This window comes from Vibrio aquaticus (genome assembly GCF_003970385.1).
In the GTDB taxonomy this organism is placed as follows: Bacteria; Pseudomonadota; Gammaproteobacteria; order Enterobacterales; family Vibrionaceae; genus Vibrio; species Vibrio aquaticus.
This window is the reverse complement of the sequence record NZ_RXZH01000001.1, coordinates 805,931-921,273: the sequence shown is the minus strand read 5'-3', so window position 1 is coordinate 921,273 and position 115,343 is coordinate 805,931. Positions and strand designations below refer to the sequence as shown.

At 45.8% G+C, this 115,343-nt stretch carries 96 protein-coding genes and 1 riboswitch (2 of these 97 running past the window's edge); of the genes, 43 read left to right on the top strand and 53 right to left on the bottom strand.

Annotation, left to right across the window (positions count from 1 at the left end; all coding sequences use genetic code 11):
• Positions 1-1,912, top strand: the 3' portion of a protein-coding gene (gene malT, locus EJ063_RS03930; RefSeq protein WP_126572696.1) for an HTH-type transcriptional regulator MalT. The gene continues 797 nt to the left of window position 1, outside the view; 1,912 of the gene's 2,709 nt are visible here — the last part of the coding sequence; its start codon lies beyond the left edge, outside the window; the stop codon is at positions 1,910-1,912.
• Positions 1,913-2,066: 154 nt separating this feature from the next.
• Positions 2,067-2,576 (top strand): hypothetical protein, encoded by a 510-nt coding sequence (locus EJ063_RS03925; RefSeq protein WP_126572695.1) that lies wholly within the window; start codon positions 2,067-2,069, stop codon positions 2,574-2,576.
• Positions 2,577-2,636: 60 nt separating this feature from the next.
• On the opposite strand, the gene EJ063_RS03920 is transcribed toward EJ063_RS03925, so the two are convergent.
• The gene (locus EJ063_RS03920; protein ID WP_167469866.1) at positions 2,637-3,392 is read right to left on the bottom strand and encodes a phosphatase PAP2 family protein; all 756 of its coding nucleotides are present in this window, start codon (positions 3,390-3,392) and stop codon (positions 2,637-2,639) included.
• 148 nt (positions 3,393-3,540) lie between these two features.
• The gene (gene thiD / locus EJ063_RS03915; protein WP_126572694.1) at positions 3,541-4,371 is read right to left on the bottom strand and encodes a bifunctional hydroxymethylpyrimidine kinase/phosphomethylpyrimidine kinase; all 831 of its coding nucleotides are present in this window, start codon (positions 4,369-4,371) and stop codon (positions 3,541-3,543) included.
• Positions 4,372-4,461: 90 nt separating this feature from the next.
• Positions 4,462-4,571, bottom strand: a riboswitch (TPP riboswitch).
• Between the two features lie 152 nt (positions 4,572-4,723).
• Between thiD and EJ063_RS03910 the strand changes: the two genes are divergently transcribed.
• On the top strand, positions 4,724-5,629 hold the full coding sequence (locus EJ063_RS03910) for a LysR family transcriptional regulator (protein WP_126572693.1): 906 nt from the start codon (positions 4,724-4,726) through the stop codon (positions 5,627-5,629).
• On the opposite strand, the gene EJ063_RS03905 is transcribed toward EJ063_RS03910, so the two are convergent.
• From EJ063_RS03905 to EJ063_RS03890, 5 genes are all read right to left on the bottom strand, one after another.
• On the bottom strand, positions 5,626-15,771 hold the full coding sequence (locus EJ063_RS03905; RefSeq protein ID WP_208640337.1) for a VCBS domain-containing protein: 10,146 nt from the start codon (positions 15,769-15,771) through the stop codon (positions 5,626-5,628). The two genes, EJ063_RS03910 and EJ063_RS03905, sit on opposite strands and share 4 nt — an antisense overlap.
• Positions 15,772-16,024: 253 nt before the next feature.
• On the bottom strand, positions 16,025-16,177 hold the full coding sequence (locus EJ063_RS20985) for a hypothetical protein (protein ID WP_167469865.1): 153 nt from the start codon (positions 16,175-16,177) through the stop codon (positions 16,025-16,027).
• Positions 16,178-16,564: 387 nt separating this feature from the next.
• Positions 16,565-18,457, bottom strand: coding sequence for a PhoX family protein (locus tag EJ063_RS03900; protein ID WP_126572691.1), 1,893 nt, complete (start codon positions 18,455-18,457; stop codon positions 16,565-16,567).
• Positions 18,458-18,920: 463 nt separating this feature from the next.
• Complete coding sequence (locus tag EJ063_RS03895) at positions 18,921-19,754, bottom strand: arginase (RefSeq protein WP_126572690.1); 834 nt, start codon at positions 19,752-19,754, stop codon at positions 18,921-18,923.
• A gap of 5 nt (positions 19,755-19,759) precedes the next feature.
• Positions 19,760-20,488 (bottom strand): IclR family transcriptional regulator, encoded by a 729-nt coding sequence (locus tag EJ063_RS03890; protein ID WP_126572689.1) that lies wholly within the window; start codon positions 20,486-20,488, stop codon positions 19,760-19,762.
• A gap of 275 nt (positions 20,489-20,763) precedes the next feature.
• Between EJ063_RS03890 and EJ063_RS03885 the strand changes: the two genes are divergently transcribed.
• Positions 20,764-21,135 carry an MmcQ/YjbR family DNA-binding protein gene (locus EJ063_RS03885; protein WP_126572688.1) on the top strand — a complete coding sequence of 124 codons (372 nt, stop codon included), beginning with the start codon at positions 20,764-20,766 and terminating at the stop codon, positions 21,133-21,135.
• Positions 21,136-21,174: 39 nt separating this feature from the next.
• Here EJ063_RS03885 and EJ063_RS03880 read toward each other — a convergent pair whose 3' ends face one another.
• From EJ063_RS03880 to EJ063_RS03865, 4 genes are all read right to left on the bottom strand, one after another.
• Complete coding sequence (locus EJ063_RS03880; RefSeq protein WP_126572687.1) at positions 21,175-22,569, bottom strand: glycoside hydrolase family 1 protein; 1,395 nt, start codon at positions 22,567-22,569, stop codon at positions 21,175-21,177.
• Positions 22,570-22,682: 113 nt separating this feature from the next.
• On the bottom strand, positions 22,683-23,780 hold the full coding sequence (locus tag EJ063_RS03875; protein ID WP_126572686.1) for a sulfate ABC transporter permease: 1,098 nt from the start codon (positions 23,778-23,780) through the stop codon (positions 22,683-22,685).
• Positions 23,777-24,223: a hypothetical protein gene (locus EJ063_RS03870; RefSeq protein WP_126572685.1), complete on the bottom strand. Its 447-nt coding sequence runs from the start codon at positions 24,221-24,223 to the stop codon at positions 23,777-23,779. The genes EJ063_RS03875 and EJ063_RS03870 overlap by 4 nt, the downstream gene beginning before the upstream one ends.
• A gap of 27 nt (positions 24,224-24,250) precedes the next feature.
• Positions 24,251-27,367, bottom strand: a complete 3,117-nt coding sequence (locus tag EJ063_RS03865; protein WP_167469864.1) for a response regulator — start codon at positions 27,365-27,367, stop codon at positions 24,251-24,253.
• A gap of 205 nt (positions 27,368-27,572) precedes the next feature.
• On the opposite strand from EJ063_RS03865, the gene EJ063_RS03860 reads away from it, so the two are divergent.
• From EJ063_RS03860 to EJ063_RS03820, 9 genes are all read left to right on the top strand, one after another.
• Positions 27,573-27,992 (top strand): universal stress protein, encoded by a 420-nt coding sequence (locus EJ063_RS03860; protein ID WP_126572684.1) that lies wholly within the window; start codon positions 27,573-27,575, stop codon positions 27,990-27,992.
• A gap of 276 nt (positions 27,993-28,268) precedes the next feature.
• Entirely contained in the window at positions 28,269-28,925 is a 657-nt protein-coding gene (locus EJ063_RS03855; RefSeq protein ID WP_126572683.1) for a nitroreductase family protein, read from the top strand.
• Positions 28,926-28,954: 29 nt separating this feature from the next.
• A complete protein-coding gene (locus tag EJ063_RS03850; protein ID WP_126572682.1) occupies positions 28,955-29,245 on the top strand; it encodes a putative quinol monooxygenase in 291 nt (96 codons plus the stop codon).
• Positions 29,246-29,361: 116 nt separating this feature from the next.
• Positions 29,362-29,856 carry a peptidylprolyl isomerase gene (locus EJ063_RS03845; protein WP_126572681.1) on the top strand — a complete coding sequence of 165 codons (495 nt, stop codon included), beginning with the start codon at positions 29,362-29,364 and terminating at the stop codon, positions 29,854-29,856.
• A 172-nt stretch (positions 29,857-30,028) separates the two neighbouring features.
• Positions 30,029-31,159, top strand: coding sequence for a BamA/TamA family outer membrane protein (locus EJ063_RS03840; protein ID WP_126572680.1), 1,131 nt, complete (start codon positions 30,029-30,031; stop codon positions 31,157-31,159).
• Positions 31,160-31,321: 162 nt separating this feature from the next.
• On the top strand, positions 31,322-32,503 hold the full coding sequence (locus EJ063_RS03835) for a multidrug effflux MFS transporter (RefSeq protein ID WP_126572679.1): 1,182 nt from the start codon (positions 31,322-31,324) through the stop codon (positions 32,501-32,503).
• A 20-nt stretch (positions 32,504-32,523) separates the two neighbouring features.
• On the top strand, positions 32,524-33,681 hold the full coding sequence (locus EJ063_RS03830) for a winged helix-turn-helix domain-containing protein (RefSeq protein WP_126572678.1): 1,158 nt from the start codon (positions 32,524-32,526) through the stop codon (positions 33,679-33,681).
• 151 nt (positions 33,682-33,832) lie between these two features.
• Positions 33,833-34,732: a homocysteine S-methyltransferase family protein gene (locus tag EJ063_RS03825; RefSeq protein WP_126572677.1), complete on the top strand. Its 900-nt coding sequence runs from the start codon at positions 33,833-33,835 to the stop codon at positions 34,730-34,732.
• An 87-nt stretch (positions 34,733-34,819) separates the two neighbouring features.
• On the top strand, positions 34,820-35,434 hold the full coding sequence (locus EJ063_RS03820) for a 3'-5' exonuclease (RefSeq protein WP_126572676.1): 615 nt from the start codon (positions 34,820-34,822) through the stop codon (positions 35,432-35,434).
• Between the two features lie 21 nt (positions 35,435-35,455).
• Here EJ063_RS03820 and EJ063_RS03815 read toward each other — a convergent pair whose 3' ends face one another.
• The 16 genes from EJ063_RS03815 to EJ063_RS03740 form a co-directional block, all read right to left on the bottom strand.
• Entirely contained in the window at positions 35,456-37,135 is a 1,680-nt protein-coding gene (locus tag EJ063_RS03815) for a flagellar assembly protein A (RefSeq protein ID WP_126572675.1), read from the bottom strand.
• A 120-nt stretch (positions 37,136-37,255) separates the two neighbouring features.
• Positions 37,256-38,953, bottom strand: a complete 1,698-nt coding sequence (locus EJ063_RS03810; protein WP_126572674.1) for a fused response regulator/phosphatase — start codon at positions 38,951-38,953, stop codon at positions 37,256-37,258.
• 16 nt (positions 38,954-38,969) lie between these two features.
• Positions 38,970-39,269 carry an STAS domain-containing protein gene (locus EJ063_RS03805; RefSeq protein ID WP_126572673.1) on the bottom strand — a complete coding sequence of 100 codons (300 nt, stop codon included), beginning with the start codon at positions 39,267-39,269 and terminating at the stop codon, positions 38,970-38,972.
• A 32-nt stretch (positions 39,270-39,301) separates the two neighbouring features.
• Positions 39,302-40,468, bottom strand: a complete 1,167-nt coding sequence (locus EJ063_RS03800) for a methyl-accepting chemotaxis protein (RefSeq protein WP_126572672.1) — start codon at positions 40,466-40,468, stop codon at positions 39,302-39,304.
• 28 nt (positions 40,469-40,496) lie between these two features.
• Positions 40,497-41,534: a protein-glutamate methylesterase/protein-glutamine glutaminase gene (locus EJ063_RS03795; protein ID WP_126572671.1), complete on the bottom strand. Its 1,038-nt coding sequence runs from the start codon at positions 41,532-41,534 to the stop codon at positions 40,497-40,499.
• On the bottom strand, positions 41,534-42,178 hold the full coding sequence (locus tag EJ063_RS03790) for a chemotaxis protein CheD (RefSeq protein WP_126572670.1): 645 nt from the start codon (positions 42,176-42,178) through the stop codon (positions 41,534-41,536). The genes EJ063_RS03795 and EJ063_RS03790 overlap by 1 nt, the downstream gene beginning before the upstream one ends.
• 9 nt (positions 42,179-42,187) lie before the next feature.
• On the bottom strand, positions 42,188-43,045 hold the full coding sequence (locus EJ063_RS03785; protein ID WP_126572669.1) for a CheR family methyltransferase: 858 nt from the start codon (positions 43,043-43,045) through the stop codon (positions 42,188-42,190).
• A complete protein-coding gene (gene aer2 / locus EJ063_RS03780; protein ID WP_126572668.1) occupies positions 43,030-45,423 on the bottom strand; it encodes an aerotaxis transducer Aer2 in 2,394 nt (797 codons plus the stop codon). Before aer2 ends, EJ063_RS03785 begins: the two co-directional genes overlap by 16 nt.
• Positions 45,424-45,492: 69 nt before the next feature.
• On the bottom strand, positions 45,493-45,963 hold the full coding sequence (locus EJ063_RS03775; protein ID WP_126572667.1) for a chemotaxis protein CheW: 471 nt from the start codon (positions 45,961-45,963) through the stop codon (positions 45,493-45,495).
• Positions 45,963-46,502, bottom strand: coding sequence for a chemotaxis protein CheW (locus EJ063_RS03770; RefSeq protein WP_167469875.1), 540 nt, complete (start codon positions 46,500-46,502; stop codon positions 45,963-45,965). Before EJ063_RS03770 ends, EJ063_RS03775 begins: the two co-directional genes overlap by 1 nt.
• A gap of 21 nt (positions 46,503-46,523) precedes the next feature.
• The gene (locus EJ063_RS03765; protein WP_126572665.1) at positions 46,524-48,608 is read right to left on the bottom strand and encodes a chemotaxis protein CheA; all 2,085 of its coding nucleotides are present in this window, start codon (positions 48,606-48,608) and stop codon (positions 46,524-46,526) included.
• 45 nt (positions 48,609-48,653) lie between these two features.
• Entirely contained in the window at positions 48,654-49,013 is a 360-nt protein-coding gene (locus EJ063_RS03760) for a response regulator (RefSeq protein WP_126572664.1), read from the bottom strand.
• A gap of 15 nt (positions 49,014-49,028) precedes the next feature.
• On the bottom strand, positions 49,029-49,298 hold the full coding sequence (locus EJ063_RS03755; protein WP_126572663.1) for an STAS domain-containing protein: 270 nt from the start codon (positions 49,296-49,298) through the stop codon (positions 49,029-49,031).
• Between the two features lie 331 nt (positions 49,299-49,629).
• Positions 49,630-51,633, bottom strand: a complete 2,004-nt coding sequence (locus tag EJ063_RS03750; protein WP_126572662.1) for a tRNA(Met) cytidine acetyltransferase TmcA — start codon at positions 51,631-51,633, stop codon at positions 49,630-49,632.
• 88 nt (positions 51,634-51,721) lie between these two features.
• Positions 51,722-52,693, bottom strand: a complete 972-nt coding sequence (locus EJ063_RS03745; protein WP_126572661.1) for a ParB/RepB/Spo0J family partition protein — start codon at positions 52,691-52,693, stop codon at positions 51,722-51,724.
• Between the two features lie 8 nt (positions 52,694-52,701).
• The gene (locus EJ063_RS03740; RefSeq protein ID WP_126572660.1) at positions 52,702-53,919 is read right to left on the bottom strand and encodes a ParA family protein; all 1,218 of its coding nucleotides are present in this window, start codon (positions 53,917-53,919) and stop codon (positions 52,702-52,704) included.
• A gap of 1,237 nt (positions 53,920-55,156) precedes the next feature.
• Between EJ063_RS03740 and EJ063_RS03735 the strand changes: the two genes are divergently transcribed.
• Positions 55,157-57,127 (top strand): replication initiator protein RctB domain-containing protein, encoded by a 1,971-nt coding sequence (locus EJ063_RS03735; protein ID WP_126572659.1) that lies wholly within the window; start codon positions 55,157-55,159, stop codon positions 57,125-57,127.
• 413 nt (positions 57,128-57,540) lie between these two features.
• On the opposite strand, the gene EJ063_RS03730 is transcribed toward EJ063_RS03735, so the two are convergent.
• From EJ063_RS03730 to EJ063_RS03720, 3 genes are read right to left on the bottom strand one after another with little or no spacing between them, the layout of a single operon-like run.
• Entirely contained in the window at positions 57,541-58,020 is a 480-nt protein-coding gene (locus EJ063_RS03730) for a transcriptional regulator (protein WP_126572658.1), read from the bottom strand.
• Positions 58,017-58,949, bottom strand: a complete 933-nt coding sequence (locus EJ063_RS03725) for an ABC transporter ATP-binding protein (RefSeq protein ID WP_126572657.1) — start codon at positions 58,947-58,949, stop codon at positions 58,017-58,019. The genes EJ063_RS03730 and EJ063_RS03725 overlap by 4 nt, the downstream gene beginning before the upstream one ends.
• A complete protein-coding gene (locus EJ063_RS03720; protein WP_126572656.1) occupies positions 58,946-59,794 on the bottom strand; it encodes an ABC transporter ATP-binding protein in 849 nt (282 codons plus the stop codon). The genes EJ063_RS03725 and EJ063_RS03720 overlap by 4 nt, the downstream gene beginning before the upstream one ends.
• A gap of 367 nt (positions 59,795-60,161) precedes the next feature.
• On the opposite strand from EJ063_RS03720, the gene EJ063_RS03715 reads away from it, so the two are divergent.
• The 3 genes from EJ063_RS03715 to EJ063_RS03705 all read left to right on the top strand — a co-directional run bounded on the left by EJ063_RS03715 (position 60,162) and on the right by EJ063_RS03705 (position 61,541).
• Positions 60,162-60,359 carry a PA3496 family putative envelope integrity protein gene (locus EJ063_RS03715; RefSeq protein ID WP_126572655.1) on the top strand — a complete coding sequence of 66 codons (198 nt, stop codon included), beginning with the start codon at positions 60,162-60,164 and terminating at the stop codon, positions 60,357-60,359.
• 162 nt (positions 60,360-60,521) lie between these two features.
• Entirely contained in the window at positions 60,522-60,731 is a 210-nt protein-coding gene (locus EJ063_RS03710; protein WP_126572654.1) for a DUF3283 family protein, read from the top strand.
• Positions 60,732-60,824: 93 nt separating this feature from the next.
• Positions 60,825-61,541 carry a YebC/PmpR family DNA-binding transcriptional regulator gene (locus EJ063_RS03705; RefSeq protein WP_126572653.1) on the top strand — a complete coding sequence of 239 codons (717 nt, stop codon included), beginning with the start codon at positions 60,825-60,827 and terminating at the stop codon, positions 61,539-61,541.
• A gap of 57 nt (positions 61,542-61,598) precedes the next feature.
• Here the strand turns inward: EJ063_RS03705 and EJ063_RS03700 are convergent, their stop codons facing one another.
• Complete coding sequence (locus tag EJ063_RS03700; RefSeq protein ID WP_126572652.1) at positions 61,599-61,937, bottom strand: DUF2798 domain-containing protein; 339 nt, start codon at positions 61,935-61,937, stop codon at positions 61,599-61,601.
• A gap of 91 nt (positions 61,938-62,028) precedes the next feature.
• Here EJ063_RS03700 and EJ063_RS03695 point away from each other — a divergent pair, with 91 nt between their 5' ends.
• From EJ063_RS03695 to EJ063_RS03680, 3 genes are all read left to right on the top strand, one after another.
• Positions 62,029-62,934 carry a LysR family transcriptional regulator gene (locus EJ063_RS03695; RefSeq protein WP_208640335.1) on the top strand — a complete coding sequence of 302 codons (906 nt, stop codon included), beginning with the start codon at positions 62,029-62,031 and terminating at the stop codon, positions 62,932-62,934.
• 572 nt (positions 62,935-63,506) lie between these two features.
• Positions 63,507-64,139 carry a winged helix-turn-helix domain-containing protein gene (locus EJ063_RS03685; protein WP_167469863.1) on the top strand — a complete coding sequence of 211 codons (633 nt, stop codon included), beginning with the start codon at positions 63,507-63,509 and terminating at the stop codon, positions 64,137-64,139.
• The gene (locus EJ063_RS03680; protein ID WP_126572649.1) at positions 64,123-64,617 is read left to right on the top strand and encodes a hypothetical protein; all 495 of its coding nucleotides are present in this window, start codon (positions 64,123-64,125) and stop codon (positions 64,615-64,617) included. The genes EJ063_RS03685 and EJ063_RS03680 overlap by 17 nt, the downstream gene beginning before the upstream one ends.
• 34 nt (positions 64,618-64,651) lie before the next feature.
• On the opposite strand, the gene EJ063_RS03675 is transcribed toward EJ063_RS03680, so the two are convergent.
• From EJ063_RS03675 to EJ063_RS03650, 6 genes are all read right to left on the bottom strand, one after another.
• A complete protein-coding gene (locus EJ063_RS03675; protein ID WP_167469862.1) occupies positions 64,652-66,061 on the bottom strand; it encodes a tryptophanase in 1,410 nt (469 codons plus the stop codon).
• A gap of 214 nt (positions 66,062-66,275) precedes the next feature.
• Entirely contained in the window at positions 66,276-67,544 is a 1,269-nt protein-coding gene (locus EJ063_RS03670) for an aromatic amino acid transporter (protein WP_126572647.1), read from the bottom strand.
• Positions 67,545-67,690: 146 nt separating this feature from the next.
• The gene (locus EJ063_RS03665) at positions 67,691-68,362 is read right to left on the bottom strand and encodes an IbrB-like domain-containing protein (protein WP_126572646.1); all 672 of its coding nucleotides are present in this window, start codon (positions 68,360-68,362) and stop codon (positions 67,691-67,693) included.
• Positions 68,355-69,590, bottom strand: a complete 1,236-nt coding sequence (locus tag EJ063_RS03660) for a DUF3440 domain-containing protein (protein WP_126572645.1) — start codon at positions 69,588-69,590, stop codon at positions 68,355-68,357. Before EJ063_RS03660 ends, EJ063_RS03665 begins: the two co-directional genes overlap by 8 nt.
• A 677-nt stretch (positions 69,591-70,267) precedes the next feature.
• The gene (locus EJ063_RS03655; protein ID WP_126572644.1) at positions 70,268-71,557 is read right to left on the bottom strand and encodes an ATP-binding protein; all 1,290 of its coding nucleotides are present in this window, start codon (positions 71,555-71,557) and stop codon (positions 70,268-70,270) included.
• Positions 71,558-71,580: 23 nt separating this feature from the next.
• Positions 71,581-72,285 carry a response regulator gene (locus tag EJ063_RS03650; RefSeq protein WP_126572643.1) on the bottom strand — a complete coding sequence of 235 codons (705 nt, stop codon included), beginning with the start codon at positions 72,283-72,285 and terminating at the stop codon, positions 71,581-71,583.
• A gap of 381 nt (positions 72,286-72,666) precedes the next feature.
• Here EJ063_RS03650 and EJ063_RS03645 point away from each other — a divergent pair, with 381 nt between their 5' ends.
• From EJ063_RS03645 to EJ063_RS03635, 3 genes are all read left to right on the top strand, one after another.
• On the top strand, positions 72,667-72,963 hold the full coding sequence (locus EJ063_RS03645; RefSeq protein WP_126572642.1) for a hypothetical protein: 297 nt from the start codon (positions 72,667-72,669) through the stop codon (positions 72,961-72,963).
• Positions 72,960-74,315 carry a methyl-accepting chemotaxis protein gene (locus EJ063_RS03640; protein ID WP_126572641.1) on the top strand — a complete coding sequence of 452 codons (1,356 nt, stop codon included), beginning with the start codon at positions 72,960-72,962 and terminating at the stop codon, positions 74,313-74,315. The genes EJ063_RS03645 and EJ063_RS03640 overlap by 4 nt, the downstream gene beginning before the upstream one ends.
• Positions 74,316-74,411: 96 nt before the next feature.
• The gene (locus EJ063_RS03635) at positions 74,412-75,143 is read left to right on the top strand and encodes an SDR family oxidoreductase (protein ID WP_126572640.1); all 732 of its coding nucleotides are present in this window, start codon (positions 74,412-74,414) and stop codon (positions 75,141-75,143) included.
• Positions 75,144-75,200: 57 nt separating this feature from the next.
• Here the strand turns inward: EJ063_RS03635 and EJ063_RS03630 are convergent, their stop codons facing one another.
• From EJ063_RS03630 to EJ063_RS03620, 3 genes are all read right to left on the bottom strand, one after another.
• Entirely contained in the window at positions 75,201-76,448 is a 1,248-nt protein-coding gene (locus EJ063_RS03630; protein WP_126572639.1) for a leucine-rich repeat-containing protein kinase family protein, read from the bottom strand.
• A gap of 108 nt (positions 76,449-76,556) precedes the next feature.
• Positions 76,557-76,928: a hypothetical protein gene (locus EJ063_RS03625; protein WP_126572638.1), complete on the bottom strand. Its 372-nt coding sequence runs from the start codon at positions 76,926-76,928 to the stop codon at positions 76,557-76,559.
• Positions 76,929-76,937: 9 nt separating this feature from the next.
• The gene (locus EJ063_RS03620; protein ID WP_126572637.1) at positions 76,938-77,243 is read right to left on the bottom strand and encodes a monooxygenase; all 306 of its coding nucleotides are present in this window, start codon (positions 77,241-77,243) and stop codon (positions 76,938-76,940) included.
• A gap of 127 nt (positions 77,244-77,370) precedes the next feature.
• Here EJ063_RS03620 and EJ063_RS03615 point away from each other — a divergent pair, with 127 nt between their 5' ends.
• Positions 77,371-78,264: a LysR family transcriptional regulator gene (locus EJ063_RS03615; RefSeq protein WP_126573106.1), complete on the top strand. Its 894-nt coding sequence runs from the start codon at positions 77,371-77,373 to the stop codon at positions 78,262-78,264.
• Positions 78,265-78,439: 175 nt separating this feature from the next.
• Positions 78,440-78,991 (top strand): sugar O-acetyltransferase, encoded by a 552-nt coding sequence (locus EJ063_RS03610; RefSeq protein WP_126572636.1) that lies wholly within the window; start codon positions 78,440-78,442, stop codon positions 78,989-78,991.
• Positions 78,992-79,417: 426 nt separating this feature from the next.
• On the opposite strand, the gene EJ063_RS03600 is transcribed toward EJ063_RS03610, so the two are convergent.
• Complete coding sequence (locus EJ063_RS03600) at positions 79,418-80,137, bottom strand: SDR family oxidoreductase (protein ID WP_126572634.1); 720 nt, start codon at positions 80,135-80,137, stop codon at positions 79,418-79,420.
• Between the two features lie 269 nt (positions 80,138-80,406).
• On the opposite strand from EJ063_RS03600, the gene EJ063_RS03595 reads away from it, so the two are divergent.
• On the top strand, positions 80,407-80,994 hold the full coding sequence (locus EJ063_RS03595; protein WP_126572633.1) for an outer membrane protein: 588 nt from the start codon (positions 80,407-80,409) through the stop codon (positions 80,992-80,994).
• 43 nt (positions 80,995-81,037) lie between these two features.
• On the opposite strand, the gene EJ063_RS03590 is transcribed toward EJ063_RS03595, so the two are convergent.
• Positions 81,038-81,937: a DMT family transporter gene (locus tag EJ063_RS03590; protein ID WP_126572632.1), complete on the bottom strand. Its 900-nt coding sequence runs from the start codon at positions 81,935-81,937 to the stop codon at positions 81,038-81,040.
• A 156-nt stretch (positions 81,938-82,093) separates the two neighbouring features.
• Here EJ063_RS03590 and EJ063_RS03585 point away from each other — a divergent pair, with 156 nt between their 5' ends.
• A complete protein-coding gene (locus EJ063_RS03585) occupies positions 82,094-82,576 on the top strand; it encodes a MarR family winged helix-turn-helix transcriptional regulator (protein ID WP_126572631.1) in 483 nt (160 codons plus the stop codon).
• A 75-nt stretch (positions 82,577-82,651) separates the two neighbouring features.
• Here EJ063_RS03585 and EJ063_RS03580 read toward each other — a convergent pair whose 3' ends face one another.
• Together EJ063_RS03580 and aceB are read right to left on the bottom strand one after the other, a co-directional pair.
• Positions 82,652-83,089, bottom strand: coding sequence for a GlcG/HbpS family heme-binding protein (locus EJ063_RS03580; RefSeq protein WP_126572630.1), 438 nt, complete (start codon positions 83,087-83,089; stop codon positions 82,652-82,654).
• A gap of 49 nt (positions 83,090-83,138) precedes the next feature.
• A complete protein-coding gene (aceB, locus tag EJ063_RS03575; protein ID WP_126572629.1) occupies positions 83,139-84,767 on the bottom strand; it encodes a malate synthase A in 1,629 nt (542 codons plus the stop codon).
• Positions 84,768-85,080: 313 nt separating this feature from the next.
• Between aceB and gcl the strand changes: the two genes are divergently transcribed.
• The 6 genes from gcl to EJ063_RS03545 all read left to right on the top strand — a co-directional run bounded on the left by gcl (position 85,081) and on the right by EJ063_RS03545 (position 92,778).
• Complete coding sequence (gene gcl / locus EJ063_RS03570) at positions 85,081-86,856, top strand: glyoxylate carboligase (protein ID WP_126572628.1); 1,776 nt, start codon at positions 85,081-85,083, stop codon at positions 86,854-86,856.
• A gap of 22 nt (positions 86,857-86,878) precedes the next feature.
• Positions 86,879-87,655 (top strand): hydroxypyruvate isomerase, encoded by a 777-nt coding sequence (hyi, locus tag EJ063_RS03565; RefSeq protein ID WP_126572627.1) that lies wholly within the window; start codon positions 86,879-86,881, stop codon positions 87,653-87,655.
• A 47-nt stretch (positions 87,656-87,702) separates the two neighbouring features.
• On the top strand, positions 87,703-88,602 hold the full coding sequence (locus EJ063_RS03560) for a 2-hydroxy-3-oxopropionate reductase (protein ID WP_208640352.1): 900 nt from the start codon (positions 87,703-87,705) through the stop codon (positions 88,600-88,602).
• Positions 88,603-88,945: 343 nt separating this feature from the next.
• A complete protein-coding gene (locus tag EJ063_RS03555; RefSeq protein ID WP_126572625.1) occupies positions 88,946-90,088 on the top strand; it encodes a sugar diacid recognition domain-containing protein in 1,143 nt (380 codons plus the stop codon).
• 179 nt (positions 90,089-90,267) lie between these two features.
• Positions 90,268-91,620 carry a GntP family permease gene (locus tag EJ063_RS03550; protein WP_126572624.1) on the top strand — a complete coding sequence of 451 codons (1,353 nt, stop codon included), beginning with the start codon at positions 90,268-90,270 and terminating at the stop codon, positions 91,618-91,620.
• 21 nt (positions 91,621-91,641) lie between these two features.
• Positions 91,642-92,778 (top strand): glycerate kinase, encoded by a 1,137-nt coding sequence (locus EJ063_RS03545; protein WP_126572623.1) that lies wholly within the window; start codon positions 91,642-91,644, stop codon positions 92,776-92,778.
• A gap of 112 nt (positions 92,779-92,890) precedes the next feature.
• Here the strand turns inward: EJ063_RS03545 and EJ063_RS03540 are convergent, their stop codons facing one another.
• Positions 92,891-93,445 (bottom strand): transporter substrate-binding domain-containing protein, encoded by a 555-nt coding sequence (locus tag EJ063_RS03540; protein WP_126572622.1) that lies wholly within the window; start codon positions 93,443-93,445, stop codon positions 92,891-92,893.
• A 131-nt stretch (positions 93,446-93,576) separates the two neighbouring features.
• Positions 93,577-95,340 (bottom strand): ABC transporter substrate-binding protein, encoded by a 1,764-nt coding sequence (locus EJ063_RS03535; protein ID WP_126572621.1) that lies wholly within the window; start codon positions 95,338-95,340, stop codon positions 93,577-93,579.
• Between the two features lie 126 nt (positions 95,341-95,466).
• On the opposite strand from EJ063_RS03535, the gene EJ063_RS03530 reads away from it, so the two are divergent.
• Positions 95,467-97,125, top strand: coding sequence for an amidohydrolase (locus EJ063_RS03530; protein WP_126572620.1), 1,659 nt, complete (start codon positions 95,467-95,469; stop codon positions 97,123-97,125).
• 58 nt (positions 97,126-97,183) lie between these two features.
• On the opposite strand, the gene fecE is transcribed toward EJ063_RS03530, so the two are convergent.
• Genes fecE through EJ063_RS03510 form a run of 4 tightly spaced genes read right to left on the bottom strand, consistent with a single transcriptional unit; the run spans position 97,184 to position 100,828 of the window.
• Positions 97,184-97,948, bottom strand: coding sequence for a Fe(3+) dicitrate ABC transporter ATP-binding protein FecE (fecE, locus tag EJ063_RS03525; RefSeq protein ID WP_126572619.1), 765 nt, complete (start codon positions 97,946-97,948; stop codon positions 97,184-97,186).
• Positions 97,948-98,919, bottom strand: a complete 972-nt coding sequence (locus EJ063_RS03520; protein ID WP_126572618.1) for a FecCD family ABC transporter permease — start codon at positions 98,917-98,919, stop codon at positions 97,948-97,950. The genes fecE and EJ063_RS03520 overlap by 1 nt, the downstream gene beginning before the upstream one ends.
• On the bottom strand, positions 98,916-99,932 hold the full coding sequence (locus EJ063_RS03515) for a FecCD family ABC transporter permease (RefSeq protein ID WP_126572617.1): 1,017 nt from the start codon (positions 99,930-99,932) through the stop codon (positions 98,916-98,918). The genes EJ063_RS03520 and EJ063_RS03515 overlap by 4 nt, the downstream gene beginning before the upstream one ends.
• A complete protein-coding gene (locus tag EJ063_RS03510; RefSeq protein ID WP_126572616.1) occupies positions 99,929-100,828 on the bottom strand; it encodes a Fe(3+) dicitrate ABC transporter substrate-binding protein in 900 nt (299 codons plus the stop codon). Before EJ063_RS03510 ends, EJ063_RS03515 begins: the two co-directional genes overlap by 4 nt.
• Positions 100,829-101,160: 332 nt before the next feature.
• Here EJ063_RS03510 and EJ063_RS03505 point away from each other — a divergent pair, with 332 nt between their 5' ends.
• Positions 101,161-101,775, top strand: a complete 615-nt coding sequence (locus EJ063_RS03505) for a TetR family transcriptional regulator C-terminal domain-containing protein (protein WP_126572615.1) — start codon at positions 101,161-101,163, stop codon at positions 101,773-101,775.
• A 378-nt stretch (positions 101,776-102,153) separates the two neighbouring features.
• Entirely contained in the window at positions 102,154-102,468 is a 315-nt protein-coding gene (locus EJ063_RS03500) for a hypothetical protein (RefSeq protein ID WP_126572614.1), read from the top strand.
• A gap of 44 nt (positions 102,469-102,512) precedes the next feature.
• Here the strand turns inward: EJ063_RS03500 and EJ063_RS03495 are convergent, their stop codons facing one another.
• Positions 102,513-103,412 carry an AraC family transcriptional regulator gene (locus tag EJ063_RS03495; protein ID WP_126572613.1) on the bottom strand — a complete coding sequence of 300 codons (900 nt, stop codon included), beginning with the start codon at positions 103,410-103,412 and terminating at the stop codon, positions 102,513-102,515.
• A 169-nt stretch (positions 103,413-103,581) separates the two neighbouring features.
• Here EJ063_RS03495 and EJ063_RS03490 point away from each other — a divergent pair, with 169 nt between their 5' ends.
• Together EJ063_RS03490 and EJ063_RS03485 are read left to right on the top strand one after the other, a co-directional pair.
• Positions 103,582-104,418, top strand: coding sequence for a helix-turn-helix domain-containing protein (locus EJ063_RS03490; protein ID WP_126572612.1), 837 nt, complete (start codon positions 103,582-103,584; stop codon positions 104,416-104,418).
• Positions 104,419-104,524: 106 nt separating this feature from the next.
• Positions 104,525-105,115, top strand: coding sequence for a GNAT family N-acetyltransferase (locus EJ063_RS03485; RefSeq protein ID WP_126572611.1), 591 nt, complete (start codon positions 104,525-104,527; stop codon positions 105,113-105,115).
• A gap of 60 nt (positions 105,116-105,175) precedes the next feature.
• On the opposite strand, the gene EJ063_RS03480 is transcribed toward EJ063_RS03485, so the two are convergent.
• Positions 105,176-107,164, bottom strand: a complete 1,989-nt coding sequence (locus EJ063_RS03480; protein ID WP_126572610.1) for a U32 family peptidase — start codon at positions 107,162-107,164, stop codon at positions 105,176-105,178.
• 121 nt (positions 107,165-107,285) lie between these two features.
• Positions 107,286-108,038, bottom strand: a complete 753-nt coding sequence (locus EJ063_RS03475; protein ID WP_158675984.1) for a substrate-binding periplasmic protein — start codon at positions 108,036-108,038, stop codon at positions 107,286-107,288.
• Positions 108,039-108,159: 121 nt separating this feature from the next.
• Here EJ063_RS03475 and EJ063_RS03470 point away from each other — a divergent pair, with 121 nt between their 5' ends.
• From EJ063_RS03470 to EJ063_RS03450, 5 genes are all read left to right on the top strand, one after another.
• Complete coding sequence (locus tag EJ063_RS03470) at positions 108,160-110,742, top strand: ATP-binding protein (RefSeq protein ID WP_126572608.1); 2,583 nt, start codon at positions 108,160-108,162, stop codon at positions 110,740-110,742.
• Between the two features lie 20 nt (positions 110,743-110,762).
• Positions 110,763-111,665 (top strand): GGDEF domain-containing response regulator, encoded by a 903-nt coding sequence (locus EJ063_RS03465; protein WP_126572607.1) that lies wholly within the window; start codon positions 110,763-110,765, stop codon positions 111,663-111,665.
• Positions 111,666-111,781: 116 nt separating this feature from the next.
• Positions 111,782-112,618 (top strand): LysR family transcriptional regulator, encoded by an 837-nt coding sequence (locus EJ063_RS03460; RefSeq protein WP_126572606.1) that lies wholly within the window; start codon positions 111,782-111,784, stop codon positions 112,616-112,618.
• 187 nt (positions 112,619-112,805) lie between these two features.
• Complete coding sequence (locus EJ063_RS03455; RefSeq protein WP_244225127.1) at positions 112,806-114,821, top strand: alkyl sulfatase dimerization domain-containing protein; 2,016 nt, start codon at positions 112,806-112,808, stop codon at positions 114,819-114,821.
• 75 nt (positions 114,822-114,896) lie between these two features.
• A protein-coding gene (locus EJ063_RS03450) for a hypothetical protein (protein ID WP_126572604.1) crosses the window boundary here: on the top strand, positions 114,897-115,343 show its 5' portion. The gene runs 291 nt beyond the window's last position; the window shows 447 of its 738 coding nt (coding positions 1-447); it begins with the start codon at positions 114,897-114,899; its stop codon lies beyond the right edge, outside the window.

The following is a 115,343-nucleotide window of genomic DNA, read 5'->3' as shown; positions in this document are numbered from 1 at the left end:
CACCCGTCAGTTCTTGCTGCAGTGTTCTGTTCTTGACCATTTCAATGATGACTTGGTATCAGCGCTAACAGAGCGTGAAGATGCTCTAAGCATGATTGAATCACTCAATCGCTTTGGTTTGTTCATTCACCCACTTGAAGGGGAGCAAAACTGGTATCGATTCCACAACCTGTTTGCGGAGTTTCTTGCCCATGAGCGCAGCGCTCGTATTCCTCAGCAAGAAAAGCAGCTACACCAAACCGCTTCAAAGGCGTGGCTAAAACTCTCATCCCCTCATCAAGCGCTCTTTCACGCACAAGAGGCGAATGACAGCCAGTTGACGGCCGACATTCTGAGCCAATTTGGATGGAAGATGTTCAATGGTGGCGAATTGCAGTCTCTTGAAAAAGCGATCAATACCCTGACACCAGAGCAGCTCTACAGTGAACCGAAGCTGTGTATGCTTCAAGCGTGGTTAGCTCAGAGTCAGCATAGATACAATGATGTTGGCGATCTGCTATCTAAAGCCGATGAGCAAATGAAAGCGTTGAACGTCGTACTTTCAACCAAAGAGCAAGGTGAGTTCAACGCTCTGCGCGCCCAAGTTGCAATCAACAAAGATCAGCCTGAACAAGCATTGGAATTAGCAGAGCTGGCACTAAGCCAACTCGACAGTACCACCTATCGCAGCCGCATTGTGGCAACATCGGTCGTTGGAGAAGTGAACCACGTGCTTGGCCACCTTAGTCGTGCGCTGCCAATGATGCAGCAAACAGAGAAGCTGGCGAGACAGTATCAGGTTTATCATCAAGCGCTGTGGGCCATGCTACAACAAAGTGAGATTTTGATTGCTCAGGGTTACGTTCAAGCCGCATTTGAAGTGCAAGACAATGCGTTCAAACTGATCGAAGAGCAGCAGCTTCAACAAGTTCCTTTACATGAATTTTTGCTGCGTGTTCGCGCTCAAATATTGTGGTGTTGGAATCGCCTTGATGAAGCCGAAGAGTGCGCTTACAAAGGGTTAGATATCCTTGGTAATCACAGCCCAAGTAAGCACTTACATAGCTATTCAATGCTGGCTCGTATCGCTATTGGTCGCGGTGAGCTTGATAAAGCCGGTAAGTTCATCGATCAGATCGTTCACCTACTCAAACAATCGACTTACCATGTCGATTGGACGGCGAACGCGTCTCTATCTTTGATTCTGTTTTGGCAAGCAAGAGGCGATCTTGAAGCGATAAAACAATGGCTAGAAGAAACGGTCAGACCGATACAAGCTTGTAACCACTTCACTCAGCTACAATGGCGCAATATTGCCAGAGCGCAGATCGCACTAGAACAGTTTGCAGATGCGAAACAGACACTCTCATTCTTGCGTCAAGAAGCAGACAGTAATGAGCTACTCACCGATACTAATCGAAATCTGATCGTTCAGGCCGTCCTGTCCGTTTCTGCAAAAGACGAGCTCGCCGCACATCAGTATCTAAAAGAAGCGTTGGCACTGACTAATCAAACCGGCATGTTGGGTAATTTTCTGGTTGATGGCAGCAAGATTGGTCACGTTCTCGAATCTTTGTATCAAAAGAATGAGCTGAGCGATTTAGAGAAACACCGCACTCAGCAACTGCTAAAAGTGATCTCGACGAATCAGCGCAGCAGCTCGGTTCATTTTGACGAAGAGTTTGTCGAAAAATTGGTCAATCACCCGAACATTCCAGAGTTGGTGCGAACCAGCCCACTGACTCAGCGTGAGTGGCAAGTATTAGGTCTTATTTACTCCGGCTTCAGTAATGAGCAAATCGCTCAGGAGTTGGATGTCGCAGCGACCACCATTAAAACTCACATCCGCAACCTATACCAAAAGCTCAATATCGCTAATCGAAAAGAAGCGGTAAAGACGGCAGAAAACCTCCTGCAATTAATGGGTTACTAGTTACTCCAGAAATCAGTTAGCCACCAATTTTTGGTGGCTAACTTCCTCTCCAACTTATTCGCATGAATTATCAAACTTTGACGAACTAATAATTATGGTCTTTCCTTACTGAGCATTTACTGAACACAATGTAGATCAAGGAGTGAGGCTTAACATGAAACTAATAACGTCAGTAACCCTATTGTCCGCTGCTATTCTGGCGGGTTGCCAATCAACGTCATCTCCCGAAGAACAAGCGATACGCTCTAATTTGTGTACCGCTGGTGATGGTTCGGGGTCGAGCTACACCCAAGAGATGTTTGAAAAAGCCGTCATGGGATGTGGCGGGTATGAAATCTTTGTCGATGACATGCTCATTGGTCAAGAGTTGGTATTCTCATTCAATAACGGTAAGAAAAAGCGTCAAATGGTGTTGATGGATGATGGTACTGGCAAGTACACCAAACTTGAAAGCGGCGCGTCTGAGAACATTACTTGGGAACTCCAAGACAACGGAAACTTACATTTAGCCTTTGAAGATGGCTATAAGTGGGATTGGCGACTCATCGAAGAAAAAGGGGCATTCTGGGGAGTGAAGTCTCATGGCTATGGCGAAAATGAAGGCGATCGAGATGTACTTTCAATGGTGGTCATGAACCAAACCGCACTCACATCCTTCGAATAATGACTGATTGAAAAAGCCAGCAATGAAAAAAGGCAGCGATGAGAATTCGCTGCCTTTCTGTTATTTGAGTGAGACATTGAGCGGTAAATTAAGCCGTGTAATGAGTTCATCGCCTAATCGTTCAAAGCTTGGCATTAGCGCATAGACAATGGCGACAAAGGCAATTGACCCTACTAAGTCTATTGGCCTATGCATCCCAAGCCACAAACGGCTATAAGCCACAGCAAACGCCCAGACCATAACTAACGCTGCCAAGCCATATTTTCTGTGCTGAGCAAACAGCCCGCCAAAGAATGCCAAACAAATCGCAGCAAAGATGGTGTGTCCTGATGGGAACGAGTAGTCTTTCTCACCTTGCCAATGACGTGTGCGCCATTCCGACACATGCTCTGAAACCTGAGCGATTACCTCATCCTTTTGCTTCATGTCCAGCTTATAGAAGTGCTCTGGGTTAGGGATCAACAGTTGATGAGTCAGCAGTTCAGTATAAGGTCTTGGACTTTCTGTTACGTGTTTTAGCCCTGTTTTAGCCGCAAAGCCAATCACCAGAATGACGCCAAGTTGAACCAGCTTGCTGAGTAATTCACGGTTGAAACCGATCATTTTGCAGCTAACTGCTAACAATAGAGCCAGCGTGACTAAAAAGCCTTTCGAGCCTGCCGAATCGGTGATCACTGTATAGCTCAAACCGGTGATTTCACATACATCACTGAGTAAATCAATATGGCTAACAAACATTGACATTGGCGCTACTAAAAGCAGAAAACCAATCAGCAAGAATAGCCCTTCTCGCTTGTTATATAGATAGTTTTTCACAATTCTTGATTCTTAGCCGTCTAAACTCGATGCTGCATATTAGTCGACCAATACCCACAATTTTATCAACTGAATGTCAATTTGCTGAAAGTTACCACACCGGCGATATCGAGCTCACATTACAGCAACGAAGTCGGCTTACCTTTGATTAGCGTACGTTGGTGAATCCGCAGAAAAAATGATGGACCGGACCGTGACCTGCACCGATATCAAGTTCATCAGCATGAGAGATCGCTTGGGTCATGTACTGCTTTCCAAGACAAACCGCCTTATGAAGACGATTTCCATGAGCAAGGTAAGAAGCAATCGCAGAAGAGAGTGTGCAGCCGGTTCCATGGGTATTGCCAGTCATTACCCGCTTAGCTCGAATCAGTTCACTTGCCGAGGGAGTGATCAGTAAATCATTACTGTTGTCGCTTTGCTCTAAGTGACCCCCTTTCAGTAGCACCGCTTTAGCACCAAGGGCACGAAGAGATTCAATCATCGCTCCCATTTGGTCTTCGTCATGCGGCACATCACCACCCGTTAACGCGGCACCTTCAGGTAGATTTGGGGTAACTAAATCGGCCAATGGCAAAAGTTCACGTTTAAGCGTGTCTATGGCATTGCGTTTCAATAACAGATCACCACTTGTCGCCACCATAACAGGGTCAACCACTAGGTGCTTGGGTTGATACTGACGAATTTTGTCGGCAACCACTTTAATGATGTCAGAGTCTGCCAACATGCCCACTTTGACTGCAATAATATTGAGATCAGTAAACACCGCATCTAATTGGCTTTCAATATGCTTAAGGGGAACAGGATGGATTGCCGAGACACCCAAGGTGTTTTGCGACGTGATAGCGGTAATCACCGAGCAGGCATAACTGCCGGTTGCAGAAATGGCTTTAATGTCGGCTTGGATACCCGCACCACCGCCGCTGTCTGAGCCTGCAATGGTTAATACAATGGGAGTGGTGTCTTGTGAATGTGGCATAGTTGCTCCTACTACAAGACGTACGAGAACTCTCGGCCACGAAAAAGGATCTCAATGAGGGGATCGCTCAATCGACTACGAGCAACATCAGAATTGATGCAGATAGTTCCCTACGTCAGTGCTAACTGAATCAGGTTCTACGGGTCTCGCATTGCGATCTCAGCCCTTTCCAAAATGGTTAGGCTCCCCGACTATTTCGAGAAAATAATAACAACAAAAAGCGACTATTGGCAGCATTAAGTCAGAAAAGCGCTAAACGGATCGCTGTGAAAAAATAGCGATACAACCCTCTATTAGAAACTTCTGTTATCATTTAGACTCATCAAGATAATGTTTCCTTATGAGCAATGATATGTTGAATCCAATCTGGTTAAAGACCTTTGTGACACTGATAGATACCGGTCACTTTACCAAAACCGCTGACAAGTTATTTATGACTCAACCCGGAGTGAGCCAACATATCAAGAAGCTTGAGCAAGCGTGTGGACATGCTCTCATCGAAAGACATAACAAGAGCTTTGAGATTACCGAAGCAGGCAAGGTTGTTTACAGCTATGCCAAAGAGCTAGAAACACAACAAAATCAGATGCTGCTTTCTCTCAATCAAGATGACCCCCATTCAGGCGATGTCTCTTTGGCATGTTCTGGCTCTTTAGCTCTACTGCTCTACCCTCACCTTCTCGATTTACAATGTAAATGCCCGAGCCTTATTCCACACTTAGAGGCAGCGCCACATCATAAAATCATTGCAGAAATTATTGATGGCAAGGTCGACTTGGGTATCGTCACCAACGAGCCATCTGACCCAAGAGTGGAGTCTGAACAATTTGGACAAGAACCTTTGTGCTTGATGATGCCTAAGGCGATCGCAACGAAATCACTTGATGGAGAGCAGCTAAAACAAATGGGGCTGATTCGCCACCCAGATGCCGAACACTACTTAGCACTCTATTTTTCTCGCTGTGGGGAATCCGCATTGGAAAGCATCAACATTCATCAACTCCCCGTTAAAGGTTACATAAACCAACTCAACCAGATATTGCTGCCAGTGGCGAAAGGCCATGGATTTACCATTCTGCCAAAGAGTGCGTTAGACACCTTCCCATACAAAGAAGAGATTGCGATTTACCAACCTAAACAAGAAGTCATCGAGACGCTTTACTTACTCACTAAGCGTCACCGACAACTTCCAGCAAGGTTTGAGACCATTAAAGCGGTCATTCGAGAGCAGTTAATCAGTGATAATTCACCGACCTAACTGTCTGTCTGAATCACTTTTAATTGATCCACCAACGCCGTCACGATCGCATCATCGGTCGCACCTGCGCCTAAACCGAGTTCGCTGTACCCCAAATCATTGATCTTGATGTTAGTTTTCCCACCGTTTTCATCGGTGACTTCTAACAGGGTGTATGCGTCGTCGTTAGGGTCGTTGATATCATCAACCACAGTGGCATCGATATGAGCAAACAGATCATTCATGCTCGGTGCATCTGGCAGTAAGTCTGACAAATCGATGATGTCATCGCTGACGGAAAAATCCGCCAAGGTATCTTGGGTTGGACTCAATGCGGTGCCTGCATTCTCACTCAGCATCACAAAGGTATCTTCACCGAGTCCACCCAACAAGATGTCATCATTTGCACTGCCAGTTAAGGTATCGTCCCCTTCATGTCCATAAGTTTGAGAGATGGTGATCGCTTGATCGCTGACTAAAGTGCTCAGCAGCTCAGCTTGAGTCATACCGGAAGTATCTTCACTGGTCAGTTCGCTGATCAGTACATCTTGTAAAGTAATGGTTTGAACCAAATCTTGATTGCTATCAAACAAGCTAATTTGCGTATCGGATCCTACCTCATCGATGTTCACTTGCTGTGCCACTGCGACTGATTGCCAAACATCATTAGCATTGACGAAACCTGATAGGTCAATAATGTCTTCGCCAGCATCAAAGTCTTTCACGTAATCGGTTCCTGGCTGCGCAGATGTACCAACCGTAGAATCACTCCAAGCGAAGCTGTCTGACTGCCCTGCATCAGAGCCATCATTGGGGCCGCCCCATAACCATTCATCTGCGCTGCTCGCTTGTAGTAAGTCATAGCCGACGCCACCTTGTTGAGCCACATTACCAATCACCGTAATCGCAATGACTTGCTGCGTGGTTTTTACGCCATCCGATACTTCAACAATAAATTCGTCAGTATCCGTGGCACTAGCAACTAAATCATTGGTTGAGCCAGGAGTAAGTTGATAGTCCCATTCACCGGTTGTTGGATTAAAGCTCAACGTACCGTACTGACCGACTGAGTTACTCACTAACTGCCATGTAAGATCGCCAATGTCAGTTTCGGTGTCTGTCGCGACAAGCTGCCCAGAGGTTTGATTGAGATAATCTTCTTGAACCTGACCTGTCGCCGAACCGGTAATTACAGGCGCGTCATCGGTACCTTGAATGTTGACGGTTAGCAATTGAGTAATCGCCTCTCCATGTTGATCCTCAATCGTGACCGTAAAGGTATCACTCACCAATTCATCTTTAAGCAGCAGTCCTGCAGCAACATTGAGGGTGTAGTTCCATACACCGGTTGTGCGGTCAATCGTCATTTCACCAAAGCTGCTAGTCAGCACTTGCACATCGCCAGCCAGAGCAAAAGTGTGCGTATCGCTGGTGTCATCATCAATCACTATCGCACCATCAGCGGTTGTGATTGCACTATCGGAATCAATAGAGCCGCTTAAGGTACTCACGGCAGCAACCATTGGAATGTCATTGGTGCCGTTAATAGTGATAATGATGTCTACGATATTGGACTCGCCATTTTCACCATCAATCGCTTTAACTTGAATCATATCGGTGGTGCTTTCTCCTACAGCAAGCGCATTGACTGCTGGTGCAGTATCATCGACCACATAGGTCCACTCACCTTGAGCGTTCACTTGTAGCGTACCTAAGCTGCCATTCGAGACGATGGTGAAGGTTGCACTGTCTCCCACATCAGCATCGCTGACCACCAACTTACCTGATGCGCTGCTCCCTGATGCCTCTTGCACTATGCCTTGAACATCACCGGATAACACCGGCACATCATTAGAACCAGTGACAGTCACCGTCACCACTTGGCTCACTTCCGCACCCAAATCGTCGGTAGCGAACACGGTAAAGCTTTCAGTCACCACCTCATTTTCAGCAAGGGCTTGGATATGTGGCTGATCATTGTAGATGGTGTAACTCCACTCACCGGTCGCATCAATAATAAATAAACCATAAGTACCATTGAGTGACTTAGCATCAAAGGTCACGGTATCTCCACTATCGACATCATCACCAATGAGCTGTTTGCTTTGAGTAAGCACACCGTCTTCACTTAATGCGGCACTGGCATCACCGCTGATGGTTGGAGCATCATTCACCCCGTTGATGGTAATGACGATGTCTTTTTCAGATTCTAAGCCTAAGCTATCGACCACTTTAACGGTGATGGTTTCAGTGAATGGCGCTGAATCTCGGCCATTGAGCTCAATAAGATCGTTCCTAGTCGTATCCAGGTCATAACTCCATTCTCCCGATGCGCCATTCCACATCCACATCAAGCTAAACGCACCATACTGGGGAACACTCTCAAGACTCCAACTGTGGCTATCATTGGTATCGACATCACCCGGTTGCACTGTACCTGACAGGGGCGAGGTATTATCGGCATTGATGGACTCGGATAAATCGCCGGTAATGTTTGGCGCATCATTGCTGCCCTGAACATCCACGGTAAATTCCATCAACTGCGGTTGGCCACTACCATCAACAACGGTTTTACCATGCTCATCGACGACATAAAGCGTAAAGGTATCTTGCACCGTCTCACCGGTTTGCAGTGACTGAACCGCATTACTGCTGTTGTTTAAGGTGTAAACCCAGTTACCGCTCGCATCCACGCTGATGCTGCCATATTGGCCCGAGCCATCGACTAAGGTCCAGGTTGGGTTGTCACCTAAATCTGTTGGTGCCGCTAGAGAACCCGAAGCAGTGTACATGCCGTCATCACTGCCATCTTGGTCATCCACATCCTCTGTCATGGTGAGCGTTTCAATCACAGGGTCCACAACCGGTACGTCTTCACCTACACCTGTTACTTGCAAGGTAATGGTTCGTGTATCAGTCGCAAGCTCGCTATCGGTAACCGTCACGATAAAGGTTTCAGTGGCCGTTTCTCCATGAGCAAGATTGTTAACCGCAGCGTTATCGGCCAATACGTAGACCCATTCACCGCTGTCCGCATCGAGTGTTAAGGTGCCGTAAGTGCCTGATGCTGGAGTTCTTGGATTCAGTGACCATGTATGCGTGTCGCCATTGTCTGGGTCATCGACACCGAGCACACCAGATGCTTGCGGAGAGACTTCATCGATCACTTCACCCACCTGAACAGTAACGCCCGGCGCAGGTTCAGTGATTGGAGAATCGGTAAAGGTGATCACTGGGTCATCGTTTGTCCCCTCAATCACGACTTCCATGGTGTAGTAGCCCTGATTGGTGTCAATGCGCCATGTTTCGGTGACTTGCTGCCCTTCAGATAAGCTTTGGACTAAGTCAGAGCTGTTATCAAGCGTGTATTGCCATTGACGGCCTGCAACGCCTGTTTGACCAGAACCATCAATCAAGGTACCAAAGATGCCACCCGAGATTGGCGAAACACCAGTAATGTTATTGTTCCCCGGTAAGACGGGCACCATGCCATCTGTCACAGTGGTGACATCTTCGATAAGGGTCGTCGACAAATCGCCCAGATCGGTGCCAGAACCGCTGCCGCCACCTCCAGAGCCGTTTTCATCTTGGCCATAGACATCAATGGTGATCTGATGCCATTCCGAAACACCACCATCGTTGTCGGTTGCAGAAACATAGAAGGTTTCTTGACCAACATCCCCCAAATTGAGCGCTTGCGTATCTGGGGCGCTGTTGTTTAACTGGTAAACCCACTGGCCATTGTTACCTAGAGTTAACGTACCGTAGATGCCTTGACCGTAATCGGCGTCACCAGGATCGGTACCATTCTCAATCGCCCAGCTGACTACAGAGCTGTCTTTGTCGACATCCGAAGAGGTCAACTGTCCACTAGTAGAGCTGAAATCGATCGCACCAAAGTTAGCACCATCCTCAATCACGCTGCCTGAGCTATCCCCAGTGATGACAGGCACATCATTAGTCCCTTCAATATTGATGGTGACGTATTGAGTGATTACACCGCCAAAGTCATCTTCTGCAATCACAGTAAAGACTTCTGACACCACTTCTTCACGTTTCATGGCATCTAGGGAGTCTGGGTAGGCCGTAAAGCTCCACTCACCCGCTTGGTTAATATCAAACTGACCAAAATTACCTTGGTAGCTATTGGCAATAAAGCTTGGTGTGTCGGCATCGTCTATGTCTGACAAGGTCATTACACCCGTAATATCGGGAGAGGCTTGGTCTTCAACGAAGGTACCAGCAATATCACCGGATACAGTTGGCAGATCATTAGTACCACGAATGGTGATCACCACATCACGACTGTCGGTTTCACCATAGCTATCGACCACTTCAACCGTGAAGTTTTCTTGCAAGGTTTGATTGGGATTGAGCTCTTGGATCTCGTCGAGTGCATTGTTGAGTGAGTAGACCCAAGCACCGCTAGAGGTCATGGTAAAGCTGCCGTAGTTACCGACTAGATTGCTTGGTGACCATAAGTGAGTATCGTGAGCGTCTGGATCACCATCTTGCAATTGACCACTGAAGCTGGCGGTATCTTCTCGGATGGTTTTCGCGACTTCCCCTTTGATGCTAGGGCCGTCATTGTTGCCTTCGATATCAATGGTGAAATCTTTGATCGACACTTCACCAAACTGGTCGACAACTTTGATTTGCACCGTATCTTGAAGAAGATCGCCCTCATCAAGTCGGTTGACAGCGTTGTTGCCATTATCGAGGGTGTAAACCCAACCACCAATTGAATCAACTACAAAGTTGCCATAACTGCCGTTTGAAATAACGCTCCAAAGCGCAGAGTCACCAACATCAGGATCGCCCGAACCAAAGGTGCCACTGATGGAGCTTGGCACATCATCTTCAACAATCGTCGGCGTATCACCCAATACGATATCAGGTGTGGTGTTAACACCAGCCACCGAAATATCCACCGTGATGGTTTCTGTCGCGCCATTGATATCCGTGACTTCAACTTCGAAAGTATCGATTTCTGTTGTACCCGGTGGGATCGATTGTGTACTCCAACGGGTGCTATCGAGTTGGTATAACCATTGGCCGTTATCATCAACGGTTAAGATGCCGTAAAGACCACTCGCCTCACCGTTAATATCTTCGCCAACCACTTTCCAGCTGTGTGCATCGTTGGTATCGATATCAAGGGCTAGCAGCTTACCTGTTGTGCTACTTTTCACTGGCGTATCTTCAATCACACTGCCGGTTGTACCACCGGTAATGCTTGGCGTGTCATTACTGCCTTCAATCGTGATGGTGATGGTTTCTGTGTCTGAGGCATTGTTAGAGGATTTGTTGTCATTGGTGTCATCAGTAACCGTGACTAAGAAGGTTTCAGTTAGTGTTTCACCCGGGAGCAAGGCTTGAACCGCCGAGTGACCATTGGTTAAGGTGTAAGTCCACTCACCATTAGCATCAATTTGTAGCGAACCGTATTGGCCTTGATTGGTTTGCAGTGACCAAACATGGTCATCCAATCCATCAACATCATTGTGATTCAGTTGACCTGAAGTGGTCACTGGCAGTGCATCATCTTCGGTCACCGTACCCACTAGCACACCATCAATTTCAGGTGCATCGTTACGACCTTTAACCGTGACAACCACTTGCTGGGTGTCCACTTGGTTATGCTTATCGACTACTTGAACCATAAAGTACTCTTTGACGCTTTGATTGAGCGAGAGTGCTTGGGTATTGGCCGCTTGCGTAGCATTGGTGTCTAAGGTGTAAGTCCACACCCCATTTTGATCGAGAGTCAGTGAGCCAAATTGCCCATCGGGGTCGCCAACAATTGACCAAGTGTGTACCTCATTAACATCCGGGTCGCCAGTGTTTAGAGTACCGCTTCGAACACCGCTACCATCGTCTTCCCAAATAGTGCGAGTTGAGCGACCTGAAATATTCGGCGCATCATTTTGACCGAGAATATCGATATCGATTTCAAAGCTGTCAGTGCCGCCATTGCCATCGTTGACGATAGCTGTGAACGTTTGTTCTTCGTAGAGTTCACCGTGTTCAAACGACTGAGTCAAACTAGGGTCTAGAGTGTATTCCCACGCACCATTTTGATTAATAGTGATGCTACCGTAGCTGCCTTGACCATTACCTTGAATTGACCAAGTGTGAGTATTCGTCACATCGATATCATCAACACTGAGCACACCATCGGCCACTAGCATTAAGTCTTCTACGGTGTTGCCGCTGTCATCACCGCTGATCACAGGATCATCGTTGGTGCCTTCAATAGTGATAACGATGTTTTGTTGCGATGTTCCACCCAATCCATCATCCACTTCAACCACAAAGGTTTCTTGTACTTCCTGACCTTCGGCTAATGGTTGTGCGGCATTGTTATCAAGGGTGTAAGTCCATTCACCCGTTGCACCAACGATGGATATTGAGCCGTAGGTCGAATCCGTTTCTCCGACCAGAGCCCAAGTGTGTGTTGCCCCATTATCGACATCGACTGGAGTAAGCGTACCTGTGGTTTGTAGAGTCGTTTCCTCTTTCACCTCACCCGTAAGATCCCCCAGCATAATAGGAATATCATTGGTGCCAACAATGGTGATGGTCACGGTATGCTGCGTGCCATCGAGCGACTCTACAGTAAAGGTTTCAACCTTAGTTTCGCCCTCGGCCAAGTATTGAACGTCAGCGTTATCAACCGTGTAGGTCCAATCGCCATCTTGAGTAATATCTAAGCTACCTAGAGCGCCTGCACTGGTGATGCCTGTGGCTGCAACGAAAAGTTCTTCGTCTTCACCATCGACATCAGAAATACGCAGTGAGCCTGCATCAGTAAGCTGTGGTGTGGACTCATCTTCAGTGACGGTGCCAACATCGTCACCTGAGATCACTGCAGAATCGTTGACGCCAGTAATAGTCACAGTAATGGTGTGCTCGGTACCATCGAGCGACTCAACCGTGAAGGTTTCGACTTTTGTTTCGCCTTCGCCAAGGTATTGCACGTCAGCGTTATCGACTTGGTAATCCCAATTACCTGCTGCATCAATGGTCAGCGAGCCCAATGCGCCCGCAGAAACAACCACACTGCTTGGTTTAAATTCGGCTTCGCCGCTATCAGCATCTGAAATGGTTAAAATACCTGAATCGGTCAGTAGTGGAGTGTCATCGTCTTCGGTCACGGCACCAACGTCATCACCGGCAATTTCAGCGCTGTCGTTGACACCAATAATAGTCACAGTGATGGTGTGCTCGGTACCATCAAGTGATTCAACAGTGAAGGTTTCGACTTTGGTTTCACCCTCGCCGAGGTATTGCACGTCCGCGTTATCAACTTGATAATCCCAATTGCCTGAAGCATCAATAGTGAGTGAACCTAATACGCCCGCAGAGGCGACCACGCTGCTTGGTTTAAATTCCGCTTCACCAGTATCGGCATCCGAAATAGTTAACGTACCAGAGTCAGTCAGAAGTGGATTACTGTCATCTTCCGTTACTTCGCCGGTATCAACGCCAGCGATCACTGCGCTGTCGTTTACGCCAGTAATAGTCACGGTAATGGTGTGCTCCGTACCATCAAGGGATTCAACGATAAAGGTTTCGACTTTGGTTTCGCCCTCAGCCAAATATTGCACTGAATCATTGGCAACGACGTAATCCCAATTGCCCGATTCATCGATGGTTAGCGACCCTAACGCACCTGCTGATGCCACCACGCTAGTCGGTTTAAATTCTGCTTCACCTGTATCGGAATCTGAAATGGTTAAGGTGCCTGAATCGGTCAGTAGCGGTGTGCTTTCATCTTCGGTGACAGCACCAATATCATCGCCGGCAATTTCCGCACTATCGTTGACACCGGTAATGATGACGGTAATCGTGTGCTCCGTACCATCAAGGGATTCAACGGTAAAGGTTTCTACTTTAGTTTCACCCTCGCCGAGGTATTGCACGTCCGCGTTATCAACTTGGTAATCCCAATTACCTGCCGCATCAATTGACAGTGAACCCAATGCGCCCGCAGAGGCAACCACACTGCTTGGTTTAAATTCGGCTTCGCCGTCATCCGCATCTGAAATGGTTAAGGTGCCAGAGTCGGTCAGCAGTGGCGTATCATCGTCTTCGTTCACCGCGCCAACATCATCACCAGCAATTTCTGCACTGTCGTTGACGCCAATAATGGTGACGGTCACGGTATGCTGCGTGCCATCGAGCGATTCTACGGTAAAGGTTTCAACCTTAGTTTCACCCTCTGCTAAGTATTGAACATCAGCATTATCAACCGTGTAAGTCCAATCCCCGTCTTGGGTAATATCAAGAGTACCTAGAGCGCCTGCACTGGTGATGCCTGTAGCAGCAACGAAGAGCTCTTCGTCTTCACCATCGATATCTGAAATACGTAGTGAGCCTGTATCAGTAAGCTGTGGAGTAGACTCATCTTCAGTGACGGTGCCGACATCATCACCGGAGATCACCGCGGCATCATTGGTACCAATGATTTGAATAGTGATCGGGTGTGAAGTGCCATCAATCGATTCGACGGTGTAAACCTGGGTGATGGTTTCCCCTTCACCCAAGTATTGGATTGAGCTGTTTTCTAACTCGAAATTCCATTGGCCATTTTCATCAATAGTCAGCGTGCCGATCGCATCTTCCGGAGCAGTCAAAGACGCAGGAACAAACAACTCTTCGTCAGCACCGTCCACATCACTGATGGTTAATGTGCCAGATTCCGTTAACAACGGTGTAGATTCGTCTTCTTTAACGCTGCCTGTGTCTTGGCCTGCAATCACCGCCGTATCGTTGACACCGACAATGGTTACCGTCACGGTGTGCTCAGTGCCATCAACCGAACTCACGGTGAAAATCTCTTGCTTGGTTTCCCCTTCACCTAAGTATTGAACGTCTGCGTTGTCTACGCTGTATTGCCATAGGCCGGTTTCATCAATCTCAAGCTGTCCCAGAACACCCGCAGCAGGTACGACGCTGTTGGTATCAAATGCTTCTTCTTGCTCACCATCAACATCGCTGATTGTTAGCTGGCCTGAGTCGGTAAGCTCTATGCCTTGAGAATCTTCAATAACTTGACCGAAATCGACACCTGCAATCACAGCGGCATCATTCACGCCTGTCACAGTAATTGTCACCGTCTGCAGTTGGCTGTCTAAGCCGCCATCATCGGTGACTGAATAAAGGAAGGAGACTTGAGTAGTTTCACCTTCTGGTAAGAAATCGAAATCCGTTCCGGTTTCAAATACAAAAGAACCATCAGGGTTGACTGTGACGCTACCAAGCTCTGGGTTTGCCACTAACTGATATGACGCAATGGTGCCATCGACATCTTCCCCGTCAGGCAAGCGACCTTCTAGAGTCTGATTTTCAATCACCGAACCTTCGCTATCAAAAGCGACAGGCGCATCGTTGATAGGTGTTAGGAAAATCTGAACCGAACCTGGTTGAACACTATTGAGTAAACCAGCGCCGTCATCGACGGTATAAGCTAAAGTACCAGCGACTTCGCCTGCGTTGTCCACTTCATCTGGCGCTTCAAATCGCAGTGACGTTAACTGTTCAGTGGACAGCACCTGACCAACCACTATCGGTGTACCATCCTCCAAGGTCACAACACCGCGCTCAGGTAAGCCTGTGATGGTCACAATCAGCACTTCGTCATTAAGATCAGTCGGTAGAGTGATAGCAAGTGCACCAGAGCCAGACTCTTCGGCATAAGTTCGAGATTCAACCGCAGCAAAAGGCGCTAAGTTGCTGGTACGAAAACTTGGATCATCAAATAGAGAATTGTTGTTTAGTTCGCTTCCAGAACCCAACGCCGAAGTTTCAAAAAGCGTTTCTGCGATTCTTTCTTCACCATCACGTTCAATCGCGGCACTCGTGGTGGGGCTTGCGCCAGCGTCTTCACCCGCGGCCGTCGCAAAATCTTCGATTAAGGTTGGGTCCAAGCCTTGTTCCAATAAACTGGCGATTTCTTCAACGTCAGGATCAACTGGGGAGTCTTGTTCCAAAACGTTTGAGATTTCCGCACTTAGTTCTGGGAATTGTTCAAATAACTCAGAAGCGGGGGCAACAATCTCTCCGGGTTGGGGGGATTGTCCTGCGAGTAACACTCTTACATTGCCATCCGTGTCAATTGCGACCTGTGCACCTTCAGGTAGGTTGAGTGATTGCGCCATAACCGACTCCTTTATCATCGTTATCTAAACACTTGCCTACAACTACTGCTTAAAGAAACAAGGCGTGGAAACTAGATCTCGCAATTTGTGAGCCAATTTTTATAAACTAATAAATCTAATATTTTCAGTAGTTTAATCTTTACAAAATCAGCGTAAGAAAGGAGTTGTCAGATCGAGAATCAAAATAAAAGTAGATAGGAGAAACAAAAAAAGGAGCCAAACAAGGCTCCTTTTTCTCTCAATTTTTTGCGCTTTAAGCTTCTAAAACATCTTCACCAGACATTTCAGAGATGAGTAGTAAATCGTCTTCATCAAGCTTCATCCCAAGAACGGGTAAACCGTGTTGAACAACCCAGCAGCCTAAGAATACGAATGCACCTAATGCGAATAAACCTAGTGGTAACATAGCCAAACCTCCTCCATGGTTATCAGACAATGTATCGATAACTAGAAAGTGCGACTATTTAAAGAGGGGAAAAGCAAAAGGCCTTTGAAAATACTGAATTCTTTTACGTTTTTAGATGGCACCCTTAACGATTCGTTAAGCCCTGTGTCTCATATTGCGTTCAGTTGGTTCGTATTCACTCTGGGAGTTTACTCAGTCTCTACACCTTAAAGTTATGTGGGATACCCTTTCAATATAGTTATACCGTACAAATGAAGCAACTATATTTAGTGCTTAATTGTCTAAAGATCACACTTTTTATGCTTTTGAGCGCATAACAAGGCTCTAATAGGCTGTAGAACCAAAAAAGCGGGGCACAATGCCCCGCTTCAAATCGTTAATCAGCTCTTAAGCGCCGATTACGCCACCATCTTCACGTGTGATCGCCATAATGGTCGAACGAGGTTTACTGCTGCCACCCGCTGGGAAGTGCGATGGAGCGCCCTTCTCACCAGGGTGTTGAACACCAACAAACATGGTTTTATTATCAGCCGAAAATGTTAGACCGGTAATTTCACAGGCAATTGGCCCAGTTAAGAAGCGACGCACTTCACCCGTCATTGGGTCACCACACAACATTTGGTTATTGCCTTGACCAGCAAAGTCGCCCTTATTTGAGTAGTTTCCGTCAGTTTGAATCCATAAACGGCCCGCTGAATCAAAACCGATACCATCAGGGCTATTAAACATATTATCAACGCTAATGTTGTCACTACCCGCGTACGCTGTCCCTTTGTGAACCATTGGGTTGCCTGCGATAAGGTAAAGATCCCACTCGAACCCATCATTAGTGTGGTCGCCATTTTTAGGTACCCAACGAACAATCTGACCATAGTGGTTTTCTTTACGTGGGTTTGGACCACCAACTGGTTGACCTTCTTTAACACCACGGTTTTTGTTGTTAGTTAGAGTACAGAACACATGATTATTATCAGGGTGAACGGCTACCCATTCAGGGCGATCCATGGTTGTTGCACCGACTTGAGTAGCAGCGCGACGAGCAAAAATCATCACTTCTGCTTGGTCGTTAAAGCCGTTCTCTTTCGTTAAGCCGTTTTTGCCATGCGTCAACTCTAGCCATTGACCTTTGCCTTTCAGCTCTTGATCATCAAACTCAAATTTAGCGACATACAGCGTACCCTCTTCTAAAAGGTTACGGTTTGCCTTGTCGTTGCCCGCTTGGTATTTGTTCTTAGAGACAAATTTGTACAAATGCTCGCCACGCTCGTCATCACCAAGATAGACCACGACATGACCGTCATCATTAATCAGTAGTGCCGCATTTTCATGTTTGAAACGGCCTAGCGCAGTACGTTTAAGTGGCGTTGATGTTGGATCATTCGGGTCGATTTCGACAACCCAACCAAAGCGGTGCGGCTCATTGGGGTGCTTCGCGACATCAAAACGCTCATCGGTGTCGTGCCACTGATACTTGCTCTTTGCCGCTTTTACACCGTAGCGTTTGTGATCATCTGAAACGTCTGCGCTGCCGCTAGTGCCAAAGTAGCCATTGAAGTTTTCTTCACACGTTAGGTAAGTGCCCCAAGGCGTTTGGCCGTTGGCACAATTATTAAACGTACCCAGTGGCTTCATGCCTGATGGGTCTAACTTCGTTTTCATCAAGTCATGACCCGCGGCTGGACCTGTCAGCATCATTTCAGTATTCGCTGTGATACGGCGGTTACGCTTACCATCAATATCTAGTTTCCACTCGCCACCTGAACGCACGATCTCAAACACCGTCACGCCGTGTGCAGCTTGTGATTTCAGTACATCGTCAGCGGTCATCGCTTTGCCGCCATGATCAAACAGAAGATCGTAATTGGTGTACTCGTTGTTCACTGCGATCACTGCACGATCTTGAGTGATCGGAAACAGGCTCATGCCATCGGTGTTATCACCAAACTGGCGAAGCTGCGCATTCGAGTCTTGTTTACCACTTGGGTCAAAAGCTGGCGCACCTGTAAAAATTGGGTCTCCCCATGAAAGCAATGGACTTGCCTTATAGCCTTTTGGCACGATAAACGCGTCTGCGGTAGACGCCGGTACCGCTTCAAAGTTAAGTAACGGGCTTTCTTCTTTCGCTGCAAATGCTTTTGCTACTGGATTAAGAGAAAGAAAAGCACCAGCACTCACCGCCGCAGTTCCTGTTAGAAATCGACGACGAGATAGTCGTGCATCAATCATTTGGCTAAATTCAGAATCTTGATTGTCACTGCGCTTATCTGAAATAGGGCACATTGCTTACTCCTTGCTTGAGTATTTTTATAAAAATTCGTGCAAATCGTAGATTCCTAAAATGACAATCAGGTTAAGCTATTGTTTAGGAAGTATTAATTATCTGAGACACTTTCTGTCCATTTACATTTCACTGCCGTGAAACTGCGCTATGGTTCACTTTTTATGAATAAGGCATGGCATATAGACAAAAAAACGTGATCAAAAACATGGATCTTTGGCGATTTGATGTCTACATTGTTCTCTGTTCATGAGGAACTAGATTCACATAAGCTCATTGAAGAGCAAATTTTGTATTTGAAGTGAGGGATTATCATGAAGAAAATGAGAAAAGCACAATTGCATCGCGTACGCATTCAGTACTGGAAAGAGTCGAACAAAGACGCAAGCAAAACATCATAACGTGCTATACAACCGTACTAAGCTGGCTTAACCGCCAGCTTTTGTGTTTTTGGCGTATGGAAAATTACGCAGCTCGGTGAGTTGATGGAAACATCTGAGCCAATTCGTGCAAAATGATTTGTGTCTGTTTCGAATACAGATGTTTATCTTTGTAGCCCACCAGTTGAACCTGACGTACTTTGCCAGAGAACAGCAACTGGCGAATCATCCGAGCGACAACCTGAATGTCCAACGCACTGCCCCTTTCCAATCGAGAAACCGGATACAAGCTTGCCAAATCAATGTTCACCACCACTTCGTCACAATGCGATAGATACGTGGCCAACTGCTGCTTCACTTGCAGTCGGTGACTAAAACGGCATTCATCTAAGCTCATCCAATCACAGCCAAGATCTTCGGCATATTCCAACGTTCTTTCATCTTGCTGAGAGAGATCCACTCCAAGGCAAAACAATCGACATTCGTTGTAGCGAGAAAGTGCAAAGTGGAACGCACTGCCTTGAACCGGCTCCAGAGATGCCGTTAGTTCAAATTGACGACCGATATGAATGATGCCCAACTCTCTATGATTGGAATTAAGCAAAGGCAAGCTGTGCAGCAGTGTTTCGCAATTGTTGGTTAGGAGAACAGGTAATGCTTCGGAGCCCAGAAAGCGACTGAGGTGCAATTGATATTGTCCACTCGGCTGTGCCACCAAATTGAAATGGCCTCCATTGCTCCAATGTTGGCCGCCAATATCAGAGACCCAATCAAACGCCTCTTCTAAACTTTGATCGGCCATTTCGAAATCGACTTGTTTCATCGGCTTAAGTTTTTCGCTCGCCGTCAGTAAAACCAAACGATGAGAAAGAACACCTGTAAGACTCGTCACTTTGTTACGTCGAAATAGCCCGAACATATCCGTTACCTTTCTGGGGGCAATGCCCTCGCTGCCTGAAGAACATGCAGAACAATTTTCTGCTGATTCATTTGAACTCGATGAGCAGGCGCCATCACAGAAATCGCGCCAATAAGCTTAGAGCCTTTCATGACCGGAGCGCTGATGCCTGATACGCCAGGATCAATCTCTGATGTACTCACGGCGTAACCCTGATTACGGATCTGCTCTAACTCTTTTTGCCAATGTTCCATACGTGATTCTTCACCAAAGTAACGAAGAATCTTTTCGCAGCGAGCCATCGGCATATAGGCAAGCATCACTTTTGAGGATGCACCGCGTAATAAAGGCTGACTCTGTCCTTGAACATAGCTGCATCGAAGCGCCTGCATGCTCTCTTTGCGGCTAACACAAAGTGCTCGGTAACCCACAGGCACCATATAAGCAGACATTTCACCCGTCTGCTTTTGCAAGCGATTGAGAACAGAATCCACCACATCTAGGTCATGCTGGCTGGTCTCATAACTGCGCATCAAAAGCAGAGCTGCCGGACCGATGATCAAGGTTTTGTCATTTGGACTTTCCTCAATTAAATTCCATTCTCTCAGCAGCTTAAGGTGACGATAAAGACTGCTGATTGGTGTGCCTAATTGCTCACTCAGTGTCTTTGCTGTCACAGGTTCATCGTTGACTGCGACCTGCATTAACAGTTGCAGCACTTTCTCGTTTACTTGCCCACTATTGCTGTGTTTCATAGAGTTCACACTGATGTTTTATCGTTATCCAAGAGTCTCGATCAAATTGTATTCTTATAGAATAGGAATTTATAAACATATTTGACTCACAATTCTCATCAAGTAAGAAAGTAGCCAATTCCCTTTTCGAACAGCTATACCTCATAACGGCTCAAATTCCCCATTGCTAATCTGCGGCAATGTCATCCTTGTCTAAAGTCTCAGCTTTGGATCTTGAGCCACTCTCTTAGGCCTGCGACAATCTTTGATATTACAGACTTCCCGAAGGCTTACCTATGACACACGATCAATTCAATCAGTTTTGCGATTCTCTGCCCGCGACAACCTATGTCATGCAATGGGGAAATTCGCATGTCTGGAAAGTGGGTGGAAAGGTGTTTGCCATTGGTACCACTCAAGAAGGCGGGAAGGAGGCCTACACGTTTAAGACCTCTGATCGTAATTACGATTTCTTGAAAGAGAATGAGGGATACCGACCAGCGCCTTACTTTGCAACCCGTGGAATGAAATGGATTCAGCAAACCGCAACCGATGGCGAATTGGTTGAGGAGCTATCCTATTACCTGAAAGAGTCTTATCGAATCGTTGCTCAAGGACTGAGTAAACGAAAGCACACAGAACTGGGCCTTGTTGAAGAGAGCGAATGAAAAAGGAGCCGAGTTGGCTCCTTATTGCTACTTCAATTACTACTTCACAGTTAAGCTTGCGCCGTTGGTCGCGATGACCTCTTTATACCAATGAAAACTCTTTTTAGGTGTGCGTTTCAATGTGCCGGAGCCATCGTCATGGCGATCGACGTAGATAAAGCCGTAACGCTTGCCCATCTCTGCTGTTGAGTTCGCCACCAGATCAATCGGGCCCCAACTGGTAAAGCCTATCAATTCCACACCATCCAATACGGCTTCACGAGCTTGCACTAAGTGATCGTTGAGGTAATCAATGCGGTAATCATCAATGATCTCGCCATTCTCATTCACTTCGTCACGAGCACCAAGGCCATTTTCAACAATAAACAGTGGCTTTTGGTAGCGATCATGCAAGAAGTTAAGCAAAATTCGTAAACCTTTAGGATCAATCAGCCAGCCCCATTGGCTTTTCTCTAGGTATGGGTTCGGTACGCTATCGACAATGTTACCCACTTCTTTCTGCTTTGGATCGGCGCTGGCACATCCACTCGCGTAGTAACTAAATGAGATAAAATCAACGCTCGCACTGGCTAACTCTTCTAAATCCCCTGCTTGCATCTCTATCTCGATACCCTGCTCTCTGAAGTAACGCAGCATATAACCTGGGTACTGACCACGAGTTTGTACATCACCAAAGAACAGCCACTTGTTGTTTTCATGCATTGCCGCAATCACATCATCAGGGTGGCAGGTATAGGCATAATTGAGCGCCCCTAGAAGCATATTGCCAATTTTCGCATCAGGGATGATCTCATGGCACAGCTTCACAGCCTTAGCATTGGCGACTAACTGATGATGTATCGCTTGGTAGATTTCTTGCTCGCTGGCTTCTTCTTGCAGTCCAACACCAGTAAACGGCGCATGCAAAGACATATTGATTTCATTAAACGTCAGCCACAACTTCACTTTGTTTTTATAGCGCTCAAACACTGTGCGGGCATAACGTTCAAAGAAGGTGATCAAATCTCGGCTGCCCCAACCACCGTAGTTTTCCACCAGCGCGTAAGGCATTTCGTAATGCGAAAGCGTCACAAACGGCTGCATATTATGTTTGGCTAACTCATCGAAGATACGGTCATAGTATGCCAAGCCTTCTTCATTCGGCTCTAGATCGTCACCCTTAGGGAAAATGCGAGTCCAAGCGATCGAAAGACGTAAGCAGTTAAAGCCCATCTCATTAAACAGTTCGATATCTTCTGGATAACGGTGATAAAAATCGATGGCGAGATCCTTAATACCATCGGTTCGCTCTTGACGTGTTTGATGCGGGCTTAGAATGCCATTTGGTAGCATATCTGAGGTTGAAAGGCCTTTGCCGTATTGGTCAAAAGAACCTTCGACTTGATTGGCTGCGATAGCGCCGCCCCAAAGAAATGAATCTGGAAATGTGGTCATGGTTGGCTCCTAAGCCTGCCGAATTATCTGCCCACATTGTAGATCTGAAATGGGGAACAAATGAGGTTCAGTTTTCCCCAAAGTTGTTCCTTATTTTTAAATTCCGATCATCGCTAAAAAACAAAACTCAGCATCACGGTGTACAGCTGTGCCGTTCGATCTTGTGGGATGACATCCAAGGTCATAAATGGGCCATTACCTTTATAGACTTCAAAGTATTGCCACTCTAGGTTCAATGAGACATTGTCTAACACATTGACTCTGGCACCAATCAGATAGCTATCGCTTTCTTTATGCTCGCTTGAACTCAGCTCCATTCCATAGGTTAGATAAGGAGTGAACATCCTAAAGTGATGCTCTCCCATGATGTAAAAAGAGGATGAAAGGTCATTCATTTGACCTTCTATGGTGAGCTTTGACTGACCAAATTCATACTGCGTCCCTAATGACCAGAGTGTGATACTTTGGTCATCAGAAGGTATGGCAACTTGAGGAATGATGATTGACCCACCAGCAGGTAACGGCTGATTTACATTGTAAAGAGTGAGCACTTGATTGTAATTTGCCTGCACGTAAGAGAAATGCCAACGAGAGCCATCGCCAAACAAATTGACGTCAAACCCCATTACGCTCTTTGCTTCAAACTCAAAATCCGTCTGTTCGTTGTAGTGGACTTTATTCTTGTCCTTAAAACCGATGTAAGGGGTGACTAATGCGGTCAACGCATCGGAGAGTTCATGCGACCAACTCAAACTCACCCCATTGTAAGCCGTAATACCTAACGCACTGTCATACACTTCTGGAGGCCGAGCCGCAGTGTAAGCATGGCCGACATAGTAGTATTCAGACGCCAAGAACAAAGGTAAACGCTGTCGACCGGCCGCCACCGAAATGTCTTGCCAATCATAGCCAACATACGCCCATTCGAGTTCTGGTTCATCCCAATTGTCTTGAGGGCGTTTCACGACTTGCACAGAGGCTTTGAAGCCAGAATTAAAGTAATCTAGCTGCAAGCCAAAGGTCGTATCACAATCAAAGCAGCTTTCATCAACAATATTGCGCTGAACCAATAACGGAGACGAGTGATCGGACTCGGTATAAGAGCCCGAGCCAAATCCACTAATGGACAAGTTGTCTCCGAGTTCAATCGCCCCCAGACTCCAACCTGAATACCCCCCCAATAGCACCATCGTTGTCAGTATTTTATTCATGGGTCTTTTCTCCGCACCACATAAATAATGGTGGCGTTTTCAGGTAGCAGATTCACTGGCGCATAACCAATTCGATGAGGTTTCGCAGACATCCAAACTAATAAGGCATTTATGTCTGCTTTAGAGATTTCTTTAGGGGGGCGGGCTTTACCCGAGAAAGAGAGACTGGCCCAATGAGCGTTCATTTGAGCGGAATTTTTGCCAAGCAACGCAGAGTAAAACTCCATGCGCTGTTCACTCTCTTTTGGCCAATCAGAGAGCTCAATTCGTTTACCTTGTAAATGCTTTGTCTTGCCACGGTATAACTTGCGTGCTTTAGCCTGAGACAGCATAGTAAACGCTGGCTCTAGTGAAAAGATGGCCATGTCCTCGCTTGCCTCTACCGATGTGGAATAGAGAGCAATGCTAAGTAAGCCAACGATAATTCCCTGACCAAATAACACTTCGTTCCTTCGTCCTAATTTCCTAGCCTAAATGGCGCTTTCAATCTCGTGAAGCAGCTTCTCTTGCTTGACCGGCTTGGCAATATAGCCATCCATGCCTGAGTCATAACAGCGTTGAATATCGTCGTCGATAACACTGGCAGTCAGTGCAAGAATAGGGATCTTATTTAAGCCGAGATCCGCTTCAATCTGACGAATCTCTTCGGTCGCCGAAAAGCCGTCTTTAATTGGCATCATGCAATCCATCAGAATCAAGTCGTACTGAGCACCACTTCGAAACTTATCTAAGGCGACTTGCCCATTATCGGCAATATCAAACTGATAACCCGCTTGCGATAAAAATAGCGACGCCACTTTTTGGTTAACGAGGTTATCTTCCACTAACAAGATTCGTTCAGATTTAGGCACAAAGCTCGTGTTGTGGTTGGATGACTCTTCTTGATAAACCTTAAATTCCATTGATTGCAAGGAGCGTTCAGTGTCGTATCTTGCCCAAGAACGTATCTTCTCTTGCAGCACGCTTGCTTTAAAAGGCTTGGCAACATAGTCATCCATGCCAACTGTAAAGCAGCGCTGAATATCATCATCAATCACGCTGGCAGTCAGTGCGACGATCGGTACGGGTTGCAAACCTTGCTGATTTTCATAGTTACGAATCGCTTGCGTTGCAGTAAAGCCGTCCATCACTGGCATCATGCAATCCATAAGAACAAGACAGTAACTTGGGTCTCGCTGATACATCTCACAGGCTTCTTGACCGTGGTTGGCGATGTCAAATTCAAAACCGGCTTTCGCCACATGAAGAGAGGCGATTTTCTGATTTACACCGTTGTCCTCAACAATCAGGATTCGGCGTCGACCAAGAGATGGGCTGCCATGATTCTGAATCTCAGCACCACTGTACACAGCGTCGGTTTCTCGCAGTGCCCTAAGCAGTCGTTGACCCAATAGAGGCTGTATCACGATGGAAAAAACGCTCGACTCAAAATCGTACGCAGGAGAATTGAACTGTCGAGCCACAACAATGGCGTAACCCACTCCACTCCATTGAGAAAGGGTTTCTTTATTCAGTAACTCACTATTCGCTTTTGTCTCTACAATAAGCAGCACAGGTTTCGCTGTGACCGATTTCACGGCCTCTATCTCATTTAGATACGTAACACGCTCGACATCTTGATAGCCATAAAAAGCCAGTTCATTGACCACTTTGTCGCACAGCGGTTGATCATCACAGACAACCGCAATCGGCGTTTGAAGCCGCTCTTCTTTGCTTTGGGTATACGACTGAACATCAACCGGCAACGAAAGTGTAAAGTAAAAACAGCTCCCTTTGCCTTTTGTAGAACGTAACTGGATTTCGCTGCCCATTAACTCTGCAAGCTGCGTACTGATTGCTAAACCTAATCCTGTTCCACCATATTCTCTGGTGATGGAGTTGTCTTCTTGCAAAAACGGCTCAAAGATTTTCTTCTGTTGCTGCTCATCGATCCCGATACCGGTATCTTCTACCGAAAAGGTAAGCTCCACCTTGCTCTGGCCTTTCAGTTGCGCATCCAATAATAGGGATACAGAGCCATGGCTGGTGAACTTAACGGCATTGGACATAAAGTTCATTAAGATTTGTCTGAGTCGATGATCGTCCACCATCACTCGATAAGGCGTATCAGGATGGACCGACACATTCAGTTCGATCCCCTTATCTTTCGCCGCGGGGGCAACAATAGAGGCGATGTCATAAATAGATTCACGAACGCAGGTGGAGCTTGGGCTCACCAACAACAAACCAGACTCAATTTTTGAGAAATCCAATACGTCGTTAATCAGACTAAGCAATAATTGGGAAGAGGTTTCAATCGTATCGACGTAGTCACGTTGATTGACGTTCAGCTTGGTATCCGCCAACACTTCGGCAATACCAATCACGCCATTTAAAGGGGTACGGATCTCATGCGACATATTCGCTAAAAAGCTGCTTTTCGCTTTGCTCGCAAGAATGGCTTCATCTTTGGCTTTTTCCGCTTCTTCCTTGGCTAAGGTTAAACGCTCTTTTGCTTGCTGGCGCTCAATCGTAAGCCTTTCCACTTCAGAGGCAAACTCACTTAACTCATCCCCCCCTTTCACGGTCTTACTCAAACTCGGCAAGCTTGTCGCATCATCATGCTTGAGAAACTCTAACACTCGGTTCAAGTTGCTGGTTAAGTGCTGCGCAAGTTTGATCGCTAAACCGATGACAAATAGGGTTAAAAGCGAAACAGCCAAAATATAGGTTAATCGACTTTGTTCGGCCTTTATCACCGCCAAATCAATCTCAGCTGCGAGCTGATTCTCAATTGATAACGCCACCTGATGCAGTAGAGCCTGTCTGCCGGAAAGCGCCTCTAACCCCTGTTCAATCTCGGTTTCCGAGAGTTGGTTCAGTCCGGTTTGCGCCATCAATAAGGTGCGAAATTCTTGGCTTTTGCTAAACACCTCATTACTGAAAGCCGACACCATGATACTCACTTGCTGCTCATTAGCATTGAGGGTAACGAACCGCTCAACATAAAGTTGTTGGTTATGGACTAAAGCGATAATTTGTTCTTGCAGATCGGTATCAATGACTTCGCCTTGATGCCAAATATCAATCAGCCCCTTAGTCAGGCGGCTTTCTTCAACCGACCAATAGATTAGCCATTCCAGTTGAAGTAATGCTGCCAAATGAGCAGACACTTCAGGCGTCACCTCAGAGAAGGTCACTCGATCTAATTTGGCTAACAGTTGTTTATAGAGGTCAGACTGCCACTCTTGATTGTCCAAAATTTCATAAACGTCTCTCGTCCCACGGCTGGTTACCAATGACTGCAGCAGCTCAGAAACAAGGCCATCCACTTCGGCTTGATCCTCAGAAGGAAAAACAACAGGGGAAAGGGTCGACAAAGCCAATGCTGTTTTGGACGCCGCCAACATATCTTCGGTTCGATATAACACGCCACTTTGCTCAACAAAGTCGATGTAATATTTGGATTTGGTGAGGTTCTCTTTATGAAGTGTCAGTAAATGAATCTGCCAAGCGACAAACGCGACCAGCAAGAAAACAGGCAACGCGACAAGAATAAAGAGCTTCTTTCGAACAGAAAGACTCCCTGACAACATCACTCTCTCCATAGACTGACCCTACTATCCATTATCCTTATGCATAAGAATATAGTAGTACATATATGCACCAAGTATGCTATTAATTGCCAAACAAGGGGTGCGACTTTAGCAGCACATCATCTATCAATCGTTATGCATATTTTAGAGGTAGGTAACACACTTTTTCCATGCAGAGTGTATGGTTATAACAGGCATTGAAGATAAGGACACGATCATGAGATATACACATATTTTGGTTGCCCTCGAACGTACTGATGAGAGTAAAGTGCTGATTGATAGAGCCACCTACCTATCAGAGCTAACCAACGCCTACGTTTCGTTTGTCCATGTTGATGGCTCGCACGGTGAGATTTACCCAGAGCTGGTCGATATTCAACTCGATGGCAATGATCACCCGCTAGGAGAACAAACCATCACTGAGATTCGTGCATTTGAAGCGTACAGCCCGCAGCCGATTAAACACATACTTATCGGGACAGGCGATCTGGCAGATAAGCTAAAAGAAACCATTGAAAGCAATCATATCGACCTACTGATTTGTGGTCATCACCATGATTTTTGGAGCAAGATAGCCTCTTATTCTAAGCACTTGGTTGATAAATCACCCATCGATATTTTAGTCGTTCCAATGTAAACCACGCCCTGCCCCAGTCTGTTGGTGGTGAGTAGACTCTGCTCGCCACCTATATCTCGACAACCATCACCATTATGGACATTTTAATCCATAGTCATTGGAAGAAATGGCTATTTTTCCTCAGCGATTATTCACTTACATTAGCCCCATCAACGTAAACCACACCATGGTTTAACGAAATTTGGGTCATGTTCTCTGACAAATAATAGCAACTGTTAATGTTGACGCTCTGAACATATAACCCGAGTGAACTCATCAAAATGACTAGGAATCATCATGACTCATCCAATCATCAAAGATCTCAACACTCGCTACACCGCTAAAAAATACGATGCAGAAAAGCGCATCTCTGCAGAAGATATGGATGTGATTAAAGAAGCACTTCGCCTATCTGCGTCTTCTATCAACTCTCAGCCTTGGAGATTCATCGTGCTGGAAAGTGATGAATCAAAACAGCGTTTCCATGACACGTTCTCTAACATGCACCAGTTCAACCAACCGCATGCAAAAGAAGCGTCTCATACTATCTTGTTTGCTTACGACCCTAAGTTCACCAAAGAGAAATTCGCTAAACGTGTTGATGCGGAAGTAACCTCTGGCCACCTACCGGCAGAGATGTATGACACTTTCATGGGCGCTTACGCCTTTGCTGACATGAACACAGATGAAACTGGCTTCAACGGCAACTGGACTAAAGCACAAGTTTACATTGCACTTGGTAACCTAATGCACACATTAGCGCGTCTAGGCATCGACTCTACGCCGATGGAAGGCGTTGATTCAGAGCTGATTGGCGAAGCGTTCGCAGAACAGTTAGAAGGCCACGTATGTGAACTTGCTCTGTCTATCGGTTACCACAAAGATGGCGAAGACTACAATCATGGTCTGCCGAAAGCGCGTCTAGCGATGGACCACGTTATCACTACGCTGTAATGGCATGACTCGTTAAAAGAGAGAAGACTATGAGCAAACTGACCATTGTGGCGAACATCGTCGCCAAAGGTGACCAAATCGAGATGGTGAAAGCCGAGCTGATCAAGTTAATTGAAAAGACTCGTCAAGAAGATGGCTGTATCAACTACGACTTACACCAAGACAACGACAATCCAGCCCACTTCGTGTTCCATGAGAATTGGGCGTCGGAAGCGGCTCTAGAAGCTCACTTAGCGACAGAGCATATTGCCAACTATGTGGCAGCCGTTGATGGCGCAATCGAAAGCTTCACCATCGATCGCTTAACCCACATCGCGTAATTCACACCATTCCACGCCTTTAAAGCTCTGCCCGCCCAGCAGAGCTTTTGTTTATCAATCGCATCCAGACAAATCCTTGCTATACTCTCGCCAAATTCATTTGCTAGAGAATCCTTATGGTTATCCTATCGACCACTTACGGCGACATTCAAATTGAACTAAACTTGGACAAAGCACCAGTGAGCTCAAAGAACTTCCTTCGTTACTGCCAAGAAGGCTTTTATGAAGGCACGATTTTCCACCGTGTGATTGATGGTTTCATGATTCAAGGTGGTGGCCATACGGAAGATATGACGGAAAAGGACACTCACGCTCCTATCGCTAACGAAGCAAACCGTGGGCTAAAAAACATGACGGGCTCTATCGCCTTTGCACGTACAGATGCGCCTCACTCAGCCACTGCTCAGTTCTTCATTAACCTAGATGATAACGACTTTTTAGATCACACAGCAAAAACCAACAACGGTTGGGGTTATGCGGTGTTTGGTAAAGTCACGGCAGGGATGGAAGTGGTAAACAACATTGGTAAAGCGATGACAGGAACTAAGAAAGGCCACGACGATGTACCACTTGATGCAATCAAAATCGAAAAAGTGACGATTGTTGAGTAGACGCTTATAAGCTCGATACCCTCCTAGATATACCTCTGGGAGGTATTTATAGATCAAACAATACTGAGCCGTTATAGTTCGAGCAATACCCCTAAAAAGTGGTATACTCCGCGAATATGCGATCCGATGGATAACTTTGCTCAACCTAAGCGTAAGGACAATGCTTTCAACCATGAATAAGCGATGGACAGTTCCCACAGTATCTGCGCTGCTGCTCACTTCTTACGCACACGCAGTAGACTCAGTAGAAAAACAAAATGACAGTCACTTTAAAACCATAGCTATTCCATTCTATGACCCGAGTGTCGGGGTTGGCGCGTCATTAGTTCCTATCTATACGTTTTATTCTGGTGAGCAAGAAACCGACCCTTCTACGATGTCAGCGATGCTGACCTACACGGAAAGCAAGAGCTACAATATTCGCGGCACAACTAACATTCTGTTGGATAAGTTTCGCATTGTTACAGATTTTGGTTACAACCACTCCAACATCGATGTTCGCCTGCTTGAGCAGATAGATAACGTCAGCACCACTCAGCATGAAATCAACTTCTTCGGTGATGTTTATTACTCACTGACCGACGAAATTTTTGTCGGTTTGGGTTTGAACTTTAGTGCCAGTCGCTATATTGGAGACAGCGCGCGAGACCGTATTTTGCTTTGGGTAGCCGGTTTTGAAGAAGAGTATCAACCCGATACTGGACTGACCCTTTCACTGTTACTCGATCACCGCGAGCACTATTACTATCCGTACAGTGGCTATATGTTTGAAGCCACTTACGAAGATCATGCCAGCTGGCTAGGTAACGATGATGATAAAACCTACTCATTGATCACAACGGACTATCGCCACTACCGCAGTTTGAGTGACGAAAACAACCACATATTGGCGACTCGTTGGCTAAACCGTTATCTGTTTGATGCCGATAACGCACCATCGAGTGCTCTGAGTACCTATGGTCGACAAGGTCGTGATGTGCAACGTGGATTTATTGTCGGAGACTACACCCCCGCCGCGAACCTAACCAGCTTAGAGATGGAATATCGCTACACGCCGCTCAATACCGGCAATGAAAAACTGGATCGCATCACCTATGTCGCGTTAGGTGGCATTGGTAAATCCTTTGGTCGTCAAGCCCTTGGCCCAGAGAAAAGCTTCAGTGACAGTGACACTCTATCGATGGTTGGTGTGGGTTTGAGATACCGTGTTATGCGCCAAGAACGTATCAACGTACGCATGGATGTGACCTACAATAACGATGGTGACTGGCTAGCGTACTTTAGCCTTGGTGAGAATATTTAAATCATCACCACCTTTGTAAACCTAGGTAAATTAAGGCGCTGAAAGTTGCACGAATTGAGCATCGACTTAAAATTGCTCTTCTTGCCCTTAAAAATGTCACATTATGACTCATCGCCTTGTTACTTTTTTGTTCATCCAAACCAGCCAAGCGGGTGAACAAGCATGAGTAAACCAATCCAGTTTAGAACCATTTTACTCGCGTGTTTGATCATCAGCATTGGTCAGCTCAGCATGGGGTTGGTTTTCCCTTCACTGCCTTGGATTGCAAAAGATTTCTCTATTTCATTAGACCAAGCTCAATTATTAGTCAGTGTGTACTTACTTGGCTTTGGCCCCTCACAGTTTCTTTATGGGCCAATGTCAGATGCACTGGGTCGTAAAAAGGTACTGCTGTCAGGTTTGCTTATTGCCCTGTCAGGCTTAGGCATGATCATCTTTCTCAGTGACTCTTTTACCGGCATGATACTAGGCCGATTTTTGCAAGGTTTAGGCACTGGTTGCTGCGCCGTGTTAGCGCGTGCATCGACCCGAGATAGATACAGCGGTGCACAATTGCCTGTCGCATTATCGTACATAGCAATGGCCGCTTCGATTACACCGTTGGTTGCACCGGTCATTGGTGGGTTTATCAACTACCACTTTGGCTGGACTATGGTATTTGTGTCTTTGCTTGGTTATGTTGCTATCGCTTGGGCATTCATTGCCCTAAGATTTGATGAAACCTTGTCGCAAACCAGTCCAATACCGTCATTGAAACAGATGGCGACACACTATAAGTCTCTGCTCTCTTCGCGCTACTTTATGAGCTTTGCCAGCATTGGGTGGCTCAACTTTAGCCTGATGATCACCACCGTCTCTGTGATGCCATTCATCATGCAGAACCAGATTGGTATGGCGTCAGATGAATACGCAATGTGGGCGATCATTCCTGCGTTAGGAATGATTTTAGGCACGACAATTTGTAACCGAGTTCGCCCTATTATCGGCAGTAAAAACATGCTGCTCTGCACACCTGTTTTGCATTTAAGTGCGGCTATTTGGCTCTTCTTTTGTCCTCTGGAGCCGTTATACCTAATGATTGGTCAATGGCTGATGATTCTCGGAAACGGGATTGCGCTCCCTTGTGCTCAAGCGATGGTCATGCAACCCTATAAGAAGCAAGCAGGTGCTGCCGCGGCGATGTCAGGTGGTGGGCAAATGGTCGTGTCATCGGTGGTCAGTATGGCGCTGGTCCAATTCGGGCTCAGCCAAGCATGGCACTTATCCATCGTCATTGTTCTGTTTGCTGCGATTACGTTAGGCAACATATTACGCGGCTTTAATACAGAGCAGCCCACAGGTTAGAAAAGGCGAATGACCACAGAATGAAATCACTCACGCTATCTGAAGCTCAAAAATTGGCGCTGCTATCACAAGGATTACCGATTGGCGCCTCGAAAGGCAGCGCATATACCAAAACACTCCATACTTTTGAGCAGTTAGGGTATGTACAGATAGATACCATCTCTGTGGTGCAACGTGCTCACCATCATACTTTATGGAGTCGCAATCCGAGCTATCAACCCAAGCACCTTGATCAGCTCGTTGCAGATAAAAAGGTCTTCGAATACTGGTCACACGCCGCCGCTTACCTTCCTATGATGAACTTTCGCCACACTCTGCCACGAAAGGCGGCCATCAAGTCTGGGCAGCAACGTCATTGGTATTGTAAAGACCGTACCTTGATGAGCAATATCCTCCAACGCATCGGCGAGGAAGGCCCGTTGATGGCGAAGGATTTCGAATCTAAAGCAAAGACAATCGGTGGGTGGAGCACAAAGCCAACTAAACACGCTTTAGAAAACCTCTATATGCAGGGTGACTTGATGATCTCTGAGCGAAGAGGGTTTCACAAAGTGTATGACCTTACGGATCGTGTGCTACCCAGTAACATCGATCGCTCGATCCCCAGCAATGAAGAGCATGGTCGCTTTCTTGTCCTTAGTTATTTAAAAGCGCATGGAATTGGCACCTTGCCTGAAATGATTTATCAGCTTAAAGATGTTAAAACTGACGTCGCACAAGCGCTCAACGATCTCATCGAAATGGGTGAGGTGGAGAAGGTTAAAGTCAGTGAAACGCACTACTTTGCCTGCAGACATGCCCTCAAACAACTCGATAAACGGCTCTACCGGAAGCGAGCTAAGATCTTATCACCCTTCGACAATCTACTTATTCAACGCAAGAGAGCCAGTGCCCTGTTCAACTTTGACTATTTGATCGAATGCTATGTCCCTCAAGCCAAGAGGCAATTTGGTTATTTCTGTTTGCCGATATTGTGGGATGGAAAACTGGTCGCACGCGCCGATTGTAAAGTGGATAAGCCCAGCTCAACACTCAATGTATTGCACTTATTCATAGAGCCTACAGTGAAACGCCAAGGTGATTTTCTCGCTGCACTTGAAGAGGAGCTTCAAGAATTTGCGATATTCAACCAATGTGAACACTTTTCAATATTGAAGCTCTCTCAAAACCTTAGCTAACCGTCTGAAACGCATTACCTAGATAACTCTCTCTAGGGAGAGCGCGCACTCTACTCCGATTCAATCCTAAAAAGAGTCGAGAGAATGTTTGATCAATCGGCTGAAATCGTTAATTATCGGGCTAATGCAGATGTAGTACAGAATCCTGATTATGAAACCAATCACCATACTTGATGGCGGAATGGGTCGAGAGCTCAAACGTATGGGTGCTCCGTTCACTCAGCCGCTATGGAGTGCTCAAGCGCTGATCGAAGCCCCTGAACTGGTCACACTCGCACATCAAAACTTCGTTGATGCTGGCGCTGAAATCATCATCGCCAATAGCTATGCGTGTGTGCCTTTTCATCTGGGTGACGCTCTCTATCAAAGCGATGGCGCCCGACTCGCCAAAGAAGCAGCGATCATCGCCCAAAATGCAGCTCTCGCCGCAAACCACCAGGTCCTTGTTGCCGGCGCGTTACCGCCTGCTTTTGGTAGCTATCGTCCAGACCTATTTAAGCTGACTGAAGGCGAAGCGATCTTTAATGCTCTTTTTGTAGCACAAGACCCGCATGTGGATATTTGGATAGCAGAGACTATCTCTAGCTTAGAAGAACTCGGCACCATTCAAACGGTCCTTGCACAAACCGACAAGCCTTGTCATTACGCCTTTTCTCTTTTAGATGAACCTGATGGAGAGCCTCGTCTGCGCTCTGGTGAACCGATAGTGAAAGCCATTGAGTCTGTGTGTAAATTGGGGGCTGAGGGCATCTTATTTAACTGCTCCATTCCAGAAGTGATGGCTAAAGCTGTGTCTGCGACTAAAACGATTGTCGATATGCGCTCTCCTTCAACCGAGATTGGGGTTTACGCCAACAACTTCGCACCGATTCAAGCGGATCATGAAGCGAACGACACCATGCAAGCGATAAGAGAGCTCACTCCTGAGGATTACCTCCGCTACTGTCAGAGTTGGTCTGAGTTAGGTGCAACGATTTTAGGTGGATGCTGTGGCATTGGACCAGAGCACATTGAAGCATTGGCCAGCTGGAAACGCTCCCAGATTGAATAATCGCTACGCCAATTCATAATCAATGATAGACTTAGCCGCGCTCACAAGAGCGCGGTTATTTTTTGCTTTTTGATTAGGAAATTCTGCATGGCTTTAGCAAACTCTGTCATCGTACTCGACTTCGAAACCACCGGACTGTCACCAAACATGGGCGATCGCGCCATTGAAATCGGTGCCGTTAAGCTTGTAAATGGTGAAGTGGTTGATACGTTCCAGCAGCTGATGAACCCAGGTTTTCGAGTCAGTGGATTTATAGAGAGCTACACAGGGATCACTAATCGCATGTTAGCAACAGCACCGAGCTGCGCAGAAGTGATGGCGGAATTTAATGACTTTATCGGCAACGATAATTTGGTCGCGCACAACGCCTCTTTTGATAAGAAATTTCTCGATGCGGAGTTTGAGCGTATTGAAAAAAGTTACAACGGTGAGTTCGCTTGTTCATTGTTGGTTTCACGCCGTTTAAACCAAGACGCCCCAAGCCACAAATTGGGCGAGCTAGTTCGATTCAAACAGATTGATAACGATGGCGTCTTTCACCGCGCGTTAGCCGATTCTCAAATGACCGCTAAGCTGTGGCTATTGATGCTTGAAGAAATGGCCGAGCAAGGCATCCACCAGCCATCATTTGAGCTAATGCAAAAGATAGGCAAAACCAGTAAAGCAACAGTAGGCAAGTTATTACAGCAGCATTCTATGTAAACTGTTATTGCCCACTGGGACCTACATCTCTTGTTCTAAGTCTTCATCTTCAAACATCGAAGTGCACTTAATTTCGAACTGATTGAAGGTGAAAATACTCGCGCCGTGTACCCGTTTGGTGATGACTTTTTCTTCACCAAACTGCACGGTGACGTGCGTGTAGACCTTATTTTTTACTTCCACTGTATAGGTACTTAAACCCACTTCCAGTTCTTGGTCGTTATGATCACGAGCGTGTTTCACTTTCTCTAAATACGCATTAGCAGCTTGTTTGTCTGCTTCGAGCTTGGTGGCTTGCTCTTCGGTGCGTTCCGCTTTCGGAGTTTTTTTAAATTCAAGCTCTCGGCGCACTATGTCCATGGTTTGTTCTTGCGCTTGCTTATACTGATCTTTTAGCTTTGTTTGACGCTCTTTGTACATTTGAAAGCGAGCAAATGCTTGAATTGAGGTGGCGGTATCCCCTTCAACACCAAGGTTCACACAAGTAATTTTTCCGCCGACTTTGGCGTGGCCGCCGCTAAGCGTGCCTTGTTTTTCGGCAGCGTCAGAGACCACTAAATCATGACCACAACGCAATTCGTTGCTCATGCAGTGTACGCTTAGATGAATGTCATCTGCGGCTTGCAGTTCAGAATACTGTGAATAGTTGGCTTTGATTGAACCGCCCGACTTCACCACACAGCTTTTTTGCTCGCCTTCAGAAACGTTATGCCCAATGATGCCCTTCGCGACATCAATATTGCCTTGAACTTGAACGTCAGCAGATTCGATAAACCCACCGACCGTCAGCGAACCAGTGGCTCTTACGACCATGTCCGATTCAATGTTGCCTAACACGACCACGTTACCTTTGAATTTAACATGGCCGGTAGAAACACCAATGGTGGGTAGACAAAGAGCATCTTCAACGTCCACCCCCCTCTCTTTCAAAATCGGCATTCCGGATGCGTCAGCCAGAAGTAAGTTTGGGTCATCAGGAGACACTTTGGTGCCTTTGCATTCTTTAAATAGAGCATCATCACCCGGTTTAGGTGGGATCACTTTGCCCTGGACCGTCATACCTGCCGTACCTTTTGTCGCCGGAACGCGCTTCATCAGCGGCTCATTTTCGGAAACAGTGATGGTTTCCCCTAGGTTAAGCATATCAACTTTACCATCTTCCTCAGACTCTTTAGGGGCGAGAACTTGCTTGGCCGGATCTTTGACGAGGGGAAGGAATTTGGCGTCTTTACCCTGAACAGGGTTTTTGCCTTTAGCGACAGGTTGAGTAAAGGTTTCGCCCGCTTTTAACTGATGGCTCATCACTAACACTTTTTTCAGCGCCAGTTTGTTGATGCCCTTAGTGACATGCGCTTGCGCTAAGGCTTGAACCAATTGAGGGCCTTTCAAATAAGAACCTTTATACGCCCCAGTGACGACCATACTGGCCAACATGTCATGCTCGGTTAAGACAACTTCGACAGAAGCATCCCGTACTTCCGCGATGACAAGGCCAACATAGGCTTCGCTTTTCATCTCTTTAGCGAAGTTAATAAAGCGAAGCACTTCATCCTCAATCAAGAAGAGTTCGTCCGCTCCGATGGCGCTGAGTGCGTCATCTAGGCCACGTGTATCAAAATTATTATCGACCACGATTTCTGGCGTCAGCTTTGCGATTACCTGACGGTTGTCTTCAGAAAAAGCGACAAATTTGTCCCACATTTGATTCTGCCTTTACTACATCCTAGAGAAAGTCTATTAGATTAATCCCTCCACCTGTATCAGAAGTGTGACAATTTAAGGCGTACATCACTGACTAACGCTTTTACAGTGTAAATAACGTTAGCTGGAACTCGGAAAGTGATGTTCTGCTTTTAAGCAATACACCGCCGTTACACATCGCCCCTGCTTCGAATATTCAAGTGAATCACATAATTCTGAAGCAAGTACAATGCCACGTCCGTGGGTCTGAATCTGCTCCACCTTTCTGGTGTTGTTTAGGTAGTCAAACCCTTCACCATTGTGTTCTAAAACTAGGATAAGTTTGGCCTCTCTCGGGCTATATTCAATGTTGAGGTTGACACAGGCAGTGTCTGGCAGCTCTTTCAGCTTCTCTTCTCGTTGCTGATAAAAAAGAAAGAAACCATCGGGCTCTTCTTTGATGGCCGAATCTAAACGCAGCAAACCGTGTTCAATCGCATTAGCAAAAAGCTCAGAGAGCACAGAGCACACTAAGTCAAGATGCACTCCTCCATGCAAAATACCGGTGAGAAATTTACGCACTTCGGTCATAACGGTAATATCACGAAGCACTTCCCCATTGAGCGTGAGATCGGCTTGCACCGGCATACTATTGAGGAACATTTGATTCGGAGGCGGTTCTTGAGGAAGCCCACTCGATATTGGGAAGCTCATTGACAATATCGATAAGTCATCCCCGACGCTTTTATTGGCAAAACGGCGCACCGACTCATACAAGGTTGGAATAATCGCTCGTTGATTCAAAAAAGCAGCTTCCAAGCGTTCTTGACCAAACTGTTCGCCATGCTCGTTAGCCGCTTCAATCACTCCATCGGTATAACAGATGATTTGCTGATCCGGCTCTAGCTTAAAATGCTGAATATTGGTTTCAAACTCATGAGGTTGTAAGACACCGAGTGGCATGTGATTGGAAGTAAGTCGGCGCACAATGGTGCCATCTTTTTCGATTAAGTAGCCATCAGGTAAGCCACCTCCCCACCAAGAGACTTCAAAGCCATTGGCTCTGACCTCAAATATGCTGGCAGCTAACATCATTCCCATGGGCAAGAACCTGACAAGCACTTCATTAATTTCACGGGTAATTTCACCTAAAGAGAGCCCCTTGGATGCCATTGAAAAAAAGGCACGAGTCGCCGGTATCGCAGAGATGGCGGCGGGCAAACCATGGCCTGTCGCGTCGGCAATCATCACATAGACCCCACCATGGGGGCGGTTCGCCACAACGATCAAATCACCATTGAACACCGTCGATGGTGTAGAGAGGTAGTTGATGCCATAAATGTGCTGCACTTGTGAGCTCATTTCATGGACCAAGTTAGAGAATATGGACTCTGAAATCGCGTAATCGTAGCTCACTTGCTCTCGGAACTGGCTCAATTCATCGCGCTGATTTTTAACCTCATTGTGCATTCTTACAATACGGTAATGGGCTTGAACTTTTGCTATCAAAACACTGCGTTCAACCGGTTTGAGGATAAAATCATCCCCATAAGTTAAACAGCGTTCAAACGAGGCGTGATCGTCGAGCACAGTGAGAAAGATAATGGGGATATGAGCATGAGGGAAAGCCGTGCGAATATCTTGTGCGGTCTCAATACCATCCTTTACCGGCATCATAACATCGAGCAAAATGACATCCGGCAAGTGCTCCATTTTTGTCAGCGCATCTACGACACCTTCGCCGTTGTTAAACGTTGTAATGGTTTCCACAATATGACTTAACATGAACCGACACAGCTCTCGGTTGGTTTCATGGTCATCAACAATCATGACATGCATAACCGCTCCTTAGCTGCTATTCGATAGCAAACTTTTTATCAAAGCGCGAAATAGTTAAGATCTTTCTCACCTGAGGCAAAGTGTTGGTGATTCGGATCATGCCGTCTTCTTGCCCAAGGTAATTATGCATATTCAGCAACATGCCAAGCCCTGCACTATCAATGTAATCGACCTTGCGTAAATCGATGGTAAAGCGGAATTCTTGTCTGTCGTTGTAACAGCGACGAAATTCTTGCACAAGGTTAAAACCAAATGCGCCCTCTATCAAAATCGTGATGTGTTTTGCTGCTGAATCCAGTTGTGCTTCTACTGTCATGAGCTCTCTCCCCTTCAGTCTTAATCGGTATGCTAGAACAGCTCTACCTCTCCCTCATCAATACTCTCTTGCGATGCGGCTGGTGCGTCACGGTTATCGATCTGTTGTTGTAGCTCTAGAATGTCTTCAGCAAATGCGTCGGCGGTAATCTCTCCTTGAGACCACAGCAGACACAGTTGAGAAAACTGGTTAAGGTAACCAACCGTTTTCTGAGCATATTCCCCCTGCTGAACAATAATGTCGGCAAACTGAAGTGCTCTAATTCCGTTATCGACTTGCGAGTGGATAGCATCCCCACTTGAGCGGATCTTATTCACTTCTTGTTCAACGGTGATGTTGACTTGCTGTACGCCACGTAGCATCTCATCCACTTTATCTTTGGATTCAATTGCTTCCGTCATATCAATCGATGCCATCTCACCCACGGTTTTATTGGCTTCTCGAACGGTTTTTTGCGCGACGCTGATTTCGGTTTCAATTTGATCATTGAGTTGTTTCGCTTTTACAGATAAATCTCGCACTTCTTGAGCCACAACAGCGAAGCCTCGCCCCGCTTCTCCCGCCCTTGCCGCTTCAATGGCCGCGTTAAGTGCCAGCAAATTCGTTTGTTCAGACAAGCCACGTACCTGCGCCAGTAACTTGAACACCGCATCTAACTTATCCGACATATCATGAATACTGTGTACCGCAGAGATACTCTTTTCTGAAATATTGACGAGGGTGTCGACGAACTGGCGAATAATCGCTTCCGTTTTAGGTAACACTTGGCTGATGTCGTGGTCGCTATTTTTGTTCCCGAGCAGTTCATTCACCAAATCAGACGTGACGCTGTTTTGTTCTTCTGCCAACTTTTGCAAGGTAAAGTAGCTCTCGTTTAAAGTTTCAACAGATTCATCGACCACACTGCGTTGATGATCCAGTGGTTCAGTAAGCTGGCTTGAGATAGTAGAAAGTACGGGTGAAAGAGAGACTGGCGGAGTCACTGACTTCGGTGTAGACCCCGTTTGTCGTTGCTCGTTAACAAGCCCGTCTTGAGGATCTCGTTTTGCAATCACCAGCCATGGAACCGCGGCAGCGAAGATCATCAAAGCAACATGAAGCAATGAGGAAGACATGCTCATTGCGGCGGTAAGTAAAACAATTTGTAAGCCTATTGCGATGAAGTATTTTGTTTTCGTTGGTAACGTTCTTGTTTTCATCGTTCTCTCCCTGACGTGATAAACCTGACTATGAATCAGGAGATAAGTAGTGGCAGATCTGCCCAGCAACCTGCTGTAAATCGACAATCGACAGCGCTGCGCCAAGCTCCGTGGCCACTCTCGGCATTCCCCACACCACGGATGATGCTTCATCTTGTGCGATGGTTTTTGCCCCTTGCTGTTTCATGCGCAACATACCTTGCGCGCCGTCTTGCCCCATCCCGGTTAAGATGACGCCAATGGCGTTTTTCCCCACGGTTTCAGCGACCGCATCAAACATCACATCCACGGACGGTTTGTGTCGATTCACCGCTGGGCGATCGTCTAATTGGCAATACAGGTGCTGGCCTCGTCGAACCACAACAAGGTGTTTATCCCCCGGAGCTAGATAGGCACAACCATTCACTAACGGGGCTCGATCGCTGCTTAGCTCTTTCACTTGAATGTCACTATTGCCATTCAAACGCTCGGCAAATGAGCGAGAGAACATGGCACTGATATGCTGAGTAATCACGATCGGAGGCATGTTGGCGGGCAAAGCAGAAAGAACCGTGTTAACCGCTTCTGTTCCCCCAGTCGAGGCCCCGATCGCAATAAGTTCTATGTGGGTGTGCGTTTTAACGGCAAGCTGTTTAGGCGCAGGGGCTGCGGTGTTAGCGCCAACATTCGCCCCTGCCGCCATTTTGATTTTTTCAATGATCTGCTTTTTATCACTCGCCACTTCGCCGGTGCTATCCACGGAAGGTTTAGGGAAATAATCAACAGCACCATACTCTAAGGCCGCTAAGGTGGCTTCTGCGCCATGCTGAGTCAGCGTTGAGATCATCACCACAGGCATCGGACGCAGGCGCATCAAGTTTTTTAAGAACTGAACCCCATTCATTTTGGGCATTTCAATGTCGAGTGTAAGCACATCGGGGTTGTGTATTTTGATCAACTCGCGGGCATGAAAGGGATCTTCAGCAGCGGCGATCACTTCAAGATCAGGATCGGAATTGATCATTTCCGTGAGCAGGGCTCGATAAACGGGTGAGTCATCTACGACCAGAACTTTTATTTTTTTCATCAGAACAACTCCACGTCATCATCATGAGGTTGATGACTTTCTCTATCCAACTGGTGGGCGTATTTTTCTTCTTGTGCTTGTAGTTTATGTACTTCAGCAAAGGGGATTCTTTTTAGCCACGCTTTGCCACTGTAGGGGTCGAACATCACTTTTCTCGGCTCTAGCCCTCCTAAGTCTTGAGCAACGACGTCTAGCCCTTCTTGCCTAATAAAATTGAGGATGAATGCGACATTCTTCTCTCCAATCAAAGAGTGATGCCCCATCATTTGAGCCCCCCCAAACAGCTTTACTTTCAGCTGAGTTCTTTTTGCTCCTCTGGCAATCAGAGAATTCAGTAGCATCTCCATAGCGTAGCTACCGTAACGTGAGGCAGTAGACACGACCTCTTCCGGTTTCCAAGATTTCAGCTGGCTGCTGCTATCAAAAGGCAACAAAAAATGGTTCATTCCACCAATATGGCTTTGTTCATCCCACACACAGGCGGCCACGCATGACCCTAACCCTGTGGCAATCAGTTCGTCTGGCTTGCATGAGCAATACAAACCGCCCGGTAAAACTTTTACGATGTGCTTCTCTTTAGTAGGGTGGTAAAAACGATTAAAGTGCTGATTTTCATAATGCCCCCTATCCATGGTTCCAATCATGCCTGTTCCCTACTTTTTGATATAGATAGTGTGACCAAGGTGATGAAACAGGCCTAAACTAGGCGGTACGCTCTCGGAGTGACCAATAAACAATGCGCCACCAGGTTTGAGCTGTTCATAAAACCGTTTGATCAGCCTCTCTTGCGTATTCTTATCGAAATAGATCATCACATTGCGGCACGAAATCAGATCAAACTGTCGTTCAAAATCCCATTTTTCCAACAAGTTAAGCTGTCGAAAATCGATCAAACGCTGTAAACCCGCTTTGCACTTTATGTAACCCTGCTGGTTGCCTGTCCCTCTGACAAAACAAGGCTTGAGATACTTAGCCGGAATCGTATTTAAAGCGTCTTCCGAGTAAACCCCTCTTTTTGCAGATGCCAACACTTTTGTGTCAAGATCCGTTGCTGTGATACTGACGTTCTCAAATCGATCGAACGACTTTGCCCAATAAAGCGATGAAACCAAACTGTAAGGCTCTTCCCCTGTCGAGCACCCTGCCGACCATATCTGAGGATGGCTAACTTGACTCGCTTGCCAGTCAGGAATGAGCACTTTTTCGAGGTATTCAAAATGGTGGTACTCACGAAAAAACTGCGTCTTGTTGGTTGTTAAGCAGTTGATAAAGTTCGCTTGTTCTTCACTGTCTTGTTCAATGAGCTGTCGATACTGACGAAAGCGTCTAAGCCCCAACCGCCTTAACTGACGGCTGATGCGTCCATACACCATGGTTCTTTTTCTGTCTGAAAAGAAGATGCCGACATTTTTGTGCATGAACCACTGAATAAACTTAAAGTCTTTTTCTGTCAGTTCAAACTCGTCGTTGTGCGGCACCGCCGATTCAGCCTTGGCTAGAACTCTTCCCATTCGTCTCCATCCTCTTCAAGCTTAAAGCTCGCATTGGCAACTTTAGGGGAGCGAATCTCCCTGACATTGGTCTGAGGTTTTGAGTCTAAAGATTTGGATTCAAAGGTCGCTACGTTGCTGTCAGTGACAAAGAAATTCATTAGATGCAGCAACTGCTTACCTTCATCTTTGAGCGACTGACTTGCCGCCGACGTTTCTTCAACCAGTGAGGCGTTCTGCTGCGTCATTTCATCCATCGTGGCAATGGCGCGATTGATTTCATCGATACCTGTAGACTGCTCTAGGCTCGAAGAGGCAATCTGTGCGATTAGCTCAGTTACCTTAGCCACCGCATCTACAATCTCGTTAAGCGTTTCCCCAGATTCATCAACTAAGCGCGAGCCTTCATCGACTTTTTCAACGCTGTCTTTAATCAGGCCTTTAATCTCTTTCGCTGCAGCGGCACTGCGCTGTGCTAAGTTACGCACTTCACCGGCGACCACCGCAAAGCCTCGACCTTGCTCTCCGGCTCTTGCCGCTTCGACAGCAGCGTTAAGGGCCAGTAAGTTTGTCTGGAATGCAATCTCATCAATAACGCCGATGATGTCAGCAATCTTCTTACTCGCATTATTGATTTCAGACATCGCCTCCACCGCTTGACCAACCACTTCACCGCCTTTGCTGGCTTTTTTGGTCGCATCGTCAGACAGCTCATTTGCCCCTTTAGCGTTGTCGGCGTTTTGTCTTACCGTCGCCGTCATTTGCTCCATGCTGGCTGCCGTTTCTTCAAGATTCGAGGCTTGAGCTTCAACACGCTGGCTTAAGTCATTATTGCCTTCTGCAATCTCTGTCGATGCCGTCGCAACACGCGCTGACGATTGAGTGATCTTATCAACCATATTACGCAGGTTTAGAATCGAGGTATTTACTGCACCAGATAGACGGGCAAATTCACCCGTGTTGTCTTCAGGCATATTAGTATTAAGATTACCTTCTGCCACCTGACTCATGACATCGATACATTGCCCAATTGGCGTCACCATGGTGTCGAGTAAGTTGTTGATTCCATCCCCGAGCTCTTTCATGAAACCGTTATAAACACTGGTATCGATGCGTTCGTTAAGATCGCCAGCAATCGCTTTTTGGATCAGTGACTCAACTTGACGCTGACCATCTTGCTGTTCAGTAATGTCGACCCACTGCAGAGCAGGCCCAATGTAGTTACCTTGTCCATCACGCATAGCAATACAGGTTAAGTTGAACTCTAAGCCGCCCACCGCAATATTGTTCGAGAAAGGTAAGCGGTCTGGATTGGCAATAATGTTGCGCTGGTGGCTTGGGTTCTTATGGAAAACGTCAATGTTCTTGCCGACTAGGTTGTCAGCATCAAAGCCCGGTAAGGCTTGCTGAAGATCGCTTTCTCGGCTCTTGAGGAGTGTGCTGAGTGCAGGGTTTAGATAAGTGATGATGCCCTCTTTATTTGCCATCATCAGGTTGGTTGTCATCCCTGATACTGCCGAAGCCAATCGGCCAATCTCTTCTTCTTTGGCGCGTTCTTCGGTCACATCTCTCCACTCTAATGTGTTACCGATATAGTTACCTTTCGCATCGTTGATAGCCGCTACATTCAGTTCGATCTTCAAATCTTGGATTTTGATATCCGTGCTGTATGGCAAATTAGTTGGATCGCCTAGCATTTGTCTTTGATGTGCCGGGTTACGGTGAAACTCATCAATACAACGGCCCATCAACCACTCTGAACTTGCGGTAAATCCGCTCCACACTGTGCGCAGCGTCGCTTCATGTTTACTGAAAAGATTGAGTGTCTCTTGGTTGATGTAAGTAATCTCAAAGTCTCGGTCAATCATCACCATGGCAGTTTGTGCCTGATCGACCGCCGCTTGTAGACGGGTGATCTCATCATTTTGTTTCAGAGCTTCAGTAACATTCGACCACTCTAACGTGTTGCCAGTGTAATTGCCCTGAGCATCAATAATGGCACCGACATTAAGCTCTATCTTAAGATCTTTCACCGTAATGGTTGTGGTGTAAGGTAAGTTAGATGGGTTAGAAAGCATCTGCCTTTGGTGAGCAGGGTTGGCATGAAACAGGTCAATACAGTAGCCCAAAAGAAACTCTTCTGTGGCTCTGAAATTAGGCCAGATGGATTGAAAGGTGTCCTCATGTTCTTTCAACAAATCGACTGACTTCTGATTCAAATAGGTAATATTGAAATCTCGGTCGATCATCATCAACGCAGTTTGAGCAGCGTTCAGGGCAGAGAAAAGCTGCTCTTTACTGATTCCATGCTCTTCCGCTTCAACCTCTTCAGTCAGCGTGTCTTGAGTGGGTGCGACAAACTGAGTTTGTGGTTCAGGTTTTCTATTCCAAAATGCCATGAGTTACCTCTCACTGGTTACTTATTCTGACGTTCTTGCTCAATGTAAACATTGCACAGTCGTGTTGACTTAAGCCCAACTCTCTTCCACTTGGTTGGGTACGGAAAGCTCTGAAATATCAAACAGAGCTTCTAGATCAATAAGAATCAAATGCCCGTTGGTGACGGAAGCAATGCCTCGTACATAATCTTGCTTCACTTCATTCGATACCGTTGGCGGCGCCTTTATTTGTTCTTCACTAAGTGGGTAAACTTCAGAGACACCATCAACGATGATTCCAAGCGGGTTGCTTTGCCCATCGTTCAAGACAATCACCACCGTTGTAGCGCCAATATCAGCGGGTGATAGCCCAAAGCGCATACGTAAATCGACAATGGGAATGTATTCACCCCGAATCTCTAGCACGCCTTTCATGTAGTCAGGGGAGTTAGGTATCTCTCTTACTGCGCTCCACCCCCGAACCTCTCGGACATCTAAAATAGGCACACCGTATTCTTCATTTTCTAGAACGAAACTTAAGAACTCTTGCGTTATGATCATCAGTTCGCCCTCAGTATGCGTTCGATGTTGAGCAGTTCATCGGTATCAAGCAATGACATCACTTGGTCACCGACATTGATTAACCCGTGAATATAGGGCGTCACTAATGACTCACCGACCGATTGGTAGATCTCATTATTACCTTGAGCAACAACATCACTGACAGCATCCACCACTAGGCCCATCAAATGTTCTTGGTCGTCTTCTACAGAGCGCAACACAATCACCACCGTTGTCGCCAAGTATTCGCACTGGCCAACCAGAAAACGGGCTCTTAAATCGACGACCGGAACAATCATGCCACGTAGGTTAATCACGCCGCACACAAAGTCAGGCGAGCGGGGAATCGGGGTTGGTCGTTCCCAGACGCGAATTTCTTCAACATCTTTGATTTGAACCCCATAAAGTTCATTCGCTAATTTGAAGCTGAGGAAGTCGGCCCCTTCACTGGCTTCATCATTCATTTTGTCTAACAGCGCTTCAGCCTGCTCTGCAATCACTTGTTGATTTGAGTTACCAACGCTTTGCTCTTGATTCATTCCATCCATATTGTTTTATCCTTAAGCCGCCATGCCTTTATTCGCCGTCTCAGAGGTACGGTTTAGGAAGTTGGTAATTAAGCCCTGCACATCAAGAATCAGAGAGACTGAGCCATCACCTAATATGGTGGCACCCGAGATACCTGCAACTTTACTGTAATTGGACTCTAGGCTTTTAATCACCACTTGCTGTTGATCCAATAATTCATCAAGCAGTAAGCCAACGCGATTACCTGCGGCCTCAACAAAGCACAAGATTCGCTGATCCAATGTGCCGCTGCTGCCCATTTCGAGCTCTTCTTGAAGACGTAAAATTGGGATGTTTTCTTCTCTCAATCGGTAGAGTTCAATACCGCCGGAAGCAAGTTTGATGCAGCTAGGGTCGATTTGAATCGATTCAACAATGGTGAGCAGTGGAATGACATACACTTCCCCTGCTACTTTGACTAGCTGGCCATCTAATATCGCCAGTGTTAATGGAAGACTGATGGTGAAACGGCTACCTTTACCAAGTTCGGATTCCACTTCAATGTGGCCACCAAGCTCTTCAATGTTGCGGCGCACCACATCCATGCCTACGCCTCTTCCTGAAATATCAGACACTTCTTCTGCGGTTGAAAAGCCAGGAGCAAAGATAAGATTCATAATCTGTTTATCGGAATACTCTTCGCGGCGAGAGTCTGGCTCTAGCACCCCTTTTTCGGTTGCCTTTTGCCACAACTTATCGCAGTTAAGTCCGGCGCCGTCGTCACGGATTTCAATGACAATCGAACCTCCTTGATGATAAGCGTTCAACTCGATCACACCTTGTTCAGGTTTGCCACTTTCAAGTCGTTGAGCCGGTTGTTCGATGCCGTGGTCAATGCCATTTCGAACCAAGTGCACCAGAGGATCGACAATCCTCTCTAGTACGGTTTTATCTAGCTCGGTTTGTTCACCTTTGATTTGTAGATCGACCTGTTTTTCTAATCGGCTAGAGAGATCACGCACCAATCGAGGGAAGCGACTAAAGGCAAAACTCATCGGCAACATTCGAATATTGAGAACGTTCTCTTGTAAGTCTTTGCTGTTTTGAAGTAATTGGTCGAGCCCAGATTTAAGCTTTTCTAACTTATCAATGGAGAAGTCATTGCCAATTTCCGTCAGCATCGATTGGGTAATAACAAGTTCACCCACGAGGTTGATTAAGCTGTCTACTTTATCAATGTCGACTCGTATAGAACTGACGCTAGAATCGTTCTTGCTCGCTTTTGCTGGCTTCGCCGTCGATTGGTTAGACAGGTCGGATTTGGTAGCTTGTGACACTACCCTGTTTGTTTCAGGTTCAGATTCAGATTCAGATTCTTGAGATTGTTGTACGGGCTTAGCCTCAACGTTAAGGGCCTGACTTTTCTCAATGGTTAAGTCACACTCATCTTCAACCCACTCAAAAATCTCTTCGATTAAGCTGCGTTCCACTGAGTCGCTGATGGTCGCATTCCATGACAAATAACACAGCTCAGATTCAATCTGGTCAATGTCTGGTAGGTTTGATGCATCAACGGAAATCTCACAAGAAGGATCGAGGTCTTTGAGTTCTCGCAAAATTCTTAATGGGTCATTACCACTGAAGAACATCTCTTTATGGGGGATAAAGCGAATCGCCCAATCACCTTCGAGATCGGTGGTGTCAGAATCAGGTTCGCTGCTAGTGGTAGATTGATTGTCTGATTGATTCGAATCGTCGAGCAAAACAGCCAGTCTTTCACTGACTTCTTTTTTGAGCGCATCGTTCACTTCACTGCCCAGTTCATGCCCTTCTAGCATGCTGTGTATGCAGTCTCCACTTTTCAACAGCAAATCAATGGAATCAGGAGTCAACGTTCGCTCGTTGTTTCTCACTAAATCAAGATAGGCCTCAACGTTGTGAGTAAACTCACTGATGTCCATCAGATTAAATGTCCCAGCGCCCCCTTTTATCGAGTGAGCCGCTCGGAATATGGTATTTATTGACTCCTCTTCGATATTGGTGACATCAAGATTGAGTAACACCTCTTCGAGAACTTCAAGATTTTCACGACATTCCTCGTAAAACATCTTGCGCAGCTGTTCCATGTCTAAAGCCATACATTGCCCTCACCTTAAGACGTTGTCGTGTGAGTTTGAATCCGTTTAAATAACGCGTTTTAGTGTTTTTAGTAGCGTATCTGGATTAAACGGTTTCACTAACCAACCGGTCGCACCTGCAGATTTTCCCTGCTGTTTTTTGTCGGTGCTTGTTTCCGTGGTTAGCATAAGAATGGGAATAAATTTGTATTGCGGCTTTTCTCGCAATGCTTTGACCAATTCGAAGCCACCCATGTTCGGCATGTTGACATCAGAGATCACCACATCGAACTTGCCACTAGTGACCTTGCTTAACGCATCTCTGCCATCATTGGCGGTTTCTACATCGTAACCAGCGTCTTTCAACGTGTGGCTCACCATCTGGCGAATTGAAACGGAATCATCTACAGCCAAAATTCTTGTCATCAGTCTCTCTCCAACTTAACTATTGAGATCAAACGTTTCAGCCAGTCCTAAAATGGTCGCACCATCAATCACCGGCTGAGTCGGGTTCATCAGTTGAATGTTTATCTGGTTGTTTTTGGCAGAAAGAAACAAAGCGGCTAAAGCTTGCAAACCAGCGGCATCTACACGATGAACATGAGAGCCATCTATATGAAGGGATGTTTGTTGAACCAACCAATTTCTATATTCGATTGTTGTGTCGAGTACCGTTGAAATATCCAGTGACTCAGGCAGTAAACAGTCCATGTTCTAACCTTTTTGTTTTAATTATTCCTAGCCAATATTAAGCAAGTTGCTTAAAAATGAGTGTAGAAAGGAATGACTATTAAGCAAGTTCGAAATATACAGATTTAGTATGAATGGAAGATTTTTGAATTTAGTTTCAAGGATATTCGTTTTATTTTTTAGGCACTTAGAAAACCAAGCATTTAACGAAAAAACTTTATTTTATGTATGGGTATTTAAAGAAGGGTGAATACAATAGAAAAAGAAAATTGATTTACAGTGTAAAACTCATTTCGTTTTACACTGTAAATCTACAATAGGAATCTAAGCGGTTGTGATTTTACAGTGTAAATCAGCTATCCAGTTGTGACAGTAACAAGTCAAGCTGACCTCTAAACGCATGCTCAACTTGTTTACGACCAGGATAATCGAGTATCTCGGCACACTCACTCCAAGACCTCCTTTGTACGACTTTGCGAACAAAAAGATCACTCGCCAGCGCCAATAGTTTCGGAGAGCGTTTCCACCACAGGTCGAGGAAGGGAGCGACACTATCGTAGCTCGCCCCACCCTTTGCATAAGCCTGAATAAGTTCGATGAAGCTAGGTTTATCAACGGAAGCATCATTTTCTTCAAACAAACTACGGACAAGCTCAATCTCAAGTTGCGAGAACGATTGAGCCACGCTGTAGTGCAATGAAAGTTGGTAACACACATGAGCTTGCGCTAACCAATCTTGTTCCGTTTTTACCATTACCAACGAATGAGTTCCACTCGCTTGGTCACGTTGGCTACCGAGCTTAACCGGAACAAATCCACAGTAACGCCAAAATGCCAACAACTCTGATGTAGCCCCAAAGCTGGTGGAGTAAAAGTCATGGTCTGTTTGCTGCTGCAACTGTGCCAGCATGTTCTGACCAACTCCCTGACCTTGCAAATGTGGATGAACGGCAATACGCATGATACGTAAACTCGATTGCTCGGCAGCAGCGTGAATGCCCAATTGATTCGCTAACATAACCGGAACCAAATGCCCACGCGGTCGACGCTTGCCTAACTGAATATCTTCAATGAGCTCGGCTGACAGATGTCCTTCATCAACTGTCAAAATACAACCTAAACAAACTTCATCTTCAAACCAAGCAAAGAGACGAATCTGAGGGTCATTAAGCAGTAACATCAAATCATTCGGTGACGTCTGATAATGCGCGTTGACCAACAAAGCGAAACACTCACGCAGCAAGTTGGAATTCGCCAGCAACATTGCTTTGTCGATACTCTCCAATCGACATGACCTTGGTTTGTCACTTAGCGGCGACAATTCAGCATTGAGAAGAAAGCTATCAAACAGCCAGCGTTCTAGCGGATCGCTTTTAGCCCAGCGAATAGGTTGGTCAAGATGATAGAAAACAGAACCTGGTCTTTGCTGTTTTAACCACGTTTGGAATTTAAGAGTAAAGCCACGGCCACAGCCTTCATAACCATGAATCGTGGTTGAGAAGACAGCTCGATGATGGCGTTCAACCATTCGCTTAAGCAAAGGAATCGGAATCGCAGAGGCTTCATCAACCAACAATAGGTCACTGCTACTATCACTTCTTAGTAACTCATCTGGGGCAATAAACTCTAAGGTACTTCCCCGCCACTCAACTGTGTTTTTCGTCTGAGTGGCACCTGGCAGCAATCGGGATGCGTGTTCAAACACAGGTTGAACCGTTGCCAAAGTTGGTGCTGTGAGCAAAATTTTCATCGAGCGTTGCTGCATTAAGTGAGCGGCTGCCATGCCAAGTGCACTACTCTTTCCTCGGCCTCTGTCTGCGGTCATAACAAGAGGACGCTTTCGATGTCCTTCTACAACCTTTACGATTTTCTCAATCGCAGCTTGTTGCTGAATATACCCTTCTTCGGTTTGATACTCTGACAAGGGTAGTGCCGGAAGAGCTTGTCCTTGTTTGACTACCAATAACTGAGCCAAACAATTATCCAACCATTGCTTGTCAAGCGTATCTGACGCGCATTGAGCGGCAGCCAAAACGACCACTAGGCCACCGCCTTTTACGCAGCCCAAAGCGGCACTGAAACTGTTGATGTCAAAACCAGAGCGGAAATCACAAACAAGCAGTTTGCACTCCTGCCCGAGAAGCTGCTGACCTTTATTGAATTTAACTTGCTTTGAAGCTGGTAGCGTTAGCTCATCACCCAAAAGGTAGATACGGTTTTCATCTACGAGCTGACAGATTTGTTGAACGGTATGAAGTTGCCAATCCCCCTCCCCTGCCAATACCACGCCAAAACGATGATTCGCTTGCTGAGCAGCTTGTAGGAGTTGAGTAAAGTATTGAGAGATGACAGCCATAATTGAGGGTCGCCTGAAGTGGTTGCAAGTCCAATATTATGACATAAAAAAAGCCGCAATTAAGCGGCTTCGTATCGTGTGATTTAGATTAGTTTAACTTGCTTGCGACTAAATCCAAGATCTCTTGCATCAACGCATCATCTACTTTCTTAAGGTTTAACGTTAAGTTTGTTCCCTTACGAGTATAGTTTGCGCGGCCTTTCACTAGGTCTTTTTTCGCTGGCGTCGATGTCTTGGTTGGTGCGAGTTCTTCCACCCAAGCTTCAATCGTTTCAGTGACTTCTTTAGTGATGCGAGCCACACCTTGAGACTGGCTACGTTGCCAAACAAACCCTTCATCTGAGCGACATTTATCCAGTAATTCAGAACGCTTTTGTTGGTCTAGCGCATTGTATTGCTTATGTAGCTTAACGATGGTTGGTCGGCCAAGCTCAGCCACATTCGGGTACGCTTGCAGAAGTTGCAGTGGTAAATCCGCCGCTTTCAACGCACCACTCACTAGCGCTTCGCTGCACTGGAACATTTTCGCTAACGCTTTTTGGTCTTCTGCTTCACCGCTTTCTAGCTTCGCCAGCATCTCTTTGCCTTTTTCGTATAGCGATAAAGGCTTATGAGCGTTTGCTACGTCAGATAGGAACTTAGCATGTTCAGTGCTAATGTTCTCACCCACATAGATTAGAAACTCTTTGTCAGCCAGAATACACGACATACGACGGCGGCTACCATCAAGAACCTCGATCTTGCCATCTTCACGCTTGCGGCCAACGGCTGGGTATTGCTGACCACGCTCTTTTAATGTCACTAGGACATCAGAAAGCGCATGCTCATTTAGAAACGATTGCTCACGAGCGTTCTCTGCAAAAACGACCGTTTGCTCGCTGACTTTATCCGCAGGAATACGTATCAGCTCAAACTGAACCTTCTCTTCACCGGCAACAGATAGCTCGATGACTTGAGCCTGTTCTTTTGCTGCCTGCTGCGCTTCTTGCGGTGTCGTTACATGGCGTTTATTTGCCTTACCAAATAGTCGAGCGTTTAAATCTGAAGTTTTAATTGCCATCTTCTATATTACCCCTGATTTAATGATGTCCAGTGACTATGCAGGACACGTTCTAATTCTAGTGAACTCTTTTGTACAGCATCTTGAGCTGTTGCGAGCGTTTTCTTACCGCCTTCAAAATCACCGGTCGTTAAGTCAAATACGGTGCTGTAGGTATCGGCACAGGTTTCAAATGCACGACTACGTGGAATCGTTGCCATCATGACTTGATCACCCAACAAGTAGTTCATTTCAGTCAGCACGGCCACTTGCTTCTTATTGTCGTCTTCAAACATGGTTGGCATCAAACGTACAAACTCAAGCCCTTGCCAGTCTTCTGGGAACATCTCGTAAACTGTTGGAAGGTGCTGGAAGAAGTTAACCGTAGAAGCCCAATCTAAACGCTTCGCCGCACAAGGAATCAGCAAAGCGTTTGACGCATACATTGCATTCCAAACCAATGGGTCAACGTGTGGACCGGTATCGATCATCACAATGTCGAAGTCATCAGCAATCTTGTCGATCAGCTTCTCTTTCAGCAATTTTACGATATCAAGAGACTGGTTCTGAGAGAGATGCTGCCATGCTTCAGCGTTAAACATTGCATCTTCAGGGAATGCCGATACCGTCTTCAAATTCGGGTATTGAGTTGGTAATAGCACATTTTTGTGCAGGAATTCATTATCAACCTCTACCCCATCAGGAACGTTATCAAGCATCACATCAACAGCTGAGTAGATGTTGTCGTGATCAGTAATACTGATTTGTGGGTTTAGAAAAAGACGAAGTGAACCTTGTGGATCCAAATCGATAAGACAAATACGGTAACGCTTATCTAGGTTAAGTGCTAAACAAGCCGCTAGATGCACAGCGGTCATTGATTTACCCGTGCCGCCTTTTTGGTTCTGAACATTCACAATCCATGGTTTGTTGTCACCATGTTTCTTGCGTTCATGGAACTTAGGGATGCCAGCGGCATCCATCAGCATATGCGCTTCTTCTAACGAAATAGAGTAATGATTTGCATTGTTTTTTGTAAACTGATGGCCCGTTGCTTCAAGCTTAGTAATCGCATCGTCTAATTTACGGCGAGTTAAACCTGAGCGTGTTTCCATCAATGCTTTCGACATTGGAGGAAAGTGCTCATCGCTGCGTTCTTCTAATACAATTTCAATACGATCAGCTTGTACCTGAGCCGTCTTTTCTGCCAGTTGAATGAGACTCTCAATGGTGTGTTCTCGTTTCATTTGCCAAATTCCGTTATTAATGACCTGAAACCAATTGTACAGCATTTACGATATCAAACAATAAAAAGCTGAACATTCAATTATAGATGCTAATCACATTAAATAGAGATTTTACAAGAAATTGAATGTTTCGCGTAGAAAATACGCATATTTGGCCTAGATTAGACATGGAATGTAACCGATAAAAGCCAAAACTTTAAAAGAATTACAGTGTCACTTATTTACAATGTAAAGGTAACTCGTAAAAACACTCGAAGCGTTCACTCGGAACGATTAAGAAAGGCGACTATTTTACGGATGGTGTCATTTTGATTTTTAATTGACCGATTATGAGTCAGCTACACGCTTATCGATCATTGGCTTAAGGCAATCTCCTAAACCCAACCAACCGATATTTATGGAAACATGATCAAGATAAGCATGGTGATCATGCTTCCGACCTTAATCATGAATACAGGAACGATGATCAAGGTAATTTCGATCAGAAGCTTGATGTAAAACCAGCGAAAAACAGAAGATCCAAGATCGGAACAATGATCAAGTGCATGTATGCTTCGGAAGCATGAAAAAATGAGTCCAAATTACGGAGGAATGTAGATGCAGTGGGAAATACCGGGCAATAAGGGGGGTTGTATGTGCATCGAGACGCCAATACAAAGAACAGACATCAAACGCCACTTTTCATGATCATGCTTTCGGACCGATACTCCTATTAAACCCGTTGTGGATAATATCTGCAAACTGTCATTTGAATTTCAAGTTCGTTTAATAATTAAACAACAATAGAAAAAACAAATCGTCTCCTTGATCATCGTTTCGTGAAAAAGGGCTCAGCCACAAGGTCAATAGACGTTACAATGGTGATTATGCCAATTCTGCTTGTGGATAAAGTGTGTAGGAGTGATGATCATGTTTTCAGGGTTACATTGATCATTGTTTCGGCCAAGCGATGATCATCGTTCTTAGGATTTTTGATCATGCTTTCAATAAGTTAATGATCATGCTTTCAGCGTTTCTATGATCATGCTTTCGAAGCGTTATTTTTTTTACTTATTAAAAACAAAACGTTACAAGCCTTTTCCTTGCCTGATCAATAGATCATATAATCATTTAAGATCATATTAATCAGAAAGATCAGTTATTTAAAAGCCATAATTTTTTCTTTATTTATGATCTTTTTTTCTTTATTCTCTCGGAACTATAGCAATGTTACGGCTAGTGTGACACGGATCTAATAATGAGCTCAGAAGATAAACTGCTGATCAAAGCGCCCAGAAGCCACAAAGATGGACACCTGTTTGAAGTGTCTGAAATGGCAGTCAACTGGATTGAACAATACCAACACTTCAAAGGCGTTACGAAAAGCATCGTAGAGCTGTTAAACCTAATCTCTCTTAGAGGCTTTAGCAGTCGGGATGGATTAGTCTCTACCACTGAACTGATTGATGCGACTGATGGCCAAGTTACTCGTGCAGCGATTCAGCAACGTTTGCGTGCTGCGGTAAATATTGGATTGTTCCAACAAGTCCCAGTTCGTTTTGAAGAGGGCCTGGCAGGCAAAACGATGTTGCACCGTTTCGTTAACCCGAATCAGTTGATCTCTGTACTTGGTGCCACCAGCCTAGTGACTGAAACTGTAAAACAAAACGCCAAGCAGAAACGATCAAAAGCCCTAGCTCAGACACAAGTCAACAAACGCTTATTGAACGAATATGGCCTCAATACGCCTCCTGCGATGAAAGACGAAGCGGAGCAGTTTGTGGTTTCACCAACAAACTGGGCTGGGATCATCGATCAGGCTCTTGCCCCACCACGTACGCGTAAAAATTATCAAAAAAGCATGGTTTCAATCTCTGGAACTCGTGCAGTGATCGAGACACGATCATCAAAAAACATCATGACAGTCGATGATTTGATGACGCTATTTGCGTTGTTCACATTGACCGTTCAATACCACGAGCACCACCAGCACCAATATCAGCTGGATGGTACGCACGTTCCAAACAAGACACCGTTGTACATAACGGATATTTTGTCGCTTCGAGGCAAGAAAGACAGCGGCCCTGCGCGTGACTCAATCCGTGACAGTATCGACCGCATTGAGTTTACCGATTTCCAACTTCACGAACTCACCGGTCGTTGGTTAAGCGAAAACATGCCAGAAGGCTTCAAGAGCGACCGTTTCAGATTTTTGGCCCGTACCATCACTGCATCGGAAGAAGCGCCTACAGAGGGCGCTGACGGCGAAATACGCATAAAACCGAACCTGTATATCCTTGTCTGGGAGCCATCTTTCTACGAAGAGCTTCTTACCCGCGATTATTTCTTCTTGTTCCCGCCAGAAATCCTGAAGCAGCACACGTTGGTTTTCCAGCTGTACAGTTACTTCCGTAGCCGCATGTCGCGCAGACACAGTGATGTGATGTTGTTGAGTGAACTGAACCAAAAATTAGCTCGAAATATCGAATGGCGCCGGTTCTCAATGGATTTGATCCGCGAGTTGAAGAAACTGTCAGACGAGAAAGGGACGGAAGATCTGTTTGTGGTGAATCTTTGGGGTTATCACTTAACGATCTCAACACAGTCTGAAAATGGAAAGATCAAAGATTACCAGTTTGATATTAAGTGTGATGCGGAAGAGGTTCTACGCTACTCTCGTGCTCGTACGACCAACGCTGGCAAGCGCAACATGGCGCCGACGTTACCAAACCCACTGCGTAACGAAATGGTGTCGAAAAAGCAGCTTGAGGAGATGTCACAAATCATCGATGGTGAGTTTGAGCCTATTCAACGCAAAGAACGCTCACCAAAAGGCAATTTGGGCCGTCGAGTGAAGCAGCGTAAACACTTGGTAGAGATCAATGCGGATGAAATTACCATAACCTTGTCCAAATACACCTCTACAGAGGCTCTAGAACGCTCTATAACGGCTTTAGCGGCTATGACAGGGCATTCCCATGCCTCAATCCAAGAAGAGTGTCTGGAGCTCATAGACAAGCTCGACTTTCTCAGAGTTGGCGAACAGGTGGTGCCTTATGAGACATTAAGCAAGATGATCGAGCTGTACAACGCACAAAGTGAAAACAAACACTTATCAATCGAGCGTCTTATCGCAGGACTCGCAGTCAGAAGAAAAGTGTGTAAACAGGTGTTAGAAGGGCACCTCGATGAAAGTGTGTTCCGCGCTTTGGATGAAGTGGCCGTTTAATTACTCCAATACAATGAAAAAACCAGCCGATTTTGGCTGGTTTTTTTGTTTCGTTACCAACAAAAATACCTTGTTACAGTCTTGGATGATTAAGACAGAGCTACTACATTCCCCTGACAGTTAACTGACATTGGGGTAGGGGGAGTTGGATAATATTTATCCCGAATAGACAACCTTTTGTCCTTTCTGATGAATGAGGAATCGAATGGTTCCTATAGATTGGCTCATATTGTTACATTCATTCTGAATATTTTTGCGAGTTCTCTGAACTCGCTTTTTTTTGTCCAAAATTCAGCACCTTACTTCCCTTTTCTTTATCTCTCGCCTCACCATTTCGCTCAGCCATTACAACGAAAGCCCGGATCAATGATCAAGAGTTTCCTTGATCATTGATCCGGGCTTTTCCGTAAAATTTAGTGATACGATGGATTACCTTGATCATTGTTCCAGTGTGGATCTTCATTCCACCGTTGACTCGCCATGAACTGGACATGAGTTTCAATCAATAGATGCGACTCATGCTGCCAATGGTCATCAGATTGCTGATTACAGAACTCTAAACTAAGAACGGCTAAATGCTGCATCCGCTTCATGCACCAATCTTTCAGATCCAATTCGCTAGATGGTCTAGTCACCACCCATTGCAGCTTGCTATAGGCGAGTTGTAAGTATTGATAGGCTTTGCTTGGTTGTTCATAACGAGAATGCTGAAAGATACGTAGGCAACCATCCAGCCAGCAGGCGATCGCTTTGCTTTGAGTTTCGGTGATCATCGGTCCCCACACATCTTCTGGCGCTGATAAGATCAATGATTCCAGTTGTACTCCTTGATCATGCTTTCGAGTGTGATACCACTGACTGATCTGATTAACCCACGTATCTAGTTGATTCATGCCGCTTTAATCCAATGTTTTACAAAGTGGTTGGCGCCGACTTGATCAAAACCTTCTTGAACAATCGCGCTGTCCTGACGAACTTGGTCTGCTTCTACTGAATAGTTTGGCTCACTTTCTACCAATTGACCAAATGGCAGATCCGGATCGGGAACGGCAGAGATCAGCAGCTTGGTATACGGATGTTGCGGATCGGTTAAGATCGCTTGGGTATCCCCCCATTCAACAATTTGCCCTTTGTACATGACGGCCGTTTCTTCTGCGATGTAGTGGGCTGTCGCTAGGTCATGAGTAATGTACAGGAAGCCGATACCAAGCTCTTTCTTCATGCGTTGCATAAGGTTCAGTACGCCCAATCGGATTGATACGTCCAACATTGAAGTTGGCTCATCCGCTAAAATGACTTCTGCACCAACGGCGAGAGCTCTGGCTAAGTTGACGCGCTGACGCTGGCCGCCACTGAGCTCATGAGGAAACTTTTCTAACGTATCAGGTGCAAGCTCAACCATCTGGATAAGTTCTTGTAACTTAGCAGGAATGTCTTTTTTGCTGGCGACTTGATTGTGTATTTTTAATGGGCGAGTTAGGTGATGAGCAATGGTTTGGGTTGGATTAAGTGAGCCAAACGGGTCTTGAAACACCATTTGAACTTTACTGCGATACTCTTGAAGATCTTTTCGACTGGTGATCTCATTGATATTACGGCCATTGAAAAGGATCTCGCCAGACGTCGCTGGATGTACTTTAGTGATCAGTCTTGCGCAGGTACTCTTGCCACATCCCGACTCGCCGACTAACGCCAGTGTGCGGCCTTTGTGTAAGTTTAAGTTGATCCCTTGCAGAGCTTTGAATTTCTCCTCTGACGCAAAACCACCGCCAATAGTGAACTCTTTAACTACGTCATTCAGTTGGATAATTGGTTCACTCATGCGGTCGCTCCTTGCTGTTGGTGTTTGCCTTCATGGATATTAGGGAAAGAAGCCCATAACTTTTGTGTGTAAGCGTGTTGGGGATGATTACGAATCTGCTTGGCTTGATTCACTTCAACCAATTCGCCGTTTCTCATGATGGCAATACGGTCACAGAGTTGGCTCATTAGGGCGAGATCATGGGTGATGAACAGAACAGAAAAACCAAACTCTTCACGCAACTGATAGATTTGTTGCAAGATTTCACGTTGAACAACCACGTCCAGTGCGGTGGTGGGTTCGTCCATAATGATCACTTTCGGATTAAGAGAAAGGGCGATAGCGATGACCAAACGTTGACGCATGCCACCGCTAAATTGGTGTGGGTACTCGGTCAAACGCTCACGGGGAATATTGACCAGGTCGAGAAGTTTTTCAGCGCGGTCTTTCGCTTGCGCGTCGGTCAGCCCACGGTGATGGCGAAGTACGTCGGCAAACTGCTCTTGAATAGGCAAAACAGGGTTGAGTGAATTCATGGCACTTTGGAACACCATCGCGATTTCACTCCAGCGTATCGCGCCTATCTGCTCATCTGACAAGCGAAGCAGGTCTTGGCCTTGGAAATGGATTTGGCCGCCAGAAATGAACGCCGGTGGCTTATGTAGGCGATTGATGGCGAATGCAATGGTGCTTTTACCACACCCTGATTCGCCTGCGAGACCAAAAATCTCACCTTTACCAATGTCAAAGCTGACAGACTTTACCGCGTGAAAATCGCCGTTGTCGGTAATGTAGTCAACGCAGAGATCCCTAATCTGAATGACAGGGTCTGGATGAAATGCGTGCTGGTTTATTAATTCACTCATAACTCTTACTCAAAATTTAAATGCAAAGGATAATGATTATCATTAATTGTTATTTTGAAAGAGAAAAGAAGTAGCGAGCAAAAGGGTGAAGTCAGTCGAAGAAATGAGTGGTTTGTAATGTAAATGTCGCAATGGAAGAGGCGACTCAGGGGGCAAAAATGAGACGGCGATCTCGCTCATTTATTCGGGGGCAATCTCTTAAATGTACTTCGCACTTTGGGGCTACGCAAAACTTATTTATACAAAAAACAGTAAGACTTTCTGAACTATTAGCAGTATCACATTCTGGGCCAAAAATTCTTAACAAGAGGGGAAGAGTTTTGCTACAGATTACCTCGTCCCTTGCATGGTTTGTTCGGAGGTTTTTATGTCCATTAATTCTATTGACCATGATGAAATGAGTAAGATTGCAGGTAAGTGGGACTTCACGGAAGAAGTTGAATCACAAGCGCCTACTAAGAGTTCTAAATCGGTGGAAGCACGTCGCCGTATTGAAGCCTTAAGAGAAATACGTGAAAGCGGGTTAAGCATTGAAGAAGCGAAAGAACTCGGTTTACTTCACTAATTTTCTGCAACAACAACGACTCCATAAGGGGGGCACAGGAGTGCCGCCCTTTATTTTTACTTTTTTTGATCGAATCGGGCTCTATAGCAAGGTTTCCCTGTCTACATTTCCTCGCGGTGTGGTATATTCCCAAGCCATATTTTTACAGATTTGAGCCTGAGTATGTCGATCAACCTATCAACGCTTCCAGCGAGTGAAAAAAACAAGATTGAACTTGATAAGCAAGCTTCTTTTTTGGTTTGGAAATTGCGTGAAGCCAAAGCAGGCCCTGATGAAATTGATCAAGAGGCCGCTAAGATTATCGATGAAGAAGAAAAGGCTTCATTTTTAAACTCTGTAGATAAATATAAACGAGTAATGGGTGTTGCATAACGAGCTCATTTTCTCTGCAAGGGTGAGAAATTGAAAAGATTCCACTTTTTGCTAAAATCCTTCGCAACAAATTGAATTAGAGAGAACATCCCGATGGGAAGAAGTTTTGAAGTGCGCAAAGCCTCAATGGCAAAAACTGCAGGCGCAAAAATTAAAGTTTATTCCAAATACGGTAAAGAAATTTACATGTGTGCGAAAAACGGTGGCGGTGATCCAGACATGAACTTGTCGCTAAAGCACCTGATCACTAAAGCGAAAAAAGACCAAGTTCCAGCACACGTTATCGACAAAGCGCTCGATAAAGCTAACGGCGGCGGTGGTGAAGATTATGCACCAGCACGTTACGAAGGTTTTGGCCCAGGTGGCACGAGCGTGATTGTTGACTGTCTAACTGACAATGGCAACCGTACTTTCCAAGATGTTCGCCAATGTTTTGTTAAATGTGGCGCGAAGATTGGTGTTGAAGGTGCTGTATCTCACATGTTCGATCACCAGGCGGTATTCCAGTTCAAAGGCGAAGATGACGAAGTGATTCTTGAAACGCTAATGATGGAAGACGTTGATGTGACTGACGTTGAGCTTGAAGATGGTGTTATCACTGTATTCGCTCCGCACACTGAATTCTTCAAAACGAAGACTGCGTTGAACACCGCTTATCCTGACCTAACAATGGATGTGGAAGAGATTACGTTCGTACCTCAAACTCACACTCCAGTGGCTGGCGAAGATGCAGAAAAATTCCAGAAGTTCCTAGACATGCTGGATGATTGTGATGATGTTCAGCAGGTTTACCACAACGCTGAGCTATAATTCATAGCCGAAAATTAGAAAACCGAGCCTGAGTGCTCGGTTTTTTTATGTCTGTTATTAGTGCAGATGGCGATTGTAAACAACGCGTGGAGGGTAGGCGCTGACCTTGGCGCTTGAGAAACCCCTAAAGCCGACTTTCATTGTTTTTATCTCGCTGTTTGTTGATTTTGTTGCGCTGACCTTTGTCGCTAGCCATTCCGAAAACATTTTGATTTTCGGCAGAATGGTGAAGTTTAGCAGTAATGCACAAGGCCACGCAATAATCAGGCTGCTCAACCAAGCCGCTGGCCACAAATCATTAAAGCCAACTTTAGAAGCAGTGATGATGCCAGACATCAGCACTGCCATAGAAAACGAAGAAAGTACGGATGTAATCCAAAACTGTGTTCTTGTCATAATTCTTCTCCTAGTTGTTGTGTTTTGTTGTGTTTTGTTGTGATTAATATAAAACTTATCGAAATTGATAAAAATAGTAAGGAATGGAAGTGTGGATTCCACATTTGGAAATATTGATGATCTCTTTCTGTTTTGCACTGTCGTCGAACAAGGTTCGTTGCTAGCTGCATCAAAACGTTTAGAACTGCCAGTCTCGACCATGTCTCGTCGTCTTTCTGCTTTGGAAGAACGACTCAATATGCGTTTGTTGCACAAACAAGGGCGTGAGCTGGTCGCAACGGAATCTGGCTGGCGAGTCTATGAGTCTTTTCGTAGTGAGATGGAGCAAATTGAAGTCGCTTACCAGCAACTACGTCGCCAACAGAACGATGTTGAAGGGACGATTAGGTTAAGTTGCCCGCACAGCTTCTATTCGGGTTTTGTCGCACAAATTGTCGAGCAGCTTTTAAAACAGCACCCTAAGCTCAACATCGAGCTGCAGCTCAATCAAGAAAGTGGAATGCTTCCTGCGACGGAGCGCGACTTGATCATGACTTTTGATATCTCCAATATGGACGACATGATTGCGCGACCGTTGTTCACTTCTCGGCATGGTTTCTACGCCAGCAAAGAGTATATCGCTCGACACGGTATGCCGAGTACGCTAACAGAGTTAGAGCGTTGCCAATGGCTGTGTGTAGACCAGGATAGAAAAATCAACTTGTACCGAGACGATAAGCTCGCTCACGTCATCAATATCAAGCCGCGTCTAATTCTAAATGAAATCCATCAATTGATGGCAGTGGTCGAAAGGGGAGTAGGCGTTGCTTCAATACCGCAGAATATGGTCAAGGGGACCGACCTTGTTCCTCTGATGCCTGAATACTCTCGCAGTGATAGACAAGCTTACTTGGTGTATAAGGAGCGTAAATACCAACCTCGTGCACTAACCTTGGTGGTTGAGGCTTTACTTAATGGGGTCAAAAATATGCCAGGACCGACACGCTTTACAGTGTAAAGATACAATATTCACGTGGTTGCTTGTTTATATTTGTATATTTTGGGGTAAGTTATTCATTAATATATAAATATTTTAATATCAGATTGAGCTTTTTGAACACACACTACATGAGTCAAAAACAATAAAAAGGCTCAATTCTATGGACACTATTATTTGCCGTTCTATCCAATCCTTTATCGACTTGTGTGATAACAATCTTATTGAAGGAGCCTCGGTGCATTGCACATTTTACATCGAGGGAAGTACGCAATGGATGGTGGATTATTTCGGCGAAAAGGGAGGGAGCCAGCTTAGTTTCACCGATCAAGCTCGATTCGGGGGGCATTTAAGACCATAATTTAATGATACCTACCATGAGAATTCGTTAACGTTTGTCCTGATTGTCGCTCCACAATGACAGAGTGTGACAAACCCTTACTGACACTGACTTCCCAACTCGATATAACTTCCATCAACATTATACAAAAGTGATTAATTATTGATTATTAATTAACAGTTCAGGCGCAAAAAATATCTAATCAGTTATTAATTTATTGACGAAATAGGAAACTGTAATTTAGGTATAAGTGATGAAGAAAATGATAGATGAGTTAAGTTTGCCAATAGGAAGTTGCAGATTAGAGCGGAGTGAGAGTGGGGCTCAAGTGATACTTGAAAACGAGAAAGCATTTTCAATTACATTGCCGGAAAGTTGTATTTTGCAAAAGCTTTCTGAAAATAAAGGAGAGGTCATCACTAAGCATGATCTGATTGTTGCGGCTTGGGGAAGACCTGAAATTATAGGTTCGAACTCTTTGCCCGTGGCCATCACGAATTTACGTAAGGTCCTAGAGATTTCGAATATTAAGATTACTAATGTGCCTCGTAGGGGATACAAGATAGACATTCCGGAGGCTGAAGAGGTCGCTGATGTGGAGCCTACGAGAGAACATGTGGCGCTCGCCCCCCTAGAGCAACGAAATCATGGCTTAGAACAAGTGAAAGTATACGGGGCCCTGCTTACCCTGTTATTCTCCGCCTATGCTGCCATTTACACGACATTTTCATGGGTGAAAGTCGAATGCCAACAATATGGAGAGGCTACGATCTGCAGTATTCAAGGGGAACAACCGAGTCGAGAGCAAGTTGTGGGAAAGGCGGGGCGTTTTTATTATTCCGACCAAAGTGGTCTGATGGAGGTGAGTCATGGCTCTAGGTCGTAAGCTGATTGTTTTATCTCTCATTGTCACAGGGATCTTGAGCAGTGTTGTCATGTATGGCTTTTTAGTGGGGGCTACATGCCAATATTCCATATCACTTCATGTGCCTGAGGATAAACGAGACGTCTCGCTCACTTGCTATCGTGGAAAGGTTGTTGCCTTACAGACTAAAACTGCATCGGATGGTAGAATTATTTCTAAGTGGAAAGTGGAAGCTCGTCAGTTTCGTTTCGGTAATCAAGCGGTCTATTTTGTTTATTCTCGAGTGCCTTTGATCACGAATACAAAAGAAGACAGCAATGATAGGTTTAACCAAATTTCTTCAGGTTATACATTTTTATTCTACCACATAGTTCGTGAGAATGACGGCATATACTTGCTTCAGACGTTCCCTCACAATTACATCCACAAAGGAAAAATTGAAGGCTTTATGGATTTCTGGGGTATGACGTCTAGACCAGAAATTATAGTGGGCAACTAATTGAGAGCCAGCATTTATTGCTGGCTCTCTTTTATCAAGCCACTTCGACAAATTGTGCATTGAAGTGTCTTAACACCGGTGGTTCGTAGGTGAACGTCAAACCTTTGAGGTTTTGACACCCATTCATTACTAGCTGAAAGGCTGCAATGACGTAGTCAAGATGGGCTTGAGTATAAGTTGCTCTAGGTATCGCTAAACGCAACAGCTCTGCAGGAGCGGGTAGCTGGACACCACTCGATGGATCGCGCCCAATCAAAAGTGAACCGATTTCCGCACTGCGGATCCCCGCGACACGATACAATTCACACGCTAACACATGACCCGGGAATTGATCTTTCGGGATATGAGGCAGTATTGCACCCGCATCAATAAAGACCGCGTGGCCACCTGCTTGTTGGCATTGCACCCCAATGGCTTCGAGTCCATCGACGAGATACTGAATTTGCCCGATACGAGATTCAAGCCACTCTTCTCTCATCGCTTCATAGAGCCCGACGGCCAATCGTTCCATTGCCCCTCCTTCAAGTCCGCCGTAGGTCGGGAAACCTTCTAGGAGTACACACAATGTTCGACATTCTTGGTACACATCATCTAAGGAGTCGTCTTTAAAAGCGAGCAGTCCACCGATTGGCACCATGGCGTCTTTTTTCGCAGACATCGCCAAGACATCGGCATATTGAAACGAAAGGTGAGTGATCTCTTCAATGCTCATATGGCTGAATCCAGGTTCACGTTGTTTAACAAAGTAAGCATTCTCAGCAAATCGAGCGCAGTCCATCACTACGGGAATATCGTATTGCTTAGCGATTCGATACACCTCTTTCAAGTTGGTCACAGAGACCGGTTGACCACCAGCGGAGTTACACGTAATGGTGCTGACAATATATGGGATATGTTTAGGGCCAATGTCTTCAATTGTCTTTTCAAGCAAGTCGAGGTCAAAATTCCCTTTGAAGTCGGCTTTGACCTTAGTATCAAATGCAGCTGGAACAGGGACATTAACAATTTTGCATCCGTGCCATTGCGAGTGTCCTTGCGTTGTATCGAAGAAGAAATTGGATATGACCGTCATTTTGTCTCTGGACAAGCCTTTTTCACGTTCTCGCTTCTTGATCAAACTTGGTACATACAGCTGTTCCGCTCCTCTTCCTTGGTGTGTTGGAATAGTGGTTTGATAGCCGAAAATGTCTTCCACCGCCTCTTTCAAACCAAAGTAACTGCGGCTGCCACTGTAAGCTTCATCTCCCATCAACATGGCAGCTTGCATAGATTGCGTTACTGCGCCAGTACCGCTGTCCGTAAGTAAGTCAATGAATACATCTTTGCTGTGCAGAAGAAAAGGATTAAATCCCACCTTTGCCAGCGCCTCTTCCCTTTGCGAGCGGGTCGTTTGGCCAATCGGTTCGATTACTCTGATCCTATATGGTTCGGCGATATACCTCATAGCAGAGCTTAAATCCTTTGCCTGATTATTCTGCGAAAAAGCATTATTCGAACTTTCCATTTGCGTTTCCTTTTCTAATTGTTTTCTTTAAGGTAGACCCAATGCAATATGTGTGCAGTGGCTTATTAGGAGAACACTGGCGGAGATCTTATTGAATTAATATATGTATAATTAATTCAATAAGAGGCCAATGTTTTTGAGGGGTAAGTGAGGACTATCGACCAAAATTGGGAACGAAACCCAGAGGTTCTAGGATTCTGATTACTATAATGATGATGCCAAATAAAAACACCGCGATGAGCGTTAAATCACCGCCAGGTGTGGTATAGCTGCTGGGTTTCCAAGAGGTAGAGCAGGGCTCGAGCGTATTATTTGATTCCTCTTCGCGAACTTTTTTTACTAATAGAGCTGGAATGATACACGCCCAAATAGCAGCAAAGAGAGAGGCGTAGCCAATTGTCGCTAGAAAACCGAACGGGAGAAAATAGGAAAAGAGCAACGGAGGAAGAAAGGTGACCAACCATGCTTTGAATCGCCCTGAACGGTTATTCTCGAATTGAAAAGCATCGGTAAGAAAGTCAAATACCCCCAAGCCCACTCCGATAAAGCTCGACAGAATAGCGGCAGAAGAGAATGCATTTAAGATCGTCGACAGGGTTTCTTTCTTTAAGCCATTTGTCATGAGAGACATTAATGCATCGACATTGCCTCCAAGCTCCCTGACTTCAATGAAGCTGCTGCGAGTGAGATTACCATAAACGCTGATTTGCCAGATTAAGTAGACGAACAGCGCTAACCCAGTACCTAACACCATCGCTTTTTCTGCTCGAAACTCATCCACATAGTAGTCCCTTAAAGAAGAAACAGTATGGTGAAATCCGAAAGAAGTCAGGGCGATGGGTAACAAAGAAAATACATAGACGCTGTTTGACATCTGAAAGTCGCCAAATAGATTGATTGGGTCTAGCGACGTCAGCAGCCCTAGAATTGAGAAGATAAAGCTGAACGACATAAAGAGTAACAGCACGATTGAAATCTTACTAACAGCTTGGGTTGAGTGCCAGACGAAAGCGGAGAACAACAACACAAAAAAGATCGAGCCAGTCGAGGCATTAACTGAGGTGTATTGCTCAATAATCAGCCCCGATGAGGTGGTGTAGGCGTAAAGTAGAATCGCACCGACAAAATAGACAGCTAAGTTGTTTACTGTGGCAATTCTCGGGCCCAACAAATCGCGTGTCACGGTGCTAAAAGAAGAGCGAAATGGGTAAGACTTAAAGCTTTCTAACAGTAAGCAGCCACTTGCGGTCATAATGAGCATGGTCACAATCAATGTCAGTGAAGACCATATCGTCCAAGAGCCAGCACCTGCGGTAGGAAGGCCAAGCATTCCTGCACCAATACAAACGCAGGCAACAATACTGGCCCCGCTGCACAATGAAGGTTTAGTCTGATTTAGAGTAGTATCAGAGGATAAGTTCATGAAATTTCTCCTAGCAATAAAATACGCCAAGTTTTAAGTAAGTACATTTGAGTACGTGGTAAGCGTTAAACGCCAAGAGAATTTAGTCGTTCGAAATACGAGATGTAATGTTATTAATGAGTAAATAATAAACAGTATTTGAGGCGTTATTCCCAGGCGGTTGAAAAGTCCTGATCTTTAAAAGCGTCGGCTAATCCTGTGATTTGCTGCATTCTTAGAACTTCATCTTTATCCATCCCTAGTTCTCTCCCTATTTCTTCATTGCTCCAATTCATTTGCTTGAGTGCGATGACCATATTAGCGGTCAATTCGACTTGGTGGACACCTCTAGCGATGTTGTGCCTTATTGAGGACGACATGGCTTCGCCTTTGGATTTGGATAGGACAATCGCGGGGATATAGCCTTTGACTGTTTGTAGGTGAGAGTGCTTCTTTATCAGTTCATAACGGTGAAACCCATCAATGATGGTGTATAGGTCATGGTGGCTTTGTAGATTGACAAGTATGGGCAGCGTCAGCCCATCCTGCTCAAGAGAGTGCAACAGTAGCTTACCTTCTGGCTTTGCCATTTTATTTGGGTTGTAGTCATTGGCGCTGATTTTATTGAGGGGCAGTAGCTTGATGGAGCAAATAGGAGGGAGAAGAGGAAACTGTTTGAGTACGAGGTCAGTTAATTGGTTGTAGGTTGATATCCAGCCAAGAGTGTCGGTGGAGGAAGTCGTCTCATTGTTATCAAATATGGCTTTCTTAGGCCGCCTTTGAGTTGATTGAGAGAGCGCACGAAATAATTGCTTTGTTTTTTCAATGGTCTTATCCATCAGGACTTTTTCCTTCTTTGAAAGGCTTCGTGAGGTGTTGAAGGGTTCGGGCGGAAGATTGGTTATAACCAAAAGATAACCCGCGACACCAGTAATCATTTTTAATCAATACCCTACATATCCGTCGCCAACTCGGAACCTTCTTTTTCGTTTCTAGCTTGGAGTCTGCAAAGTCTGGGATGCGATGTACCCCTCTCGGTGGGCCATTTTTTCTCCACCATTGCAGGAACTTGAAAATGCGTTGTCGATAATGCAGCTCAAGCTCTGGGGGCATCGTTTTGAGTAATAGTTTGCTGTACTGACGATACGTCAGTCCATCGGGCAATGTGAAACGGTAATAGCCGAGTATTCGACCCTGATCTTTAGTGTATCTGGCCCCAAAGTTACACCCTTCCACTCGTTCTACTAATTTCTGCCAAGTATCCGGTTCTAATTTCTGGTACAGCCACAGGCTTTTTCTTTGTTCATCTCCAAACGGCTGACAGAGCCTTTGGAGGGAGAGTTTTACTCCTGCTTGGTGCATAAGATCGTATACTCGGTTGTAGTCCCACTTAAACTTACCGTTTGCGATCCAAATATCCTCGGTGTTCCAATCATAAATGGGGTAGGCCATGTAGACATCGTCTAGCATCTGGGTTGTCCAAGCTCGATCGTTAAACTTAGCTTTCTTGATGTTTTTTATTGTCTTATATCGATTGAGTGACTCATCCGCTCGAATGCCAATTAAAATGGCGATTTGTGTACCTTTTGCCTGCTGATACCAGTGGGCAAATTGACAAACAAAATCCTCAAACTCTACGCCTGGCTCGAAAAATGGCAGCGTCTGTTCGTCACTGATCACGCCCTTGACGTTAGGCAGTGACCTCACCCAACGATGCTTTTCTTTTGGATCCCAACACACCCATTTAGGTTGAAACTGTGAAACTGAGTTTCTTAAGCTGATCGGCAAACAGATCCAGTAAGGGTTGACCTTGCCAGTTAAGACGATACGTTCTAGAAAGGCAGCGGTTTGCTCAAATTGAGCTTCAAAGTCAACAATCAAGATATCTAAGGGAAGTCGTCCCCGTATCTCTGCTTCTCGGATAGCCAAATTGAGTAAAACGGCTGAATCTTTTCCCCCAGAAACAGAAATATAGAGATGATCAAAGTGGTCAAAAATGTAAGAAATACGGCGTTTTGCTGCTGTGAAAACATCCTCTTTTAGCTGTTTTTTTCTACCGGATTTCACCGTTACCCCTCCGTATTACACCCTCATGAATGAGGAAAAATTAGGAACCAGCCCTAAAAGTTAGGAGCCTCGCTCTAGCGCTCTAACCTAGTGCGGAGGTTAAACTAAAGAATTTTTTCCAACAGTAATTTATGTTCAATTTATGGAAGACTTGGTGGGTAGAGCTGAGTTTTCTGAGCTAGTAGTGCTGGAATTGAATGAAGGCATTTCGATGACGCAAGAGCCTGGTAAGACTTTGGCTACTGACATTACTCTCCCAAAAAATTCGGAGAATTAACATTAATAAACCATCAATTATTATGGCAAGGGTGTCACTCTTGCTAACCTCATTCTTGTGTTAAGCAAGGGCGGTGGTACTGTGCCAACCATTGTTTGCTTGACCGAGCCCACGTAAACGTTAAGTAGGTTGGGAGTATATATTGAACTTGTAGTCTTGGCTTAATGCAGGTTTGTTTCCTCTACCTTATGTGCAAGCACATTTTACTTACGTTACGTTTGATGCCTAGGCTCCCCCGGACTTCATCGCCTAGGCATCTTTTTTTCTACGGAGTCGGGCTTTTTACTTGTTAAGGGGGGAGACATTTTTAATTCGGCGTTCCGCTGATTGAGGACACAGGGGGTCCTAAAAACGACAATATCGTGGGTTTGTCGATGAATTGTCAATTCATGTCAGGGCTTTATGACACTCGAGGAAAAGTGAGAGTAAATTTGGCGCCGCCGAGGGAACTGCTCCCCACTTGAACGCTACCTTGATGCTTTTCTGCAATCATTTTAACGATCGCAAGACCTAACCCCGAACCTGATGTTGCTTTGTTTCGTGCAGGGTCGGCACTATAAAAAGCATCGAAAATCTGTGGCCAGTGCTCTGGATCAATCCCCTCTCCATCATCTTCTACGATTATTGAGATATTCTCTTTGGAGCAGTGGGTAGAAACCTGAATCGAAGACTTAGCGTATCGGTTCGCATTCGATAGGAGGTTGTCGACTGAGCGTTGAACTAATGCCTTGTCTGCAATGATGACATAGCCGTCCTTAAGGGTATTTACGGTGATATCTAAGCCTTCATTTCTTGTGCTCGAGACAGTAGACAACACCTGATTCAAGTTAAAGGCTTCACTCTGGACTTGAGTTTCCGGTTGTTCTAATTTGGCGAAATGGAGAAGATCATTGATCATTGCCTCCATTTCTTCTGTATCTTCGATAATACTAACAATCTTACTGTGCTGCTCTTTGGTCAACGTTTCATCTTGTAGAATCTCGGCTTGCCATTGAATTCGGAATATTGGAGTTCTTAAATCATGGGCGACCGCATTCGTCAGTGAGCGGTTACTGGTGATTAAGTCGGCTATTTTCTTCGCCATATAGTTAAAGCTTTTGTTGAGTGTGCCTACTTGGTCCTTACTTCTTTCAGGTGCTCGAGCGGTTAAGTCTCCCGCAGCAAACTTTAACGTGGCGCGTTCTAGCTTACGAACCCTTCGATTTAAAAACCAAATAAGGCCTCCTGAATAGATAAAAAAGCCTGCGCTGATAAATCCCCAAACAAGATTGTCATCTCGATATATCGCTTGTCTCAGCTCTGTAGAATCATCATCATGTAAGTGATAGTAAAGACTATGATCCGCCGTTTGCATCCACAGGTGGTGTTCGTGATCAAAATAGGTATGGGGGTGTTCTTCATGGGGGGCGTCGAAGTATGCTTTCACTTGCTGAGGAAGGTTAACATAGTCGACTATTGCCAAAGTATGCGCGGTATGTTTGGCATATCGGTTTAGCATACTCAGTGCTTTTTCTTGGCCTTGATCTGCGGATATTTCAGTGATCAGTTCGCGGAGGGCAGCACCTTCATGTCTTGCGAGCATATACTCATAATTTGGGTTCATTTCAAAGACAATGACTTTATACGCATACATGCTTAGAACAAAGAGTACAAACAAGCCAACAAATGACTCAACGTAGATTCGACGCATAAGGACCTCAATTCTATAGGTTGTTACCAGCTATCTGGTATAAACAGGTAGCCTTTCCCACGTACTGTGATGATGCGTTTGGGGGTCGATGAGTTGTCGCCGATCTTTTTTCTTAAGTTAACGATTTTGTTGTCAACGGTTCGGTCAAGCCCATCATACTCAATACCCCGGAGTGCAAACGTCAGGGCTTCTCGAGAAAGTACTTCATCGGGAGAGCTAGCCAGTATCCACAACAGGTTAAATTCACTGTCGGTCATGGTGACCTCCTTTCCTGCTAGCTCACATATTTTTCTCTGAGGGTTAAGTTTGAGCTGGCCAAAGACTAGGGCTTTTGACGTACCTTCGTTCTCACTCGTCTGCGCCTGTCTGCGAAGCAGCATACGCAGCCGCGCTAGTAAGACTCTAGGTTTAATCGGCTTGGTGACAAAATCATCGGCTCCTATTTCTAAAGCAGCGACATGGTCAAAATCATCATCACTCGCGGTAAGCATTAGAACTTTACCGGAGTAGTCACTGCGAATCTGTCTACAAATTGTCAGGCCGTCATCACCGGGGAGCATCAGGTCTAAGATGAGCAGGTTGGGCTGCTGGGCTATTACGGCGCTGACAACACCGTCACTGTTTTCAAAACAAGTCACAGTAAAGCCATTGGAGGCGAAATACTCAGCGAGCATTTGGCGAAGTTTTGGATCATCTTCAACGATAAATAGATCGAGTTTTTTATTCATAAAATGGTGTGCTTAAAAGTGTTCCTCATTGTTAATTTTAAACGTTTTTTATAAAAAAGATCTTGTCTAAAGAGAAAAGAATTTTGGTTACTTGATCAATAAGCCTACGCCGACTGAAAACTTTAATTTAGGTATTAATTATTCACCCTTTGGCGGGGATGTCGTTACTACTGGAAAGAGGTGAATAATTACATGGAGGCGATTTGTATGAGTGTGTCTGGATCAGAAGGAGCGAGTACAAAGCTTGCTGAAGAACAAGAGAGAGAGAGGAAACAGCTTAGAACTGCCCCTCATCCTCCTCGGAAAGCGCAAGGTGATTGTGTTAAATGTGGGTCACGAGTTTCAACGTCAAGGGCAATAGTTTGCGAGGCGTGTACTTCTTTGCAGTGTTTACTTGATGGCTATACCACTGACTCATCTGATGAGTTGGTGGTGGCAATATGGAATTTACACAACGCCAAGATGCATGTTAATAGAATACGTACTCAATACGCTCATCGAGTCGTGCCAATCGAAGTAATAGACAGTCTTTCTAAGCTTCGAACTCAGTTAGCCGCCTTGAGCAACAGCTTAGAACCTCTTAAACGAGAGAGTTTGCTGTACATCTTCTTACTGGATATTGCTTGTGAAACTCAGCTGTTACTTGAGAATCTCACCAGGGAGTCGCGGTTGTCATGAAGTTCACTAACCTACCGATTTCAGCTCAGGTTGTAACGCCTGTCATTATTCTGTCTCTTCTCTATGCCGTTTCTGGATCGCTAGTGGATTGGTGGCTACGAGATCTACAACGTGACACACAGTTGTACAAAGTGGGCCTAGAGGAATCTTTAGTCGCACTTAGGAGTTACACTGAACAGTCATCTAGCGACGAAGGGCTGTTATCTAGGGATCTTGCCAGTGACCTTATTGAACAGTTAGAGGTGCAAAAGACCCAATTCGTTGAAGGCAGTCTCGGGAGTACGAATCAAGTCAGGTTGCTTTTACTTGTGTCTATTTTGGTGGCTGCGCTTGTGTCGCTCGCTACCGCTCTATGGATTGCTCGAAATATGAAAGCAAAGCTTTGGGGGCTGAGTTCACTTATTGGCACTATGTTGAAAGGTTTTTTAGTCACAGAGGGTGACTATGAAGGCAGCAATGAGTTTGGTTATGTTATCTCGGGAGCAAACAAAGCGGCGAACTCAGTAGAGCGCTTTGTCATGGAACTAAAGGGAAGAAGTAACGAAATCTCTTCTTCAGCGGTTGAATTAATGGCTGTTCTCTCTTTTCATGAAGAGAGTGTGCAGAATCAACATCGGCAAATAAAAGCCCTCACATCACGCAGTATAAAACTTGCGACCAATTCTTTGCAGGTTGTTGAGCGAGGAATAGCAGCGGAACAATATGCTGAACAGGGGGTCGGTATTGCCCAACAGAGCCTTGCATCATCAGAAGAGAGGGCTTGCTTAGCGAACGAAGTGAGCACTGCACTCAACCAAGCGGTGAATATGGCGGAGAGTTTAAAGGGAGCGTCTAGTCAGATCGCTGAATTTGTTCATTTGATTGAAGATGTTTCTGAGCGAACCAATCTACTCGCCCTGAATGCTGCCATCGAAGCCTCAAGAGCGGGGGAAAGGGGGCGAGGCTTTTCTGTGGTTGCGGCTGAAGTTCGTGTTCTTGCTCAACAAACATCGAGTAAGACTGTTTCGATTCAAAAGCTCGTTGGCGATTTGCAACGTGACTCTCAAATGATGTTGGATTCGATGAAATTTTGCCTAGGAAAAGTGGCAGAAAACGCCAGTCTTTCGCAAAAAAGTGTCAATGACATTGAGACGTTACTTGATGGGATCAGCCATATTATTACACAGCACAAGGATATGGTTCACGCGGTGAAAGAGCAAAGCTTGGCGGTAAGTGCAATGAATGAGAGTATCCAGCAAGTCGAAGCGTGTTTGGGCGAGAACTCGGAAAGTGTCAAGCAAGCAATGACAGCTGCTGAGGGGTTATTAACCTTGTCAGAAAGGCATCAAACTAAACTGACAGAAGCCAATTAAACGCTCTTTCACTCCAACAAGCTTCTGTTTTAAGAGAGCGGTTTTACACTGTAAAGCTTGATGCAGGCTTGGAGTAAACGCTACTAAGGAATGTGAATGTACAAAGTCGTTATCATCACCGGCGGAAGTCGTGGAATAGGGGCTGCAACATCAACGTTGTTGGCATCCAAAGGTTATTCAGTTTGTGTGAACTATCTGTCCAATCATGAACGGGCACAGCAAGTGGTGGATGATATTATTGATGCGGGAGGAGAGGCGTTCCCTTATCAAGCAGATGTGGCCAATGAAACACAAGTGAAGGCAATGTTTGAGGCTGTGCAGCAGCGTTACGGCACCGTCACTCACCTTGTGAACAATGCTGGTATTCTTTTCACTCAATCAAAACTGTGCGATATCGACTTAGAGCGCTTTCAAACTGTGATGAATACGAATGTCATGAGCTGCTTTCTATGTTGTAAGGCATTTATTCGTCAAGAGGGCGCTAAGAGCGCGATCGTCAATGTGTCGTCAGCGGCATCTCGCTTGGGGGCGCCATTTGAATATATTGATTATGCCGCCTCTAAAGGGGCGATGGATTCAATTACCAAAGGGTTGTCTTTAGAGTTGGCCGAGCAAGGGATTCGCGTAAACGGTGTGAGACCTGGATGCATTTATACGGAAATGCATGCCGATGGTGGAGAGCCAGATCGGGTTGCTCGCCTTGCTCCTTCCTTACCGCTACAACGAGGTGGAACACCAGAGGAAGTGGCAGAGTCGATAGCGTGGCTGTTATCGGATGAAGCTTCTTACGTGACCGGAACGTTTATCGAACTTGCTGGTGGTCGGTAATCCAGACACGAAACGGATATTGCATGGGTCTTACGCAATATCCGTTTTCTATCGAACTTAGCGCGTCATGAGCGCTAAATTGCGTAAGGCTTTGTAAGCGGCTGTCTGCTGTTCAATGGGTCTGCAAACAGACAGCAGATCATCAATAAAGTGGCTCAGGGCTCTCGCTTCAACTTTACGCACGCCTCGTTGTTGTGTTTCGTTTAGGTAGCCATAAACAGAAGCGGCGCCAAAGTCTCCAAAAATCATTTCACCTTGATCATTGATCAACACATTGTGAGCGTATAGATCACCGTGGCACACCTTGTTGTTATGAAGGTGATCAAACACATCCATCATTTGATCGACGATCTTTTCAATCTGTTTTACAGGCAAAGTAAACTCCGGTTTAAACACATCGCGTGTGCAGGTTTCCAGTGTTGGTGGTAGGCCTAGATTAAAGTAGTCGTTAGGGATTAACTCCATAATCAATGCTAAGTAGTCCTGCTCATTAACTTGACCGATCGACTTCACCAGATTGGTATGATGGCCTGTTTGAAGACACGCTTGTAGCTCGTCTTGTGGATAGCCATCGCTGGTCACCTCACCTTTAAAAACTTTAACCGCTATTTCGGTAGGGAAGTCAAAGTCACTGTTGGTCCAGTTTGCATGAGAGATCACCCCTGACGCGCCTTGACCTAATACTTGGTTCAGCTGGTAGCTATCAGACGACACCGTCGGTACCGAACTGGTGTGTGTTAAACGCTCACAGAAAGGGTTACCGGAAAAGGCCATCCACGCCAGTTTAGGTAGCTCAAGCAGTACCTCAGGGAAGACTTCTAGCTGGTTAGCCGATAAACGCACAAGCTCAAGGTTAACCAGATTAGCGAAGCTTTTCGGCAGAGCTTTGATCTTGTTACCGGCTAAAGCAAGCTTTTGTAAGCGTGGACGATGACCTAATGACTCTGGCAGCGTTTCCATTTGGTTATCGGTTAAAATCAGCCAGCGAAGTTGCTCGGGCAATGACTCTTCTGCAACGCGAACAATCTGGTTACTTTTAAAACCGACCATTTCCAATGCACGACAGCGGCCTAGAACCAATGGTAAACGAGTAAAGCGGTTGTTGGAAGCAAACACTATCTTAAGCTTTGGCAATTCACTGAGCCATTCTGGAAGGTCCGTCAGCAGGTTATCTGACAAATCTAATATCTCTAACGAATCGGCTAAAGTTAGAATCTCGCGTGGAAGCTCTGTTAACTGCTGTGAAAGCTTCAGTCGTTGAATGCCTTGAAGCTCACCATTGTTAAGTTGTTCTAGTGTGTGCAAACCGTCTGCCTATCTCTACTCATAAGATGAAAAAGAGAGCGCATTCTACTTAGGTTACCCGAGAAAGGCGAGGGGGGATTTTGCGCTTCAAAGAGGAAGCGCAAAACATCATTGTTGCTTAAGCTGACGATAGCTAAGCAAGGTCAACAGAGCAAAGAACGCAGGATCGCTCCAGCCTAAACCGACGAAAATCCCGATCAGGCCTGCGTATCCAGTGATGACTACACCCAGTAAGTTTGTGACCAGTAGTGCTTTAAGCAGTTGCACTAGCGTTTCTTTGTGTTCAATGTTGCGCAGTAGCAAGCTGACGGCAGCAATACCACCGAGAAAGATGCTGGTATGCTGAGACAAGAAGTAAGCGTACTGATCATTAATTTCTACGCCGTATATTGGCCACATCAAGCTCGGAATGAAAAACAGTGCAAAGGCAAACACGGTGTAGATACTGCCATGCAATGTGAAAAAAGCTTTGTTGGTCATGGTCGCTCCTTAACGTCCAATTGGACCTTGGTTGATTGCCGTCAGTGGTTGGTTTACATCGAAGATAATGCCCCTTACTTCAGGTACACCCATCGCTTTGAGTCTAGCGGCGTGCATCTCTAGATAGTTTTTTGCCCTCACTTCATCTTCAAATAGGTAGATACCACCGCCTAATTTTTCTGACTCGCTTTCAGTCCAAATTTTCCACACTAAACCGGGCTCGTGGTTGATGGATTCAGCCAGCTCAACGAGTGCGCTAGACATCTCTTCACCCATAGGACCGTGATATTCAAAATCGACTTGTAGTAGTTTCATTTCATCTTCTCCGTTGTTCGTCGTGAACGCTTATTGCTGTTCGATGGAGAGATTATTGCCTGTATGAATTGAACAAAAAAGTTCATAATATTGCGTATATATGTCTAAAAAACTGACAGGTTTGGCGATGAGATTGAAAAGTACGCTAGAGCAATGGCTGACGCTACAAGAGGTCGACAACGCGGGGAGTATTCAAGCGGCAGCGGCTGCACTGAATAAAAGCCATACCACACTCATCTACGCAATTAAAAAGCTGGAAGAGCAGCTAGGGGTCAAGCTGGTGGAAGTGAAGGGTAGGCGAGCCGTTGTCACTGAGCATGGTAAGTCTTTACTTCGCCGCGCGAGCAGTATGCTCGATCAAGCCAGAGAGCTAGAGGATCTGAGTAAGCAAATCTCTGCCGGTGTGGAATCGGAGATCACCGTTGCGATGGATCACTTATGTAATCCGAGCCTGCTGTATCAACCGATGGCGCAATATCTACAAGGCAACAGCATTACGTCCATTCAAGTGGTTGAAACCTCACTCAGCAAAACCATCGAGATGGTCACTGACGAACAAGCCGACATTGCGATCATTACGTTACCAGTGACCAACTACCCAGCACAGGCGTTTGCGATGACGAGTATGGTGCCCGTTGTTTCAAGTAAGCACCCACTTGCGAAGCAAAGCAGTGTTTGCATGGCTGATTTTGCTACGCTCAGTCAGATTGTGGTGCGAGACCTTGGCGCAAGCAGCTTAGACAGCCGTGAACAAAACGTCGGTTGGTTAAAAGCAAATCAACGCATAACCGTCGACAACTTTGACCATGCGTTTCGCGCAGTTGAGCAAGGCGTTGGTTTTTGTCGCCTTCCTGAGCATATTATCGAACAAAGGAACCATGGTCAGTTGGCGGTGTTAAAGGTAGAGCAAAATGGCAAGTATCAAGTACCTCTGCATATTACTTTGCCGAAAGGCGCTAAAACCGGTCCTGCTGCCAAATGTTTTTATGAGCTACTGCTAGAAAATGCAATGCAGTCATAATAAAAACAGCGTTAGTCATAGAGGTAAGTAATTACTAATAACCCTCTATTTACGATTGAACTGTGCAAAAAGTGATGGACAACACGGGATAATAATTTAGTAATTTTAGGCGGTCACAAACTGAGGTTGATATGCGATATTCGACCCCAAATACTCAATATTTTTGGTAACAGAGATGAGAACTGAAAAAGAGAAGATGCTCGCGGGTGAGCCTTATGACGCTTGGGATAAGCAGCTGTATAGCGAGCGTATTCACTGTCGCAAGACGTTACAACAGCTCAATAACAGTATTCCAGATACTCAAGAGTGGCGTAGTGCCATCGATGAGCTTATACCGAGTGCAAAGGATGCCTATTTAGAACCGCCATTTCGTTGTGATTACGGCTCAAACATCAAGGTCGGGAAAAACTTTTACGCCAACTTCAATTGCGTTGTCCTTGATGTGGCTGAAGTGCATATCGGTGATAACGTACTCTTTGCCCCAAATGTGCAGATTTATACCGCAGGCCACCCACTCGATGTAAAAGGCCGAGTGGAAGAAGGGGTAGAGTTTGGTACTCCAATCACCATTGGTAACAATGTCTGGTTAGGTGGTGGTGTGATTGTTTGTCCAGGTGTCACCATTGGCGATAATAGTGTGATTGGGGCCGGCAGCGTGGTAACCAAAGATGTGCCAGCTAACGTAGTGGCCGCAGGTAACCCATGCCGAGTCATTAAGCCAGTGTAATAGAGATTCTAATCAGGACAATATTTATTGAATAAAACGCAGCACGTAATGAAAAAGGCCAGTACTAAAGTTATTTGCCATAGCCCATCACCATAGAAAGACATTTGATTATCTGACCAAACCCTTAAGGCGATGTTAAACAGCTCCCCTTTCAAACCAATAACGAGAACGGCAGCAAAGTAATACTTCACAAATTCGGTGAGCAAAAGTTTGGTGTTGGTAAAATAAGTCTGTAACACAGCGCACCTCTGAAAGGGTTTAGTCGATTAAGAGTAGCAAAGTTGCGCTGTATAAAATTTCCTCACCTCGGGTCATTACTCTTTGTCTCTCATCTGAGTCACTATCGAACCGCTGTTTCACTTTTATGATAGAAAACGAAAATAGCCCCGCAGTGCGAGGCTATTTAAAGTCAAATGCTTGGTTTGATTATGGCTGTTGACGAGTCGCTGCAACCACAATCTCACGGATACAAACGCCTTGAGGTTGTTGGTAAGCAAACTCTACAGTGCGAGCGATGTCATCAGCGACCAATACGCCTTCCATGCTCTCTTTCCAATCTTCGTAACCCGCTTTGATCTCATCAGAAGTTGTGTGAGAAAGAAGCTCGGTTTCTACTGCTCCAGGGGCAATAGTCGTTACACGAACGTTTGACTCTGCGACTTCTTCACGAACGTTTTCAGAAATTGCGTGAACCGCAAATTTAGTCCCACAGTAAGCCGCGTGGTTCGGGAAAGTTTTGCGTCCCGCAACCGAGCTTACGTTGATGATGGTGCCTGATTGACGTGCCTTCATTGGGGCAAGAACCGCTTGCATGCCGTTCATTAGGCCAATTACGTTTACATCGAACATGGTTTTCCACTCTGCTGCATCTTGGTCAGCAAGCTCGCTGAGTAGCATCATACCTGCGTTATTCACGATGCAGTCAGTTTCACCGTATACCGCTTCAGCTTTCGCAATCGCTGCTTCAAAAGAGGCTTTGTCTGTTACGTCTACTTTTTCACATAGCGTGTTTGGTAGGTCTAGTGCTTCAAGGCGCTCAACACGGCGAGCCAAAAGAAGCAGAGGGTGACCTGCTGCGCTCATACGACGAGCAATTGCTTCACCAATACCAGAACTTGCACCTGTAATAACAACTAACTTTTTCATTTTGACTCTCCAAATATTCATTAAGAAGCAACTCTCTAACCAAGCTGGTCTGTTGCGATGGGGGTATATTAAGGAAATGGGGTTAGTTGATATATAGCAATTTAATCAAATAAGTGTTGCTATGCTGCAACAATGAAAGGAGGGCACTTACGCAACTTACCTTGCTTACACCCTCTTACAATGCCCTAGTTTTTATAATGATATATTTCTCTGCAGATCAAGTGCCGCGCCGAGCACCGTTAAACAATATGACCAAGAGAAAAAGCAGTATGAAAAAATCAATCATTACATTATCCATCATTGCATCAACGCTATCGGGCGCGGCTCTTGCGCACAACGGCTTCTATGTTGGTGCAGCCTACTCAAAAATGGGTTACTCAAGCCTTTATGAGGACTTTGCTTCTTTTGAAAAGAAAGAGACGCGCAATGGTTACGCTGTGAACGCGGGCTATGATTTCGCGTTTGGCAGCTTCTTTGTGCTGGGGGCAGAGTTCGAATATAAAGACCTTGGTGGCGTGAGTGGCACGATTGATCCAAACGGTCTTAATATTGCTTCTCAGCTGGATATGACATCGATGGGTATTAATATTTTGCCTAAATTCTATATTGGCGAGCAGTTCAACATCTACGCCAAAGCAGGCTTACATAGTTTCAGCATTGACTCGACGACAGCAACCAATATTGGCGCAAACTCAATCTCAGTCGCTTCGTCAAACAGTGATTCAAGCATGGTGTGGGGATTAGGTCTTGGCTATGATTTTACTCAACATATCTCGGCACAAACTACCTATGAAGTCGTCGATACGGATACGGGTGTGATCTCGTCAGTGAACATGGGTATGAGATACAAGTTTTAAGCTCGATGTAAAAAAGCCGCACTCAATGGTGCGGCGTGTTCTATTAGTGTTGCTGACACTCGACCGGTGAAGGTCTATTCTGTCGAATCGCCAAAATAGCTTGTGGCAGCAATGACATGACAATCATACCGATCATCAGGCTGTACTGGAATGGGGTGAATGATTCCCCAAGTAATACTAAACCTGTCACAATGCCTGCGATTGGGTTGGCAATGCCACCAAAGGTGAAGTCCACCACTGACATACGTTGCAGCAACCACACATACATGCCGTAACCTAATGCTGTGTTTAACCCAACTACCCAAAGTAGGCCGCTTAAATTGGTCATCGAGAAATGCTCAATGACTGACGCATAAGTGCTTGGTTCTTTGATCGCTTGCACACCAGCCGCGATTGAGAGAATCACGCCACCCAAAATCAGCTGCCAAGTCAACACCGTCCACCAATGCATGCGATTACCCAAAGACTTGGTGATCGAGCTACCCACTACGATACACATGATGGCTGCCAGCATCGCACCTAGACCAATCGGATTAAGGCTAATTGAACTCGGGTCAAACAGCATCCACGCCAGAGCAATCAAGGCAGCTCCGCTCACCCCTTGAATTAGGCTCGGTTTATTTTTGTTGATCAGCCAGTTGTACATCATTGCAAACACAGGCACCGAGATCATACCCACACCTGAAATGGCAGAAGGCAGTGTCAGCGCCATCACAAAGATCAAGCCAAAGAAGGTCGCAATGTTAATCAGTCCTAGGCTGAACAAGATCTGCCATTCGCCTTTTTTTGGTAAGGTTGGCTTAAATGCGAGCAACAGAAGTCCGGCTGGCAGCGCTCGAATTGCGCCCAGCAGCAGAGGTGGCCAGTCTGCGAGTGTGTATTGCGTCACTGCATACGTGGTGCCCCAAAAGAACGCCGGAATCATTGCAAGTAATATATTCATAATAACTATCTTTACGTTAAGATACTTTTGTGATGAATGTACGCTTAAAATCGATGTTTGTAAAGTATCTTCATGTTAAGATACTCAAAACAGCATTTTATATACCAATCTGATTGAGTTCAGATGGCTATTCATGGTTAGTGGAGACAAATTTTCATGGACGCTATTGATAGAGTAGTTGAGCAGTGGGCTAAGGAAAAGCCAGAGTTAGATACAGAGCCAATGGCGATCATGGGCCGGCTGATGCGTATCGCCAAATATATGGAAACGGAAGTCGCTCAGTTACATAAGCGTTACGACCTTAAGTTGGGGGAGTTTGATGTATTGGCAACCCTGCGCCGCAGCGGTCAGCCTTTCCGTTTAACCCCATCAGAGTTGATTGATTCAATGATGTTGACCTCAGGTGCAATGACCAATCGATTGGACAAACTTGAGAAGAAAGGTCTGATTGGCCGTGAGCACAGCAAAGAAGACCGCCGTAGTGTGACGGTTGAGCTGACTCAAGATGGGTTTGTGCTTATCGATAAAATCATTGAAGAGCACGCAGCTGTGCAAGCCAAGTTGGTGAAAGGTTTAAACACTAACCAGAAAAAGCAGATGAATACCTTGACCAAAGGTTGGTTGACTCAGTACGAGTAATTAACAGTTTTGAGAAAATAACGCCCTCATTTGGATGAGGGCGTTTTTGTTTGTGTAGCAGATATCGGGAAGTAACTAAGAGAGCGACTCATCGCAATAGAGCTGTGCATGATCGATCCCACCCAGTGCGCAGCTTTCGTCAATATCAGACAAATCACCGCTGACGCCAACGGCTCCGAGAATGTTTTTATGTGAATCTCGGATCAATAGGCCGCCAGGGACGGGAACCATATTACCGTGAGCCAAAACATTAACCGCAGAGATGAAGGCCGGCCGGTTATCAGCATCTTGAGCTAATTTACGCGACGAACAGCCGAGAGCGAGTGCTCCCCAAGCTTTGGCAATGGCGATGTCTGGTCGCATCATGCTTGAGCCATCTTGCCTTTGGAGAGAGATCAGTTTGCCACCACTGTCTAATACTGCGACAGTCAGCGGTGCACTTTTGGTTTGCGAACCGGCCTGAAACGTGCCGTCAATGACACTTAGCGCTTGTTCTAGAGTTAAACTTCCCATGTTATCTCCTATAGTCTTCAATCTCTCTCACACGATTGTGAGCCAGAGATTAACCAGCCTCTTGCAGAAGCTGATAGCTTGGTAAGGTCAGGAAGGTGGCGAACTCTTCTGCGGTAGACAGCTCGAAGAAAAGGTCAGCGGTTTGTTCAAAGCGGCCTGCTGCATAACGAGCATCACCCACTTCCTGTTTAATCGTATCGAGCTCTTGATACAACCAAGTGTGGAAGAGCTCTTTGGTAAAGGTTTGTCCGTCGTCGAGTTGGACACTATGGCGAATCCACTGCCAGATATTGGCACGAGAGATCTCTGCGGTTGCAGCATCTTCCATCAAGCCGTAGATTGGCACACAGCCGTAGCCTTGAATCCACGCTTCAATGTAGTAAAGGGCAATGCGGATATTCTTACGCACGCCAGCTTCATCGCGACTGCCTTCACAAGGTTGAAGCAGAATGTCTGCGCCAATATCGTGAGATGGACTCACGAAATCCAGCTGGTTTGGCTTACCGTCTAGGTTCTTTTCAAACACGGACATCGCCAGATCAACCAAAGCAGGGTGCGCAACCCAAGTACCATCGTGACCGTTGCGAGACTCTCGCTCTTTATCTTCGATCACTTTGGCGGTCACGCGCTCCATTTCAGCGGGATCTTTGGCCGGAATAAACGCCGACATACCGCCCATTGCTAACGCGCCTCGCTGGTGGCAGGTACGAATCAGTAATTGGCTGTAGGCATTGAGGAAGGCTTTATCCATGCCGACAACGTGTCGATCTGGCAAGATACGATCAGCGTGGTTTTTCAGCGTTTTAATGTAGCTAAAGATGTAGTCCCATCGACCACAGTTCATCGCCACAATATGATCACGCATGGCGTAAAGCATTTCATCCATTTGGAATACGGCTGGCAAGGTTTCGATCAGCACCGTCGCGCGAACTGTACCGCGTTGAACCCCGAAATAATCTTCCGTAAACGAGAACACATCATCCCACCACTGGGACTCTTCCATGCTCTCTAGTTTTGGAATGTAGTAGTACACACCTAACCCCTGCTCAGCGCGAGTTAAGTAGTTGTGATAGAAGTACAGCGCGAAGTCCATCAGACAGCCTGGGATTGGCTTATCTGCGTATTGAATAGATTGCTCCGGCAGGTGCAGGCCTCGCGGACGGGCAATCAATAACGCTGGGTCATCACTGAGCTGATAGTGTTTGTTTTTTGCTTGATCGTGATAACTGATGGTTCGTGCGTTGGCATCACGTAGGTTGATCTGTCCTTCAACCATGTTCTCCCAAGTTGGTGACGACGCGTCCTCGAAGCAACACATGAACACTTTTGCGCCAGAGTTCAGTGCATTGATCACCATCTTTCGTTCAATGGGGCCAGTGATTTCGACGCGACGATCAAGCAACTCAGGCGGTGGCGTGGCCACTTTCCAACTCTTATTGTCGCGGATGGACTGGGTATCCGTTCTAAAGTTAGGTAACTCACCCGCATCGTAGCGTTTTTGTTGTTCTTCACGGGCTTGTAGTAGGGCATCTCGGCGAGGCGTAAACTTTTCAACCAATTTGGAAAGAAAAGAAAGTGCCTCATTAGATAGGATGGCTTGGTACTCTGGGTTATCCGTATTACCAATTACGCGCAGACAAGCGGTTTCCGCTTTTTCTGCTACATCGTTCAGACTCATTGTTTGTCTCCTTTAAACAATAGCGAATGATTTTGTGTACAAAATCTACCTTTCAGAAGTACTTATATTTCAAATTATGTAAACAATCAAAGGGTATTTAACAATTATTTTTCATTTGTCTCTGAGTGAAATTATTTTTACGTGAAGATATTTTATATAAAGTAATGATTTCTAGGCATTTCGGGGTTAGTGATCGCTTCGAGCTATTGCTCTATGTTGGAAAAATGTTGCAAATGGGGGTTGCCAAAATCGAAATATGATTCATAGTACACAAAGTATCTTTGAATTGTATACAATCGAAATGGAGGTTCGCATGGCAAAGATGAAGGCAATAGAGGCAGCGGTAGAAGTGTTGAAAAAGGAAGGTGTGGACATTGCCTTCGGCGTCCCTGGCGCAGCCATCAACCCTATGTACGCAGCGATGAAAAAGCTGGGTGGTATTGATCATGTATTAGCGCGTCACGTTGAAGGCGCTTCTCATATGGCAGAAGGTTACACCCGAACCAATCAAAGCAATATCGGTGTGTGTATCGGCACATCAGGTCCGGCGGGTACCGATATGATCACAGGTTTGTACTCGGCTTCGGCTGACTCAATACCTATTTTATGTATTACCGGTCAGGCGCCAAGAGCGCGTCTACATAAAGAAGACTTCCAAGCAGTAGACATTGAATCTATTGCTAAACCTGTGACTAAGTGGGCAACGACAGTGCTAGAACCAGCGCAGGTGCCACGCGCATTCCAACAAGCGTTTCACTTAATGCGCTCTGGCCGACCTGGACCAGTGCTTATCGACCTTCCGCTGGATGTTCAGCTAACGGAAATTGAGTTCGATATCGATACTTATGAACCACTAGAGGCTTATCAACCAAAAGCGACTCGTGCTCAGGTTGAGAAAGCGATGGAGATGATGTGTGATTCGGCCAATCCGCTGATCGTTTCTGGCGGTGGTGTGATTAACGCGGGTGCTGAAGAGCTCCTACAGCAGTTTGCTGAGATCACTGGTGTACCTGTAATCCCAACATTGATGGGGTGGGGCTCAATCGCCGATGATCATGAGCTGATGGCAGGTATGGTCGGTCTGCAAACCGCGCATCGCTATGGTAACGCAACCATGCTGGAGTCTGACTTTGTATTTGGCATCGGTAACCGCTGGGCCAACCGTCATACCGGTTCTCTGGATGTGTACACCAAAGGACGTAAGTTTGTTCACGTAGATATCGAGCCAACGCAAATTGGTCGTGTGTTCTGTCCAGATCTCGGCATCGTGTCGGATGCGAAATCCGCACTAGAGCTATTGGTTGAAGTAGCGCGTGAATGGCGAGATGCCGGCAAACTGCCAAACCGCAGCGCGTGGGTAGGCGAATGTCAGCAGCGTAAAGCAACCATGCTACGTAAAACGCACTATACCGATGCACCAATCAAACCAATGCGTGTTTACGAAGAGATGAACAAAGCGTTCGGCCGAGACACCTGCTACGTGAGCACCATTGGCCTATCACAAATCGCTGCCGCCCAGTTCCTGCACGTATACAAACCTCGCCACTGGATCAACTGTGGTCAAGCAGGTCCACTAGGTTGGACAACACCAGCTGCATTGGGTGTACGTGCCGCGGATCCAAATCGTGACATCGTAGCGATTTCAGGTGACTACGACTTCCAGTTCATGATTGAAGAATTGGCAGTAGGTGCTCAGTTCAACTTGCCTTACATCCACGTATTGGTGAACAACTCTTACCTAGGTCTAATTCGCCAAGCGCAGCGTCAATTTGACATCGATTACTGTGTTCAGCTGGCGTTTGAAAACCAAAATGCGCCTGAGCTGAATGGTTATGGTGTTGACCACGTAACGGTAGTGGAAGGCTTAGGTTGTAAAGCGATCCGAGTGACGGACCCAGAGCAGATGCAAGAGGCGTTTGTACAAGCGAAAGAGCTGATGAACAAGCACAAAGTTCCAGTGGTTGTAGAAGTGATTCTTGAGCGTGTAACAAACATCGCTATGGGCGTAGAAATTGATGCGATCAACGAGTTTGAATCACTCGCAGAAAGCGTTGACGACGCACCAACCGCACTGATTCACCGAGATTAATAGCAAGTATAAGGACATAGCAATGGCAAAGTTTGCAGCAAATCTATCCATGTTATTTACCGAGCTGGAATTTGAAGACCGTTTTGAAGCAGCCGCAAAAGCAGGATTTCAAGGGGTCGAATACCTGTTCCCTTATGCGCTTGAAGCCGAGCAGATTAAGGAGAAACTGGATGAAAACCAACTTACCCAAGTGTTATTCAACCTACCGGCCGGTGACTGGGAAGGGGGCGACCGCGGTATCGCCGTTGACCCAAGCCGAGTCGAAGAATTCCAGTCTGGTGTGGCAAAGGCAATCGCCTACGCCAAAGTATTGGGTAATACCCAAATCAACTGCCTCGCAGGGATCGTTCCACAAGGGGTGAGCGACATTGATGCATATGCCACCTTTGTGATTAACCTTCGCTATGCGGCGCAAGCGTTGAAAGAAGCGGGTATTCGATTGGTGATCGAAGCCATTAACACCCGTGATATTCCTGGCTTCTTCCTCAATACAACCGAGCAAGCGAAAGCGGTCATCAAAGAAGTTGGCAGCGATAACTTGTCTATTCAATACGACATCTATCACATGCAAATCATGGAAGGGGATCTTACCCCGACCATGACGGCTAATATCGACCAAATTGCTCACGTGCAATTGGCAGACAACCCAGGTCGCCATGAGCCAGGCACAGGCGAAATCAACTATCCGTTTGTACTAAAGCATTTAGATGACCTTGGTTATCAGGGCTGGGTGGGCTGTGAATACAAGCCGAAAACCACCACAACTGAAGGCCTAGATTGGCTCAACCTATACCGCTAATGCGGTGAATGCCCATCGATTGGGTGGGCAAACGTTACGGAGAACATATTATGAAAATTGCATTTATCGGTACAGGTATCATGGGTCGTCCAATGGCGGCTAATCTACAAAAAGCAGGCCATGACTTGGTTCTATCTGACCACTTCAACCCTGCACCAAATGACCTTGTAGCTGCGGGCGCTCAGGTGGTTAATTCTGCTCAAGCGGCGACTGAAGCGGCAGATGTCATCATTCTGATGGTACCAAACACACCACAAGTCGAAGATGTTCTGTTTGGTGATAACGGTGTAGAAGCGGGCCTAACGTCAGGTGGTGCACAAGGCAAACTGGTTATCGACATGAGTTCTATCTCGCCAATGGCAACCAAAGCGATTGCGTCTCGCGTTAATGAAAGTGGTGCGCAATACCTAGATGCGCCGGTATCTGGCGGTGAAGTCGGTGCGATCAATGCGGCACTGAGCATCATGGTTGGTGGTGCTCAAGAAGCATTCGACACAGCTCGTCCTCTGTTTGAAGCGATGGGTAAAAACATCACACTTGTTGGTGAAAATGGCGCAGGCCAAACGTGTAAAGTCGCTAACCAGATCATCGTGGCACTTAACATTGAAGCGGTGTCGGAAGCGCTCGTGTTTGCGTCGAAAGCAGGTGCTGATCCGGCTCGCGTTCGTCAAGCTCTGTTAGGTGGCTTTGCCAGCTCGAAGATTTTGGAAGTACACGGTGAGCGTATGATTGAAGGTACGTTTGATCCTGGCTTTAGAATTTCACTACACCAGAAAGATTTAGACCTAGCCCTGACAGGCGCTCGTGAACTAGAGATTGATCTGCCAAACACACAGACGGCGCAAGAGCTGTTTGAAGAGTGTGCGGCGCAAGGCGGTTCTAACTGGGATCATTCCGCGCTTATCAAAGCGATTGAAAAACGTGCGAATCACTCAATTCGTGATTAGTACGCCTTGATGGAATGAGTTCGTTTCCGTTTGGGGTGAATAGGATTCCTCTCCCTTGCCACCCCTATGCACTGTATCAGCTCGGCTTACCTCATGTGGGGAGTTTAGCTTGGCTGATATAACTTAAATCGCGTAGGTTTTTGTCTCCTTTTAATACGCGTTCCCGTTGTAAGACAATAGGTAGGAGCATCCTCGGTCTCCGTCTTAGCAGGCACCTTGCGAGCTTACTTCGGGATTTTTTCTTTCTATGTGACCTGAGCGAAATCGCTGTTCAGCCAACGTCACTTAGCTTGTGATATGTTATTTGGGTGTGCCGATAGGCCATTATCACAAGGCAAAAGAGATGCAGTTAAACACCCTGATTGCCCGCCAAATTGTTGAGCGAGCAACGAAAATTATCCAGTTTCCTGTCAACGTGATGGATGAAAACGGAATCATAATTGGTTCGAGTGATCCATCCCGTTTGCATCGCACCCATGAAGGCGCGCTGCTGGCAATACACGATAACCGCATTGTCGAAATCAATCAGACGGTGGCCAGCACACTGATCGGTGTGAAAGAAGGCATCAACTTACCCGTTGTTTATCAAGATAACGTGATAGGTGTGGTGGGGATATCCGGTCAGCCAGATGAAGTAAGAAGCTATGGTGAACTGGTCAAGATGGCCGCTGAACTGATCATCGAACAAGAAGCCTTAATGGCCCAGATTCAGTGGAATAAACGTCATCGTGAAGAGCTGTTACTGCAATTGATTCAAGGTTCCACCTTAAGTGAAAACCAGTTGTTGTCGATTGCTGAGCGTTTGGATTTGAATTTATCTCAGCCAAGAATCGCCGCAACGGTCAAAGTGATACCCAAGCAAGGGCAGCCATTAACTCAAGAGCACCTGCAAAAGTTGGTGCACTTACTGGAATACCCAGAACGAGACAACATTGTCGGTATTGTGTCGGTGTCGAATAACGAAGTCGTGGTGTTAAAGCCGGTGACGGTGGTTAATGATAAGTGGAATCTAGAAGAAGAAAAAACACGAGTCAAAAAGCTGCTTAGGCGCATTGCTCAAGAAACCGACTTTTCTATTAAGATCGCGATGGGCCAATATTTTCCCGGTGTGGATGGTCTTGCCCGTTCGTATGAAACCGCCAAAGCCACCATGGCTGGATCAGACAACAATAAGCAAGCCATTCTGTTTTATCAGGAACATAAATTGGCTGTCCTGGTCGGCGGTTTAAAACAAGACCAGTGGCGACGTGCTCAGTTACTAGAACCATTGGGTTTATTGCAACAAAAGGACGATAAAGGCGTATTAGCTAAAACACTGCGAGTATTTTTTGATCAGGACTGCGATCTGGCTCAAACTTGTGCGGTGCTACATATTCACCGAAATACGCTTCGTTACCGAATAGAAAAGATAGAAGAGATAACTAATTTAAAAATCAGTAGTTTAGATCATAAGGTGCAGTTATATTTAGCTATTAAATGTCACTGAGTAAACGCATTGGTTTGTGCAAGGTGACAATTTTATAGCGTATTAAGGTTGATAGATTTGTCATTTTGCATAAAGGAATGGCGCACACTTCGCTGAATAATAACACCGTCCCTACAGGCACTCTGAACGTAAGGCATCGGCCAACCGTTCGCACGAATACTATTATAAACGGAGTTATCATGAGTCTTATCTTAATATTGTTGGGGGTGATAGCCTTTATCGTCCTCGCAACCACCAAATTCAAACTGCACCCTTTTCTCGCACTGATTGTCGCAGCCTTTTTAGCGGCCTTTGCTTACGGTCTACCTGCTGACAGCATTGCGAAAACCATCGCATCAGGTTTTGGCGGAATCTTAGGTTACATCGGCTTAGTGATTGTTCTAGGCACCATCATTGGTGTCATCCTAGAGAAAAGTGGCGCAGCGATTACCATGGCAGACACGGTGATTAAAGTGCTGGGCGAGCGATTCCCAACGCTAACCATGAGTATCATCGGCTACATCGTATCGGTACCGGTATTTTGTGACTCTGGCTTCGTTATTTTGAACTCGTTAAAAGAGTCACTAGCGAACCGCTTAAAAACATCGAGCGTGGCAATGAGTGTTGCTTTGGCAACGGGTCTATACGCAACGCACACCTTTGTTCCACCAACGCCGGGTCCAATTGCGGCGGCGGGTAATCTAGGTCTAGAGTCGAACCTTGGCTTAGTGATTGGTGTTGGTATCTTCGTTGCAGCAACGGCGGCGCTTGCCGGTATGTTGTGGGCAAACCGCTTTAAAGACGTAGAGCCAGATAATGACGATCACGTTGAAGAAGTGAAGCAAGATTGGAAAGCGTTGAAAGCCTCTTACGGTGAACTGCCAACAGCAGGCCAAGCATTTGCCCCAATTTTTGTTCCTATTTTGCTTATCTGTCTAGGTTCTATTGCTAAGTTCCCAAGCTTACCGCTCGGTGATGGTGCATTGTTTGATGTGTTGTCGTTCCTTGGTCAACCGCTGACGGCATTGATCATTGGTTTGTTCCTATCGGTTCGCCTACTGAAAAGTGACAACAAGGTGGAAGAGTTCGGCGAGCGCATTAGCCAAGGTATTACTGCGGCAGCGCCAATTCTACTCATCACAGGTGCGGGTGGCGCATTTGGTGCGGTACTAAAAGCAACGCCGCTAGGTGAATACCTAGGCACCACATTATCAGCATTAGGCGTGGGTATCTTTATGCCATTCATCGTTGCCGCTGCACTGAAATCAGCGCAAGGTTCTTCAACAGTAGCCTTGGTAACAACATCGGCACTGGTTGCGCCAATGCTAGCTCAGCTAGGCCTAGACTCTGAAATGGGTCGAGTGCTAACGGTAATGGCGATCGGTGCTGGTGCAATGACGGTATCACACGCAAATGACAGCTTCTTCTGGGTAGTGTCGCAGTTCAGCCGTATGTCTGTGGGCTTGGCTTACCGAGCTCAAACCATGGCAACGCTGGTTCAAGGCGTGACTGCGATGGCATTGGTTTACATTCTAAGTCTTGTTCTTCTATAGCAAGCCAAATAGGAAACTTATATGAAAGTAGTTATCGCTCCTGATTCTTACAAAGAAAGTTTAACCGCTATGGAAGTGGCTACTGCGATTGAAAGTGGTTTTAAAGAAATCATGCCAGACGCAGAGTACATTAAATTGCCAATGGCGGATGGAGGCGAAGGCACAGTGCAATCTTTAGTTGACGCAACCGGAGGAGAGATCGTTTCGGTTGCGGTAACAGGTCCGCTTGGTCAATCCGTTGAAGGTTTTTACGGTTTGCTCGGTGATGGTTCAACAGCAGTCATTGAAATGGCAGCGGCGTCAGGTTTGCATTTGGTTGAACCCGATCAACGTAACCCACTACTCACCACTACTTTTGGTACGGGAGAGTTGGTCAAAGCGGCGTTAGATAAAGGCGTTAGCCATATCATTGTTGGCATTGGTGGCAGCTCGACCAACGACGGTGGTGTCGGCATGGCGCAAGCACTGGGAGCGAAACTACTCGATTCACAAGGTAACGATCTGCCTTTCGGTGGCGGTGCGTTAGCAGACCTCGCGACGATTGATTTATCAAACTTAAATCCTCGTCTAGCGAGCATTCAGCTAGAAGTCGCGTGTGATGTCGATAACCCATTGTGTGGCCCGAAAGGCGCTTCACATGTGTTCGGTCCACAAAAAGGCGCAACGCCAGAGATGATCGAGCAGCTAGATGCCAACCTTGCCCACTATGCTGAGGTGATTCGCCAAACTAATGGTAAAGAAGTGCTCAACCAAGCGGGTGCAGGAGCGGCAGGAGGCCTTGGTGCAGCGCTACTAGGCTTGTTTGATGCCACGCTTCGTCCGGGGATTAACATCGTGATGGATGCAGTGAATCTGGCGGAAGTAGTTAAAGATGCCGACTTAGTTATCACCGGTGAAGGGCGCATTGATAGTCAAACCATTCATGGTAAGACGCCGATTGGTGTAGCCAGAACGGCTAAGCTTTATAACCTTCCTGTGATTGGCATTGCCGGAAGTACCGCGCAAGATTGCCGAGTGGTGCATGACCACGGCTTAGATGCTGTCTATAGTGTGGTGCTTGGGGCAACTGACTTACCAACCGCACTGAAAGAAGCGGCATTTAATGTTGAGATGACATCACGCAATGTCGCGGCTGCCCTGGCGATGACGTTCAAATAATTTCCTATTTTACACTGTAAACGGCCGCTAAATAGCGGCCGTTTTTTTATGGGCAAGAGGCAGAGATTGGGCTTATGCAGTGTCTTTTGTGTGATCTTGGCGAATGTACCCACTAGTTATCGCGAGGGATGAGTACCAACTCTCCGGCTTTGATCATACTGTTGATTTGTTGCTGCAGTTTGGCAATTTTACTCGGTGGGATCTCTTTATTGCAGGCAAGATACTTAATATCAGTGAGAAAAATAAACGGTTGATTGGCGACCGTAATGCCTAAATCTTCTGATAGCGCCTGCGCTGTTCGGGTATCAGAAAGCCATAAATCAATGCCGTCACGGCGCAGCATCTGCAATCCATCATCGATCTCTTCCGTCATTACGATATTAAAACCTTGTTCTTTTAGCTGCTTGGCAATGCGATAGCCTTCATAAGCGACAATCTTCAATGGGGAGGCATCTTGCAGAGAGAGTAGCTGTGGTTGATTGGGCTGTTTTTGGTAGAGCGCATACTGGCTGATAGCAATTGGACCGACCCAATTAAAGTTGGCTTCAACCAACTGCGAACGAGCGACAGGGAAAGAGCAGACGTTCTCTACTCGTCGTGCTGACTTCATTGCCCTTGCTTCAGGAGAATGATTGATGACAAACCCAACGCCAGCGCGTTCGAACATTTGTGTGACCATATGGTAAGTATCGCCGTTATTTGCGCTGGCCTCATGATTGACCAAAGGGGGGGAGTAAAAGGTGATAAGCCGAATCTCTTCGGCATGGCTGACAGCACTTAAGAGCCCCGACAGCACGATTAATCTTCTAATGCATTCCATACTTTGTACACATCAGAAAAGGGGAGAGTCTTACCTTGCGGCTCTTTTAAGCGTTGTGGCCAAGGTGAGCCGGGTTGAGTGAGCCAATAGTCTGGCGATTGTTGGTTATTGAGTTTTGGTCGGCAACGCAGTGAATCGTCATTAGCAAGTACGGCGAGGTGCTGATCAAACTTATTGGCTAACTGATTGAGCATTTGAGCGGCAGTGATGTCGCTATAGAGGTAGTCGCCAATATGCTGCCACCACATCGAAGCCATGGTTGAGTAATCTGGAATGTTAACGCCGGAAGGAGTCCAAACATGCTTGGCCGGACTTTGGTAAAACTCGACTAATCCACCCAGTTTAGGTTTTAGCAGCGTAAAAGCATCGGAATGAACATCTGAGTGTCTAATCGGGGTAAAACCATTAAGCAACTTATCGAAGCTGACGGTTTTCGATACTGTGAATTGAGCATATAGCCATGCGGCTTCACGCTGCTTCGGTGGCGTTGAATGGAGAAACGTCCAAGAGCCTGCATCTTGATAGCCGGACTTCATACCCGGTTGCCAGTACTGACCACGTGGTGAGGGGGCTAATCGCCATAGTGGATTACCATTCTCATCGGTAACTTTAGATTCTGGCCTCAGTAGTGTCGGGATAAAGGCGCTGTACCAAAAAATCTGTTGCGCGACTTTTCCTTGTGCGAGCCAATCCGCTGTGGTGCGAAAAGTGAGTGTTTTGGACTCAGGAGGCGCGTATTCATTGAGCCAAAACTTGTACTTTTCTAAAGCGTAAATTGCCGCAGGACTATTAAGAGCCCCACCGCGACTGACACTGGCCCCGACGGGAACACATTCGTCGGCGCGGATCCCCCAGTCTCCAACCGGTGAGCCACTGGGTAGGCCAATATCATTGACACCTGCGAGACTTAACCAGGAGTCTGAGATACGCCAGCCCAAAGACGGCTCGTACTTACCATAGTCAAAGTGCCCCCAAATTCGCTCACCATCAATCTCTTTGACATCGTAGGTAAAGAAGTGGGCAATATCTTGATAAGCCTGCCAGTTTTGTGGAACGGCGAGAGGGTAGCCATACTTGTCTTTGAACTTGGTTTGTAATTCGGGGCGATTAAACCAGTCGTGTCGATACCAATATAAATTGGCAAATTGTTGGTCGGGCAATTGGTAAACAACGCCTTGCTCATCCTTGGCGAATTCAAGCCCAATGAAATCATCAATATCTAAGCTGGGCAGGGTGATTTCGTGCCATTGGTCACTGATAAATTCAGAGATAGGGATGACTTTCTGGCTCCTAATATGGGTACCGATAAAGTCTGTGTCATTGACATAGCCATCATAGATGCTGATGTCCGTTTGCATGTGCAATTCTAATCGTTTAACCAGATCGTCTTCGCCCACCACTTCATGAATAACCTGTATGCCCGTTAATTGAGTGAACATTCTCGCCAGCTCAAGTGATTCGTATCTGTGAGTAGGGATGTCTTCTGAAACGACGTTAATTTTGACGCCACGGTAGGGCTTGGCGGCAGTTTGAAACCACAGGAGTTCTTCTTTGCGCTGCTCTAAGGACAAAGTGGACGATGAGAAATGCTTAGCGAAGCGGTTAACTAAGTCACTTTGCTGGATTTCATCGGCTGATAACGCTAGAGAGTACAGCAAGGCAAACGTCGAAAAATATGGAACTGTTGCTCGAACGTTTAGCTTCAAGGGTCGATAGTTCGATTCCAACCGCTTCTGTGGCATAGTGCCCCCGCTCTAAGGAAAAACAGATGATTATCGTTGAGTTTAGTACAGAACTTACCCAGCAGTATTTCGGATCTATACTTTGGCTAATTGTTGGAACTCGTCTTCTGATAAAGGAATGAAACAATGGAACGTACGTTAGCGGTAGTGCTAAGTTTAGTGGCAAGTTCTGGTGCGTTGTCTGCGCAAACGGCAGATATGATTCTCACCAATGGAGTCATACACGGACATCCAAGCGCCAACTCTGTCGCTGTCGCTGATGGCACAATTTTGTTGGTTGGCAACAGCGAAGAGATGGATAAGGTCATGGACGAGTCTACTCATCTTGTTGACCTGCAAGGCGGCTTTGTTTCCCCCGGTTTTATTGATAACCACAACCATGTCTTTGAGGCCGCTTCTGATGCCGGGTCTCAGTGCGAGCTCAGCCTTGATGAAGGTTTGCGAGGTCAAGTGTCTTACCTAAAAGCGTGTCGACAGCAGACTCCACGAGGCGAGTGGATCATGGGTTACGGTTTCTCGATTGAGTCCTTACTGGCCGATGAAGAGGGCAGCACGCCATTACAGGTGATTGATGCCATCTTTCCTGAGCAGCCTGTGATCTTTATGGAGCAAACGTCTCATTCGATGTGGGTCAATTCTGCGGCGTTAAGGCAAGCGGGTATCACCAGACAGTCCCCCGATCCACAAGGAGGTAAGATCTTAAAAGACGAGGAAACGGGTGAGTTGCTAGGGATCTTGCTCGATAATGCGGGTGATCTTGTTATTGAGCTGGCTTGGAACAGCTTACGTAACCAATTTGAGCAGAGCTATCAGGGGTTAATGCAAGGCTTGGAGCAAGCGAGAACTTATGGCATCACAACCATCGGTGACGGTCGACTGTATTGGAAACGAGGTTGGTATGAAGTGTGGCAGAAAGCCGAAGAAAGTGGTGATCTCACCGCACGAGTCTCGTTACGGCCTTGGATCTATCCGACAGAACCCATGCCCGCTCAGTTAACCTACCTAAAATCGATTCATTCCGATAACCATTCACAGTTATTGCTGGTGGATCAGGTCAAAATGTACAGCGATGGCATCTTAATTAACGGCACCGCCAAGGTACTCGCCCCGTATCTGTTTACCTATATTCCAGACGAGCCCTACGGCATTAACTATATTGAGCCTCAAGCGATGTCAGAGTGGCTACAAGAGCTTGATAAGATAGGTTATGGCGCTCACATTCATGCGATTGGTGATGGAGCGATTAGAGAGTCGCTGAATGCGGTCGAGTCTGTTCGCGCGCAAGGTAGCAAGAAAGACTACACCTTAACGCACGTCGAGCTGGTGAACTCCAAAGATTTACCTCGCTTTGCCAAGCTTGATGTGACTGCGGATTTTCAAGTCGGCTCTGATTACGTTGCTTACCATGAACACCAGTGGGCGGAAGCCTTCTTAGGTGCCAAGCGAACTCGGGCATTAATGAACTTAAAAGCCTTGTTCGATTCAGGGGCTAACGTCACCTTAAGCAGTGATTGGAACGTTCACGATATCAATCCGTTAATCGGCATTGGTAACAGCCTTATCATGGGTAATACTGGTTTACCTAATGCGTCAGCAGCACTGGATGCTTACACCATTAACGCTGCGAAAAGCTTAGGAATCGATGATATAACGGGCTCTATCGAGGTCGGTAAATCGGCCGATTTTGCAGTGTTATCGCAAGACATCACGACCTTACCTCCAGAAGCGATTAAATCGACAGAAGTATGGATGACGATTGTTAGAGGCGAAGTGGTGTTCGAGTAACTAGGTGTTATGGTTGGGAGAATGGCCACGTGATGTGGCCATTTTTTGTTGTGGGGCGTTAAAGATTAATACACATTGGCTTGTTAGAGACTGGATCGGGCATGACCACCGCCTCTAAGTCAAAAACATCACGTAATAACGATTCTGTAAACACCTCTTCCGGTGAACCAGAAGTGACGACCTCACCCGATTTCAAAACCACCAAGTGATCACAGTAGCGACAAGCTTGGTTCAAGTCGTGTAGGACAACGATGATGGTTTTGCCACTGGCATTGAGTTTCTGGATTAACTTCATTAACTCAACTTGATGGGATAGATCCAGGTAGGTGGTAGGCTCATCAAGCATGACGATCGGAGTATCTTGCGCTAATACCATCGCTATCCAAACTCGTTGACGTTGGCCGCCGGATAAAGCGTCGACTTTTTTATCAACCAAATCTTGAATGTGCGTTTCTTCAATCGCCCGATCGACTTTTTGATGATCTTCTAGAGAAAGCTTTCCCCAGTAAGACAAATAAGGAGAGCGACCGTATTCGACTAGGCGTCGAACAGTAATGTCTTCAGGTGTGGTTAGAACCTGAGGAAGCAGTGAAATGTATTTCGCGAGTTCTTTGTCTGCATAGCTTGTAATCGGCTTACCAAGCACGGATAACTCACCGCCAAACCCTTTATTGATTCGGCAAAGGGTTTTGAGCAGAGTTGATTTTCCACTGCCATTTGGGCCGATCAAAGCCGTTATTTTTCCTTCAGGGATCTCAAGGTCTAAGTTTTGAATGATGGTCTCTTTTCCATAAGAGACAGACAGTTGATGAGTGGTAATCATTATTTCCAACCTTGGTAACGCTGAAGTAAGAAGATGAAATAAGGGGCGCCAATCAGTGAGGTGAGAACACCCGCTGGCAGCTCTAACGGTGGATCGATACCACGCGCAAGGGTATCCGCCGTGACAACAAGCAATGCGCCGATTACCCCAGACATTGGCAATAAAAGCTTGTGGTTATGACCAAACAGAAGTCGAGCTAAATGAGGCGACAGCAAACCAACGAAACTGATGGTGCCACACACGGCGACACTGACACTCGCCAGTAAGACAGACAAAATAAGCGCAATGAAACGTGTGCGTTCGGGTTGCGCACCGACGGTGGTTGCCGCTTCTTCACCTAACCCCATTAGATCGAGTCGCCACGCAAGATACATCGCGCAAGGAATCAAGCAAGCTAAGCTGACCCAAATAAGCGGCATCTGAGACCAGTTTCGCCCCCATAAACTGCCTGTTAGCCATACCATAGCGGTATTGATTTCGACCGGATGAACAATCAGTAAAAAATCGATGCCGCTTGAGATGAACGCGCTAATGGCAATACCAATGAGCGCTAATCTGGCAGGAGTTGGGTTGTACTTATAGGCAATGGCCAAAATCATAATGGCGGCACCAATACCACCCGAAATCGCCACACTTGCCAGTAGCGGCAGGGATGCATCAGGGACGTAAACCAACAGCAATGTAGCGGCAAATCCTGTACCCGCGCTGATGCCCATTAAATCAGGTGAAGCGAGTGGATTACGCAGTACACCCTGAATCAGCGAGCCTGAGATACCAAGCCCCGCACCCACGCCAATCGCCAGTAGAAAGCGAGGTAGACGATATTCATTAACGATAAAGTTAAGATCGCCACCGTTCCATAGCGTATGGATCACTGCACTGGGCTCTAGCGGTGTTCCGCCAATAAAAAGACTGCCAATGGCACAAATCAACAAGGTGCCAACCAACATTAAGACTTTTATCTGAATCATGACATTTTGCTCCTGACGGCAAGGGCAATAAAGAAAGGAGAGCCAATCAGCGCGGTAATGACGCCAACAGGGGTTTCTGCGGGGAAGGCGACCATTCTTGAAATAACGTCAGACCAAAGCAGTAAGCTTGCACCGATGAGCGCTGACGTTGGAATTAAAATGAAATGATTACTGCCTACCAATTTACGCGCAATATGCGGAACCAGTAGACCAACAAAGGCGATCGGACCCGCAACGGCAATACTGGAGGTTGCCAGTAGAAGAATGGCAACGCAACTGATGAGCCGAGTGGCTGAAAGGTTCACTCCTAGACCAATGGCAATATCATCGCCGAGAGCAAGTAAGTTCAGATTACGAGCAAGCGCAAGCGTCATCACAAGTCCGATTAAGCTGACAGGCCAGAACGCATGCCAATCTTGCCAAGTGACATTCGATACCGAACCCGCCAGCCAAGTTAATACGCTATAAGCCATATCGTCGGCTAGAATCAGAGCGCTTCGAGTAACCCCAACCAGTAATGCATTGACGGCGATACCAGCCAGAACGAGTTTGATTGGGTGGGATTTCGCCGCGAAAAAGCCACCAAGCGATAGGACTAAAAGGCCGCTTAGCGTTCCGCCGAGTAACGCACTGATCGCTATTGGCACCTCTGGTAAGAACGCCAAATTCATTGACGTGACAGCGATAAAGCATGAAGCACCCGCGTTAATACCTAAAATACTCGGTGATGCTAATGGGTTGGCTGTTAGCCCTTGCATCAACAGCCCCGCAATGGCCAAGTTGACCCCTATCAACATAGAGATAAGCACTCTCGGTGTTCTTAAGGTGGCTAGGATTTGCTGCTCCATGCTTGAGTTATCAAAGTGAAACAGATAGTCGATGAGGTGAGCAACAGAAAGTTCAAAAGAGGAGTAGCTAACCATTGATGAGATTGCGCCAGCGAGCAGTAGGAAGGCAGCAGCAAAGCACCCCAGCAGCATGCGCCGCTGGGGAAAGAGTGTGTTGGAGATCATGATTTATTAAGAATGGTATCTAGATTTTGCGCGATTTCTTCAGCGGCATTCATGCCACGGTTAAGTGACCAAACTTGAGGAGAAACCTTAATGATCTGTTGGTGCTTCTGAGAGTTTAATAGATTAAACAGCGGGTTGTTTTTCCATGTGTCTGCGATGGTTTCATCGCTGTATGGACCCAGTAGCAACCAGTCAGGGTTCACTCTAAGTAGCTGCTCTAGGCTCACTTCAACGTAAGCTTTTTCGGTCTCTTGTGGCATTGGGCTTTGAATACCAAGACTTGTTAGTACGCTACCTGCGTATGACTCTGGGCCGTGCATCCACATGCCTTTTTGCGTCACAACCGCAAACTGCATGGTTTGTTGGCTCGAAAACTTGGTTTTGTATTCGGCCATCAGCGTTTTGTGTTGCTCAATTCGCTGCTTCATTTCCGCTTCTTTATTAAGAACCACGCCAATTTTCAGTGCCGCTTCTAGGTTCTCTTCATAGTTTTCACCACGGCTTTTTAGGATCAGTGTCGGAGCAATTTTTTGCAGATCATCATAAGCTGGCGAGTGACGTTGTACATCGGCAATGATCAAATCAGGCTTGAGCTGAGCGATGATTTCCAAACTTGGTTGAGGACGCATGCCTACCGATGTCCAAGGTGAGATTTGATCGCGAATGCTTTGAAGAATACGGTTAACGTCTTTGTCATCGGCAACGCCGACCGGTGAAACTCCTACAGAAGCCAGAGCATCGACAAAGGAGTATTCCAGCGCAACCACTCGAGTCGGTGTGCCTGAGATCGTGAACGTGCCCTTTTCATCTTCGACAGCTCGTTGCTCTTGAGCGAGGGCGTTAAAGGACAGAAGTGTGGCGAGTAAAAGCGAAGAAAATTGTTTGAGTCTATTCATTATTGTATTCCATTAATATTAAGGAAGTTGCTGCTGATCGAAAGGCTGCGTAGCCTCGGAAACGTCAGGAGTAAGTGCAACGAATTTGTAGCAAAATATTAACGGAAGATGCTATTTCAAATGATAACTAATATCAATAACAATTAACTTATTTATGGTTTGCGATACTGTAATTTTTGGCTTGCGTTATGGCTTTTCTACCCTTGAAAATGCGCCCGCCTCTCGGTTGAAGACAATAGAATGGTAAGCAATCAGCAAGAGTGGGCGTTCGTACTTGTCATCCATAACATAATGTTTACACTGGGATTGTGTATGAATGATAAGGAAATCAAATGACACGCATTCGGCAGAAAAATCAGCAGTTAATCATAGAAGTCGCGAGCGAACAGTTTGCGCTTCATGGTTATGCGGCAACAAAAGTTGTAGATATAGCCAAAGCAGCTGATATTGCCAAAGCCAACGTCTTTTATTACTTCAGCACTAAAGACAAGCTCTACTATGCGGTATTAAAAACCGTGACTCAGCCTCTGCTTGAAGCCTCTCGCCCGATAGAAGAACTTCCTGATCCCGTTGAAGCGCTCAGCCAATACATTCAAGCCAAACTGCGCATCTCTCAAGAACACCCTTATGCGTCTAAAGTATTTGCTAATGAAGTGATGTCAGGGGCAAAAGTACTGCCGCAAGACATTGCCGATGAGCTGTTTAAGCAGTCACAGATGATCATCGAGAAGTTCTCGACTTGGTCGCAGCAAGGTTTAATGAACGATGTGCCGCCTCACCACTTAATGTTCACGATTTGGGCGGCGACGCAAACCTACGCCGACTTTGGCTGGCAGATCGGTAATGTGATGCAAAAGGACAAGTTGGATGATGTTGACTACAAACAAGCGGCGGACTTTCTCACTCAACTCGTTATTAATGGTTGCGGCGTAAAAAGCATTCGTTAAGAGAATACGCAGACGCACAGTCACACTCAACAAGGTCGCTAGTGAATGCGATGATTATTTCAATATCGACCAGGTTATTCTCTCTTCTTTGTCATTAGTCTCTAAAAAAACAGCCAAATCAGGCATTTATTTCGCTTCGGTTAATAAGTAAAACTCTTGATTGAGATCAAACTAATGAACGTCTTAGGAAAAAGCCTCTACCCATAAATGATGATTTGAAGCAGTTTTTTACATTATGTTACTGGTTGAAATTATTACACTTTTCCTCATTTGGTGACTTATACTTCGGGAATTCCGAGTAAAAATGCAATTTTAAATTACTTTTTCAGAAGTAACTCTCTCGTTAGCTTGAATACCAGTAACTGAACGGGAGTTGTTATGATTTTATCGAACGAGTTAAAGAAAGTCGGCAGCATCGTCACCAGCTTAGTTGATATCGTCAAAAAGCATGGGGTGGAACTCAACAGTGAATCAACGTACTACATCAGCAAAACTTTTAAAGAAAAAGTAATCCCTTGCAGCCGCAATGTGCATTACTACCTCACCTTGAACAATGATGTTGGCGATATCCTGATCACTAAAATTGTCCACGCGAGTAACTCGATTGATATTGGCTTTAAGGATATCTACGGCAATAAGCTCGCCAACGCGACCATCACAGACAAAGGCGAGCTCAAAGAATATCGCTTATAGCTAGAGGCCTGCGAATCCATTCAATTAGATTCGCAGGCTTTCTGTTACTTAATCGCAGTACAAAAGCTTACATCGGCGTGCTGAGTTTGCGGATCGTAGCTGTGATAAAGCTCGAAGCATGGGCGATCATCGTTTTCAACACCAGTTTCAATCACCTTGCTCATCAAATCATCCCACGCTTTGGCATATTGGTTATGCTCGGTGATGTTTTGACGCATAACCGCATATTGCCCACCAGGAAAATCTTGCAGTTCAATCCCACTTGGCACTTGTGTATCAGCTGGGACCATCAAACAGATATCGGTGCGACATTTGTCATTCGGTGTGACTTCTGGGTTATCGTGATAGATAAAGATGCAGGTATTACCCGCTAAGTTTTTCATTCCAGCCCATTGATACAAACGGTTTGAAGGTTCTTCATAACCTTCACCATAAGGGCCTGTGACTCTGACGTAGGCGAGTTTAGTTGCGTCAAATTGTTGCATTTCCATTGTCTTTCTCCATGTCGTTGGTTCCGAGCCAGTATATGGAGTTGTCATCTCGCTTTCGTTTCCAATCTTGCGCAAGGTGTGTCCAATCTTGCTGTTTTGTGCCAGCGTTGAAAACTCTTGATAGTTTTTGCAATCACGAAAAGCGGTCGGTGTAACACCGTAATGTTGTTTGAACGCCTTGGCTAAACTCTGAGAAGAAGAAAAACCAAACTCTAATGCAATGTTGAGGACGGGTTGCTTGGTTTTGAATAATTCATCGGCTGCAGCTGCGAGCCGTAAACGGCGAATGAAGTCGGCCAGTGTTTCTCCTTGCACCGCTTTAAATGTGCGATGAAAGTGATAGGGAGAAAGGTTCGCTAATGCAGCCACTTCGGGTAGGTTGAGAGGTTGATTGTAGTTTTGTTCGAGGTAACGGATGACCGGAATCAACCGCTTTTTATAGTCTACACCCATTTATGTTCTCTCTATTCCCTGAATTATCATCTCAGGCTAACCGATTGAGGCAGAGTTTAAAACCTGGGCGTAAAAAGATGAGATTGTTGAGCAGAAAGCGTCTCGTGGATAAGCCAGTGAGATGGTGTAGTATTACCCATAGATTTGGTGGCGCTCAATTGAGGAAGCGATGATAGCGTGGAAGCAATCTATATCGGGATATGAGTGGCTTATCCATCAGGTGTGGTATCTGGAAGTAGAAGATGGCGAGGTGATTGACCCTAAGCCGCATCTCATTCCTAACCCAAGAGGACACCTTCTTATTACCCCGCCAGAGCAGCCCTATCAATATGAAAGTGGAGTGGGGCGATTATCTGGGTCTGGTAGCCACCTGCTAACAGCAAGTGAACACTTACTGCTACTAGAAGATACACCACCAATAAAGCGCATTGGGATTACATTTCGACCAGACGGGCTTTATATCCTTAACTCAGGCTTAGACACGCCTGCTAATCAATGTGGTTGGTTTGATTGGCTTTCTCCGCTATTTGACTCTGCCTTTCAGGAAAGCCTATGGCATGACACATCTAAGCAAGCTCTGCTCTTGGCGATAAGGAATCATTTTGATGATTTAGGCCTTAAACCTTGCACCACTAAGCCGTATCGTTTGACTCAAACTGTGCTTGCAGCAATGGATAAGCAGGCTGTCGATGTCCATCGTCCGTTGCTTGATGTCGAAGAGCTGGCCCGACTATGTCTGTGTTCGAGAAGGACACTAGAGCGAAGCTTCAAACAAATCGTGGGCTTGAGTATTAAGCAATATCAACAAATGAGTCGTCTAGAACAGATGATTTTGGCGCTTTACCAGCAAAACAGTGAGGTCGATTGGACGGCATTTTCACAGCAGTTTGGATTTAGTGATCAATCACACCTGATTCGTACCCTTAAGCAGCAGCTTAGAACCACCCCCAGTAAATATCTTAAAAGTCGTGATCTGACGATTGATGTCTACGGTGACTTTGAATAGTTGCTTGTTTCGCTCTTTAAATTGCATTGAAGTGGATGTTGTCGCAAAAATACAATCCTTATCGTAGGTCCCTCGTTATGATAGTTAACAGATAACGAGGTAACACATGTCATATCAAAAATTACAACAAGGCGACGTCATTTCATTTAACGACTCGTTGAATATCCAACTGATTCAAGCATCAGATCTACAAGAGATTATCGAGATGCTCAATGACGATGATGTGAATCAGTACTTATACTTTGCACCCGCTGACAACAGTATGTTTAAAGGCTTCTTTGATCCGATTATCGACAATACTCAACAGGCGATCCAAGAGGGAATTTGGCCCGAAAGTCCTACCTTTGTCATTCGTGACCTGCAAGGTAAATACATGGGGATGTGCGGCATTACATCAGTGGCTTTTTTGGCGGGTAACTACGAAATTGGTTATCAGTTGCCAGTTTGTGCTTGGGGGAAAGGCATTGCAACCCGCGCTTGCCAAATGATGACTGAGCTAAGTTTTACCCAACTTAACGCTCACAAGGTCAGTGCAGACTGCTATGGCTCTAATGTGGGTTCATACAAAACGCTTGAGAAATGCGGCTTTGTTCAAGAAGGTCGCCAAGAGGGTTACTACAAGCTTGCCGAAGAGTTTGATGACAAACTGTATTACGGCATGACCATCGAGCAATTTGAAAATCAGCGCACTGTTTAACAGTATAACGACAACGAAAAGGCCGCGAATTCGCGGCCTTTTTTGTGGATGCGCTCTGCCTTAGAGCCCTTTCGTATATTGGGCATTGGTCGTTGGTTGAATTACTGAATGCAGTGACTGACTAATCTCTTCTTTGTGGTTATCAAGCAGGGTTAAGAATGCCTGAATCAGATCTGATTTCTCTATGCTCACTTGCGTCTCAGTCTGAATGTCTCGCAAGTCGATCAAAATGTCAGTGAATAGGTTCGGCAGTTGCGCAAGCACTTCTAGGTTAAGCACATTGTGCTCGCTGTAAATCGCGTTGTGACTACCTTTATGTTTTTGGATCACATAAGGGTTGTCTTTCAAGTTGATGATTGAGGTGCGTTTCTCACAGCGCTTCAAACAGCCCTTATTGACTTTAATCTTGCGGCAACCTTCTGTTTGTTGGAACAAACATTGGCGGCTCGTCAGCAGCGTATTCGGGTGATAAATGCTGTAGAACAGCTGCATATTGTCACTGCGCTTAATATGGCGCATCTGCTTCATGTTGAGCTCGTTGGAAATAAACGCCCCCGCACAGGCGAACTCTTCTTCAAGGCAAGCAAGAGCATAAGAGTTGGTGATGTTCATTTGTGGTCCTGCAACCCAAGCAAGGTTAAGTTCTTTGGCTAGAAAGCCGACACCCAAATTGTTGGTCACCAATTGCTTTGGCCTAACCGCTTGTAAAAAGCGCTTAGCGGCGACAAAGTCATCGCCAATCAAAATTGCAGGGAACCATGGCATCAGGCTTGGGTTGGCACTGAACAGTTCAATCAAGTTGTCGCACTCTGCCGCTAAACCCATCGGGAGCTGATAATAGAAGTTCACTTCTGAATCGCTAAGCAAACTTAGGTCATCGTTTGACGAAACCAGTACAGATAGCTTTGGTGTCTCGACAGGCTTTGCTTCTGGTAATGCTTTTAGCTGAGGAACATCAATCGCCCCTTTGAGGCTTGCGCTATTCTCTGTAGCTTGGATTAGCTCCATTGCGCTGGTTTTTTCCGCCACGGTCTCAATGATGGCCGTCTTGTCATCATAAAGCTTCTTCTTAACCTGCTGCACTTGTTCGGTGCTGCTGCATTGGTACACCTCAGAGAAGTGCTTAACGGCATGATCGCGAGGGTTGTCGATGTACATCGCTTTGCCAAAGTCGCCTTTTAGGAACGCATTAGAGAAGTCACGGTTAAACACGGTATAAAGCTCTGTTGTGTCACGTGATAATTCCACGCCATCGCAGAAGCGATCTATTTGCTTACGCCAGTTATCCACCACGGTGTAGACGTAGTGAGATTTCTTGATTCGGCCTTCGACTTTCAATGAGTATACGCCTGCATCGACTAACGCTTCGAGATCGCCAAACGCCGAATTGTCTTTCATGTTGAGCGGGTAGTTGTTGCCCGTTTTGGTGGTTTCGTATTGTTCACGGCAAGGCTGGCTGCAGCGGCCACGGTTACCCGAGGCGCCATTACGAGCCGAACTGATGTAGCAAATGCCCGAAAAACCAATGCAGTAAGAGCCGTGAACGAACACTTCCATTAACACATCATGTTGCTTACCAAACTGAGCAAGGTGTTTGATTTCATCAATATTCAGCTCACGAGAGAGATTAACGCGGCTGGCGGTCAGTTGGTTGAGAAACAGGATCTGACCTTCGTTGTGCGTATTGAGCTGAGTAGAGGAATGAACATCCAAATCAGGAAAGTGGTGTTTTAGGATGTACGCCAAGCCAAGGTCTTGAACGATCACGCCATCAATGGCGGTGGTATTTAGCTGGCTCAGTAGGCGAACAATCGCAGGGATTTCACTTTCTAGAATCAACACATTTAAGGTAAGGAAGATTTTGCAATTGTGCTGATGCGCGATCGCTAACACGCCATTTAAGTTATCTAAGGTAAGGTTGGTTGCTCGGTTGCGGGCATTGAATCTATCTAGGCCGCAATAGATAGCATCTGCACCAGCTGCAATGGCGGCTTTGATTGAATCTAAGTCTCCACCGGGTGCTAATAACTCAAATTGATCACGTGTCACTGTATGTCTCTTTCACTGCATCATAAATCAGGCACGCAGTTTACGGGTTTCATACATTTGATGTTCGACTAGTTAACCTTTTATTAATCTGGGTCAAAAACAAATAATGTCTCAGTAATTCCTATTTGTATTTGCTGTGAATCCGTTCCATTTGTCCATCAGCGATCAGCTCTTTTATGATCTGATCAATCTGCCCGATTTTGCTGGTATGAGGGGACTTTTTAGAGATCGCATAATAGATCGGGACGGAGACTCCGGTGTTGTATTCCACGGTTTCAAATTTGTCACTGTAACCAAGCTTAAGCGTCTGGTAGTCGATGTTCGGGTTGGTGCCAATAATCACATCGATACGTTTGTTGGCCAGCATGTGGAGCAAAATCGCCTCTTCACTGACTTGGTATCGGTTAATTTTAGGGTCACTGTTAAAGGGTTCAAAGTATTCAGACTTTACGACAGTCCCAACCTTGAACTTATAAAGATCTTCATAGTTTTGAACCAGTGATGCTTCGCCTTTACGAACAAGAAAGGCCACTTCAACGTGAGAGTATGGGGTATCGGTGTAGGTGAGGTATTGCTCTCGCTCCTTATTTCGAGCAATGCCACTGATGATATCGACCGAGCCGACTTCGGTTTCGGCTAAACAGCGTTTAAATGAACATCGTTTGAGCTCAATTTTTTGCCCCAAGCGCTGACCAATAATGTGTGTCAGATCCATATCAATGCCGCTGTAAGGTTTTGTCTTAGTGAGGGCGTAAGGAGGCCACTCGCTGGCTACAGCGCTTAAATGCTCACTCGCCAGTGCTGGAAAGCTGAAAATCGCTAAGGTGATTAAGCTACGTATAAAGCTCGTTTTGATGGGATTATTGCGAGACATCCGTGTTCGAAGCAAAGTCATTCTCTCAAATTGTCGATGTAATAGTTATTATTATGTTAAAGATTTAACACGCGTATGCATTTAAGTTAACTTAGCTTGTAAAACAATCAAGGATGATGGTTTGAAAAGTCGATTGATGTCGTTAGTCAGTAATAAAATTGCCTTTAGGCAAGCGAGCTTTATTGTGCTGATGACTTTTGTGACAGGAATTTTGTTTAGTGGTTGGCAGCTTTGGTATGACATTAAGCAAGAATTGGCTGCGTTTGACGTTGAGATTCAACATAAGTTGACCGCCGTGCAACACCCCGCTGCAAAAGCGGCATTCCATGTGGATCCCGATCTGGCAGGTCAGATTGCGTATGGCCTCTTTCTCGATAAAGCCATATTGAGTGTTGAAATCATCGCTGATCTTGGTGCCGATGGTTTCTCGGAGCCTCTGGTTAGCGATTTTGTCGAGTTGACCCCAGACGAAAAGAGCTTTATTTCCGAATCGTTGCTTGGCGGAGAGCAGAGTTACTCACTTGATCTATTTTTAAGTGAAGAGCCCGAACGTCGACTGGGGATTCTCAAAGTAACGGCACATCCTCATGTCCGCGCGGAAAGTTTTTTAAATCGTGCGATCTCGACTTTCTTCCTTGGTGTTTTGCGAAACGGAATTATCGCTGCCATCGCTTTCTATTATTTCTATTCCACGCTCTCGGCACCTATTCAAAGACTCACCAAAGATTGGGAGTCCATCAACCCGGTTTTACCTTCGCCTGATGACATAAAGGGTAATGCGGCTGAACGTGATGATGAGCTAGGTCGTTTAGTTCGCCAGATGAAGTTAGTGCTTGCGGTAATGAAAGAGAGCGTGCTGAAACGGCAAGTGATGAAACAACAGCTCATTGAAGTGAACGAAAAACTTGAAGAGCGAGTGTTGGCCCGAACGCAAGAGTTGCAAGTGGCAAAGCAAGAAGCAGAGCTAGCGACCGATGCGAAGTCGAAGTTTCTGGCCCAAATGAGCCATGAAATTCGTAATCCAATGAATGTCGTTTTTGGCCTATGCCATTTGTTATCAAATAGCCCACTCACGAGTAAGCAACAAACCTATGTTGACCGAATCCATCACTCTAGCCGCGGAATGTTGCGACTTTTAAACGACATTCTCGACTTTTCACGTATTGAGTCTGGCAAGTTTGAGTTAGAGAGGGTGCTCTTTTCTTTACCAGATCTTGTCGAGTCCAGCGTTCAACAGTTCGCTCATTTAGCTCGGGAAAAACAACTCGATTTCTCTTTTGATAACGAATCCAAAGCTCAAGGGTTATGTCTTGGTGATCCTCTTAGAGTCGAGCAGATTGTCACTAACCTCATCACCAATGCTATCAAGTTTACTCAAACTGGCTTTGTGAAAGTCACGCTTAATACTGAGCAAAGAGAGCAAGGCACTCTATGGTTCATCGTGAGTGTGCATGACAGCGGTATCGGACTAAGCAGAGAAGAACTGACCCAGATCTTTGACCGTTTTTCTCAGGCAGAAAGCTCTACTTCGCGCCAGTACGGTGGTTCAGGATTAGGTCTGAGCATCAGTAGTGATCTGGCGGATCTGATGGGAGGTGTAATTACGGTTAAGAGTGAAAAGCACAACGGCGCTTGTTTCTCGTTTGAATGTCAGCTTCCAATGGCTGCTTCTGCGCAACCAGATCAGCGACATAGTAATGCAGTTGAAACTGAAGTTCAGAATGAATCTCGCCAAGCTCTTACCATCTTGGTGGTTGATGACGGAGAGATAAACCGTCAAATCCTATGCGAACTGATACATGGTCCAGATGTTCGTTGCTACGAAGCAAGCAACGGTATTGAAGCGATTGACTGGGTGAACAAACAACATTTTGACTTAGTTCTGATGGATATCCAGATGCCTGAGATGAACGGCTTGAAAGCGGCAGAGGTCATTAGGCAGAGTTTCACTTTAGACCAATTGCCTATCATTGCTGTCACGGCGAATGCGTTTGCCAAGGACAAAGAGCTCGCGCTGCAAGCTGGGATGAATACGAGCATCGAAAAGCCCATTGATACCACAGAACTCTATAACGTATTGCAGCAACATCTTTCTTTTTCCCCACTAATGCAGCCGAGCGTTAACAACTTCAGCGAATTGCCGAGTGGCTTAGTGGACAAAGAAAGCGCTCTCAATCGTGTCGGTTACAACCATTTACTCTACAAAGAACTGGCCGAGACGTTTTTCGCTAAGCATTCAGACAGTGTGATGGACCTACGCAGCCTGATCGATGCGGGAGATTTTCAAGCAGCTTTTGCTCTTTGTCATGCAATAAGCGGGAGTTTAGCTAACTTGGGGGCGCAATTAGGTGAACAGTCTCGTGAGGTTGAGCAGTCTCTGAGTAATGAGAACATTGATTGGGTCGTCTTGGGAGAATACTTCGACCTCCTGACATCGTCGATGAATGCGGTTCAAGAGTTTGTTGAACAGTTAAATAGCTCGGTGGCCTCAGGGGACACGACAAGGGTCGATGTAGACAAGTGCTTGGGTTTGGCGCGTCAGTATATTCAAGAAGGGAACAGCGATGCGGAACACGTTGTTGCCCAGTTGATGAACAATGTCAGTGATGAGCAAGCTAAGGTTTTAGAAAGAATTAAAATCGATCTCACTGATTGTGAATTTGATCGAGCCTTAGAGCAGTTCGATAGTCTAAAAATAACATAACAGTTAGTTGGCTGAGTAGTATGGACAGAGAATCACTTAAAGCACTCATTGTTGATGATGAGGCGATAAACAGGAAAATGTTGGCAAACATATTAGATGACTTTACCAACATAGTGGCGAAGGACGGTCATCAAGCTTTGCAACGTGCCCAAAATACAGATGATCTCGATATTATTGTATTGGATATCATGATGCCTGAAATTGACGGGTATGAAGTGTGTCGGCGTCTTAAGGCCGATCCGAAAACAGAGCACATTCCCGTTGTGTTCGTTACATCAAAAGGCAGTGAATATGATGAAGAACTCGGTTTTCGTTTAGGGGCTTCGGATTACATCACGAAACCGTTCAATAGCAGTATTGTTAGGGCCAGAATCGACAATCATGTGAGGCTGAAAAAGCAGTGTGACTTTCTAGAGAAGTTGAATGTCACCGACCCTTTAACTGGAATTGCCAATCGCCGAGCGTTGGAAGAAACACTTCAAAGAGAGTGGGCTCAGGCCAACGAGACACAGCAGCCGTTGTCCTTATTGATGATTGATATCGACTACTTTAAGGCGTTCAACGACTTATATGGGCACCAACAAGGAGACGAATGTTTGAAGCGGGTCGCTCGTGAAATTGACTCGCTATTACTGTCGTCTAGAAGCCACTTCTCTCGTTATGGGGGGGAAGAGTTTTGTATCGTTCTGCCTGAGGTTGAGAAAACGGAGGCTCAACAACTGGCAGCTAAAATTATTTCCGCTATTGAAACCGCCTCTCTTGAGCATCGTGGTTCAACGCTCAATGAAAAAGTCTCTGTCAGCATCGGTGTAACAACAAAATCAGCCCGATTAGAACGTGCATCTGATCTTATCGCTATCGCGGACAAAGCTTTATATTTCTCAAAGCGCAATGGCCGTGGTCAAAGTTGTTTTATGGATTGACGTCTTAGTTTACTGCCATAGACAGTAACTTTCATTGACCATAATTTGGACTGAAGTGTATGGTAAAAACCTGATTTCACGACGTTTGACTCGGAATCCTAACAGTGATGACAACGATGAATCTAAACTTTATCAAGCATTTCTTGGCCGTTTATGACTTTGGCAGTATTACCAAAGCGGCTGAGCATATGGATATGACTCAGCCTTCGATGAGTAGTGCGATAAAAAAGTTTGAAGAGAGTTATGGCCAGCCTCTATTTTTGAAGGTCGGCCGCACGATTCAACCAACCGAAGCCGCGGACTCATTGGCATACCAAATGCGGCCTATTATGGAGCAGCTTGATCAAGCTCTCTATTCCCAAAGGCAGTTGGTTGTGTGTGGACCTGAAATCATTCTTCAATCTTTACCAAATATGGATGGAGTATTACTTACCGAAAGCCCTGCTATTGAATATCGCATGCTCGATAAAATTCGCTCGGGTGAAGTGGATCTGTTGTTTGATGATATAACGGTGGACGATCATACCTTTGTGACTGAAGAGATTGGGGAATACAAAATTGGTTTCGCTTGCCGCCACGATCATCCGTTCATTGGCGAGACGCTGAGCATGACACAGTTCGAACAAGCCGATCATATTCGCTTGAGGCTACAAGATCGCAATGTGGGTGCTTTAGAAGCCCGTACAGATGAAATCTTTAAACGTAAGATTGTCCGTGAAGTGAGTGGCCCATCGAACCTACTCCTTAGTGTCAGGAACACAGATGCGCTCTGCATTGTTACCGAAAGCATGTTTGGCTTAGCAGAGGAACTTGGTCTTAAAGTGTTGGCGTCGCCTTTTCCGATTCGGCCTTATCAATTGAAGCTGATTTATCATAGACGTCATCTAACCAATAAAGCCCACAAAGATGTTCGAGAAAGTATAAAACACCATCTTACTAAGCCACTCAATTGAGTGGTTTTTTTTGCCATTCCAAAAACCAATGTATAGATAAAAGCTATGAATTGAATAGTCGCTGGTCAATGGTTAACCATACCTTTCCCTCTTAGTATTACCCCATCAACAGAGCAGACGGATTTGAAGTGAATTGGTAAGGATGCCCGAATCGATTAATCCAAAACTATTGTTTCAGGGTAATACTATGAAAAAGTCTATCGTTGCTTTATCTATCTTGGTTGCTTTTGGTGCATCAGCACATTCTCATGATGCTTCAGAGCGTTTGACTCATGGCGATCACAGCCACGCTTTTGATATCAGTGACTATAACGTCATCATCTCAGACAATTACGACCCAGTAAAAAATGGTGTGAAGTTTATTGAGCCTAAGTTCTCAGCAGAGAAAAACAGCTATGTTGAGCTATCAAACAAGGATGTATCAGGTCAGTTCCCTGAAATTATCTGGCGCGGCGAGCCATTGTTTACTCCAGAATATTCAAAAGAAAACATGCAAGCGGCTTTGAAGGACGGGAAGATTCATCCTGAACTTGCAGAGATGGAACAGCATCTAACGCAGCCCGTTATCTTCAAACTTAGCGATCGCATGTACAACGCCTATGGTTTTGAAGGCGCGTCCATTACCTTTATTCAAGGTGATGAAGGGTTGATTATTGCTGATGCAGGTTCGGCAAAAGAGACAGCAGAGGCCATGTTAGCGGCTTATCGCCAAGCAACAGGAGATAAGAGTGAAGTTCATACCATTTTCTATACCCACCACCACCCAGATCAGTGGGCGGGGAGTGAAGGTTTAACCACTCGTGAGCGTTTTGAAGCCGGAGAAATTAACGTGATTGCTCATGCGGATTTCCAACGCAAGATGAACGAAGAGTCAGGTATTTACCTCAATCAGCAATCGATCCGAACCGGTTACGCATTTGGTGCTTTTTTAGCTCATGATAACGAATATGATAAAGGGGTTAACCAAGGTGTTGGCTACCCGTCAAAAATTGTTATGCAATCGCAAAACAAGAACTTCTTTGCACCAAATATCTTAGTTGATGACTTGTTAATTCTTGAAATAGATGGTTTAACGCTTGAATTCTTCCATACCCCAGGTGAAGCACCAGATGGCGTAGGCCTCTATGTACATGAGACTGGTGATATGGTTGGCGGCGATACCATCCAAGGTGAAACGCTACCGAACCTCTACACCATTCGCGGTGCTGAGTATCGTGATGGTCTAGAGTGGGCAGATTCTATTGACCGTATGCGTCGTTACCATCCAACAGCGTTGTCACTGCACCATGGTCGTTCGGCGGTAGGGGCTGACCGTGTGGAAGATGTGATGAAAGCGTATGCAGACAGCCTACGTTACATGCAAGACCAAACGGTTCGTTTCATCAACAAAGGCTATACCATGCACGAGTTGTCAGACTCGATTCGCTTGCCAGAAGAGCTGAAAGATCATGACTATTTGCGTCCACTTCGTGGCTCTGAGTACCAAAACGTTGCCAACATTTATGCAGGTAATGTGGGCTGGTTCAACGGTGATGCGTCTGAGTTTGCAAAGCCAGCTCATAAAGATATGGCTCAAATGTATGTCGATATGATGGGTGGTGACGAGAAGATCAAGAAAGCGGCTGAGCAGTTCATCGAAGAGCAAAAATACGGTGAAGCAATGCAAGTGCTTACTCACGTTATCCGTGTTGACCACCAAGACATGGACGCTCGTGAACTGAAAGCACAAGCGATGGAAAACTGGGCGTGGGAGCAATCGGTACCAGGCTGGCGCCACTGGGGTTTAACAGGTGCAGCTGAGCTACGTGGCCAACTTGACGGCGTGCTAGATACGATGAACTTCTTTGGTGACGCGAGCAAATTTGTCGATGCGCCAACCGATGATGTGATTAGCTTGGTCCCAACCCGTTTGAAAGCGGAAGAGCTGAAGCCGGATGAGACGTTAGTAATTAACATGGATATTGATGGAGAAAGTTACCTAATCAATGTATCCAACCGCACTATGGCAATTGACAAGATGCACGCTGACAATGCTGATTTGACGGTGAAAGTGTCAAAAGCCGATTTTGTCCACCTGTTCTTAGTCAAGGACTTGAGTGTTAAAGATTCATCGGCAAAAACAGTCAAAGGAGACTTAAACAAACTGCAACGCCTAGTGGATGTGACTGACGTATTTTCTCCATTCTACCTACACGTTCGATAACCCAATTATCGAGTACTAGATGAGGCAGGGATGCCTCATCTTTCTTTTATTGGGAAATCAAATGGGCTAAGAAAGATGAAATTTGATAAGAATACCTTCATTCCACGAGCTACGTTTGCAGCAATATTCGCCACTCTCGTCATTGCTCCTCAACTCAAAGCGGAAGAAGTACAAGATATGAGTGACCCACTCGCAGTCTATACACAGGCAGGTGTGGGGTGGACGACGAAAGGCGTCAATATAAAGCTTGGTCAAGCGTATGATACGGGTGATGAAGATTCGATGGCTCAGCATGTATTGGAGCTAAAAGGAGTCGGGGGAGAGTTGCTGGGGACATCGGATCAAGCGAATGATTCTGTAGATTCCGTTCGCTATCGTCATTTCCATGTTGATACAACCAATGGTCGTGGTAATCAAGTCGACGTAAATTGGAATTTTGAACAAGGTGTAGGCACGACTTCTTACAGCCTAATTCAAGCTTTACCTAAGATTGGATCTGTTCAACTTTACCCATTGGCTGGC

Excerpts from the sequence above, each read along its gene's own strand:
- EJ063_RS03500 (WP_126572614.1), top strand. The coding sequence starts at position 102,154 with ATGATTTTATCGAACGAGTTAAAGAAAGTCGGCAGCATCGTCACCAGC.
- EJ063_RS03740 (WP_126572660.1), bottom strand. The coding sequence starts at position 53,919 with ATGAAACGAGAACACACCATTGAGAGTCTCATTCAACTGGCAGAAAAG.
- EJ063_RS03800 (WP_126572672.1), bottom strand. The coding sequence starts at position 40,468 with ATGAAAACAAGAACGTTACCAACGAAAACAAAATACTTCATCGCAATA.
- EJ063_RS03725 (WP_126572657.1), bottom strand. The coding sequence starts at position 58,949 with ATGAGTGAACCAATTATCCAACTGAATGACGTAGTTAAAGAGTTCACT.
- EJ063_RS03890 (WP_126572689.1), bottom strand. The coding sequence starts at position 20,488 with ATGAAACACAGCAATAGTGGGCAAGTAAACGAGAAAGTGCTGCAACTG.
- EJ063_RS03815 (WP_126572675.1), bottom strand. The coding sequence starts at position 37,135 with ATGTGGGACAAATTTGTCGCTTTTTCTGAAGACAACCGTCAGGTAATC.
- EJ063_RS03880 (WP_126572687.1), bottom strand. The coding sequence starts at position 22,569 with ATGACCACATTTCCAGATTCATTTCTTTGGGGCGGCGCTATCGCAGCC.
- EJ063_RS03455 (WP_244225127.1), top strand. The coding sequence starts at position 112,806 with ATGAAAAAGTCTATCGTTGCTTTATCTATCTTGGTTGCTTTTGGTGCA.
- EJ063_RS03895 (WP_126572690.1), bottom strand. The coding sequence starts at position 19,754 with ATGTTCGGGCTATTTCGACGTAACAAAGTGACGAGTCTTACAGGTGTT.
- EJ063_RS03760 (WP_126572664.1), bottom strand. The coding sequence starts at position 49,013 with ATGACAAGAATTTTGGCTGTAGATGATTCCGTTTCAATTCGCCAGATG.
- EJ063_RS03715 (WP_126572655.1), top strand. The coding sequence starts at position 60,162 with ATGTCCATTAATTCTATTGACCATGATGAAATGAGTAAGATTGCAGGT.
- EJ063_RS03805 (WP_126572673.1), bottom strand. The coding sequence starts at position 39,269 with ATGACAGTAGAAGCACAACTGGATTCAGCAGCAAAACACATCACGATT.
- gcl (WP_126572628.1), top strand. The coding sequence starts at position 85,081 with ATGGCAAAGATGAAGGCAATAGAGGCAGCGGTAGAAGTGTTGAAAAAG.
- EJ063_RS03685 (WP_167469863.1), top strand. The coding sequence starts at position 63,507 with ATGAAGAAAATGATAGATGAGTTAAGTTTGCCAATAGGAAGTTGCAGA.
- EJ063_RS20985 (WP_167469865.1), bottom strand. The coding sequence starts at position 16,177 with ATGTTACCACTAGGTTTATTCGCATTAGGTGCATTCGTATTCTTAGGC.
- EJ063_RS03495 (WP_126572613.1), bottom strand. The coding sequence starts at position 103,412 with ATGGGTGTAGACTATAAAAAGCGGTTGATTCCGGTCATCCGTTACCTC.
- EJ063_RS03550 (WP_126572624.1), top strand. The coding sequence starts at position 90,268 with ATGAGTCTTATCTTAATATTGTTGGGGGTGATAGCCTTTATCGTCCTC.
- EJ063_RS03825 (WP_126572677.1), top strand. The coding sequence starts at position 33,833 with ATGAAACCAATCACCATACTTGATGGCGGAATGGGTCGAGAGCTCAAA.
- EJ063_RS03650 (WP_126572643.1), bottom strand. The coding sequence starts at position 72,285 with ATGAATAAAAAACTCGATCTATTTATCGTTGAAGATGATCCAAAACTT.
- EJ063_RS03585 (WP_126572631.1), top strand. The coding sequence starts at position 82,094 with ATGGACGCTATTGATAGAGTAGTTGAGCAGTGGGCTAAGGAAAAGCCA.
- EJ063_RS03595 (WP_126572633.1), top strand. The coding sequence starts at position 80,407 with ATGAAAAAATCAATCATTACATTATCCATCATTGCATCAACGCTATCG.
- aceB (WP_126572629.1), bottom strand. The coding sequence starts at position 84,767 with ATGAGTCTGAACGATGTAGCAGAAAAAGCGGAAACCGCTTGTCTGCGC.
- EJ063_RS03910 (WP_126572693.1), top strand. The coding sequence starts at position 4,724 with ATGTTGAATCCAATCTGGTTAAAGACCTTTGTGACACTGATAGATACC.
- aer2 (WP_126572668.1), bottom strand. The coding sequence starts at position 45,423 with ATGGCATTTTGGAATAGAAAACCTGAACCACAAACTCAGTTTGTCGCA.
- EJ063_RS03735 (WP_126572659.1), top strand. The coding sequence starts at position 55,157 with ATGAGCTCAGAAGATAAACTGCTGATCAAAGCGCCCAGAAGCCACAAA.
- EJ063_RS03535 (WP_126572621.1), bottom strand. The coding sequence starts at position 95,340 with ATGCCACAGAAGCGGTTGGAATCGAACTATCGACCCTTGAAGCTAAAC.
- EJ063_RS03830 (WP_126572678.1), top strand. The coding sequence starts at position 32,524 with ATGAAATCACTCACGCTATCTGAAGCTCAAAAATTGGCGCTGCTATCA.
- EJ063_RS03905 (WP_208640337.1), bottom strand. The coding sequence starts at position 15,771 with ATGGCGCAATCACTCAACCTACCTGAAGGTGCACAGGTCGCAATTGAC.
- EJ063_RS03795 (WP_126572671.1), bottom strand. The coding sequence starts at position 41,534 with ATGAAAAAAATAAAAGTTCTGGTCGTAGATGACTCACCCGTTTATCGA.
- EJ063_RS03530 (WP_126572620.1), top strand. The coding sequence starts at position 95,467 with ATGGAACGTACGTTAGCGGTAGTGCTAAGTTTAGTGGCAAGTTCTGGT.
- EJ063_RS03580 (WP_126572630.1), bottom strand. The coding sequence starts at position 83,089 with ATGGGAAGTTTAACTCTAGAACAAGCGCTAAGTGTCATTGACGGCACG.
- EJ063_RS03675 (WP_167469862.1), bottom strand. The coding sequence starts at position 66,061 with ATGAGGTATATCGCCGAACCATATAGGATCAGAGTAATCGAACCGATT.
- EJ063_RS03810 (WP_126572674.1), bottom strand. The coding sequence starts at position 38,953 with ATGCATGTCATGATTGTTGATGACCATGAAACCAACCGAGAGCTGTGT.
- EJ063_RS03545 (WP_126572623.1), top strand. The coding sequence starts at position 91,642 with ATGAAAGTAGTTATCGCTCCTGATTCTTACAAAGAAAGTTTAACCGCT.
- EJ063_RS03860 (WP_126572684.1), top strand. The coding sequence starts at position 27,573 with ATGAGATATACACATATTTTGGTTGCCCTCGAACGTACTGATGAGAGT.
- EJ063_RS03600 (WP_126572634.1), bottom strand. The coding sequence starts at position 80,137 with ATGAAAAAGTTAGTTGTTATTACAGGTGCAAGTTCTGGTATTGGTGAA.
- EJ063_RS03475 (WP_158675984.1), bottom strand. The coding sequence starts at position 108,038 with ATGTCTCGCAATAATCCCATCAAAACGAGCTTTATACGTAGCTTAATC.
- EJ063_RS03655 (WP_126572644.1), bottom strand. The coding sequence starts at position 71,557 with ATGCGTCGAATCTACGTTGAGTCATTTGTTGGCTTGTTTGTACTCTTT.
- EJ063_RS03720 (WP_126572656.1), bottom strand. The coding sequence starts at position 59,794 with ATGAGTGAATTAATAAACCAGCACGCATTTCATCCAGACCCTGTCATT.
- EJ063_RS03775 (WP_126572667.1), bottom strand. The coding sequence starts at position 45,963 with ATGATCATAACGCAAGAGTTCTTAAGTTTCGTTCTAGAAAATGAAGAA.
- EJ063_RS03850 (WP_126572682.1), top strand. The coding sequence starts at position 28,955 with ATGAGCAAACTGACCATTGTGGCGAACATCGTCGCCAAAGGTGACCAA.
- EJ063_RS03790 (WP_126572670.1), bottom strand. The coding sequence starts at position 42,178 with ATGATTGGAACCATGGATAGGGGGCATTATGAAAATCAGCACTTTAAT.
- hyi (WP_126572627.1), top strand. The coding sequence starts at position 86,879 with ATGGCAAAGTTTGCAGCAAATCTATCCATGTTATTTACCGAGCTGGAA.
- EJ063_RS03625 (WP_126572638.1), bottom strand. The coding sequence starts at position 76,928 with ATGACCAACAAAGCTTTTTTCACATTGCATGGCAGTATCTACACCGTG.
- EJ063_RS03745 (WP_126572661.1), bottom strand. The coding sequence starts at position 52,693 with ATGGCAATTAAAACTTCAGATTTAAACGCTCGACTATTTGGTAAGGCA.
- EJ063_RS03505 (WP_126572615.1), top strand. The coding sequence starts at position 101,161 with ATGACACGCATTCGGCAGAAAAATCAGCAGTTAATCATAGAAGTCGCG.
- EJ063_RS03770 (WP_167469875.1), bottom strand. The coding sequence starts at position 46,502 with ATGAATCAAGAGCAAAGCGTTGGTAACTCAAATCAACAAGTGATTGCA.
- thiD (WP_126572694.1), bottom strand. The coding sequence starts at position 4,371 with ATGCCACATTCACAAGACACCACTCCCATTGTATTAACCATTGCAGGC.
- EJ063_RS03520 (WP_126572618.1), bottom strand. The coding sequence starts at position 98,919 with ATGATTCAGATAAAAGTCTTAATGTTGGTTGGCACCTTGTTGATTTGT.
- EJ063_RS03635 (WP_126572640.1), top strand. The coding sequence starts at position 74,412 with ATGTACAAAGTCGTTATCATCACCGGCGGAAGTCGTGGAATAGGGGCT.
- EJ063_RS03665 (WP_126572646.1), bottom strand. The coding sequence starts at position 68,362 with ATGGATAAGACCATTGAAAAAACAAAGCAATTATTTCGTGCGCTCTCT.
- EJ063_RS03555 (WP_126572625.1), top strand. The coding sequence starts at position 88,946 with ATGCAGTTAAACACCCTGATTGCCCGCCAAATTGTTGAGCGAGCAACG.
- EJ063_RS03490 (WP_126572612.1), top strand. The coding sequence starts at position 103,582 with ATGATAGCGTGGAAGCAATCTATATCGGGATATGAGTGGCTTATCCAT.
- EJ063_RS03465 (WP_126572607.1), top strand. The coding sequence starts at position 110,763 with ATGGACAGAGAATCACTTAAAGCACTCATTGTTGATGATGAGGCGATA.
- EJ063_RS03620 (WP_126572637.1), bottom strand. The coding sequence starts at position 77,243 with ATGAAACTACTACAAGTCGATTTTGAATATCACGGTCCTATGGGTGAA.
- EJ063_RS03485 (WP_126572611.1), top strand. The coding sequence starts at position 104,525 with ATGTCATATCAAAAATTACAACAAGGCGACGTCATTTCATTTAACGAC.
- EJ063_RS03845 (WP_126572681.1), top strand. The coding sequence starts at position 29,362 with ATGGTTATCCTATCGACCACTTACGGCGACATTCAAATTGAACTAAAC.
- EJ063_RS03820 (WP_126572676.1), top strand. The coding sequence starts at position 34,820 with ATGGCTTTAGCAAACTCTGTCATCGTACTCGACTTCGAAACCACCGGA.
- EJ063_RS03855 (WP_126572683.1), top strand. The coding sequence starts at position 28,269 with ATGACTCATCCAATCATCAAAGATCTCAACACTCGCTACACCGCTAAA.
- EJ063_RS03590 (WP_126572632.1), bottom strand. The coding sequence starts at position 81,937 with ATGAATATATTACTTGCAATGATTCCGGCGTTCTTTTGGGGCACCACG.
- EJ063_RS03640 (WP_126572641.1), top strand. The coding sequence starts at position 72,960 with ATGAAGTTCACTAACCTACCGATTTCAGCTCAGGTTGTAACGCCTGTC.
- EJ063_RS03755 (WP_126572663.1), bottom strand. The coding sequence starts at position 49,298 with ATGGACTGTTTACTGCCTGAGTCACTGGATATTTCAACGGTACTCGAC.
- fecE (WP_126572619.1), bottom strand. The coding sequence starts at position 97,948 with ATGATTACCACTCATCAACTGTCTGTCTCTTATGGAAAAGAGACCATC.
- EJ063_RS03875 (WP_126572686.1), bottom strand. The coding sequence starts at position 23,780 with ATGAATAAAATACTGACAACGATGGTGCTATTGGGGGGGTATTCAGGT.
- EJ063_RS03750 (WP_126572662.1), bottom strand. The coding sequence starts at position 51,633 with ATGGCTGTCATCTCTCAATACTTTACTCAACTCCTACAAGCTGCTCAG.
- EJ063_RS03610 (WP_126572636.1), top strand. The coding sequence starts at position 78,440 with ATGAGAACTGAAAAAGAGAAGATGCTCGCGGGTGAGCCTTATGACGCT.
- EJ063_RS03785 (WP_126572669.1), bottom strand. The coding sequence starts at position 43,045 with ATGGGAAGAGTTCTAGCCAAGGCTGAATCGGCGGTGCCGCACAACGAC.
- EJ063_RS03765 (WP_126572665.1), bottom strand. The coding sequence starts at position 48,608 with ATGGCTTTAGACATGGAACAGCTGCGCAAGATGTTTTACGAGGAATGT.
- EJ063_RS03460 (WP_126572606.1), top strand. The coding sequence starts at position 111,782 with ATGAATCTAAACTTTATCAAGCATTTCTTGGCCGTTTATGACTTTGGC.
- EJ063_RS03730 (WP_126572658.1), bottom strand. The coding sequence starts at position 58,020 with ATGAATCAACTAGATACGTGGGTTAATCAGATCAGTCAGTGGTATCAC.
- EJ063_RS03515 (WP_126572617.1), bottom strand. The coding sequence starts at position 99,932 with ATGATCTCCAACACACTCTTTCCCCAGCGGCGCATGCTGCTGGGGTGC.
- EJ063_RS03885 (WP_126572688.1), top strand. The coding sequence starts at position 20,764 with ATGACACACGATCAATTCAATCAGTTTTGCGATTCTCTGCCCGCGACA.
- EJ063_RS03710 (WP_126572654.1), top strand. The coding sequence starts at position 60,522 with ATGTCGATCAACCTATCAACGCTTCCAGCGAGTGAAAAAAACAAGATT.
- EJ063_RS03510 (WP_126572616.1), bottom strand. The coding sequence starts at position 100,828 with ATGAATAGACTCAAACAATTTTCTTCGCTTTTACTCGCCACACTTCTG.
- EJ063_RS03680 (WP_126572649.1), top strand. The coding sequence starts at position 64,123 with ATGGCTCTAGGTCGTAAGCTGATTGTTTTATCTCTCATTGTCACAGGG.
- EJ063_RS03840 (WP_126572680.1), top strand. The coding sequence starts at position 30,029 with ATGAATAAGCGATGGACAGTTCCCACAGTATCTGCGCTGCTGCTCACT.
- EJ063_RS03615 (WP_126573106.1), top strand. The coding sequence starts at position 77,371 with ATGAGATTGAAAAGTACGCTAGAGCAATGGCTGACGCTACAAGAGGTC.
- EJ063_RS03705 (WP_126572653.1), top strand. The coding sequence starts at position 60,825 with ATGGGAAGAAGTTTTGAAGTGCGCAAAGCCTCAATGGCAAAAACTGCA.
- EJ063_RS03540 (WP_126572622.1), bottom strand. The coding sequence starts at position 93,445 with ATGTTCGAACGCGCTGGCGTTGGGTTTGTCATCAATCATTCTCCTGAA.
- EJ063_RS03700 (WP_126572652.1), bottom strand. The coding sequence starts at position 61,937 with ATGACAAGAACACAGTTTTGGATTACATCCGTACTTTCTTCGTTTTCT.
- EJ063_RS03900 (WP_126572691.1), bottom strand. The coding sequence starts at position 18,457 with ATGTGCCCTATTTCAGATAAGCGCAGTGACAATCAAGATTCTGAATTT.
- EJ063_RS03835 (WP_126572679.1), top strand. The coding sequence starts at position 31,322 with ATGAGTAAACCAATCCAGTTTAGAACCATTTTACTCGCGTGTTTGATC.
- EJ063_RS03865 (WP_167469864.1), bottom strand. The coding sequence starts at position 27,367 with ATGGAGAGAGTGATGTTGTCAGGGAGTCTTTCTGTTCGAAAGAAGCTC.
- EJ063_RS03925 (WP_126572695.1), top strand. The coding sequence starts at position 2,067 with ATGAAACTAATAACGTCAGTAACCCTATTGTCCGCTGCTATTCTGGCG.
- EJ063_RS03670 (WP_126572647.1), bottom strand. The coding sequence starts at position 67,544 with ATGAACTTATCCTCTGATACTACTCTAAATCAGACTAAACCTTCATTG.